The following is a 115,343-nucleotide window of genomic DNA, read 5'->3' as shown; positions in this document are numbered from 1 at the left end:
CACCGAGGCGGCGCGCGCGGAGGGCGGCTGGCTGCTGAACAAGGACGGTTACCGCTACTTGCAGGATTACGACCTCGGGATGCCATCACCGGTGCCGGTCATGCGAAGCATGGAACTAGGGCCACGCGACCGACTGTCGCAGGCCTTCGTGCACGAACTCGACCGGGGCCGGACCGTCGGCACACCGTACGGACCCGTCGTCCACCTCGACATACGCCACCTCGGCGCGGATCTCATCGACACGAAGTTGCCGTTCGTGCGCGAGCTGTGCTCGAAGTACCAGAACATTGACCCGGTTCGGGAGCTGATCCCGGTACGTCCCGTCGTCCACTACATGATGGGCGGCATCCATACCGACATCCATGGCGCAACACCACTTGGGGGTCTCTACGCCGCCGGAGAAGTCGCCTGCGTCAGCATCAACGGCGCCAACCGGCTCGGATCGAACTCCCTTCCCGAGTTACTGGTCTTCGGCGCACGAGCCGGCCGCGCCGCCGCCGAGTACGCGAGCTCGGCCACGGCCGGCCCGAGCTCGGCGGTCCTGGCGCGAGGTCGTGTCGAACGGGACCGGCTGGAACGAGACCTCACGCGCCACGCCGAGGGATCCGAACGTGTCGCGCACATCCGCGCCGAGATGCAGGAGACGATGGAGACCAGTGCCGGGATCTACCGGGACGGCGACTCCCTCGCCGGCGCGGCCGACAAGTTGCGCGAGCTTCGCGATCGGTTCGGCAGCGCTTGCCTCGATGACCACAGCCGGACGTTCAACACCGAACTGGTAGCGGCGCTGGAACTGTCGTGCATGCTCGATGTGGCCGAATGCATCCTCGCCTGCGCGCTGGCGCGGGAGGAATCCCGGGGCGCGCACCAACGGACCGATTTTCCCGCCAGGAACGACCAGCGATTTCTAGCCCATTCACTGATCCATCAGCAGCCGGACGGCTCGAGCCGCATCTCGTACCTCCCGGTAACGATCACTCGCTGGCCTCCCGGCGAACGCGTATACGGGAGGTGATGGCGATGGTAGACCGGATAACACTGCAGGTCGCGCGTTACCGACCGGATCGAGAGGCCGAACCGGTATGGCAGTCCTACGACGTTCCGCTGCGCGAAGAGTGGACGGTGCTCGACGGCCTCAACTACATCAAGGACTACCTCGATGGAACGGTGTCGTACCGGTGGTCTTGCCGGATGGGCATCTGCGGTAGTTGCGGTATGACCGTCAACGGCGACCCACAACTGAGCTGCGCCACCTTCCTGACGACCTACGCGCCGGGGCCGGTGCGGGTCGAGCCACTGCGAAACTTCCCGGTGATCCGGGATCTCGTCATAGAGATCAGCGACTTCATGCACAAGCTGACCGAGGTCGAGCCATGGCTGATCAGGGAGGAACACCGCCCACTCGAAAGCGGCGAATACCTGCAAACACCGCTCGAAATGGACGACTACTCGAAGTACAGCATGTGCATCAACTGCATGCTCTGTTACTCGGCCTGTCCCGTATACGCACTTGATCCCGAGTTCCTCGGCCCGGCGGCGATCGCGCTGGCCCAACGCTACAACCTCGACTCGCGCGATGAGGGAGCTGGAGATCGGCGGGACGTTCTCGCGTCGGCGGAGGGAGTGTGGTCCTGCACCTTTGTCGGAGAGTGCACCACCGCCTGCCCCAAGGGTGTCGACCCGGCCGGCGCGATCCAACGCTACAAGCTCACCGCGGCCACGCAATCGCTCCGAGATTTCCTCATGCCTTGGCGGACACGATGACCGCGACACCCCTGTACCGAAAGCCGATCTCCACGTTCTGGTGGGTGCGACGCCGCTCATACCTGATCTTCGTTCTGCGCGAACTCAGCAGCGTGTTCGTCGCCTGGTTCGTGGTATATCTTCTGATTTTGGTCAACGCGGTCAGTTCGGGAAACGAGGAGTACCAGGAGTTTCTGAGCTGGAGCGCTGGCCCGGGCGTGCTCACACTGAACATGATCGCCCTGCTGTTCGTGCTTATGCATACGGTCACCTGGTTCAACCTCGCGCCCAAGGCGATGGTGGTGCGTGTGCGGAGCCGGCGCGTCGCACCGGTCGTGATCCTCGGGCTGCACTATCTGCTGTGGGGTCTGCTGACGGCGATCACGCTGTTGGTGGTGTTGCGATGACGAAAAGGAAGTCCCTGGAACCGTTGGTGTGGCTGCTGTTCAGCGTCGGCGGGATGGCCGCTGCGATGCTGATACCTGTGCTGCTGTTCCTGTTCGGCCTCGCCTTCCCGCTGGGCTGGCTTCCCGCGCCGGACCACGCATATCTGCTCTCGGTGTTGCGCCATCCTGTCACCCGGTTGGTCCTTTTCGGACTCTGTGTGCTGGCTCTGTTCCATTGGGCACACCGCTTCCGGTACATGATGTACGACGGCTTGCGGCTCGAGCAGTTCAGCGTGTTGATCGTCCTGACCTGCTACGGCGGCGCTGTCATCGGCTCGGGAACGGCCGCGTACCTCCTGCTTCGCGCCTAAGCGACCTGCAGCGCCTCCGACGCGCCTACCCGGACGCCGTCGGCATGGGCGCCAGCTCTGCCGCGACAGAGAACTCTCGACCCCGGGATGGGGACTGTCAGGATTCGGCGCAATAGCAGGTAGCCTGATCAGCTACCGACGCCGCCATGATCGGTCCAGGCGATAGCCCGCAGCGGAAATGAGCCCATCCCGTGTACTGGCGCCGGCAGTGCGACCAGCCTGGCACCGGCGTCGGGGACCGCGTCCAAGTTCGTCATATGCTCGATGATCGGGATTCCCGCACCGAGCAGAGTGTGGTGACACGGCCGCGTCGGCAGGGACGTATCGTCGATGTCGAGCGAGTCGATTCCAACCAGTGCCACATTGGCGGCGACCAGCGCATCCGCCACCTCGCCGACCAGGAAAGGATGCCCGTGGCCCCGGTATGCGGACGAACCCCACCTGGCCGACCATCCGGTGTGCACGAGCACCGCCTTTCCCCATAGCCGCGCCGGGTCGCCGAGCACATCAGGTCCGACCGCGCGAATCCTCGCCGCGCGGATCATCACGATCGGCACATTGAAGAGCCGCTCCAGCGGCAGCTCCGCGATGTCGGCGCCATCGGCGTGGAAATGGAAGGGCGCGTCGATATAGGTCCCGGTGTTGCCGACCATATCCACGCGCGCGATGTCGTAGGCCATGTCGATCAGCGGGGACTGCTCGCGCGAAATATCTGTTGTTACTCGCGGACCGGGCAGGCCCGGGTCGGTGAGCATGCCGTCGGAGATCGGATGCGACAGCTCCACGATCACCCTGCTCATGCTAGGGACCGTACCGGCCGACCCCGCCGTAGGTGGGGATGATCCACTCACCGCCATTCGGCGATCAGGTCACTGTCGGATCATCTGTTCTGCTTCTTCGCCTTGTTCGGCTTCTTCTTTACCTTCGGCTTGTCGTGGTCGGGCTCCCACTCGAAGCCCGCGAGGTTCTGCTCGCAGTGCCAGTTTTCGACCACAACATCGTCTCGGTCTCGTTCGCACCAGCGCTCCGCCTTGCCGCACGCGGTGAGGCTGAGTCCGGCGGCCAATGCGATTGCTACGGCGGCGGTGCGGAATCGGTTGTCATGCATCGGTTTTCCTATCGCGGTGGTTGTGGACAGGTGCCGGACTTCGTCGGGGATCTCGGCGCGACGGTCGGCCGGTGCATCGGCGACGCTGATCGCCCTCACCTAAGCCAATCGCCCTCGCCTAAGCCATCTGTATCCATATGCGGTGGACTGACGCCTGCCTCGCCGACACCGACCCCGTGCGAGTGGCACTGGAATATTATGGTGCGCAAAGTATTTGCGTGACGTGTCGGGAGAACCCAGCTGGGTGTGCGGCGTCACATCTACCCCGCACATAGACCGTCGAGCTTCATCCCTGCGGTTTACTAGGCGGGTGTGTGATGTCTTCGGGGGGCCCGCTACTCGGGCCGATAGTGTCAGCCGGCAAGAAACTGTCGATCGAAACCGCCGTACTGCGGGAGGGTGGACGGCGGGGCGCGGCGGTTCAGGCTCGTCTTCCGTGATGCGCCTCGATGGCCCGCGCTTGCCGATGCGGTGGGTTGCCGAAGTGGTTGCCCCTGCAGTCGTGATACTGGGAGTTCTGGCGTTGGCGCCCGGAGTGGCCGGCGCTGAGGCGCCGACGTCCGGGCCCAATACCGGGTCGTCCGATGGCTACCAAGCCCCTGCCGAGAGCGCCGACCTTCCGGCCCGGCCAGTCATCGACCGTATCGAGCCGATCACCGACCGGTGGCTGCGGGTATTCGTGAAATCGCCCGCGATGAACCGTGTCGTGCAGGTGCAGGTGCTCCTGCCGGCCGACCGTAGCCGGCCGCGCCCCACCCTGTACATGCTCGACGGCCGCGGGGCTCCCGAGAACACCAGTAGCTGGATAGAGCACGGTCATGCCGTGGAGTTCTTCGCCGACAAAAACGTCAACGTCGTCCTCACGACCGGTGGTCCGGCCAATCTCTACACCGACTGGCAGCGACACGACCCTGTGCTGGGAACCAACAAATGGGAGACGTTTCTCACCCGCGAACTGCCGCCACTGATCAACGCGCAGTTCGAAGGCAACGGACGTAACGGGGTGCAGGGGGTCTCGATGGGCGCCGAAGCAGCGATGATGCTCACATTCCGAACACCGGGCCTGTACTCCGTCGCCGCGGCCCACAGCGGCTGCTACACCGTCGCCTCCGGCACCGGTCAAGCCCAGGCCCGCGCGATCGTCAAAACCTACGGCGGCAACCCGGACAACATGTTCGGCACACTCACAGACCCCGACTGGCGCGCCCACGATGTCATGGCCCACGCGGAAGCCTTGCGCGGCACCAGAATCTACCTGTCCAGCGGTAGTGGAATCCCTGGAGAACACGACGTACCCGGCAAAGTCGAGCTTCCCGACGCCATCACCGTCGGAGGCCCTCTCGAAACCGGAGCCTACGAATGCGCTCGCGCACTGGGGAACCGACTGGCACAGCTACAGATTCCGGCGACGGTGAATCTGCGACCCACCGGCACGCACTCCTGGCCGTACTGGGTCGATGAACTGTCCCGCTCCTGGCCGACCATCGCCGAAGCACTCGACGACAACCACTGACGATGGCGACTCGGGTGGTCGCCGACGCCTCGACCGGATACCGGACCGTCCGCCGGTTAGAAGCGCGCACAGTCGTCCGTTCGGCGGCCTGCGCCCGATCGCTGCCGCGGGCCAGGGGGCGGATCACTAGCCGTGGCAGTACACCCGTACAAGCACCACGCTGTCAGGCAGTGCCTCCAATCTAGGCCGTGATCCGAGCCAGGTCGCCCAGCCGCTCGATTTCACTTGTCGGCGAAAGGAGCACACCCGTTGGGCGGTGGCCCCTTTCGCCGACATGTCATTCGTAGAGGGCGAGTGGTGGCTAGCGGGACTGCATCTGGCGTGCCTGCTGGCGAAGCTGATGCAGCTGCAGTTCCCACTGTCCGGAGCGGTCCTGGGTACGGCTGGCCTGATCCTCGGCCTGGTGGGCCAACTGGCTGGCCTGCTCGGCCTGGTCCTGCGCCGACTGAGCCCGCTGGTTGGACTGGTTGGCCTCGCCTTGGGCCTGCTGGGCCTGGCTCTGGGCCCGGTCGGCCTCGCCCTGGGCCTGCTGGGCCTGGTTCTGCGCCTGCTGGGCCTGTTGGCGCGCCTGCTGGGCCTGCTGGTTGGCCTGGTTGGCCTCGTGCTGGGCGATCTGCGCCTGATGTTGAACCTGACGGGTCTGGTGCTGCGCCTGCCGGGCGAGGTTCTGCGCCTGCTGGGCATACTGACGTGCGTTTTGGGCTTCCTGCCGCGCCTCGTCGATCTGAAGCCGCAGCGTCATCTCCAAGTCCCGAATGTTCTGGATGTCCATAACATCGCCGCGCTTGGTGTCGGTGTTTGTTTCCTGTGCCATGTGAGCTTCTCCAGAGGTTGGTTGAGTGGACAGACTCGATGGACCAGACCTAGTCTGACCGACGCACCGCCACTTGGTCAGCAACTTCGCCGCAACCTTTCAGAAATAAAGTGAACTTGCCGTTCGATCGGGCCCGGTACCTGCGAAGCTCCGCCACAGACCCACGGCCGCAGGTCCGTATGGGATTATTCTTCCGCCGATCGACCCGAATGGCCGCACGATCAGCGCCCAGCCCACCGTAGCTAGAAGGTTGCGGTAATTATGTCACCGTCGGCGGGTCCCATACCGCTTGTCGGCCGTACCGTAGGAATCGCTCCGCCTGGCTGGTGGTGTGGGTGATCTAGTCTTGGATGGTGTCGATGGATTCCGGCTGCGGATAACCCATCCGGCCACCGGCCGCGCACAGCGACTCGATACGCTCCGCGATTTCGATGATCTCGCTTCGTTCGAAGCCAGTGATAAGGTGCATGTGCGAAGGATTTCTCGATCGAATTTGTTTGGTGCGCAAACTGTTTCATGAGGAATCCGTCGCACACAGGCGCACGTTGACGGCGAAACCTGCTGTCCCAGAGCCTGGTAAGTCACGTCTCGAGTCGGAACTAGATTGGTCAGTGTGAGCAACAGTCACAGCCTGCTACCTCCCTTCTCGAGAGTACGTGGGGCGAACTCGTCCTCGAATCTCGCGCTCCTGCCTCGGGTTGCAGCGACAGCCGTGTCAGTCGTCGGTCTCGATCAAGACGACGTGTACCTGCTCGTGTGCACCGGTTCCACCTCGAAGATGCGATCGCGTCCGAGCACTCGATCAGGGTCACGATCGAGCACGGGCACGCAGACAAGCAAAGCTACGACTGCTCATCGGCCGCGTAGTGATATCAGACCGAATCCCACCAGCCGCTCGACATTCCGGCATTCCTGCTCCCCCGCGCCGCGGCCGGCTGACCGGTTCGGACGTAATCGAAGGGGATGGCGATGAGTGGCGTGGGCCGTCGGCGTTTCATTTCCGGGGGCACAGCCGCCCTAGCGGCCGGCCTGTGGGCACCGGGAGCCGCCTCAGCCACACCGTGGTCACTGTCGTCCAACCCCAAGGTTCGCACCGGTGACACATCCCGCGGAGCTGGTATCGCCGAAGAGGCAGCGACGAGCACGTTCTTCGCTACGGTCTTCGTGGAGAGCGCGGCCTCCGTCGGCAGCAACAGCGATGGCGATCTCTGGCCGACCTGCTGGGCGGACGACGACGCCCTTTACTCGGCGAATGGCGATGGCCGCGGATTCAGCGAAGAGCAACGTCAAGACATCGTCGTCAACCGGATCACCGGCGACCCTGAATCGGGTATCACCGGGGAACGGTTGGCCGCCGCCGACCAGGTAGGCACCATCTGGGGGGATCCCGACAAGTACAACAGGAAGCCGACTGGGATCGTCTGTGTCGGCGGACGCCTCTATGTGGCCATTCAGGACCTCCGTACAGGCACGGACGATTTCGCGTTCAACGACGCACCCAATGCCAGCGTCTCGTGGTCGGACGATCACGGACGCACGTGGCAGAAGACCCAGCAACCGATGTTCACCGACTATGTCTTCACCACTATCTTTTTCCTCGACTTCGGGCGCGACTCCCGCGATGCTGAAGACGCATTGGGTACCGAGGCGGCGCGCTATGTCTATGCGTACGGTCTGGACGGCAACTGGCGCGATTCCTTGAGCGACACGGTGCCTGATCCAGTCGACCTGTACCTCGCGCGGGCGCCGAAGGAGGCGGTCGAAAAGCGGAGCCGCTGGGAGTTCTTCGCCGGGCTCAGCGGTGCTGCACCGGTGTGGACCAGGGAGGTCACGGCCAAACAGCCAGTGCTCCACGATGCCAGGCGGCAGTACGAGACGTTTCGCAATTCCGGCCGGTACCCGCACAACCTCTCGGTGATCTCCCAGGGTGGCGTCGTCTACATAAAACAGCTCGAGCGCTACCTGTACACCTCATGGACCGAGTACACGTTCGAATTCTATGAGGCACCCGCCCCGTGGGGCCCTTGGCGGCTGTTCCTGACCAAGGACTTCGGCGGCTACCCGTGGTTCGGCCGCGGCGCCCGCCGGCCCGGTCCGAAGAACGGTGGCTACGGCACGACCATCCCGTCGAAGTTCGTCTCCGCCGACGGCGCGTCGATGTGGGTGCAGTCGAATTGGTGGGTGGGCAACTCCGGTGGCGAGGCGGCTTACACCTTCAACCTGCGGAAGCTGACCCTACGGCCGTTCACCGCACAAACCCCGGCAAATCAGCCGGACCCGCGTGACAACCTCGCGCACTCCGGCGAAGCCGTCACGCCAATCGAGAAGTGCGCACACTACGGTCACGGCGAGTACTACCACGACGGCGACCTGACCAAGAGCGAGGACAGCTTCGATCAGGAGAACAAGGACTTGGACTTCTGGGGCTTCACCTGGGCCAAGCCGTACCGGATGAACAAAGTCGTGTACACCACGGGAAAGATGTTCGACGATGGCGGCTGGTTCGGTGCAAACCTGCGAGTCCAAGTACGGCAAGACTTCCAGTGGGTCGACGCGCCGAACGCGAATGTCGCACCGCGCTATCCGTACGACTCCTCCGCGGGGCCGTTCAAGACGTTCACATTCACGTTCGCGACCACATGGGGTGACGGCGTGCGAATCGTCGGCAAACCGGGTGGTAGCGCTTGCTTCACCTCAATCGCCGAGCTCGAGGTCTACTACCGCGACGCTTGTTGTGGGAGTGGGAGTTAGATCGAGAGAATATGGGCCAGCGCGGGGGTGGCCGCCGCGATGCCCTTGCCCGCGGCCGGCCCAACCCACGATCGCCCGGGAGAACAGTCGATCACGAATATCACATACGCGAACCGCCCCAGGCGGGCACATGCGTAGCACACGTCACACCGGGAACCGTCCCGCTGTCGACCTGAGCATGCTTACCCAGACGCGCAGCGTCTCGGCATGGACTCCCAGTTTCGGGGCAAGCGCCGGCAAGCGGCATACACCGACGAATACGGTCGACTCGTTCCAGCACCATCTTCACCGCACGCTCACGCTGCTCGCGGAAAACCTTGGGTTCTGAGACTTGGCTGAATCCGCGTTTGTGCGCACAAGCAGTGGATAAACCCGGCTTGAAAGCATCTGATGAAGCGGGTCCGCCCCTCCCCGTGAGAGGACAGTTCGATGGGTTTTGCAGAGATGCGCCGATTTCGTCGTGATCCGTTGGGTTTCCTCGAGAATCTGCGCCGCGCCAGCCCGGTGGAGGTGTTCAGGCTGCCGTGGGGTGGGTGGTGTGTCGGCGAAACGGGCCTGGCACTGACGGTGTTGAGTGATCGCGCTTTCCATGAGGGGATGTCTGGGTTCTTCGGTTCTATGCTGCCTTCGCGATCTGCTCAGGTCGATTTCGGCCGTGCTGTGCGCGCGATCCTGCGGACGCATATGCCCGAATACCGCGAGTCCCTGGCAGCGGCAGTGGTCGCGATGCCCACCGTCACCCGCTGGCCTGCGGCTGGGGTCGAGCTGGCGTATCGGTGCACCGCGGGCGTGCTGCTGCACCCCGATGGTTCCCCCAGGTTGCGGCAATTGCTGGAGCGAAACGCACGCGTGGGCGCGCTTCGTCCGGCACGAATGGAGCAGCGGGCTCGCGCGCAGCTGCTGCGCGTCAAGCTATCCACCGCGCTGACCGAGCAGGTCCGAGACCGGCGCAGGGGCACCTGCCGCACCGCAGAAGCCGAGCCACGGGATCTGCTCGATGCCGTGATCGGTGTCTGTCCGGACGAGGTCACCGACCCCACGGTGGCGCAGCTGTATGTGCTCATGTTCCGGTCCATCGTCGGACCTCTGGGCTACTCGCTCGCGTGGTCAGTGCTGCTGGGCAGTCTACACTCTCCCGGCTCGCCTTGGTCTTGGCCCGTGGACTGGGTCGTACGTGAGGCATTGCGGCACCGGCCGGTCTCCTGGATGGTCAGCCGTCCCGTCCCCCATCCCACCGAACTCGGCGGGATCGCATTCCATACCGGCGACCTTCTCTCCGTCAGCCCCTACCTGCTGCATCACGACGAACAACACTGGGATAGACCCGAGGCATTCCAACCCGATCGCTGGGCTCGACCGAGCACACATCGCCCGTACGTGCCCTTCAGCTTCGGCCCCTTCACCTGCGCCGGCGCCGCGGTCGCCCACGAGCTGATCACCGAAGCAGCCACCGCCCTCACCAGCAACACTTACCTGCGCGTCGTAGGCGGCGGCAATACCCGCCCGATCGTGACCAACGCCGCCATCCCCAAGTCATTCACCCTGCATCACACCCCCACACACGACAGAGTCGTAGGAAGGAGGTGGCGCCATGATCAAGGCATTGCGGTTCATCCTCACCAACAAGCCGACCCGCTCTTGGAACCCGGCTGATTACGGTTGATCCGGCTACCCGCTGAGTGGCTCGTACACCGCGCACAAAGGTTTACGTGCCACCCAGTCACATCCCCATTGTGAGCTACTGCCAACCACACCTTCTGGTGCCACAAGAGCAGGGGTGTCTGTTCTGTCCACCAACCCGTCCAGACGGTCCGGACCGAGGTCTCAGCGCAGTCGTCACAGAGATGCACCGCCTCGAGTCGTCGTCAGAGGTCCAATAACGGCGATTACTAAGCATTTGCTTCACAGTGATTGGAACCGCCTTCGGCCCGCCCGATGAGCGCAACGCGAGTATTAAAATCAGTGGTAGATCCAAGCATGAGGCACCCCTTCAGGCCGGCTGCCTTTGGCTGCCAATAATTCGCCTATACCCCGAGTCGCCGACGGCGACCTAGAGTTACGGCCCATGGTGCAGCCAACTCCCTGGCAAACGATCGCGGCGTCACACCAACGGCAGATTAAGACAGCCAGCACAGCCAGCCACCCCGAAATCGCCTCTCCCCTACGGCGTATCGACATCCGGGCGATCCTGGCCGCACGGCGGGACGACTGGGGCTACTTGGGTGCCGCAGTCGGGAGCGTACTCACGTTCGCGCTGTTGTTCCGGCCGTGGCTCGCCATTACCGGTGCCGACGGCAAGATCTGCACCAACGCCTTCGGTCGCATCACCGCCACTACGTCTATGGTGGGACTCTGGTCGTCGTCGCCACCGCCCAGCGCGAAGCTCAGCGGGCTGTGGGGCGTCCTCGCGGGCGTGGCGGTCGTCGTCACGGTGGCTACCGTCGTGCTGAATCTCCGGGCCCGCACCGAGACGCTGTCCCGACTGGCGGTGGGCTCCACGGTCGCGGTCGCGGTTTTCGTCGTCTTCGCCCTGGTCTACTTCAACGGCAAAGGGAACGACTTGCGGGCCGTGATCGGGTCCGGCCCACCGCGGGACATGGGCACCCAGATCGGCCTGCTCATACGTACGGCCGCAGGCAACGGCCAGTACCCCGTTCCCGGGCTGCGCACAGTGTCATACGCAAGCCCGACTCTCACAACATCGGGGATCGCCGCAGGCACGACGTCGCTGGCATCGGCGGTGGTAGCGGTCGCCCAACTGCTGCACGGAAGCAAGCTTGGACCCGCGCACGCGCGGACTACTGACAGGTCACGGCGCGGTTAGCAGTGCCGGCCGCTGCGCGGTCGGACTCCCACTGAATTCGCGCGACGCCGTCTCCCACGGAACCCCCACAGCACAACCTTCGGAAGGTGTGATGACGCCGGTACCGCCGAACGCCTCCACGACCTCCTTCGCGGCGGACCGCTACAGCAGTGAACACCGCACTGATCGGTCGGCGCAGTATCGCCACCCTGCGCGCGGGTGAACCCTCGGGGCGGCGACTTCACCAACTCCCACGACTTGCCCGGCCAGCGCTTCGGCAACTCCTCGACTACTGCCGAACGCCATGCAGCAACCGATCCCGACACATCGAAGAACGAATACATCGATGTGGGACACCGGCTTGGTTCTATCGATTTGATCAAAGTAGAACCCGACATTGCGTGGGTTCGGTGCGGACTGGTACCCCCTGACCGCATTAGCGGGGTATCCCGCACAGCTCATTGCGTTGATCATCGTCGACGAACTCACACCGGCTGCGTCGAGAATCTCTACAAGTCATCGACGAGTTGCGCAAAACCATGGCTCGCGTGCAGGGAATCCGCCTCCAATCTGCGTCCCGGTGACCGAATCGAGACAAATCCAGCCGCGTTACCAAGCAATTTCTGTGTTCTGCGTCACATCGCGTTTTAGGGCAAACTCCCCGCATAGACGGCGTAACGATGTACTCGACAGGGCTGTTCCAAGATCGACAATATCTTTCAGCCACTATTTGTTTTCCTGATGTTCACTTGCCGTGACCAAGATGAGATCAGTCCCGACTGGACCTGAATTCTGGTGGGACGAAGGAGTAGTTCACACACTCGGGAAACGACCGCAACGGAATTATATTCACCCGGCGGCGGTCGCCGGAGAAACCAGCGGTACCACAGCCCGCGGCCGAATTCTCCTCCGCATGACAGCGCTCTCGCCGGGCACCGACCCGAAATCACCGCGTCGCGCCGCCAGGAATTCGACCCCTGGCCATCACAACAGAATCCGAAAACAGCACATGAGCCGATACAGGCGAACTCCCCCCACCGGACGCCCGCCGTGGATCCGTGCTGTCTCCTGCTGGCCGGATCGCTGCACTAGCAAGGAACTGATTTCGCAATGCCCGATTTACGCCTTTCTCCTTTTCACCGCATGTCGCTCCGCGACGGAGTCACCCTCGTAGTGACCGCCATCGGCGTCATCGCCGCCGGCACCTGCGCCGCGGTGGCCGACAACGACAGTGTTCCGTCCGGCATTGCGATGGTTGCCGAGCAGAGGCCGGTCGCCGATGCCGCGCCGATAGACGCCCTGGCACTGCCTGCACTGCCCGCACTACCTCCGCTGCCCGCACTGCCGCCTCTGGGCTTCCTTCCCCCGTCGCTACCCCCCGTCTACGAGAACAACCTCGATGGCTGGATCCGCCAGTCCCTCGACATCATGCGCGTCCACAACATCCCGGGCAGCTACGACGGCATCCATCGCAACGTGATGCGCGAATCCGGCGGCGACCCCCGCGCAATCAACCTGTCGGACTCCAATGCCGCCGCCGGCACCCCGTCCAAGGGGCTACTTCAGGTGATCGACCCGACCTTCAACGCGTTCCACGTCGACGGCACCGCATTCGACATCTGGGACCCGGTAGCCAACATCACCGCGGCATGCAACTACGCGGCCCACCGCTACGGCTCTATGGACAACGTCAACTCGGCCTACTAGCGGCTCGCCCGTGACCTTGCCGGACGCTCAGGCGTTAGCCCGAGCGTTCGCTTCTGGCCAACGCTCTCTTTGCGCAGCCGAATTCGTGCGCGATGCGGCGAAGGTCTGCGCGGGGGCGAGCAATCGGCGAGGCTCCTATGCCCAGGCGAGCCGACCATGGGCACGGTAGGTATGGTCCGCAGTGACCTAGGAGGAATGACTGCCCATATGAACTACCAGCACGGCGGGCCAGGTGCCGCACCAGGTGGTCATCCGCCCCCTTATCCCCACCTGCCGGGTCACGGCTATCCGCCGCCTCAATCTTCGGCGGGTGGTGGCACCGGAATCGCGGCGGCGCTGCTTGCGCTGCTGGATGGCGGATGGAAGATATTCGGTCTCGTCTCGATGGGGACGGGCGGATCACGGACCTTCGACACTCTGGCAGGTCTTGCGCTGGTCAGTGTCGCGGTGACCGGATTTGTTGCGTTTCTGCTCATTCTGGGCGGCGTCCTGCTGCTGTGTCGATTGACCGTCGGCAGAGTTCTGGTGATTGTCGGCAGCGCGCTGAGTTTGATCAACATGGCTGTCGGGCTCGCGATGGTAGGCCTTTTCGGCCTGCTGCCGATAGCCGTCTGCGTGCTGACGCTAGCGACCCTTGTCCTCGCCGCCATCAGTCCGACCGGCCGGTGGATCGCGGGACGTCGTCAATCAACTCTGCCGTACGGCCACCAGCCCCCACCGCCATATGGTCAGCCCTCGTCCCCGCCGTACGGCTACCAGCCTTACGGATATCCAACCGCTCCACCGCCCGGCCCTCCAGCCCCACCGTACGGCCAGCCGCCATATCCGAACCGCTGACTCACTGGTTCCGAGCATGTTCGGGGGGGGTCGTCGCCGGGCGGATTCCAGCACATCGGCAGGCGTGGCCACTGGAGTGCTCGGTCTGGCCGTGGGATGTGGTCCCGGTCAGAAAACCCGGAGGATTATCCCGGGCGGTTCTGCTTCAGTGTCGAGGTGATCATGATGCAGGCCGTCATCGAGGTCCCGGCCTTCGACACCGAGTCGCTGCGGCCATGGCCCGTCACGTCGGTAGCCGCGGGGGCATGGTTGGCGCTCGCCGCTGGCTGTACCGATGAGGAAGTCGGGCTGTTCGTAGGCGCTCTGGCTCATCACCTCGATGTCGAGTCTCCGAGCGGCCGCGATGAGGTCGTGGCCGCGTTGCTCGCCGAGGAAATCCTCATTGTGGCTGGTGGCCTGCGTTTGCTCGACACGGTCACCGGGATGGCCGTGGTGCCAGGCTGCTGCGCCGGGCTCGAGGATTGGCGGGATTGGGGGCAGGTGCTCACGGGTGGATCGCCGTGGCTGGGACACGACCCGGGCCCGGCGGTCGAGATCGGCGTCGACGGTGGTCTGCGTGTGTGGCAGGACGGCGGCCCGAACTGTCACCACGGCCGCTGGGCGGGAACAAGCGTAGCGCTGCCCCCGTTCGTGCTGCCCGACCTGCTGAGGAACGTGCAGCAAGACTTGGTCGGCTTCCTCGCCCTCGTGAAGGCGTGGACGGAGCGCAGTGGGTTGGGCGAGAACGGAACCGCTCTTGTGACGGCAATCGACCGGAACTTCACCATTACGGCTCCGTTGAATCTGCCAACCGATTGAGCGACGGCGGATTTCGGCTCGGCCGGCTATTGGGTCGGGGATCTGTGTGGTGGCCTGGACCGGTTCATGTTCCTGCTCAGCAACAGTGGCGGCGAGGGTTTGTTCACTGCGGATGATGGTGTTCATCGAGCCTGGTCTCGTGGTTTCGCCGTCGTGACGTGGTGGTAGCCGAGCGCGTCGGCGACAACGGGAGCAGGCAGCTGCTGGACGTGCTGGCGCATGGCCGATGTCCGGCCCGGAACATTGAGAACGCCAAGCGCTTTCAGCAGGCCGCCCAAGGTTTCGGGGTGCATCGGTTGCCCGACCAGTCGGCCGGGGAACAACCAGCGTGACTTCGCCGGGAGGATTCGCCGATGGCCAGGGCCGCTGGGCGGCATCGCGTCGGCGGGTGCTGGCGGCCACCAGAACCTGGGGCATCTGCGCACTCGTGAGGGCATGGCCAAGGCGCGCGCCAAAGGCCGACTCAAAGGCAAACCGCCGAAACTGCCGCTCGCAGCACGGAAACCGCCGCTACCACGACCCCGACGACGACGCGAGCCTGGCCGACCTCGCCGAGGAATACAGCGTCGGCCGCTCCACCATCCACCGCATCATCAGCAGCAGCGCCACCCCGCCCCGGACCTGACGCTCACCTGTAGCCAACCCGACCATCATCCCAGGGGGTCAAGGTCGAGGCCCTCGATTTCGCCGTGCCAGCCGTCGATTTCGGCATGCTGGCGGCGGAGCAGGAGGCCTCCCTCGATTCCGTCGACGCGGATCATCATCTTGTGGTCGATGTGCAGCATCGGGCAGCGGATGCCGGCTTCTCTGAACTAACTCACCATCCATTGTCGCCAATTCGATAGCGGCGATGGGTGCGTGAGTGTCTCGTCAAAGCTCGAGAGGTCACTCGTTGATGGCGGCTTGGCGGGGTGATCAGTGCTTCTGGGGCTTACGAACCAGCAGTTGGGCCTGTTGGAACTGCCGCTCGTTTTCGTTAGGCTCGCGCAGCATCCGGGCGACCTCTACGAACCCGGCCTGGCGCAACAGTTCCGCGAGACTGTCTGGCGACCATCGATAGGCGAGCGTGACTTTGTGGTCGAATTCCTGCGGCAGCGGGTCGTCGCCGGCGAAGAATCCGAGAAGTAGGTGGCCGCCCGGCGCCAGCACTCGCTGGAACTCGGTGAACACGGCTGGCAGTTGCTGCGGTGGTGTGTGGATGGTGGAGTAGAACGCGAGAATGCCGCCGAGAACTCCGTCGGGGAGGTCCAGGGCGGTCATCGACCCCTCGTCGAACCGCAGTTCCGGATGGTCTCGGCGGGCCAGGGCGACCATCTCGGAGGACAGGTCGATGCCGAAGGTGGTCGGCCCGAGCGCGTTCAAGTGTGCGGTCACGTGGCCGGGGCCGCATCCGATGTCGGCGACCGGTCCGGCATTGTGGGCCTGCACGAGTTCGGCAAACGCGGCCAGCAGCGCACGTTCCAGCGGTAAGGTCTCGAGCACGTTACTGAAAAGCTCGCCGTAGAGGGAGGCAACGGCGTCGTAGGCAGCCCTGGTGTCGTGCAAGACGGAGGATTCGGTCACAGCGGGAACCATAGTCCGTTGCCGGTGCCCCACAACCTGACGCTGGGCTGGGGATCCCGGCCTGCCCCGATCATGAAGTTAGTTCAGTCAATAGGGCGTGCTCGCGTGAGCAGGGGGTGGCGTATGGGCGGCGGCCACAGTTGCCGAGCTCGAGCTCGCGCTTGTCGAATGCTCCTGGAACTCGGTCTATTCGGGGTCGGTGACCGGGCGGTATTCGGTCTTTGGCCGCATCTTACGGCGTCGTTGCCCCCTGCAAGTTCGTAGCCGGCCGCGGCGCGATACTGAGCGCGTCAGACAGCTGCGGCACAGCGTTGTACCCGAGTAGCCGGGGGCGTGGTGCAGCGATCGTGTCGTTCCGATCGACTCAGCATGACCGCTGCTACTGTCGGCCCGATGCGACTCGTGTCGAGTATCGGTGCGGTGCTATTGACCTGCGCGTTTGTGCCGATGCCTGGAATGCCCGCGGTGGCGACCGCGCAGGGCGGGCAGGCGGTCGGAGACGACTGGTCGGCGGTCTCCGAGACGTTCGAGCCCGAGAACTTCCGCGCTGCACCGTATCTCGGCAACGGACGCATCGGCGCGATGATCCCGCCGAGCGGCGGCGGATATCAGGACTACGGCGCCTCGGTGCGGACATCGTTCCCCTTGGTGCAACCCCGCTACACCGGAACGTATCTCGCGGGTTTCTATGCCAGGCAGTCCGTGTCGTGGAACAACACAGAGGTGATCGCCGCGCTCCCCGCGTGGTCGGGCTTGGCCGTCGACGTCGCGGGCCGAACCTACCGGGCCGACGTCGACCCGGCCGCGGTCACGCACTACCGCCAGCGCATGAACTACCGCGATGCCACCGCCACCACCGAAGTCACCTGGACGCCTGACGCGGAACACTGGCTGGATCTGACGTACCGAACTTTCGTGTCACGGGCGCAGCCGAACCTCGCGGTCCAGCAGCTGACCGTCACCCCGCACTTCTCGGGGCCGCTCACCGTCACCGACATGATCGATGGGGCCGCCGCGCGCAGGGTCACCCCGACGATGGCGACGTCCGATTCGAACCGGGGACAGACCACGGTCGGCGTGCGCGCCGACGGCACCGACAGCACCGCCTTCCTCGTATCCACGGTCACCACCCCTGATGAGCTGGGTGGCACCGCAGTACCCTCGAACGGGTCAACGGCTGGAATACGATTCGACGGCACAGTCGCGGCTGGCCGCAGCTATACGGTCACCAAGTACGTGGGAATCACCTCCGGTGCGGACGGCGCGGACCCGCGCGCGATTGCCACCGAGGTCTCCGACTCCAGCGCGGCGCGTGGTTTCGCCGCCATCCACGCCGAACACGCCGCAGCGTGGGATCGTTTGTGGCAGCCCGCCATCGAGATTCCCGGCCGCGACGACTATCGAGACTGGATCCGGCCCGCACTGTATACGGTGCTGTCCAGCGTCCGGGCTGGACAGCGGTGGTCCGTGCAGCCAGCGGGGTTGTCCTCGGACGACTACGGCGGCCTGACCTACTGGGACGCTGAGACCTGGATTTTTCCCACCCTGCTCGCGCTTTATCCCGAATTGGCCCGCACTGTGGTGGATTTTCGCGTCGCGGCGCTACCGCAAGCCGAGGCGAACGCGCGCGCCTATGGGCTGACCGGCGCTCTGTACCCCTGGAACGACGGACCGACACAACAGTGCGCGTCACCGGCGGTGTGCGGACTGGTTCAGGAACATCTGGGGAACGAGATCGCGCTCGCGCAATGGCAGTACTATTCGGCCACCGGCGACGAGCAATGGCTGCGTGACAGCGGCGCGCGGGTGATCACGGCCATCGCGAACTACCAGGCCGCACGAGTCGGTCCGAAGCTGCCCGACGGCCGCTACCACTACGCGCCCGCGGCGGGCGCCGACGAATACGTCTCGGTTTCCGTGGACAGCGCGCTCACCAATGCCGGAGTGATCGCCACGATGCGCACCGCGATGTCGGCGGCCCGGCTGGCCGGACTGCCGGTGAACCCCCGGTGGGCCGACATCGCCGCCCACATGGCGATGCCGCCGGACATCGTCCCGGGGGTGCCCGCCGAGTATCTCGGGTATCAGGGCGCGAAGATCAAGCAGGCCGACACTGTGCTGATCAGCTACCCGTACTCCTATGCTGCACCGGGCTACTCCCCTGAGGCGACCCTGGTGTACTACTTCGACCGCACCGATCCCGACGGCCCCAACATGAGCAACAGCGTCGGTGCGATCCTCAGCGCGCAGTACGACCCTTGCCGCACCCAGCAGTTCCTGGATCGATCGGTGCAGCCGTACGTCCGATCACCGTATCGGTTCCAGTCCGAGGCGCGTAGCGACCGGTCGGGTGAAAACACGATCGGTCAATCGGCGTGGATCTTCGTCACAGGTGCGGGCGGATTCCTCCAGGGTTTGCTGTACGGGCCGACCGGGCTGCGGTGGGCCGAGACGGGTCCCCGCCTGGACCCTATGCTGCCCAGCGGGTTTCCCGAGGGGATGACAATTCGCGATCTCGCGGTAGGCGATAGCAGGCTGACCTTGCACATCCGACCGGAAGGCACAATGGTGGCAGTCTCTTCGGGCGGTCCGGTTACCGTCGAGACGCCCGGTGGCCCGGCAACCATCCGCCCGGCGGCACCGCTGACGTTGCCGACCAGGAGCGCCTGCCCCTGACCCGACGACATCGCACGGGAACCTCCGATCGTCGGGCCGAGGGCCTAGCTCGGTGGTCGATGGTTCGATCTGCCGGATCAAGGGGGCCACGTGCCTGAAGCGGGGATCGGTATCCCCTTGGTTCAGTAGACCTTCTGGATCCAATCTTGGTAGTGCGTGGGTGCCAGGTGCGCGTCCGGACCAGCAGTGAGCACATCGCCGGTGACTGCTGCGAACATGCCGGCCTTGTCGTCGGTGATGACGGTCCGGCTGTCGCGCTGTGCGGCCAGGGTGAGCCTACCGAGCTCGTCGAGGGGGAAGACGTCCGGCCCGGCGACATTCAGGGTCCCTCGCAGCGGGGTGCCCGTGGACACTCCGGCGACCGCGTCGACGACGTCCGCGGCGGCGATCGGCTGCAGGCGGGTGGCGGGCAGGCGGACGGCGTCGCCGTCGGAGGTCTCGGACAAGACCGCGTCCACGAACTCGAAGAACTGGGTGGCGCGCACGATGGAGTACGGTGTGGGCCCCTGCCGGAGCAACTCCTCCTGCAGGGTCTTGGCCCGGTAGTAGTCCAGCTGGGGCACCTGGTCCACTCCGACGATCGAGAGGATCACCTGGTGCCGGACACCGGCCCTGGCCCCCGCGGCAAGCAGGTTGTTCATCGAGGTGCGGAAGAAGTCCAGAGACGCCTCGTCGAAGGTCGGCGAGTTCGCCACGTTGACCACGACGTCGGCGCCCCCCAGCACCTGGTCCAGACCCTTTCGCGTGATCAGGTCGACACCGGTGGACGGTGCGGCGGGGACGGCGGCGTGTCCGGCCGCGGTCAGCTTCTGGACCACCTGCGAGCCGATCCGTCCGGTACCGCCGATGACTATGAGCTTCATGGTTCTCACCTTTCACGGCGTGCCACCTGGGCATGCCCGGGGTTCATAAGGTCGATTGCACTGATGTCCGAGGTCGGTGTTCCCTTCGGCGGCCCGAGCCGATTCAGGCCTTTCCGCGGCCGTGGGCACGATAAGTCGACTACCTTCCGGTTTCCAGCATCCCACCAGCAAACCGGTGGTGGGATGTGTCTGGGAGATGTCGATGAATTCGAGCCCTGCGGCGTCATGCCGGCTTTCCTACAGCCGGGTCCGCGCGCGGATCGACGCCCACTACCGACACCGACAGACCCGGAACTGGCTCCCGCCGCAACCCGCAATTGACCCAATGCGACCGCGCTGAAATCGGTGGCGCTGACGATCGCTTCACCGCGCACTGCCGGTGAATCCTTCATCTGCCGCAAGACCACCGAAGAAATCCTCTACTGCTTCGCGATGCCCAGGCCACTGAACCCGACCGGCGGCCCTGCGGCAGGAATACCATGCGCGTTCCGCTAATCGGACCGATGTCTTGCTGCTGAACGCCGATGGCGAGTTAATTAGCTTGTCGGGGACGGCCGGGAAAAACTACCCGGGCCATGTGGGCCGTACCCGAGCGGAATCTGCCGAGGTGGGGCCTTCGACATCAGTTTATTGAAGGGATCATCATGAGTAAGAAGTTGCGGGCGACGGCAGCAGCCGTAGCGATGGCTCCGGTAATCGCCATGGGTTCGGGTATGGCCTCCGCTGAACCGGCACCAGCGCCGGCACCGGCGCCAGTACCGGTATCGAGCGAAGCGGTCCAGCCGGCCGCGTTGTGGTTCCTCTTTCCGTGGAGTCTCGGGATTTGTATTCCCACGCTAATTTTCTATCCCGTCTGCGTGGTATGAGCCATAGGTAGGGGTTCGTGTTGCAGCATGGTCTACAACACCGATCCTCCCGAGCTGCTCGGTGGGTCGGGTGGTGCACTGGGGGTGTGAATGTCGGCGGCTGATGTCGCACACTATTGATATGCCAGCGGTGCACTCACCCGTCAAGGACCGCAAAAGCGAGCGCGGGGTGCTCGAGCGGGCGTTCACGGTGTTGGAGGTGCTGAGTGGTGCGGACCGGGGCCTCGGACTGAGCGAGTTGGCGCGGGAAGCCGGTCTTGCCAAGACCACCGCCCACCGCATCGCGGATCACTTGGTCGCGGTCGGCGCCGTCGAGCGGATCGACCATCGCTACTTCATGGGCTCGCTCACCGCTCGATTGGGTCGTTCCTGGCAACCGGATCCCGTCCTCGGCCGGGCAGCCGCCGATCCGGTGCGAGCATTGATCGGTTCGGCGGATGCCGTGGGTGTGTATGTGCTGTATTCCGGACAGGGGCGTCTGGTGACGGCCGCCGCCCGGGGAGATCGCTGCTGGTTGCTTCCTCCGGATTTGAATGCCGTCTACACTCCGCTGGCTGCCGCCTGGTACTCCCTCATGGTTTCCGGCGATGTGTGGGGGCCCAGGGTGCCGTTGTCCGCATCGCAGTGGCGGCAAATCGTACGCAGTGTGCGCGATCGAGGTTTCGTCATTTCCGATCATTCCGACGGCGCCGTCGGAATGAGCTGTGTCGCAGCGCCGTTGCGCAGCACCGACGGACACCTACCCGCGACCATCACCGGGCTGGTTCTGACTCCCCAGCCCCCGCCGGGTTTGACCGACCTTGTCAGGTCCGCGGCGGACCGGATCGACCATTGCCTCCGTCATTTCCCGCCGGGCAATGGTGCGGGGACTCGCGTACCTCGCGATTCCTGGGTCGACAACCGAACAGACCGCTGATTCGGTATCGAGCGACACCAGCGTGGCTCTCGTGCCCGAGAGCCGGTATCGTCCGGGAGCGGTGGCTGAAGCGGCGCCACTTCGTAACGGGGTCATACCTTCCTGCTAACAGCAGCGGCAGAACATTCCCGGCGGACGTCCTATCGCGTGCCGGACCCCGTCCGCGCCCCTGTCGCCTCCCCTTCTTTCCGTCTGAATGTGGCATTCAGCAAATGCGATCGGGTGAATGCCACTTTCAGACGGTTCAGGAAGGGGGCGAGAGGGCGGGGATCGATGTCGTGGAGTGCCTCGGTCAGCAAGCGGATGGGTTCGGTGCACGAGTCGTAGCGGGCACTGGGATCCTTTGCGAGCGACCGATGCAGGATCGCGTCGACCTCGGGCGGGATCCAGTGTTGGCGCTCGGAGATCTTGGGTGGTGGATCCTGCAGTTGGGCCTCCGCAGTGGCCATGAGGTCGGCGCGGAAGAACGGCGGCCGGCCGGTGAGCAGGTCGATGGCCGAGCAGGCCAACGCGTACTGGTCCGTGGCCGGGGACACCGTGCCCGCCTGCAGCAGTTCCGGCGCGGCATACGGCACCGACACGACGACGAAACCGTTGGTGGCCAGGGGCGGTTCGGGCCGCTGGAGCCACCGGGCCTGATCGAAGTCCGAGATTTTCACTGTCGCGGGGTCGTCCGCGCCCATCAACACATTCGCCGGTTTCACGTCGAGATGGACCACACCGTTTGCGTGCGCGAAATCCAATCCCGCCGCGACCTGAGTCAGCACGTGGAGCACCTGCCGCAGATCCGGGTGCTGGTGCGGCATTCGCACCAACGTCGACACCGTCGCGCCTGCCACATACTCACGCGCTGACCACAGCCTGCCGTCGTTTTCACCGTGCGTGTACATCCGCACGATGTTGGGGTGTCGTAGCGCGGACAAAATGTCGAACTCGTGCACAAATCGCGCCCGCGCCTCGGGCGACCGGCTGTCGTCCGGCCCCAGAATCTTCAGTGACACAGGCCGCGACCGTTCCGGATCCTCGGCCAGATACACTTCGCTGCTGCCGCCATGACCCAGCCGGGCCTTCACAACAAATCCCGCAAACTGGTGACCTGGCTCGAGTACCACCGCCTCACCATAGTTCGCCGGTGCCCGCTGCGTGCCGGATGTCCACTACTTCCGGAAGGGTATTCGCCCGGACCACATTTCGGTATGTGCTCACGTAGCTGGCCGCGAGAATGTCCTGGATTGCCGGCAGGGCGGCATTGGTCGGCACAGTGGGCCATTGTGTGTACTGGACAATAGTCGACCGAGCGGTGAACCGTATGCCGGAGGGACGACCTCAACGCTCTCGAAGAGTCTCGTGAATTGCGTTGTGATCGAAGCCACTTCGTGGTCGACGAGGGCGGGGTACTACTGGAGAGCACTACAGGTGATCCGGCCGGCCGCGTAGAGGGCGTCGCATGTAGCTTGTACTCCGGCCCAGGAACATGCCCGAACAGATCTGTGCGTTTTCCGTGCTGGTCGGCCAGCGCAGTAAGCGCGATCATCGTTCTTCCGAGACGCGCAACCGCCTCCGGTACATAGATTTGCGTTTCGCCGCACTCGATTTCCACACTTCGGTGGCAGCGGCTTCGGCGCCCGGCGCCGTCCCAGTCCTGGGGTATCGCTGCTAGCCGCTCGTGCCGTCACCTTGGCAGTCCATCGTCGTCGGTGATCATGATCGCCGAACATCCTCGGCGAGAAAGCGTTCGAGGCATCGCGTACTTCCTGGGGCGTCTCGCCTTCGGCGATTCCTTGCGGTGACTGCCGCATCTGGCACCACAATCTGATCGGATCCACGGTCGCCCAGTCACTGATTGCATACGACCCACTGACCAGGCTTCGGAGTTGCTCATCCAGGCAACTGCCCCGAATGACTGGCCGTGCGCCAATAGCATCGTCTACCTTCTAACGTCCAGGAATCTATTCAGCAAGGAGCTGCAAGTGCGTCTCGACGGCACGGAATTCACCGCCGACTGGCCCGGTCGGTATCTCACTGCGAACGGCATGGTGATTGCCGCCCGATCCAGGCCACATCCGGCCTGTGCGCGAGTAGTTCAGACCGTCGATTGCGCCGACCGCGGGCACGGGCGGGCGGTGGCCCGATGACGGACCTCGACGGCAAGCGGGTGGTGATCACCGGCGCGGCGCGCGGCATCGGTCTGGCCACCGCGCGCGGCGCGATCGCGCGGGGCGCCCGGGTGGCACTGCTCGATCGAGATGAACTCGAGCTGAAGCAAGTGGTGACGGAACTCGGTTCCGCAGCTTCGGCTTTCGTCGCCGATGTCACTGATCCCGAGGGACTGTCGGCGGCTGTCGCGGCGGCCGCGGCCGAGCTCGGTGGCATCGACGTGGTTGTCGCCAATGCCGGAGTGGCGCCGAAGATGGCAACCGTCGCAGGCACCAGCCTCGCCGAGTTCGACCGGGTGATCGGCGTAAATCTGCGCGGGGCGTGGAACACGGTGCAGGCCGGTTTGCCGCACCTGGGCGCAAGCCGCGGCCGACTGGTCGTGGTCGCCTCGGTGTACTCGTTCGTTAACGGCGTGCTCGGCGCACCATACGCGGTCAGCAAGGCCGGTGTCGAGGCGCTCGCGCGCACGCTGCGTGTCGAACTGTCGGTGGCCGGGATCGGCATCACCACAGCGTATTTCGGCTTCGTCGATACCGACCTGGTGAACGGCACCAAGGTAGGTGACCCGCTGTTCGAGAAGACGGAAAAACTGTTCCCGCGCATGCTCACCAAGCGCATCAGCCCCGACCGGGCTGCCAAGGAAATCTTGAGGGCGGTAGAACGCAACCGCACCCGAGTGGTGGCCCCCGCCCTGTGGCGCCCCCTGGACTGGCTGCGTGGCATTGTCGGTCCGCTCGGCGACATTGTCCTCGCCCGCGCCGGAAAACTACGGGACATTCTGGTCCAGGTGCGCGCCCGCGAAATCTCGTCCCCAGACAAGCCCTGAGCGCTATCGGTCCGGTGTCGGTGCGGCTGCCACGCCTGCGCTCGGCCCAGTCGACGTCGTGGTTCGAGGTTGGTTCACTTGGCGGGCAACTTCGCCCCAATACTTCTTCCCCGATCCCGCTCGCAGTTTGGTCGAGAGGAAGGTGGTTCACGAGGTAATCGCGTGGAATAGCCAGTCATATGTCAGCGCTCTGATGACGATGGAGCAACGCATGGACTACGAGAGCGAACGTACGCCGCGGCTCACGGCGTTCCCGCGCATCGACGACTACGGTTTCATCTCCGACTGCGAGGTCAGCGCCCTTATCGCCCCCAATGGGGCGATCGAGTGGATGTGTCTACCCCGTATGGACTCCCCCAGTGTTTTCTCGGCCATACTCGATCGTTCCGCCGGGTCGTTTCGGTTCGCTCCCGACGGCTTCGTGGTGCCCACTGATCGCCGCTACATCCCGGGCACGATGGTCATGGAGACGAGCTGGCGCAGCGGCGAAGGGTGGGCGACGGTGCGCGATGTGCTGCTGGTCGGGCCCTGGCGGCACCAAAAACCAGGCCGTAGCGCACATCGTCGAACTCCCACCGACTACGACGCCGAGCACATTCTGCTGCGGACGGTGCACTGTGAGACCGGGCAGATCCAGTTCGGGCTCGACTGCCAGCCGGCCTTCGATTACGGCAGGCATCGCGCTCATTGGGAATACCTCGACAGCTACCACCTCGCGCAGGCCAGCGCTGACGGGATCGATCTGCGGCTGACGTTGAGCACCGACATGCGCTTGGGCCTGGAGGGTACGCACGCGGTTGCCCGCACCCTGCTGAAGACGGGCGACACACGCTTCTGCGCGCTCTCCTGGGGCAGTCGCGACGCCCCCCGTGCCGTTGACGAGGCCGAGGAACGGCTGCTGCGGACGATCCACCATTGGCGGCACTGGCTGGCGGGCGGCCGATTTCCGGACCATCCGTGGACGGCCCAGCTCACCCGCAGTGCGTTGACCCTCAAGGGTCTGACTTTCGCCCCTACCGGTGCCATCGCTGCCGCCGCCACCACGTCATTGCCCGAAACACCAGGTGGGCAACGCAATTGGGACTATCGATACTCGTGGATCCGCGATTCCGCCTTCGCGCTGTGGGGTCTGTACACATTGGGCTTCAGCTGGGAGGCGAACGACTTCTTCTCGTACATTCTAGACTTGGCCGAAGAAACTGCGGACATGCAGATCGTGTACGGCATCGGCGGCGAAACCGACCTCACCGAGCAGACCCTCACCCATCTGCGTGGCTACGACAATGCCGGCCCCGTGCGCATCGGCAACAACGCATACCGGCAACGCCAGCACGATGTGTGGGGCGCGGCGCTGGACTCGGTCTATCTGTACGCCCGACACCAAGATCAAATCGACGCGCGGGCGTGGCCGCTGTTGGGCCGGGCGGTCAAAAGCGCCCTCACCTGCTGGCGCGAGCCCGACCATGGTATTTGGGAAGTTCGCGGGAAGCCCCAACACTTCACCTCCAGCAAAGTCATGTGTTGGGTCGCCGCCGATCGCGGCGCCCGGCTGGCCCGAATCCACCAGGATTTCGAACGCGCGCATCGCTGGCAACAGGCCGCCGAGGAAATCCACGCCGACATATGTACGCATGCGGTCGACTCCCGACAGGTGTTCACCCAGTACTACGGCAGCACGGCGCTGGACGCTTCGACGCTGCTCATCCCACTGGTTCGTTTCCTGCCCCCCGACGACGATCGGGTACGCAACACCGTGATGGCCATCGCCGACGAACTGACCGAAGACGGCCTCGTCCTGCGATACCGCGTCGATGAAACCGACGACGGATTAGCCGGGGAAGAAGGCACTTTCACGATCTGCTCGTTCTGGCTGGTCTCGGCGCTGTCGGAGATCGGCGAAAAGAAGCGAGCCAAACAGCTGTGCGAGAAATTGCTTGCCTACGCCAGCCCCTTGGGCCTCTACGCCGAGGAAATCGACCCTCGAACCGGCCGGCACTGGGGCAACTACCCCCAGGCGTTCACCCACCTTGCCCTGATCAACGCCGTTATGCACGTCATCCGAGACGAACAAGCCACACTGCGGCAGGAACTCGGCGGGGAATCGATCGCCCCACGACTGGACGACGCACCATTCACACTGGGATACATCCACCGCTGACCTCGACCTCGACGATTACAGGGCGTTTCTTCGGCAATTTGCGTTGACAGAGGCAGACGCTGCGGCATTCGCAGACCGAGGAGGAAACCCCTTGATTGTCTGTGGCTGGGTCAACAACGGCTCAGCGGACTTCTCCCTGCACGTCATCGACCAGGTAACGGACGCTGGCGTAATCGCCGGATGCGGTTTTCGTTTACTCCCTTGTTGGCGGCAAGGACCGGCAACAGATACCGGATTGCGGGTGTCGATCTGGGCGGGGTAAGCGACCAGGTTTCGCGGCTCGTCCACCAGCGTCAACAACTCACACACCCGTAATCGCTGCCGGACAGTTCCGCCACCAGCCGTCACCGCAACGGATGGTCGGCCAGTTGCACGAACGCCGGGACGGCTTGACGCGGTGGCTCCACGACCAGAGGATTGCGCCAGATACATTAAGCGGATTTGATCGAACCGGCCGGACTCGGGTGGGCGATAGGAGCAGGGTGTCCAGGAGATCGCCGACGAATGTGCCAGACGAGCTGCGGCGGAGTCTGGGGGTGAGCGATGCGGTCGTGATCGGGCTCGGCTCCATGATCGGAGCGGGAATCTTCGCGGCCCTGGCTCCGGCGGCGCGCGCGGCGGGGTCGGGGCTGTTGTTCGGACTTGCGGTAGCGGCGGTGGTGGCGTACTGCAACGCGACTTCGTCAGCGCGGTTGGCCGCACGCTACCCGACCTCGGGAGGGGCGTATGTGTACGGCCGCGAACGGCTCGGCGAATTCTGGGGGTACCTCGCGGGGTGGGGTTTCGTAGTCGGTAAGACCGCATCGTGCGCGGCCATGGCGTTGACCGTCGGCACGTACGCCTGGCCCGAGTATGCGCACGCCGTCGCCGTAGCGGCAGTCGTCGCGTTGACGGCGGTCAACTATCGCGGCGTGCGGAAATCCGCGGTGCTGACGCGGCTGATCGTGGGAATCGTGCTGGCGGTGCTCGGCGTTGTGGTGGCGGCGGCACTCGCCTCCCCCATCACCGATTCCGCACGGCTGGCGTTCGGTTCCGACGTCACCGTCGGCGGGGTCCTGCAGGCGGCAGGTCTACTGTTCTTCGCCTTCGCCGGATACGCGCGGATCGCCACCCTCGGTGAGGAAGTTCGTGATCCCGCGCACACGATCCCGCGCGCGATCCCGCTGGCACTCGGCATCACCCTGCTCGTGTACGCGGGCGTCGCCGCAGCGGCGCTCACAGTCCTGGGACCAGGGCTATCCGAGGCAGCCGCACCGCTGTCACGTCTTGTACAGGAGGCAGGTGCGGGCTGGCTCGAGCCGGTGGTGCGGGCCGGAGCCGTGATCGCCGCGCTGGGTTCGCTGCTAGCGCTGATCCTCGGTGTGTCGCGTACGACCTTGGCCATGGCCCGTGACCATCACCTGCCCCACATGTTGGCGGCAGTGCATCCACGTTTCGCGGTGCCGTACCGCGCCGAGATCGCCGTCGGTGGGATCGTGGCCGTCGCCGCGGCAATCACCGACGTCCGTGCCGCGATCGGATTCTCGTCCTTCGGTGTGCTGCTCTACTACGCCGTCGCCAACGCGGCCGCGTGGACGTTGACTCCGGCCGAGGGACGGCCTGCCCCGGTCATCCCGGTGCTTGGGCTGGCGGGATGCCTCGTTCTGGCGTTCACGCTGCCGGGGCGGTCGGTGCTGGCCGGGCTCGCGGTGATGGCCGTGGGCGCCGTGGTCTACGCCGCACGCCGCCGCTTCACTTCCGTTGCCACCACAGCACCGAAAGACTGGCAGTAGCGTGCCCACGATCGGAAGGGGTGTCGTATGTCCGACCACAACACTTGGCTGGCTCGGCTGACCGCGACGACGGCGCCGGCTGCGGTGATCTGGATCCGCCTCTACGTGGGAGCGGTGTTCTTCTTCGAGGGCATCCAGAAGTTCCTCTACCCCGGCACGCTGGGCACCGGGCGGTTCGACAAGGCCGGTATCCCCGCGTCTGGATTCTTCGCCCCCGTAGACGGGGTCTTCGAAATTGCCTGCGGCGCAGCGATCCTGGCCGGTTTGTGCACTCGGCTAGCAGCGATACCGATGATCGTGAACATGCTCGGCGCACTGCTGATCACGAAATTGCCCATCCTGTGGGGCGACGCGGCACTGTTCGCCGGCAAATCCGGATGGTGGGACCTCATCCACGAATCCCGCACAGACCTCGCCCAGCTGTGCGGCAGCGTATTCCTGCTCATCGTGGGCGCGGGCCCGTGGTCCTTGGACGCTCGCCTCGACCGCAGTCTCGCACCGAGTACGGTGCGTGCGCGTTCGCGATAGAGCACCACCCCCTCTATTCAGCCGCCGACGAGTGATCGCGAGAGTTTGCAGGGAACAGCTTGCCGAAAGGATCGTGCCAGTCGTAGATCGAGCTGCCGAGCCGAAAAGCACGTCTCGCTGCCGTAGATCGGTCAGGAACAACGGTCCGGTGCGGTGACCGGCGAGCATGCTGGGCAGCAGGTCACTACCACTCCTTCGGATCAGGTTCGACGGTGAGGGACCCGGTCGCGGGCGTCGTAGTCCCGTCGGGCCTGATCGACCTTGTCCAAATTGACCGACCATTCGGCGAGTGTTGCGAAAAGTGGTGCCAGGCTGCGCCCCAGTGCGCTGATCTCGTACTCCACCCGGGGTGGGACCTCGGGGTGATAGCTGCGCACGACAAGTCCGTCGCGTTCCAGTTGCCGGAGCCGCTGCGTCAGGACCTTGGGCGTGATTGTTGTGATACGGCGTTCCAACTCGCTGAACCGTTGCCGACCGAACTCGTTGAGCGTCCACAGGATCGGCGTGGTCCAGCGGCTGAAGACGAGATCGACCACCGGTGCGATTGGGCAAGCCAGTTCCGGAGGGACCTGCGATGTGGTCTCGGTCACCTGAAACCCGCTTTCCTCTAGGTACCTACTAGCTCATAGATAGTAGCGTCGCCGAGTGCGTTGAACAATCGCCGAACAGGAGACAGAGATGATGGTGGTGACGGGAGCGACCGGAAATGTCGGGCAGCCGCTCATGCAGGCACTCGTTCGGGCTGGTGAGCCGGTGATCGCCGTGTCCCGGAGCGAGACCGGGGTACCGGCGGGAGTCCGGCATCACCAGGCCGACTTGGCCGAGCCGCAGAGCCTCGAGCCAGCCTTCCAGGGAGCTGCGGTGTTATTTCTGCTGACCTCCCCAGACTTCATGGCGAACGGCGATATCAATGCCGGCCTCGACGTCGTGCGGGCGGCCGATGTCCCGCGCGTGGTTCTGTTGTCGTCCCATGGCGTGGGCACGGGACGTCACCCCTCGGTGCTCGAAGATGCTGTTAAGCAGTCAGGTCCGGAATGGACGATGCTGCGGCCGGGCAACTTCGACTCCAACTCGCTTCAATGGGCCGATACGGTCCGGACACAGCGGGTGGTCGCGGCGCCGTTCGGTAATGTCGCAGTCCCGGCCATCGACCCGGCCGACATCGCCGAGGTAGCCGCCATCGCGCTGCGCGAGCCACGACACCAGGGCAACATCTATACGCTGACCGGGCCGGAACCGATCTCACCCCGGCAGCAGGCCGCGGCGATCGGTGCCGCACTGGGCGAGTCGGTGAGGTTCGTCGAGCAGAGCCGGGCGGAAGCGCGGACCCAGATGCTGAGGTACATGCCCGAGCCGGTCGTGGAAGCCACCCTTGACGCGCTCGGCACACCGTCCGCCGCCGAGCAGGCCGTCAGCCCTGATATCGAACGGCTCCTCGGACGCCCACCCCGCACCTTCGCCGAATGGGTGGCACGCACCATTACAGCGTTCAAGTGACCCGCCAGAAGCCGCTGTCGGCCTCGGTCGAGGCCTTCTTGGCCGAACCGCTGTCTGCCACACTGACGACCATTCGGCCGGACGGCTCGCTGCACGCTGTGCCGGTTCGCTTCACCTGGGAGAGTGACGTGGGGCTGGCCAGGATCATGACGGTGGACTCCTCGCGCAAGGTCCGCAACCTGTCGGCGAACCCGGGCAGCCGCGTCGCCCTGTGCCAGGTGGACGGTTTTCGCTGGATCACGCTCGAGGGCACGGCGACTGTGTCCAACGATTCACGCGAGGTGGCCGACGGCGTGTCCCGGTACACCAGGCGCTATCAGTCGCCGCCGCCCAACCCGCCCGGGCGGGTCGTCGTCACGATCGCGGTCGACCGCGTCATGACCCTAAACACCTGACCTTGATGGTCGAACCAAATCTGAACACGGAGAAAGCACATGCCTGTCACACACGTCCTTGACTCGACGATCTTCTACCAGGAGATCGGCACCGGTGTGCCGCTGATCTTCCTGCACGGCAACCCCACCTCCTCGTACCTGTGGCGGCACATCCTGCCGGCCGTCGGCGACCCCGGCCGCAGACTCGCGCCCGACCTGATCGGGATGGGGAACTCGGGCAAGCCGGATATCGCCTACACCTTCGATGATCACTCTCGATACCTCGACGCTTGGTTTGACGCCGTCGGCCTGGACGACGTCATCCTGATCGGACATGACTGGGGCGGCGCACTCGCCTTCGACTGGGCAGCCCGCCATCCCGGCCGGGTGCGCGGCATCGCGTTCACCGAGACGATCGTGAAACCCATGTCTTGGCAGGAATTCCCCGCGGCCGGGCGTGAACTGTTCGAATCCATCAAGACCCCGGGAACCGGCGAGGCGATGATGCTCGACCAGAACATGTTCATCGAAATACTGCCCGGCAGCGTCGCCATTCCCCTCGCCGTGGAAGATCTGGACACCTACCGCAAGCCATACCCGACGCGCGAGAGTCGCATACCACTGCTGCAATGGGCGCGTGCGATGCCACTAGGCGGGGAACCAGCCGACGTCGTGGCCAGAATCGAACGGTACGACGACTGGCTGACGACCAGTGTCGAGATCCCCAAGCTGCTGCTCACCTTTCAACCCGGCCCCGGATCAATGATGGGACCAGAACTCAACGCATGGTGTGCCGCCAACATCACCGGTATAGAAATCGCCGAACACGATCTCATCGCTGGCCACCACACCCCGGAAGACCGACCCGAAACGATCGCCACCGCCATCACCTCCTGGCTGGACAAGCACAACCTACGAGCAGATGGCGAAAGACAGCCGCAGCTATCCATATCCAAGCAATAAAGTCGCTGACCGACACTCCGGATCCCGGCACCCGATGCCTGACATACAACCCGCCTGAATAAAAGCAGCACGGCGACTTCAGGTTTCGCCAGCAGGACGCGATCGGTGCCGCGACCAACGCCAACAACGGATCCGGCAAGAAAATTTACGTGATGCTGGGGTCGCCGTAGTATCCGCCGAAAATCGGGCGGATATGCCGTATCTCCTGATGAGGGCCCTATAGGGAGCCCGTTCCGGCCCGTTCAATCTCTCCTTTGCGGTCTGTACCGGCCAGGGAGAATGGGCGTATCCGTTGCTTTTTCGGCGATTACTACCGGAACACCGATACGAGGTGTCGACGCACCGCTGACCGTAAGCGGTGTAGGCCGCAGTTCTGCTCGATGGTGTCGACGTCGTCGTCCTGGATGTTTCCGGTGCTGCGCCGCCGAGCCGGATGCGTGCCGTGCTCGCCCGGCTGCGCAGTCACGACGGAGCGCTCTTCAGTCACCGGACCCGTGCGGGCGGCGCGGCCGGATGCGGAAATTCGGTCCGAGCTCGCCAGCACGGCGGCCTGGGGCGTGGGCGTGGCCGGTTGTGGTCGATGACCTTCGACCTGCGGGTCACCGGCCGCACGGCACGGTTCAGCGCCGATGTACCTCGACCGCGGCGCGGACGCCGCTTTCCAGGGCGCCTTCGATCCAAGCTGTATTGAGGCTGGTGTGATCGCCGGCGAAATGTACTCGGCCTTCGACCGCTCGGGAGGCAGCGTGGTGGTCGTGCAACTGGCCGGTTGTCGGGATGGCAGCTTCGCCGAGTGCGTAGCGGGCGCGCACCCAGCTCTGTGTGATACCGACGCCGGTGAATTCGGCGTCGACGCGCGGGCCGAACAGATCGCGCATTCCGGCCAGGGCGAAGTGAATGCGTTCGCCCTCGGTGAGTGAGTCCCAGCGCATCGCTTCGTCGGCAAAGGTGTAGGCGGCCAGCACTACACCCCCGTCGGAGCCCTCGGTGTGGGAAGGGAAATAGATGGAACGGTTCGGGGAATCGCTGACGCAACGCCCACCGCGGAATCCGGTCGGTCCTTGTTCCCAGAAACGACTACGGAACTCCAGCAGTACTTTTGTCGCCGCGTCGTGGTGCAGTTCGAGGATAGCCCGTCGCTTGTCGTAGGACAGCAGCGGGTCGAACGTGCAGAACCGGGCCGAGGTGAATGGGATGGCCACGATCGCATATTCGGCATCGAACGACTCGACCGGACCGGTGGGACGGCCGTCGGAGCCTTCGTCTCCGGACTCTCCGGTGGTCCAGATCCGCACCCCCTTGTCGGTCTGTTCGAGCCGGGTCATCCGCTTACCCATCAGGATGCCCGGCCCGAGCCTCCGGGCCATGGCATCGGTGAGCGTCGTCATACCGCCCGACAACTCCCAGTAGGTGGCGTCGGGCGGGATCAAGTTGTGGTCGACGAGCGGGAAGACGACGCTGTGTCGCACTCGGGCAGTCAGATTCTCGAGGGTGCCGACGGCCTCGATACGTTCCTTCGGCCAGCCATTCTCCATAAGATAGCTTCGCAGGGAATGGTTTTCGTAGGTGGATAGCAACTCGGTCCAGGCCTCGACTTGCCGCTCGATCGGCCAGTCGGCCCGCACTGAGGCCTGGCGCAACGCGGCGTCGACGGCCGCGCTGGCGGACGTTGTCAGCTCGCAGCCGAAGCCGGCGTGGACCGCACCCGGGTTCGCGGCGTATTCGCCACGGGTGACAGTCATTCCATTGACCTTGATCAGACCGCGCCCGGCCGTGGGCGGCGGCACGTATTGCAGCTTCGGCCCGTTGGACCACTCCTCGCCTGTCAAGGAGCGGTAGAACACCGGAGGAGTGGGCGGTGTGCGAGTCTCGGGGAGCACGTCGGAGCTGTAGAACGGCCTGCGCTGCACACCCAGCTTGTCGGCAAGCGCCAGCACCATCGGGTGCACGCTGGACAGCCGCATGGCCCCGCCCTCGGCGTAGAGTGCAGGATCAGAGAAGACATTGCGGAACGTCTTCACCCGCCCACCCGTGCGATTTCTGTTGGCTTCCAACACTGTTACCTGATGTCCGGCAGCGGCCAGCAAGTTCGCGGCGCACAGCCCGGCCGGACCGGCTCCGACGACAATGATCTTCTTGCGCGTATCCGTGGCGGGCAGACCGGTATCGATGAGGATCTTCAAGTAGGCCAATGTGAGGTCGTCGCCGTTCTCGTCGACTCCCAACAGTTGTCGGGCAAGCATCTCGCTGCGGCTACGGCTGCGATCGACTGCGGCGTCTTCGGTGCTGGACGGCGCACACGCGGTCGTTGCGATCGCGCTGGAAGCGACGGCGCCCGCGGCCAGCACGGTGCGCAGCAGACGGCGTCGAGAAACCCCGCTGTCCGACATTTCTATTCCTCCTTGAACTGGGCAGTTCCAACCGCCACGCCGAGCGATAGTTGCTCGGAACACGTGCCAACGTTTCGTTGAAATCTCGGACATCAGCCAGGGCGTATGCCCGGAAATCGCGGTCGTCCGACACCACCGTTTCCCTGGCCGACGGCGCCACCGAACGCGGAAGTTTCCACTCGGTCTGCGCGTCGGCCCTCGCGTGCGCGTCCGAGGCCTACCCTTCCCGAAGGTCGGGCAAGCTCAGCCCTGCGCCGACCTCGAGGTCGGTGATCGCAGGACCGACGCGTGCGCTGTGGGCGTCCCGCCACTGGGCGATGTAGCCCACGACGTAACCGTCGACGACACTGACTCGCGGCTGCAGGACGGTCCCGGTCGCCCGCATCCGGCGTATCCATTCGACCTCCCACAGGCTCACCGCGGCCCTGGCGCGCAGCGTGCGCCGCAGCATCCGATGGTTCGAGCCGCCACTGTCTTCCAACCGCTCGATCGCGGCCAGCATCTGCTGCTCGAAACTCGCCCCCGGTCGAGGCAGTCCCGACCTCGCCGACCGATAATGGCAAAAGTCGCAACCGGTCAACGCGCCACGATCCGATCAGTCGACGAACCAACGATCACCGTCGGCCTAGGGGAGTGACTCCTTGCAGAATCGAGCATCCGCTCAGCCGCCAACACATCCGGTACGGGAGAAGTCCCCACGATCGCCACTGCGCCGGCAACCTCAACTGCCACGCAAACGCCTGCCATGAAAAGAATCACCTCGGTGACCGCAGCGCCAGCACTGACTCGACAGATGCCGGTTTCTCGGTCTCACCAACCGCCGCGTCAGCTGAGGACCCACTCCCAGACCATGGATGGCCACACCGAGTTCTGGTCATGCAACCAACCTCTCCGACGTCCATGGTGTTCGGTCAAATCAACGATGACCGAACAGGCAGGTTAGACATTAGATAGATGAGGCAGAAATAGCTTGAATCAAATGCACCTGACCACCCGCCGACGTCACCGGCCGGTCGCCACTGCGCCACGGACGCAACCGATCCGAACACACATGTCCACCCTCCAAGGGGGCAGGGCCGTGCGACTTCTGCATCTTCCTATGCCTTGCTCAGGACCGGCCGCCGCGACGACGGGCACGGCGCCGACGAGACGAGACGAGACCGGGTCGACCTCTCCGAGTATCACGGCGCAAGCGCCGGATTCCGTTCGGCTGCACCACTACCCCCTAGACCGTGCGGCACAAAGTCCCACACTCCTTCAGCGCCGCGGCCAGGGCATCCTGGCGACCCGAGGCTGATAGCTTGCCTACCAGCAGGGACGCGGTGGCGTGCCCGACCTTCAGCGACCCGGCCAGTCGGAGTAGGTCGTCGTAGTGCTCGGCGATCAAATCCGGATTGCAACGCCGCGTGAACAACGGACCCCCGTGCGGGAACCGAGCCTCCGCTTCGGCGCGCGGGCCGTCCGGCACAAGGTTCCGGCGCCGAACAGATAGTAGCCCACCGGATCACCGTTCCGACTGTCGCGCTGGTCGAAACGGTCCGGGTCGAACCGCTCGGGAGCGTCCCAATTCGAGTGCCATCCTGTCAAGTGCTGGTCGGAGTGCCGGGCTCGGCGCGCGGAGCACCGTTCGGCTCAGGCAGAAATCCGGATGCGATGAAGGAACCGATGTAGGTGTCGAGCACGGCCTCCTCGATTGCTGGGCAGCGGATGCCGTTCTCGGCCAGTGCCTTTCGCGTGTTGGTGTCGTCCAGCACGATGTCGGCGGTGCCTCCGGCGTAATTGCCGCTGAGCAGGACCGCGCGAACCAAGGAATCGTCACCAGCCGCGTTGCGCGTTCTCGCTTCGTCGGCGAGCCGGAGCTGGACCGTGTCGAGAGTTTCGGACACGACGGGTAGTCCACGCCTGCGCAGGCATTCGAAAATATCGTGGAGCGCGACCGGCTTTTCGTTCACCAAGTGATACACGAGGTCGGTCACGGGCTCGGTCGAGATCGCCACGATGGCGCCGGCCACGTAGGACACCGGAACCAGCGCGATCGTCGCGTCCCCGACATCCGGGGCCATGCCGAGTATCGCGGCGGCCCGGATCATGTTCCAGAACGAGTCGTCGACATTGTTCACACCGAGCTGGAAGTCGCCGGAAACCAAGCCGGGCCGGTAGACACGGGCGGGCACGCCGCGCTCAGCCGCCTGGAGGACCAGTTGTTCGGCAGCCCATTTGCTGGCGACGTATCCATGGGCGGGCAGTTCCTCGACGTCGATGCGGGTCGTCTCGCTGATGATGCTCCCCGAAACAACCGCCGCGGGCACCGCGGTGTCGGCGGTGGAGACGAAGTGGACAGGCTTGAGCCGTTGCGTAGTCGCCAGACGCAGCACTTCGCGAGTGCCCTGAACGTTTGGGGCCCGCAGCAGTGAATACGGTTCGACGTGGCTGACCCGGGCGCCGTTGTGGTAGATCGCGTCGATGCGGGTGGCAAGTCGTGTGAAGTCGGCGTCGGCCAGGCCGAACGACGGCTCGGCGAGATCACCCGGCACCGGCACTACTCGCGCCTCGAAATTGTCGTCCCACAGTCGGTAGGCCTGCAGTGCGCTTCGGATGCGGTCGCGGCCCTGCCGGACGCTGTCCGCGCGGACCAGACACCACACTTGGGCATCGGTACGGTCTACCAATTCCCGCAGCAGGTAGGCGCCGACAAAGCCGGTCGCTCCGGTCAGCAGCACATCACGCGCGGGCCCGGCGTGCATGGGCGCGAGGTCCGCGACGCTGATCTCCAGCCCGAGTACGGCGTCGGCGGCGATCATAGCGGGGCTGTGGACCGGAACGTCCTGGCCCGCGACGCGCGCCGCGAGGCCCCGCACGGTGGGGGCGGCAAACAGCGCCGATATCGGCAGCTCGCGGTCGAGTCGCGCGGCCAGTGCCTGGTGCAGGGTGAAGGCGAGCAGTGACGTGCCGCCGAGCTCGAAGAAACTGTCCTCGACGCCGACCCTGGGGACTCCCAGGACGTCCGTGAACACCTCGGCGATCAGGTGCTCGACGGGCGTCGAGGGCGCGAGCAAGTCGCGAGGTCGGAACACCGGCTGAGGCAACGCCGAACGATCCAGTTTCCCGCTGGAGTTGACCGGGAACGTGTCGAGTACCAGCACCGTCGACGGAACCATGTACGACGGCAGCACCCGCGTCAACGACTCACGCAGTCCCGCTGCCTCAACGTGTGCGCCGCCCGCGGGCACCACATAGCCGACCAGCTGATCCCCGGTCGCCCCGGCGACCACCGTCGCCACCGCCTGACCGACGGTGGGATCGGCCAGCAGTGCGGTCTCGATCTCGCCGAGTTCGATGCGTTGGCCGCGCACCTTCACCTGGAAATCAACCCGCCCGAGGTAATCGAGCGCCCCGGCACGGGTCCACCGCACCAGATCGCCGGTGCGGTACATCCTGGCCCCAGGTGCGCCCAGCGGGTTTGCGACGAACCGGTCCGCAGTGAGATCCGGCCGCCGGTGATAGCCGTCGGCGAGTTGGGCGCCTGCCAGGTACAGCTCACCGGTGACGCCGGCGGGCACCGGCCGCAACCGGCTGTCGAGCACGAAGACCTGCGAATTCCATTCGGGTGTGCCGATCAGCACTGCGTCGTCGGTCGCGCTGACCTGCTGGTGGGTGATGCTCACCGCCGCTTCGGTCGGGCCGTAGAGGTTGTGCACCTCGGCGGCGGCGACCGCGTGGAACGCACGGACCGTCTCCAGTGGCAACGCCTCACCGATGACCAAAACCGCACGCAATGACGCCACTGCGCGCGCCGGTGCGTGCGCGGCGAACACGGCGAGCAACGACGGGACGAAGTCGGTGATGCTGACCTGGTGCTCGCGGATCAGACGGGACAAATACCCCGGATCACGGTGACCGTCCGGTTCGGCCAAGATCAGCCGCGCGCCGGTCTGCAAGGGCAGGAAATATCCCCACAGCGACACGTCGAACGTCGCAGCGGTCTTCTGCAGGTACACGTCGGCGGCATCGACACGGTACTCGGCCCGCATCCAGGCGAGCTGGTTGCCGAGGGCGGCGTGGCTGACTGCGACCCCCTTCGGCAAGCCGGTCGACCCGGAGGTGTAGATCACGTAGGCGGCGTGTTCGGGTCGCAGGGGGCGCACCCGCTCGTCATCGGCGATCGGCGCGGCCGACACCGTCGACAGATCCAGGGTGTCGACTGTGGTGGCAGGCGCCAGGGTGAACTCGTCCGGCGTCGACGTCAGCACACAGAGTGGGGCCGCCGAGTCGAGCACATGACGGAGGCGTTCATCGGGTTGGTCCGGGTCGAGCGGCACATATGTCCCACCCGCTTTGACGATCGCGTACATGGCGGTGACTTGATCGAGGGATCGGCGCATGGCCGAGACGACCAGTACGTTCGGGCCGACCCCCTGTCCGATCAGCCACCGTGCCAAACGATTTGCCCGCGCATCGAGCTGCGCATAGGTCAGGCATTCCTGGCCGAACACCACAGCGGGGGCATCCGGATCGAGCACCACCCGTTCCTCGAACGCCGACATCACGCTTGCGCCCGCGACAACAGGCTGGTCGGTGTCGTTCCATTCGACGAGCACCTGGCTGCGTTCGCTCTCGTCGAGCAACTCGATATCGCCGACTGCCACGCCAGGATCTGCCACGACGGCGGACAAGATCCGCACCAGCCGATTCGCGAACTCCTGTGCGGTTGACGTGTCGAACAGATCTGTCGCGTAGGTGAGCACACCCCCGATCCCCATGGGGGTCCCGTCGTCGGCGTAACCATCCGCGACTGTCAGATCCAGGTCGAACTGAGAGGACGCGATGTCGACCGGCAGACCGGTGACTGTCAATCCGGGTAGTTCGAGTTCGGTGCGCGCCATGTTCTGAAATGCCAGTCCCACCTGGAACAGTGGGTGCCGGGCCGTGGACCGGGGTGGATCGAGAACCTCGACCAGCCGCTCGAAGGGTATGTCCGCGTTGGCGTATGCCTGAAGGTCGGTGTCCCGCTGCCGCACCAGCAGAGCGGTGAACGGCTCGTTCTCGTCGATTCGGGAGCGCATCACCAGAGTGTTGACGAACATTCCGATCAGATCGTCCAACGTCCGGTCCGCACGACCGGCGACCGGCACCCCGATAACAATGTCGTCGGTGCGTGACATCCGTGCCAGCAGCACGGCAAACGCGGAGTGCAGCACCATGAACAGGGTGGCACCGTGCTCCCGGGCAAGGCTGATCAGTGCCTGGTGGGTGTCGGCGTCGATCTGCCAGTGGACGGTGTCGGCGGCCATCGACTGTACCGCCGGGCGTGGCCGGTCGGATGGGAGGTCCAGCTGGCCGGGCAGATCGGCGAGTGCGGCACGCCAGTACGATATCTGCTGGGTCGCCGGCGAATCCCCATCGTTCTCCGAGCCGACCGCGGCGCGCTGCCAGAGCGCGTAATCGGCGTACTGTACCGGCAGCGCAGACCAGTCGGGCGCTGCGCCAGTTGCTGCTCGTGCGGCATACGCGCGCATCACGTCTCGGGTCAGCGGCCGGACCGAGGAACCGTCGGCGGCGATGTGATGCACCACCAGCGCCAGCACATGGTCGCGCGGGCCGAGTTCGAACAAGCCGACCCGCACCGGGACCGCCGATGTCACGTCGAAGGGCCTGATTGCCAGCGCGTACAGGCGGTCGGCGAGCTCGTCCACCGGCACCGTCGTTACGGCGGTGTCGGGCATGGCATGTTCGGTCGGCACAATATCCTGCACCGGACCGTCCTCCGTTGCCGGATAGACGGTGCGCAATACTTCGTGTCGTGAGATGACATCGACGACAGCCGATCGCAATGCCGACACATCGAGCTGTCCGGACAACCGGACCGCGATAGGAATGTGGTAGGCCGCGGAGCACGGATCGAAGCGATTGAGAAACCACATCCGTTGCTGGGCAAGGGATAGCGGAATCCGCTCCGGTCGAGGCCGCGCCGTTAGGGCTGGTCGTCCACCGGCGCCTGCGAGCCGGGCGACGCGCGCGGCCAGCTCCGCGACGGTCGGCGCCTCGAACAGCGTTCTTACCGGCACGCGGGTGTCCAGGAGGACGCCTAGCCGCGCGGCGACCTGGGTCGCGACCAGCGAATTGCCGCCGATCGCGAAGAAGTCGTCGTCCAGCCCGACCCGGTGCACGCCGAGCACCTCGGCAAAGGAGTGCGCCACCATCTCCTCGATCGGAGAGGATGGTGCCCGAAACGCACAGGCCTGGAATACCGGTTCCGGCAGTGCTTTCCGGTCTACCTTTCCATTCGTGTTCATCGGAATCTCGTCGAGAAACACGAATGCCGAAGGCACCATGTACGACGGCAGCACTGCCGCGACCGCCGTGCGCAGCGCTTCGATGTCCAGCTCGCGGCCGGTGGGGACGACATAGCTGACGAGTCGATCTCCGATCAGCGGATCGTTGTGTGGGACCACTATCGCCCTCGACACCGATGGGTGCGTGGTGAGTGCTGCCTCGATCTCACCCGGTTCGATGCGGAAGCCGCGCAACTTGACCTGGAAGTCGTTACGGCCCAGGTATTCCAGCTCGCCACTTGCACACTGGATCACCAGGTCGCCGGTGCGGTACATCCGGCTTCCGACGGGGCCCAGCGGGTTGGCGACGAACCGATCGGCGGTCAGATCCGGGCGATGGTGGTAGCCGCGCGCCAGTTGGGCACCTGCCAGATACAACTCACCCGGCACGCCGTGTGGTACCGGATGCAATCTCGAATCGAGCACCAGGGCCTGGGTGTTCCATACCGGCGCACCGATCGGCACCGATCCAGGCCGACTGTCGCTTACCGCGTACGCGGTCGCCGACACCGCGGCTTCGGTCGGACCGTAGAGATTGAACAACCGAGCGGAGTTGTTCTGGCGGAACCGGGTCGCGGTCGCCCGCGGCAGCGCTTCTCCGATGGCGAGTACCCGCCGCAGCGGGTCGGGTAGTGTGCCGCTGCTTGCGTCCAGGAGAGCGTCCAGCATCGCAGGCACCACGTGCAGAGTGGTGACGCCCTCGGTGCGGATCAGGTCGTTGAGGTATGCCGGCTCGCGGTGGCCGTCGGCCGATGCGAGCACCAGCGCACCTCCTGATACCGGCCCGCACCAGTACTCCCACACCGACAGGTCGAACGTCGCTGTCGTCTTCACCAACACCCGGTCATCGGAAGCCAGGCCGAATTCCACGGTCTTCCACAACAGTTGGTTGACAATCGCACCGTGTGAGAGCGCGACGGCCTTCGGCCGACCCGTCGAGCCGGACGTGAAGAGGACGTAGGCGGTATTGTCCGGCCGAAGTGGTGCGAGCCGGTCGTCATCGGTGACGCGCGCCGTCGAGTGCGCCGACAAGTCGACGGCAGCCATGGCTGCCGCGGTCAGCTCGACGATCGGCCGAGCGGCATCGCGGACGCGCTGGAGTCGTTCCAGTGGTTGGTCTGGGTCGAGCGGCAGATACGCGCCACCTGCCTTGGTTACGGCATACATCGCCACAACCAGGTCGACGGAGCGGGGGATGGCCAACGCGACCACCGATTCGGGGCCGACGCCCAGCGCGATCAGATGGCGGGCCAGGCGATTCACCCGGGCATCGAGCTGAGCGTAAGACAACCGCACTGCGCCGCAGACGATCGCGAGTGCATCCGGGGCTGCCGCCACCTGCGTATCGAACAGCCCGACAAGTGTTTCCTCAGGTGTGCGGCGATCCGTGCCCGCGGAGAGGGCAAGCAGCCGAACCTGCTCGGCGTTGTCGATGATCGAAATATCGCCGACCGGAATCGCGGGATCATCGAGCACCGACTGCAGGATACGAGCATAGCGGTCGATAAACTGCTGTACTGTTCCCGCATCGAATAGGTCTGTCGTATAGCCGAATGCGATCCCGATGGGTCCAGGGGTGTTATTTGCCGCGCGTTGGTCCAGTACCTCGATATGCAAGTCGGTCTTCGCCAGCCGCGTGTCGATCTCCAGCGCGCGCAGGCCGAGGCCAGGCAGCTCGAGGTCGGCGGTAGAGAAGTTCTGGAAAGCGAAACCGACCTGGAACAATGGATTATGGGCGACCGACCGGACCGGGTTGAGTGCTTCCACCACGCGTTCGAATGGGACGTCGGAATGTGCGAGTGCACGCAGGTCGGTCTCGCGGGTGCGGGTCAACAACTCGGTGAAGCTCACATCGAGGTCGACGTGGGTGCGCAGGACCAAGGTGTTGACGAACATTCCGATCAGGTCGTCGAGGGCGGCTTCGCCACGACCTGCCACAGGGGTGCCGATGGCGATGTCGGAGGTTCCGGACAGACGCGACAGCAGCACCGCCAAGGCGGCGCGCATCACCATGAACAGTGTCACGCCATTGTCCGAGGCGAGCTCGAGCAAGGCGCGGTGCACTGTCGGAGCGAGGGTGAGCCGGACCGTGGCGCCGCGGAATGATTGTGCGGGCGGGCGCGGCCGGTCGCTGGGCAGCACCAACTGGTCGGGCAACCCCGCCAACTCGGTCGTCCAGTAACCGATCTGCCGCGCCACCAACGATTCCTGGTCGCCGTCGGAGCCCAGCAGTTCACGCTGCCACAGCGCGTAGTCGCCGTACTGCACCGTAAGCGGGCGCCACGGCGGCGCCGTCCCGTTGCTCCGCGCGGTGAATGCGGTGGCGAGATCCCGGATGAGCGGAACCGTAGACGAACCGTCGGCGCAGATGTGGTGGACGACGAACACCAAGACGTAGTCGTGCGGAGTACGGAACAACCGCACATCCACCGGCACCTCGGCGGCGACATCGAATCCGCGCAGCGCGACCGCACGCACCAGGTCGTCGACCTCGTCGTCGGCCGCGGTCACGGGGGTGAGATCCGCCACCGCCGGGCTCGTCACCAGCACCACCTGATGTGGTCCGTCCCCGTCGACCGGGTACATGGTCCGCAAGCTCTCGTGTCGCTGCACGACATCGGTGAGCGCAGACCGCAAGACGGTCACGTCCAGATCCCCGGACAACCGCACCGCGAAGGAGATGTTGTCCACGGCGGAATCGGTGTCGAACTGGTTGAGTAACCAGTATCGCTGCTGCGCATGTGACAACGGGATACGAGACGGCCGGGGCCGCTTGGTCAATGCTGGTCGCACGTCTGCTCTGGCATCGACCGAACGCCGGGCCAACCCCGCCACAGTCGGTGCTTCGAACAGCTCACGCACGCCGAGGCCGGTTCCCAGTGCCGCGTTGATCCGCGCCAACACCCGCATGCCGACGAGCGAATTGCCGCCCAGGTCGAAGAAGTTGTCGTCCAGACCGACGCGTTCGGCGCCGAGCAGTTCCGCGAAGGCCGCGCTGATCACCAACTCGGCAGGGGTGGACGCCGCCTGGTAGACCGGTGCCGACAACTGGACGTCGACGGCGGGCAGCGCCCGACGATCGAGTTTGCCGCTCACGGTGAGCGGAAGGCTGGGCATCGGAATGATGTGCTGCGGAACCATGTATGCCGGCAGCGACCGCGCAGCATGATCGGCCAGCTCGGACGGATCGATGGCGGCGCCCGTGGCGGGAACCACGTAGCACGCCAGGAAGTCACCCACATGCTGGCCGTCCCGCACGACGACGACGGCGTGGTCTACCGATGGATGCGCAGCGAGGGTGGCTTCGATTTCGCCGAGTTCGATGCGCAGCCCGCGTAACTTGACCTGAAAATCCGTGCGGCCGAGGAACTCCAGGTTCCCATCCGGCAATCTCCGGACCAGATCGCCGGTTCGGTACATCCGGGTGCCTATCGCGCCGAACGGGTCGGCGACGAATCGGCTCGCGGAGGCCGGGCTGTCACCGAGGTACGCTCGTGCCAGCTGTAGGCCGGACAGGTAGAGTTCCCCGGGCACGCCTGGTGGAACGAGGTGCAGTCGTGAATCCAGCACATAGGCACCGGTGTTGGGGACCGGCGTACCGATCGGGACCGAACCGAGGTGGCGTGGCCGGCATCGAAACACCGTGGACGTCACGGTGGCTTCGGTTGGACCGTAGGTGTTGTCGACGATGATGTCGTGCCGGAGGGGCTCGAGCATAGTCGGCGAAAGTCGCTCTCCCCCGATCGACAGATACCGCAGGCTCGGCGGAAGTTCGGCGCGATCGGCGAGCAGCAGCGCCAGCATCGATGGCACGAACTCGAGGATGCTCACTCTGTGCGTCCGTGCCTGTGCGATCAGATAGCCGGGATCGAGATGGCCGTCATGCCGCGCGACGACGAGTCGCGCGCCGATCTGCAATGGCAGGAACAGCTCCCACACCGAGGCATCGAACGTGAACGGTGTCTTGTGCAGGATCGCGTCGGTGGGCCCCAGCTCGTAATGCGCCCGCATCCAAGCCATTTGGTTGACCACCGATCGGTGGCTGATGACAACACCTTTCGGACGGCCGGTTGATCCGGAAGTGTAGATGACATATGCGGCGTTGTCCGGGCGCAACGACGCCGACCGGTCGCCGTCGGAGATCGGCGCCGCACTCATGTCCGTCAAGTCGAGCGCGTCCAACCGCACCACTGGACATTTCGGTGCACCGTCCAACTCCACATCGTGCACGGTGAGCACGAGGACGGGAGCGCTACTCGTCAACACATAGGCGATCCGCGCAGCGGGATGATCCGGATCGATCGGGACGTACGCACCGCCGGCTCGCAGGACCGCGTAGACCGCGACCAATTGCCGCATCGAACGCCGAACAGCGATGCCGACCCGGGATTCCGGACCGACTCCGGCAGCGATGAGATACCGCGCGAGCCGGTTCACCCGCGCATCGAACTCCCGGTAGGCCCACTGGTCGTCGTCGAACACCAGCGCCGTGGCGTCAGGCGTTCTGGTGACCTGGGCGTCGAACAGGTCCAGCAGCGTGCCGGACTGCACGGGTGCATCGATGGTGTGGGACGCACCGAGGAGTGCGCTCTCGGATTCGGACAGGATCGCGATATCACCGACCGGTGCGAACTCGTCGTCGCTTACCGATTCGAGGACCGCGATGAATCTGCGTACGAACGATTCGGCAGTGGTGTGGTCGAACAAGTCCTGCGCGTAGCCGATTTCGCCGAGCAGGATGGGCTCGCCGTCTTCGTCGGTCTTCTCGGTGAGCGTGACTGTCAGATCCACCTTGGCGACTTCGGTATCGAATGCCATCTGGGTGATACCGAGTCCAGGCAGCTCGATCCGAGGCTGCGCAAAGTTCTGCAGCATGAGCAGCACCTGGAACAACGGAGCATAGGATAACGAGTGTCCCGGCCGCAGCAGCTCGACGACCCGATCGATACTCAGGTCCACGTGATCGTAAGCGGCCAGGTCGGTGTCGCGGACTCGGGTGAGCAGCCGGGAGAAGGAGTCGTCCGGCCGCACCTCGGCGCGCAGCACCAGGGTGTTGCCGAACATCCCGACCAACTCGTCGAGTGCGCCGTCCCCGCGGCCGGCGACCTGTGTGCCAACTGTGATGTCGGTATCGCCGGACAGTCGAGCCAACAGGGCGGCCAATGCCGTGTGCACCACCATGAACAATGTCGCGCTGTGCTCTCTGGCCAGCCGCCGCAGCCCGTCGGTGACGTTCGCGTCGACCGAGAACTCCACCATGCCTCCGCGCCCCGAGGGTGTCGTCGGTCGCGGTCGATCCCAAGGGAGAGCAAGCAACTCGGGTGATCCGGTGAGCTGACGCACCCAGTATGCGGCCTGCCGCGCAGACAACGATTGCTCGTCGGCCTCGTTGCCGAGCAGTTCGCGCTGCCACAGCGTGTAGTCCGCGTACTGGACCGGTAATGGCCGCCATCCCGGCACACCGCCGGCCACACGCGCTTGATAGGCAACCGCGAAGTCTCGAGCCAACGGCGCCAGCGACGCACCGTCGCAGGCGATGTGATGCGCGACCAGAACCAGGACATGCTCGTGCGGCGCGAGCCGGAACAGACTGGCGCGCATCGGAGCATCCGACGTCAGATCGAAACCGACCGAAACTGCTGTCCGGATCCGTGCCGGGATGTCGGCGGCCGTAGTCGGCTGCGGCTCCACCGTCGGTGCCGTCTGCGGTGAAAGTAGTCGCTGGAACGGACCATCCGCGGAGTCGGGGTAGACCGTCCGCAGCGGCTCGTGTCGTTCGACCACGTCGCGCAGCGCCTTCTGCAGCGCGTCCGGATCGATGACGCCGGTCAACCGCAGGACGAAGGGAATGTTGTATGCCGCCGACGCGGTGTCGAACTGGTTGAGGACCCACATGCGTTGCTGGGCAAGCGACAAGGGAATCCGCGCCGGCCGCGGTCTCGGGACCAGCGGCGGCCTGCCGCCCTGGCCGGCCAAGGGCGAAATCCGACCTGAGAACCCTGCCACGGTCGATACCTCGTACAGCACCCGAGCCGAGAACTCGGCGTCGATCCGCGCCTTGATCCGCGCCACCGCCCGGGTGGCCAGCAGCGAGTTGCCGCCGAGTGCGAAGAAATCATCGTCCAGGCCGACTCGGTCTACTCCGAAGAGGTCAGCGAAAATCTCGGCGACCGTGACCTCGATCGGGCTTGCCGGAGCGCGAAATACCGCCGTGGCGACTACCGGCGCGGGTAACGCCTGGCGATCCAATTTGCCATGCATGGTCAGTGGAATCGCATCGATCACGACGAATGCCGTGGGCACCATGTGGGCGGGCAGCACCCGCGCCACCGCCTCGCGGACCACCGCAACATCCGGTCGGCCCACGAGATAGGCCACGATCCGCTGGTCGCCGGGGGTATCCTCACGGACGACAACGACGGCCTGGCGCACCGATTCCACGGCAAGCACGGCAGCTTCGATCTCACCGAGCTCGATTCGGAACCCTCGCACCTTTACCTGGCTGTCCGCGCGGCCCAGGTAAACGAGATCGCCGGCGGGACTCCACCTCGCCAGGTCACCGGATCGGTACAGGCGAGTGCCGTCGGCGGCGAACGGGTCGGCCACGAAACGCCCGGACGTCAATCCCGCACGGCCGAGATAGCCGCGCCCCAATTGCCCACCGGCAATGTAGATCTCGCCCTTGACACCCACGGGAACCGGACGTAACCGCTCATCCAACACCGAGATCCGCAAACCGGGGATGGCAGTGCCGATCGTGCTGCTGGTCGCCGCCGAGAGCCAGTAATGGGTCGCATGCACGGTCGTCTCGGTGGTGCCGTACATGTTCACCAATTTCGCGGTAGACGCACCGCGGGCGAACCAGTCGCCGAGTCTGCGGAACTCCAGTGCCTCCCCGCCGAACACGATGTAGCGCAAAGACAGCGGAGTGTGCTCGGTATCCGCCGATGCTGCGCGGTCCGCGTCCGCCAGTTGATAGAACGCCGAGGGCGTCTGATTGAGCACGGTCACCTGCTCGCCGCGCAGCAGCTCCAGGAACTGCTCGGGTGACCGTGATGTCAGGTAGTCGACGACGACGAGTGTGCCGCCGTACAGCAGCGGACCCCACATCTCCCAGACCGAGAAATCGAACGCATACGAATGGAACATCGTCCACACGTCACGGTGATCGAAGGCGAACAGCGACCGAGTGTTCGCAAACAAGCTCACCACATTGCGATGAGGGATCTGCATGCCTTTGGGACGACCGGTCGAACCGGACGTGTAGATCACATACGCAACATTTCCGGGCCGCAGCGGAGACCGACGGTCCCGGTCGGTGACCGGGGAATCGTCGATATCGGACAGATCGATCCAGTCCAGCTCGAGTACGGGAGCTTCGGCGGGCAGCGCCGTCCCGGCCGTTGTCACCACACAGACCGGCTCGGCGTCCGACAGCAGGTAGGCGATCCGGTCAGCTGGATAAGCCGGATCTACCGGCAGATACCCGCCGCCTGCCTGCACGGTCGCGAGCAATGCGACGACCAAGTCCAGCGATCGAGGCAACACTACCGCAACCAGCGTTTCCGGACCTGCGCCCAGCGCCACCAATTTGCGGGCCAATTTGTTGACGCGACTGGCCAGCTCGCGGTAGGTCAACGTCTCGGCACCGAACTTGACCGCGGTCGCGTCCGGGTAGGTCGCCACCACGCCATCGAACACCTCGACCAGCGTCTCTTCCCCGGGATGCGGCCCGTGGGAACAGTCGTTGTCGCCCGGCGCGTGTAGGAAGGTGGTGCGCGCGGATACCGCGGACAGGAAATCGCTCATCGGTTCCGACGGCGGGAGATGGAACATGGTCCGCCGTGCGCCGATCGTCGCCACCTCGGCTTGGGTCACCTGGATGACGACGTCGACTGTGTCGGTCGCGCTCCAGGTGTAGGCCACGTATGCCACGTCCTCGGCCCGGATCGGGCGCAGTCGGTCCTCGTATGACACCGACTCGGCGGACCGATGGACGAGCTCACGCCGGAACTGCGGATCATCGAGAACCAGCCACTCGATCGAACCGCGCACGTGCCGACCCGCGCCCGATTCGCGGTCGGGCAAGGTCGTGCCTGTCGTGATACCGATCGCTGGGGTCGCGTCGACCAGCAGATGAGCGACGCGCTCCGCGGGAGCGGTCGCGTCAACCGTGATGAAAGCCGCACCCGCTTTGGCCACTGCCCACATGGCCGACACCGACTGGATCGACGGCACAATCGCCACCACGACCAGGTCCCCGGGGCCGACATTGCGCTCTATCAGTACCCGCGCCAACCGCGACGACACCTCGTCCAACTCGCGATAACTGAGCGCAACCCCGTCGTGTGACACGGCGGTCCCGTCAGGATTGGCCTCGACCGCCGCAGCCAACAGCCGCGGCAGCGTGGTCACCGTCTGCTGCCGCGCCCGAACCGGCCGCGCCCGCACTGGTTTCTTCGCTTGGCCGACACTCACCGGACTATTGCCCATCACACTGTTCACCAATCCGCCAGCAAAGAGGTAGAGACTTCGAACCCGAAGGAGAAGCTACCGTCTCGCGGTCGGTGTCGGGTTTCCAGCGCTGGTAACCGCAAACGCGATCGAGCGCAGGTCACGGCGGCAGTCTGCTGAGTAGATACGTCGGGAGTGCACGCGAGCGCCGCCGCCTGGCATCGACAACAGGTGACAGCTCGGGCCCCATCCCGTAGACACCGGCAAACATCGCGATTCGCGCACCGACCGCACCGGCATTACTTCCGCCGTGCCACGGCGGACTCGCGGCGCCGTCAGCCGCCCGAACTGACTGCCGTCCTCGCCACCGTTGAGCAATTGGCCCACACGCTGACTCCCAGCCGGCTGCCCGATGTGCCCAGGATCGCCGACGTCAACAGGCCGATGCCCTGGCGCTCAGGAGAATCCGAATCCACACCATCACGGCTGCCCACAACCTCCGCCAGTGGCCAGTATCAGATGGAGCATCTCGATACGACAAGCGCCGTGGCTGTTGCTCGACGCAGCGGCCCAGGGCAACACCCGGACAGCGTTGGCCCCTGCTCCAGGATTTTTTCGCAATGATCACTCCGCGACGATGTCGGCCGAGATAACAGGGGCGGATGAGGTCACAGCGGCGGCAGATAGCTGATCTGGACCATTTCGGTGTCGCGACTGCGCGTGACGAGATGGCCGCGACCGGGGGGCAACTTCGAGGACCGGATGCCGCCGAGGACCACGCCCTCGTCCTTCGGCGCGCTCATCAGGAACGCGTCCACCGACATGTCCTTCAGCGGGCCGAGCACTGAGTCGTACAGGGCGCGACTCGCGCCGCCCGCGCGGCGGGCGATGATCACGTGCAGCCCGACGTCGCGGGCCTGCGGAAGGAGTTCCAGCAGGGCCGTCAGCGGGTTTTGCGAGGACACCATGTCGCAGTCGTCGACAACGACGTAGATCTCCGGCCCGGACCACCAGCTACGCTCCCGCAACTGATGCGGGGTGACGTCGGGTCCCGGAATCCGATCCTCCAGGTATTCGGCGACTTCTTTCAGCATGGGAGCCGACGTTTGCGACGACGTCGAGTACCCGGCGAGGTGGTCTCCCTCGACGACGCCGAGCATGGTACGCCGGTAGTCGATGAGAATCACCCGTGCCTGCTCCGGCGTAGTCCGCTCGACGGCGCCTTCGACGATGTTGCGCAACACGGTCGTCTTGCCCGCCTCGATGTCGCCGAAGATCAGCAGATGCGGCTGGGCGTCGAAATCCAGCACGATCGGCTGCAGCCCGGACTCACCCAACCCGATCGCGACCCGGGTCGCTCCCAGATCCGCGCCGCCCGCCTCCGCCCCCGCGATTACTCGGGCCCGGTCGACCTGCGCGGGCAGCATCCGCACAGCAGGGGCGCGGCAGTCGCCATGAAGCACGGACAACTGTTCCTTGGCCGCGGCCACGCCGTCGGCCAACGTCTCGGGCTCTAGCTGGGAATCCAAGCGCGGCAAAGCGATCAGTATGTGCAGTCGGTCCGGTGTCAACCCGCGGCCCGAGCGTCCGACAGGAACGTGCACGGCGACCCGCCGGTCCATCTCCGAGTCCGACGGATCGCCGAGCTGCAGCTCCAGCCGGGTTCCGATCTGGTCCTTGACCACCGGACGTATCTCCACCCAGCGGGACGCGCTGAGTATCAGATGGAGTCCGTACGAAAGCCGCTGTGCAGCAATAGTATTGACGAACCCCTCCAATGGTTCGAATTCCTCGCGGAATGCGGCCCACCCATCGATCACCAGGAAGACATCGCCGAACAGGTCTGCCGACAGTGGATCCGCAGCACGTTCGTCCGCATCCATCTGCCGCAGACCGGCTTTGCGCCTGCGGAAGTCGGCCATGTTCTCGATACCCAGCGCAAGAAACCGCTCCTCGCGCTGCCGCATCAACGTGGTCAGCTCGGCGATGGTGCGGCGCACCCGATCTCCTTCCAACCGGCCCGCCGTACAGCCGACGTGCGGCAACCCGTTGAACGCGGCAAGCGAGCCGCCGCCCAAGTCGATGCAATAGAACTGCACCTGTTCCGGGGTGTGCGTGGCGGCTGCGGACATGATGATGGTGCGCAGCGCGGTCGACTTGCCCGCGGTCCGACGCCGGGAATTTCGCGCAGTGTGGTGCCGTGCTGATCGAGGAGGTCACTCATCGCTGCGGCGTTCTCGGTCAGCTGAGTGTCGTAGCGTTTGATATCGGCGATCAGGTCCTTGGCCAACGACTTCCGGACTCGGTCGGTGCTACTGATCGGGCGCAGACCACGCAGAACGGTTGTGGCCTTGGTGGCGGTCAGGTCCGTGGGGACCCCGCCCGGCAGCAGCTCGCGCAGCAGCGCGTGCAATTGGTTGACCGATTGAGTTCTGTTCTCGGACAGAGCTTTCCGTCGCTCATCGAGTAAGGCGAGGGAGTCAGCGTGCGTTTCCACGTGGACCGGGCGGGCATCACCGTGCATCGCGCGACGCTGGCTGCCGCTGCGGCATCGATACGGTCGTTCTTGCGACGACCGCCGCGGGAGAGCTGCCGCACTCGCGCCGTCGCGGCAGGTGCTACGTCCACCACTGCCTCGCCGGCGGCGACCAACCACTGCGCCAGGTGGTGACCGAGACCTACGGCGTTTTCCACGGCCCAGGTGCGTTCGGGCCATTGCCGTGCCCAGCCCAGTAAGGTGCGGTTTCCTCGCCTCGTCGGGTGGGGGTGATCCACGGCCAACAGGTCGACTTCCAGAACCCTTCGCAGCGTGATGTCGTCATACCTCTGTCGAGTCAGACCGTGAACGGAGACCAGACGGTGGACATATCGCGAGCAAGTCAGCCACACCGGCGACAGACAGTTGACGAGTCACCCCGCCCGGTCACCTACGGGACGTTACGAGGTAACGAACCCCGACCACGAACCGCTGCGAATAGATAAGTCGACAGTCGAATACGAGACCTCACCAGTCCGGAACCCCTGGTCGGCGACGGACATGACCCGGCCACTGGTCCCCTCGAGTTCTCCACCAGCCCCTACGGTGATCGGCCTTGTTCGCGAGGGTCGGCGCGATCCTTACCGCTGTGACGATGACGTCAAAATTGGCCGATACCAACATTGTTCGCGAGCGGGGTGATATCAAATTTCACTGATCGACGGTGTATAGATCACCGATGTACCCAATCAGGAGCGAGCGCATGCCAGGTGAAATCGATTCCGCTGTCTTCCCGCATCTGGATGCCGACCTCGACCGCGTCCGTGACGTGCTCGGACCCGTGCAGTTGCGGGGCAGGCCAGAGCTGACCGCACTCACAGACGAAGGGTCCGACACCTCTCGCCGCCTGGTCCGTCCCACCTTGACCTTGCTGTCGTACTACCTGCTCACCGATCCTGAGGTCCCGGCCGACGACCGGGTGGTACGCGGCGCTGCTGCTGTGGAGCTGATGCATGTGGGCTCGCTGTATCACGACGACGTCGTCGATCACGCGTACGAGCGTCGAGGCCGTGCCAGCGCCAACGCGGTGTGGGGTTCGCATATGGCCGTATTGGGTGGTGACTCCGTGACGTTCTCGGGCATGCGCATGCTGGCTGAGCTCGGCCAGCGCGAAGTTCTCGCGGCGACGATCGCGGGCGAGCAGATGTGCGCGGGCATGGTGATCGAGGCCGCCGACCAGTATGTGGCCTCCCGTAGCGAGCAGTCCTACCTGGACACGATCGACGGCAAAACGGCGGCGGTGCTGTCGTTGGCATGCCGGGTGGGCGCGATGCAGGCCGGCTGTTCCGAGGAGCAGGAAGAGGCGTTGGCGCTGTTCGGTCGACAGTTCGGGTTGGCTTACCAGCTGTATGACGACATCCTCGATTTGACCTCGACCGCCGAGGAAATGGGAAAGCCGGTCAACGCGGATCTGCCCGAGGGCATCTACACACTGCCGGTGATCCGCGCGGCTGCCCGCGACCAAAGCCTTGCCCGCCTGCTGCGCAGAGCAATGACGGGTGAGCAAGCCGCCCGTGCCCGTGAGCTCGTCATTGCCTCCGGCGCCGTGGACGAAGCACGAGCGAGGGCCGAGGAATTCATCGACCAGGCTGCCGGTCAGCTCACCGCCGTGGCCGTTGACCCGAGTGCCCGCCACGCGCTGACTGCCTACGTCCAGTCCATACTCGACCGGCGAACTCCTGTTCTCGCGGTTCCCCGGCAGTCGACGCAGGCCCCCGTGGCTCACCGTGATGGGTTCCCGCCGGGGGTCGCGCAATGGTTGAGGAGCTGGCTGGTAGACACCGGCCTTGCCCTCACCCCTGCCGAGGCCGACTACCACCGGTGGACAGGAGCGATCCGGACCCCGGCACAAATCTTGGCCCCAGCAGCGGACGCGGCCCGTGAACAGACCGCCTACGGCATGGCTGTGTTTACCCTTGTGTGCGACGACCTGTTCGAGGATCCGCAGCTGAGGGACCCGGAAGCCGTGACTGCGCTGAGGCGTGGGCTGGTGGCAATGCTGCGCCAGGACCCGGAGATGCACGGCGCGATCCCGACAGCGTGGGCGAGTTTGTGGCCGCGCCTGCGTGAGGGCCGGAGCGCCCGCTGGCAGAAGCGGTTCCTCGACATTCTCGAAGATTGGTGCGAAGCGGCCGAACGCGAAGCGCATCATCGCATCAACGGCTACATCCCGTCCACGGCCGACTACCTGCCGCTGCGGATGTCGACCAGTGGGATCGATACCGCCCTCGCCTGCGTGGAGGTATACCAGGACCGGGAGCTGCCGTCGACGCTACGCAGCCACCCCGTGATCCGCCGTCTCGAGGAACTCGGCTTCTGGGTGACCTTCGTGGAGAACGACCTGGTGGGGTTGGATCAGGACGAGGCGGACCACGTCCCCTACAACCTGGTGCGGGCGGTCCGTCACGAGACCGGGTGCACCCGCCGCGAAGCCGTCGAGCAAGTTCAGCGCCAGGTGGCTGAGCAGCGCGCCCAGCTCGAGGCAGTGATCCGCTACGTCCCCGCGCTCTTCCGCGTGCTTCCCGGCCTGTCGGGCCGGAGGCAGGAGTACGCGGAGTTGTACGTGAACATGGCGAGTGTGGGGCTTTGGGGGCGTGAGAGCGATCGGTACACGCAACCGTCCGCTTCCGCAGTGCCGGACTTGGAACGCTTGCGCCGCGAGATCTACTACCCGGCCGCCGAGCCGGCTCCGACCACGCCGTAAGCCGGGGTCGGGGAACATCCGCCCGAAATCCGGCGATAGCGGCGCGCCATCCACCTGGCAGTTTGTGCCGCTTCAGATGCGATCATTGCGTTGTACAGCAGATAGTTTCCCCGAGTCACCTCGGCTGACGGCTCCGTCGGACCAGGACGGCCCGCGACCCACGACCGGCGCTCCTCGACCCCCGACTTTCGAGCTAGCGTCGAATATGGTGGGTGCTGGCATCCACGGTCATGTCATCGTCGTAGGTGGGGAAATTGGTTGGAAATTGCAGGCGCGCAGGGATAGTCGGCGGCGGAATCGGCGGGCTCACCGCGGCGATCGCGTTGCGAGCGGCTGGCTGGGAGGTGACAGTCTACGAGCGAGCCGCCGAGTTCACCGAGGTCGAAGCCGGGGTCATGCTGACCTCGAACGTGCTAGCCGCCCTCGATCTGATCGGGGTGGGCGAACCCATCCGGGCTGCCGCCATGGCGGACCATATCGGCGGGCTCCGCAGCCGGCGCGGGCGCGAACTGGTGTGCGGCCGGGTGAATGACGTAATCGGCGGCGACGATCTCGTGGTAGTCCATCGCGCCGATCTCATCGCTGTCCTGCTCGACGCGCTCCCGTCGGAGTGCCTGCGTCCCGGTTCCAGGGTTATCCGCGTCAACGCGTCCGGAGACATCGAAACCGCCGAGGGCACTACCCAATTCGACCTCGTGGTCGCGGCCGACGGAATCCACAGTCTCACCCGCTGCCAAGTCTGGCCGGAGGCGGGCGCGGTCCGGCACACGGGGATCACCGGCTGGCGATGGATTGTCGATGCTCCGCCGCCGGAGTGGGTGGGCCTGGTGTTGGGGTATCGGGCCGAGTTCGGCATCCTGCCGATGGCGGGCAACCGGATCTACGCCTTCGCGGGCACTCACTCCGGTATCGACGGTCTCGACCATTTCAAGGACTGGCCAGAACCCGTGCCGGCCATGGTGGCGGCAGCGGACCCGCAGCGGGTTCTCAGGAACGAGCTACTCGAGATCCGCGTCCCCAAGTCGCTGGCACGTGGTCGGGTGGCGCTCATCGGCGACGCCGCGCACGGGATGCATCCCACGCTCGGGCAAGGTGCCGGGATGACGATCGAGGACGCCGTCACCCTCGCCGCCTATGCACCTGATCTGGCCGCCTATTCCAAGGCCCGGCGACGCCGGGTCGCCCTCATCAGCTGGCTGTCGGGCCGCGCGACCCTGGTCACCGAACCCACGTCCAGGTTCGTGGACACCGCCAGGGACGCCACGGCCGTCCTGGTGCCGAACCGACTGGCCATCCGGGCCGGCAAACTGGGCACGAAGCTGCTGATCACCCGCTGGCGGCCACCAACGATTGCGACCAAACCTCGGCCAGTTCATCCCGGATGACCTGCCGGTCCTGCCAAGACCGAGAGCCGGTCACCAACAACCGTTTCCCCATGACACATCTCCGGGTCCCCGTAGAACTCGCCAAATTTTGGGCAGATATGAGCCGCGCCCCGGCCCGCTCGGCGTGCCAGGTCCGGGTAATCATTCCCAGGGCGCCGGCCCTGTCTGTGATTCCCATGCTGCGAGTGCTTTTGCTGCCAGGAGAAGGATTCCAGCCTTGGTCGCGTACGCCCGCGCGTGCGGGGTGAACGCATGCGCGCCCCTACGTGTCCGCGACACCCTGTTCTGAACACGAAATCCCGCACTTCCGGCTTCGCAGCCTGTTTTCCCGGTTTCGTGGATCGGGCATCGGCCGGGTATGCGCCGCCTTGTGCCCAGGTCAGGTAAGTAAAGCGCGGGCTTGTGCCAGTAGCTCGCATTGCCTCCGCCAGTTTCCTCCAGCGATACCCATGACGAGGTGGTGGGCGCCGGCGTCGTGGTAGGCGGCGATTCGTTCGGCGGCCTGTTGGGGGGAACCGGTGATCGGAATGGGCAAGGTTTCCTCGAATGATCTCCCATAGACACGGGTGATTCCAGCGGCGATCTCGGCGCGGGTAGGCAGGTCTGAACTGGCACCGAGAACTCCAGTCGCACCGATGGCGACCGTGGGCGTCGGTCGCTGGTGCTGGGCGGCGAGTTCGATGATTTCCGAAAGTCCGGCTGCTACCTGGGCCGGTGGGATCAATGACGGAAACCAGCCGCCACCCAGCTGCGCGGCGCGTCGCCGGGCAGGAGTGGAATGGTTTCCGACCCAGACCGGCGGAACCGAGGCGGGCGGGATCAGTTCGATATCGGATTGCTCGGGCATATCGGGGAGAGTCACCCGCTTACCGGCCAGCAAGGCAGGCAACACACGCAGCGCGATGTCGGTGCGAGTACCACGCTCCCCGTACGGGATCCCTGCCGCCGCCCACTGTGCCGGTCCGCCACCGGATCCGACGCCAAGCAGCAGCCGACCACCGCTGACGTGCTGCAGGGTGGCGATCTGCTTGGCTGCCCAGGCCCGTGGTCGAAGCGCTGGAACGTAGACGCTCGTGCCGATGTGGACCCGCTCAGTCGCGGCGGCGGCGACAGCGAGTGCAATCGTGCAATCCAGGGCCGGCACACCGATGGAGAGGTGATCCCCGTGCCATACCCCGGCTAGACCGACCTGTTCGGCGTGCCGAGCCGCAGCCGCGAGGTCGAGGTTCTGGGACAGTTGCGTTGCCACCGAGGGCAGGATGACACCGATCTTCACGGAACTAGCACCACCTTGCCGATGGCAGCGCGATTTTCCAGCGTGGTGTGAGCCGCAGCGGCGTCCTTCAACGGGAATGCCTGCACGGTCGGCACCAGCCGACCGGCAGCGAGTTCGGTGAGCGCCTGCTGTTCGAGACACCGCAGACCACCCGAGATCCCGGCGATACTCGCGCCAAGGGCCACCACAGCCGTCAACTGCCGCTCGAACAGTTCCGCCGAGGTGAACCTGGTCAGTTCTCCGGACGACCATCCGAACAGCACCACCCGCCCAGCAGGCCCGAGCAACTCGAACGCCGCTGGGCCCACCGCACCGCCGACACCATCGAAAACCACCGTCACCGTGCGATCACCAAGCACGTCGCGTACAGAATCCGACCAGTCCGCCGCAGTGTAGTCGACCGCTACGGTCGCGCCCAACTGCCGCACCCGTTCGACTTTGATATCCCCGCCTGCCGCGCCGACAACCGCTGCCCCGGTCCGGAGCGCGGCCTGCACCAGCAGAGTGCCGATCCCACCGGCCGCCGCGTTCACCAGCACCACATCGCGCGACGTGATGCAGAATCCCCATCGCCATCCGCCCCGTGCCGACCATGGCGACCGAGGCCGCATACTCGACGTCGGCGGATAGTTCATGCAGAGCATCGGCACCGACCACCGCTAGCTCCGCGTAACCGCCGCCGGCGCCCGCCCCGAGGTGGGCCACCACCCGCCTACCCAGCCACCGCGCGTCGACCGCATCGCCGAGTCCGGCCACCACACCGGCCACCTCCCGCCCTGGCGTCATCGGCAACCGCGGTAGCGGGAACGGACCGCCGGCGACTCCGGCGCGCAGCACCGTATCGATCAGGTGGACCCCGGCTGCGTGGACCTCCACAAGCACTTGCCCCGCACCCGGCTTCGGGTCGGGAACCGATTCGTACACCAACCGCTCCGGCGAACCGAACTCGTACTGTCGTATCGCGTACACATCATCTCCTCGAAGGGGAAATCAACTACCCAATTCCCCCATCATGGGTGGCTGGGTTCGGTGGGTGAGCTGGATGCTGCGAGTGCGTGGGCGGCCGCCCACGTGCGGGGGAGTCCGAATTCGGCTGTGGCTCGCAGGAGGTTGTCGAGGGTCTGGTCGGTGGCTCCAGCTGCTCGGGCGATTCGGCTGTGCAGCTGCAGGGAGGGGCCGAGTGTCTGGTAGAAGATGTCGACGACCAGGCATGCAAGCGCTCGTTCACGCACCGACAGATGCGGGCGGGTCCAGCGTTGGGTGAGCTGCGCTTCGGTGAACGCGGCCAGCCCGGGGGCGATTGTTCGAAGCTCGCGCACGATGTCGTTCAGCGTGTCGTCGAGCGGGGCGGGTGTCGGTGGTTGGTCGTCGCGGACGGCGGGCAGGCCGAGTTCGGTCAGGCGCTGGAACGCGGTGACCACGATGGGGTAGCCAACGTAAGGGGCCAGGTGCCGGAAGAGTTCCCGGATTGACTCGGCGTCGACATCGTGAGTCGATGCCATCTCGATGTGCATGGCCAGCGGCGTTCCCAGGTGCGGATGGCACAGGTCGGCGGTCAGGCAGACGAAGGTCTTCTCACGCGGAGTCAGGTCGGGCAGGCTCCACAGGTTGTGGCCCGCGCTCATGGCCATCTGCGCGAAAACGGGATCGAGCTGGACGAGGGCGTCTGCACCGGCGAGCGGTCGCGACATGGCGGTTTCCTCCGAAATCAGGGGGTGTTCAGGACAGGCCGAGCGCACGCCGACGCAGGATGTCGAGGGATCGTTGGGGTAGCCAGCGTCCGAGCGTGCTCATCAGCCGCGAGCCTTTCCCGACGGGGTAGCGGACGCGGGGGCGGCGGGCGGTGAGGGCGTGCAGGACCGCGCGGGCGATCACGTCGGGGCTCGAGCCGGTGCGCTCGTTGTCGAGGCTGTGGGTGATCATGGTGCGGTAGGCGTCGCCGTAGAGGGTTCTGCCTTGCGTTCCCAGCGAGGCCAGGCGCGGCTCGACTTCGTTTTCGAGCTTGTCGACGGCGTCGGTGTGGGTGGAGCCGGGCTCGATGAGCACGACCTCGATGCCCCACGGCTTGACTTCCATGCGCAAGGCGTCGGTGAGTGATCGGATGGCGTGCTTGGACGAGCACAGCGGCCCGCCGAAGGGCAGGGTGATCCAGCTGCCGACCGAGCCGACGGTGACCACCCGGCCCCGCGACGCCCGCAACAGCGGCAGCATGGCCTGGGTGACCGCGACCTGGCCGAACACGTTGACTTCGTACTGCCAGCGCAGTGCGTCCAACGGCACGCATTCCACCGGTCCGGTCACACCGACGCCGGCGTTGTTCACCAGAGCGTCCAAGTGGCCGATCTGTTCGGCGGCGGCAGCGATCTGCCCTGGGTCGGTGACATCGAGAGTGATCGGGGTGACCGCCGGGCCCAGCGCCTCCCCGTCAGCTTGTTTGCGGACTCCGGCATAGACGGTGATTCCCTTGCTGGCCAGCAGCAGGGCGGTAGCCCGCCCGATTCCGGTGGATGCGCCGGTGACCAGCACAGTCTTCGACATCGTTCTGTCCTTTTCTCAGAGTGGTAGCAACTGTTGGCATGCCTGTCGCGGCCTGCTGTGTTTGTGCGAGCGGCCGTCTCGGTCTCGGCCGCCGGGTTCCGCGGTTCAGTGGAGTCGCCGGTAGATGGTGGGTTGGGCGGCGATGTCGTTGGCGGCGAAGTTGGCCAGCACGAAAGTGCGGAAGGTGGGTCGGAACAGCAGGCTGGGCAGGAAGGTGCGCAGCGTCGGCCAGCTGGCGTGGTTGATAAGGGTGTAGTCGTCGGGTTCTCCGGGCAGCGGCTGCATCGGAACCGAGTCGGGCAGGGCGGTTTTCCGCTGGAACCAGCCCGCGGTGTAGTGCCAGACATCGAAGACGGTCTGCCAATCTCGGCAGTGGAAGTAGTTGAACAGGAACCAGTGGTCGGCGCTGTGATCGACGTCGGCGATCCGGGCAGGACTGCTGGCGGAGGTGAGGTGGACATGCCGGGCGCTGCTCTCCAGCAACGCGACAAGATCGCGGTAGGTCGGGTCGACGCGTAGTGCAGCGAGGTCGTCGACGGTCGTGGTGCGAATGAGGACGACAACGTCGTAGCGGGCGGGGCGCACACCGGCTCGGCGCAGCAGCCGGGCGCCTTCCCCGGGCGGGCGCAGCGCCGCGTGGAACGCCGTCGCCTCGACGACATCGTCGCGGCGAGCCAGTTGCCGGCACAGCGGACCGATCCGGGCGAGCACGCGACGCCGGGTCGGCGCGGGCAGGGGCAGCGGGCCCGCCCAGCGGCCGATTTCCGCGCCCAGCATTAAGAAGCCGTTATCGGTCGGGGAGGTGAGGCGGACCATGACCGCGCGCTCGTCGTTGATGATCTTCACGGTGAATTCCCTTGTCTCGAGCTGGTTTTCAATGAAATTGTCAGCGTCGGTCGAGCCCGGACAGCCGCCACGCGAGTCGGCGGCGGACGGCGGGCGCGGCACCGGCCAGACGCATGGCGGTGTTGCGGACCGGCCTTATCCGGGCCGACGCGGTGGCCAGTTCGGTGAGCTGGCTGGCGGTCGCGACGACCGTTTCGGCGGTGCGACGCCGGGTCGCGGCGTGCTCATCGAGCAGGCGCTCGGGTTCGCCCGCGAGCACCCTGGACAGGGTTTCCGCAGCGGTGACGGCGTCCTCGATACCGAGGTTCATGCCCTGGCCACCGGCCGGGGAGTGGACGTGGCCCGCATCTCCGGCCAGCAGGATCCGGCCGCGCCGGAACGTGTCGGCGATGCGGTGATGGACGCGGAAGCGCGAACCCCACACCACCTCCTCCACGACGGCCGGGCGGGCTTGCGGACCGCGCTCGTCGAGCAGCCGCTGCACGAACGCGGCATCCGGCTCGTGTGGGGCCTCGTCGACGGTCGCGACGATGCGATACATGCCGTCAGGTAGCGGTGCGACGACGACCAGCCCGGCCGGGGAGAAGTAAAGGATCACTTCCTCGGCCGGCACGCCACCGGAAACGCGGACGTCGGCCAGGATGAACGATTCGGCGTAGGTCCCGCCGGTGAATCCGATGCCGGCATGTTCACGCACCAGGCTGTGCATGCCGTCGGCTCCGAGGAGGTAGCGGGCGCGGATGCGGTCGCCGTCGGCGAGCGTGGCGGTGACCAGATCGCTGTCTTGGTCGACGCCGGTCACCGTGGCCGGGCGGTTGACCTTACCGCCCAGCTCGGTCAGTCGGTCCAGCAGGAACTTCTCGGTGTCGGCCTGCGAGATCATCAACGTGTAGGGATAGGCGGTGGGCAGCTCGTCGAACGGGACCGCCATCAGCAGCCGGTCGCGGTCGCGGATGGTGAACGTCGGCGTGTGCACGCCCCGGCCGACCAGTGCCGCCGTCACACCGTAGGGCTCGAGCAGTTCGAGCGTGCGCGGGTGCACGACTGCGGCGCGGGAGGTGTTCGCGCCCTCGGCTTGACTGTCGACGATCACGACCTCGTGGCCGAGCTGGGTCAATGCGATGCCTGCGGTCAGGCCTGCCGGCCCGGCCCCGACGATCACCACGTCTGCGATTTCCTTCGTCATTGCTCTCACTCCTGCATGTCAACGCTTGTTGGCATTAACAGTAGAGATGCGCGCCCCTGATGTCAACGGTTGTTGGCCTACACTTGTTGGCATGAGAAGGTCCTCGACGGAAACCAAAGCTGTCATCCTGTCCTCGGCCCGCGAGCGCTTCGCCGCCGACGGCTACGACCGCGCCACCATCCGCTCGATCGCCGCCGACGCGGCCATCGATCCGGCCATGGTGATGCGCTACTACGGCACCAAGGAGCGGCTGTTCGCGGCGTCGGTCGAGTTCGATCTGGAGCTGCCGAATCTGGCCATGATCGAACGCGAGCGCATCGGCAATGAATCGCATGACTTTCTCCCTGACTCTGGGTGTCTTCGATCAAGGGACGAGACAGCATCTGCCGACGTGACGGGGTGTGGCCTAGCTCACCGCCGCGCCGGCCAGCCGGTCGAGGAACCCGGTCGACGCGAGACCACACCATCGGTAAGACGCCCGCCAGGACATCGCCCTGGCCACCATGAGCTGACCGCCCGCCAGCGCTCTCGGCGGCGCCGGCCGCACTGGCGGGCAACCGGTTGCCCGCCAGACGACGAAAACCGAGCATGCCGTCGGCGAACGAACCCGTTGCCCACCAACACACGATCAGCGGCACTACCGGATGTTGCCGGTCACTGAGGTTGCGGTGGATCATGACAGGCAGGCACGGCTGGGCCGTCAGGTTTCGGCGAAGGCCGAGCCCGCAGCGGCGAGCGTAAGGATTTCCTTGTTGCCGTCAGCCCAGGTGGGAGTCATGGCGACATTGTCGATGAGCCAACAATCGTCGATGTTGGCCAGCCCGATTCGATAGGTACCTCCCAGTGTCCAACGCGGCGAACCGAACCGGTTCGCCAGCAGGTGGATGGCCTGGAACACCGCGGTGAGCTCGGCGCGGTCACCGTCGACCCGGACGAGATGGTTGCCAAGTAAGTGTTGGGTTGCATCGAACGCACCCAGCAGTTGCGACCAGTCGCTGCGAATCTGGTCGGGCGTGGCAGTGACGGGCTCACCGCCCCAGATTGCGGTGTAGTCCAGGACGACCCGGTCGGCGAAGACGCTGGGAAACGCGTCCCAGTCCCGAGTGTCGATGTACCAGAACATCCGGGTTGCGGCTTCGATGGCGTCGGCGCGCTGCTGTGCTGTGGTCATTGAGAGTCCTTATTCGTAGACAGTGGCAACAGGTTTCGTTCGGCGAAGACGTTCCGGGCGATTGTCATGGCATTCAGGACGCGGGGAAACCCGGCGTACGGCAGGGCTTGGATGACTGCTTCCACGACCGATGCCGGTGCGAGGCCGACGTTGAGTGCAGTTGTGATGTGCGCCTCCAGCTGCGGGTCGACACTTCCGAGCCCTATCAGCACGCCGAGGATGACCAATTCCCGCGAACCGCTGTCGAGACCCGGACGGGCGTGGATGTCGGCATAGGCGAACTCGACCGCGTACCGGTGCAGATCGGGGGCGATGTCGGACAGCGCGTCATAGACCCGGTGCCGCAGGGCCGTGGCACCGCCCAGCTCTTGCTGGCGGGCCAGACCCCGCTCGTATCGCTCGTTCACGTCATCGAGTCTGTTGGCCCCGGCCGCGGTCAACCAGGCCCGCCTTGTCCAGGTACAGCCAGTACGAGGCTGATTCGTAGACTTGGGGCCATGACCGAACTGGGCAGTTTCCTGGCCACCCGTCGTGCCCGCATCGATCCGACCGACGTCGGACTGCCCGCCGGTCGGCGCCGGCGGGTCCCGGGTCTGCGGCGCGAGGAACTGGCTCAGCTCTCCGGCATCAGCGCCGAGTACTACCAGCGACTCGAGCAGGGGAGGTCGACATCCCCCTCCGACGAGGTGCTCGATGCCATTGCCGACGCGCTGCGCCTCGATGCGGTCGAGCGCGGGCACCTGCGGGCCCTCGCCCGCCCGGCCCGCCGTAATGTTCCGTCCGCCCGGGTCAGCACGCGACCCGAGCTGCGCCGGATGCTCGACTTGATGGTCGGTGTTCCCGCGCTGATCATCACCGACACCTTCACCGTCCTGGCGGAAAACGCGTTGGCACGCAAGCTGTTCGATCCGCTGGGCGAGCACGAAAACCTGGCTCGTACCCTGTTTCTCAATCCGGCCGCCCGCACGTTCTATCTCGAATGGGACGAGGTTGCCGCCGCCACGGTCGCACAGCTGCGGCTCGTCGTGGGCCGCTACCCGGCCGATCCGGAGGCCTCCACATTGATCGAGGATCTCACCATCTCGAGCCCTGAATTCGCCGACCTGTGGCAGACCGGCGACGTGGCTCTACGCAACCACGGCAGCAAGAGCTTCCATCACCCCGAGCAAGGCGTGCTGGCGGTGAATTACGAAAATCTCGAATTGCCAGGCGATCTCCGCCAACGCCTGGTCACCCTAACCCCGGTCGAATCTCCATCGACAGCGTCAAATATGGCAACCGTGGACGGCGAAGCCCCGGCTGGACCTCTGAGTGAGCGTCCGGGAACTCTCGTAAGCCGTGACCGGGGGTGAGTTGCCTGGCGGATTCGGTTGTGGGTGGGATTCGGTGGTGCCGGATCGGCGAATGTGGTTGCGGGTAAAGGATGCCGGCCCGGCGCGGCGCATCCTGGACGGCGAATCGTGACCGCAGCAGGGTGACGCTATCGGTGGCGAGGAGATAGTGCGATCGCAGTGCGTCCAATGCCGCCGCAGGCTTCGTCAAAGGCGAGGAACGCGTCGGTTATGGTGCGGACTGCAGCGTCTTCAGCAGTCGTCCGGGGCTTGGTGTTCCGTAAGCCGATCGGCCAACGAAACACCAGGCGGCGCAGACCCGGTCCCAGGTCACGGGTGTTCCGTAGAGGTGTTCCGTGAACCGTCCCGGTGAACCCCCGGCTATCTGGAACACTTTTCGACATGGGTGAGCCGTTCCGCGTCGGATACTGCCGCTGCTCCACTGACACACAAGACATCGAGATCCAGACCGACCAACTCCTCGCGCTCGGAGTCCCGTGCGAACGGATCTGGCCCGCATCGACTTTCAACTGCTCGGCCAACCGCGCCACCGCCACCGTCGGCGCGCTGTTGACCCGGCCGGGCACGAACCCCAACCACGGCAGCGTGCACAACGCGATGGCCATGCCGAGGCGCTCGGCCGGACCGCGCCCGCGCCCGGGATCGATGAACGCGGCATCGGCAGGGGACAGGGTGAAGAAGCGGAACAGCTCCTCGCGGCTGATCTCCGGGAACTTCCGCAGACGGGCCAACTCCTCATCCGCGAACACCCGCGTCGCCACGAACCAACCTCCGGCACACCAACCAATAGCGTTGGGAGCCAAGCCAACCAGCAACCGGCCGTCACCGCAGGTTGAAACCGCGATTCACCTGCGGGCCGCAGCGGCTATGCCATATTCGTTGTATTTCGGCGGTTGCTACCGGTACCCCGACGCCAAAGGTTATGCGCTCTGGTCGTGGTCGAGTGGTCCAGCGGCTTGCCTGGCACCGACTCCGGCGAGTGGAAGCGGGCGGTGTGCCCGCGCTGTGGTGGCACGTCCACCGGATTCCTGGTCAGTTATAAGGATTCACCGTTCACCATTCTCGCCATATCCCCAACGCTCGCCGAGCTCGACTATGGAACCCGGTAATTCGCAGGCCGCTGAGTCAGTGCTCAGCACCTGGATGCACCCGCTTCGAATCTTGTCTCGCCAGTCCCCCAGGCCGGGCTCGTAGGCCCCGTGATCGTAATTGCCGTAGTCCAGCATCGTCGGCTCATAATCGACGCCGATAAAGCGACACAAGTCTCTGAATACGATATCAGGAGTCTCGATCAGCTTCTCATACCGGACTTCGATCGAATCAGGATGCAACGCCGCCGCTTCCAGCCTTTCCGACCATTGCAATATCGATTCGCATGCCTCTTCTGCTTCGGTAAATATTCCAGAATTTACGAACGAGCGACAGATGTCGATCGGGTTCCTGTAGAGAATGATGAATCGAGCATCGGGCCAGCATGAAAGTATTTGCTCGTGTATCAATGTATTTGCTGGAGTTTTTTCTACTATGAATTTCTTCCCACTCCCAACCAGTTGTCGATACACGAGTTGGTCCCAGAGTATGAATTTCAGATCATGTTGTGTCATGTCGAGCCGGCCGATCGAAAGCTGTGCGCCGTCGACAGCTTCTACCTCTATAGAGCCGAGGTGCAACTCATGCGGAGAATATATTTTCGAATGTGAATCGAGGATGCACCTCAACAGGGTCGACCCAGACCTCATCAGAGATAGGACGAACGTCGGACTCTGCACGAATCGGCCCGCGGGAGTGGCGGCGCTGTGAGCATCCCGCCGAGACCGCACGGGATCGACAGCAGCGCCTCGAATCGGGCTTTTCATGAGACGGTCCGGTCGTCAAACAAGTTTTCCCACGGTCGACCGGTGGCTATACTTCGCGAGACAGCATCGAACTTCTCGTCGGCTGCCACGGGTTGCAACACCGGGTATGAAACCTGGAGAGATTTATCCAATACTTCGACAACCTTCATTCGATCATCCTGCACTCTGGCCAGAATCAGCACTCCGGGCTGGTCGGAAGACAGCAGCAGGAGATTCTCGGTGTTATCCGGATTCCGCGTCAGAAGGAGCAATCCGAGATCAGGATCGTGAGCTGCAGCGGTCAACGATCCAGCATTACCGAGGCACGCCTCTGCCATTGCGGCGACAGCAAAGTCTAGTGTCACCGATGCGGCGCGAGTCAGATACCCCTTTCCCATCCGCCCCAGCAAGGCGAACTTTGCGACTCTCAGATACCGCGCCGTGTCGTCGCGCACAGCGCCGCCGAGCGACTCGATTTCGGCCAAAAACCGGTCGAGGACCTCGATATCGGCCACATCCCAGTCCAGACCATTGCTGTAGCTGGGGAACCCGGTCCGGTATACGTAGGTGTGCTCCACGGGTTTGGCTACCTGTGCGCCTGCGTTCACCATCCGCAGCCACAGATCCCAGTCTTCCGCATAGGTGATGTTTCGATCGCGATATCCGCCGACGTCTTCGTACAGCCGACGACTATAGAGCGCACCGACCAGGACGTAGTTGCGCATCAGAAGCTGGTCGAGATGCCCGACTCCCGGCAGGGGGCGCGCGTCGTGCGTCCGATCGACAGACAATTTCAGGCCGCCGTACCAATGGAGCGGCCGTGGACTGATCAACCCCGGTCGTTCCAGGTATGTCCGCCGTAGCGTGGCCAAGTGACCAGGTGTCACGAAATCATCCGCATCCAACTGTGCCACCAGCTCGGTGTTCAGCGCGGCGATCCCCGTCGCGCGAGCGGCTCCGATCCCACACCTGTGTTCGTGACGAATAACTTTGATCGGGAGCACGCCCCGCCAGCGGTGCGCAACCGCATAGGTCGCATCCTGCGAACCATCGTCAACGACGACCACCTCTTCAGCGGGCTGAGTTTGCATCGCGAGCGAACACAGCGCGCGGTCGAGACAGTCAGCCATGTTGCAAGCCGGAATGATCACACCGACGGTTGCTTGTTCAAGCACACCGCAATGGTGACACGACCTGACTGCGGCGGAACACAAGTTCGAAGGACTTCCGGACTTGTCAGGGCAGCGGGGCCTGGTTCGGCAGCCAGCGCGGCGCCCTGGTCGTCGATTAGATCGCCGACGACGATCTGGGCATTACCAGGGCACCCGCATAGGCCGCCCCGATCCCACGGGCACCGCCGCGGACCAGCGAAATGCCTGCCACGCGCCACTCATGCCCACACTTCCTTTCCATCGTCCGCGGAGCCTGCCCCGATCGAATCGGGTCGCTGATCGAGCCGGAACACACAGCGGGTGCGGGTGTAGATCGTGGGCATGCACTCGTTGCAATGAACGCACGCCGACCGCGTCGTCGCATCGGACTGAATGCGGAGCAATAGGTTCGGCTCTCGCAGCAAGGCCCGGCCCATGGCTACGAAGTCGAATCCCTCCGCCATAGCCAGACGCATCGTGTCGAGTTCGGTGATGCCGCCCAATAGGACCAGCGGCATCGACAACTCGCGACGAAAATGGCGCGCCCGCTCCAGCAAGTACGCCTCCCGATACGGATACTCCTTCAAAAAGGCGCGGCCGACGAGCCGGAAGCCCCAACGCGTCGGAACCGGAAGAACTTTCGCGAACTCACGCCGGGGTGCGTCACCGTGGAACAACAGCATCGGGTTGAGCAGTGAACTGCCCGCGGTCAACTCGAGGGCGTCGAGCGCGCCGTCGGTCTCCAGGAACGCGGCGACCTGCAGCGACTCTGGAACGGCCAGGCCACCCGGAACACCGTCCTCCATATTCAGCTTCGCCGTGACCGCGAGCCGGTCCCCGACAGCTTCTCTTACAGCGCACGCGATTTCGCGCGCCAGCCTGGCGCGATTGGCTATCGAGCCACCGTACTGGTCCTTGCGCCGGTTCAACCGTGGGCTGAGGAATGAACTCACCAGGTAGTTGTGCCCGAAGTGGATTTCCACTGCGTCGAAACCGGCTTCGATCGCCAGCCGTGCGGCGTGGGCATGAGCTGTGACGATCTCGCGGATCTCAGCCACATCGGGAACCTTCGTCGGGCGCATGCCGAGCGGGCTGAACATCCGGCTCGGCGCCATGGCGGGAGCGCGGTTGGACGCCGCGTTGGCCACCGGGCCGGCGTGCCCGATCTGCGCACTCGCCGCGGCGCCCTCGGCGTGCACGACATCGGTCAATCGCCGAAGTCCGGGTACCGCTTCCGGCCGCATCCAGATCTGGTGGCGGTCGGTGCGACCGCCCGGGGCGACGGCGCAGTACGCGACCGTCGTCATGCCCACGCCGCCTGCGGCCGTCTCCCGATGAAACTCGACCAGCTCATCGGTGACCAACGCGTCCGGTGTGCGGCCCTCGAACGTCGCGGCCTTGATCACCCTGTTGCGCAACGTGATCGGCCCGAGTGCGGCCGGTGCGAAAACCTCGTTCATTTGCTTCCCCCCACCGGTACAGTCAGTCCCGCCACGACAAAGTCGCGGAGGGTGCTCACCGCTTGCGGCGACATGTCGCGTTCATCTGTTCCTGCCCTGCCGAACCGCATGATGATCAGATCGAATGCGAGCATCCAGCGGCGGCGGCTCTCCTGTTCGCTCAGTTCGGGCAGCAGACCGACCCAGGAGTCCATCCGGAACCACGGTTGGTGCCAGGACGTGGTGTGCCGCCCGAGCACATACCGAGCCAGCAAGCGCAGATGCAATCGGCCCATCGGATCACCGGACAGCTGGACAAACGGCTCGATCACGGCCTCGACAACCGCCGAAACCGAGCCGTGCCGGGCGGTCACAGCGGCCAGCCGGGCTGCCCACAACGGACCCAGCCGATCCTCCAGCAAGGCTGCCACCAGCGCCTCCTTCGACCCGAAGTGGTAATGCACCGCAGCGGGGTTCGCGCCCGCCTCGGCGCAGATCCCGCGCACCGACACGCCGTCGTAGCGCTCGGTCGACAACAGTCGTTCGGCGGCGGCAAGCAGACGTTCGCGCGTAGCCGCCGACACCTTCTCGGTCATACGGATAGTCAAGCATGATTAAATCACAGTTTCAATCGTTGATTGAATTATAGACCCGAGTGCTGGACTGACCCTCGGCCACACAGCAAGCAACCGCCGCTGAGCGAAGAATTGCGGTACAGCATCAGTGGTCTGCGCAGGTTCAGGACGCTCCCCCACGCATCGGTCCACAACGTCGGCCGGCACTGCCACGCTCTCTTGCCACGGGCGTGTTTCGACGGTTCCGATGTCGCCGGATTCCGCCGGCGCTGATCATCAATTCCGAATGCGGCACCGGGCTCCTCCCAAAACAGGTTCGACCCCCTATGTCCGCCTCTGCCGCGTTCAAGGGCGGGATCCAGGACAAACGCGCTGGTTTCAGTGAGCCGGTGCAGGTGATCTCCGACCCTGCCAGCCCGTCCGGCCCGCGGAAGGCCACAAGCAACCCACGCGTGCCGCGCGACGACCATGGCCATCCGCACAACCAGCCGTGCAGTTACGTTTTTGTGCTGGCGAATTCTGTTGCGAGGCACGAACTGCGGAATGGTGTGGCGCGGTGTGCGTCACCGGTCGACACTGTCCTGGCACGTGCTCGTCCGGTATGTGTGTGACCTGTTCATCACCCCTGGAGACAGCATGACCGAGTCTTCCGCCCAGTTGCCCACCGGCAGATTCATTTATACCAAAGAGGGCTGACGCTCTTTCCGCGTAGGTGGTCGTTCGACCAAAGGTCGACCTGTCAAGCAGATCCGCGCCGACGCTTCCTCCAGGTCGCGAACCGTTGATCGGCGAAAATTGGAGTGCATCGTGGCAAATCTATTGCCGTTCTTGATCGCGGGAATTGTATCCGGTTCGGTATATGGACTGGCCGCAGTGGGTTTGGTGCTTACCTACAAGACGTCGGGAGTGTTCAACTTCGCCCACGGCGCGATGGCCACGGTTTCGGCGTACGCGTTTTACACGTTCCACGTCATCGATGGTGTTGCATGGCAGCTCGCCGTGGCGATTTGCGTTCTCGGCATCGGTCCGGCCATGGGCCTGGCGCTGGAGTTGGTGGCCCGTGTCGTCGACGGGGCGACTTTGGAACTACGGATCGCCGCGACCGTCGGCATTCTGCTGGTCGTCGAGGCGGGGGCGAGTCTGTACTTCGGTCAGACGACGACGCGTATCGTCCCGACGTTCCTGCCGCAGGGCGGATTCGCCGCCTTCGGCGTGCGGGTGCAGTGGTCGGATGTTGCCACGTTCCTTGTCGCGGTACTCGCGACGGCCGCGTTGTCGGCCGCGTTGCGGTTCACCCGACGCGGCATCGCGATGCGTGCGGTGGTCGAGAATGCGGCGTTGCTGGATCTGGCCGGGACCAGCCCGGTGAGCACGCGACGATGGGCCTGGTGTGTCGGCACTGGCTTGGCGTCACTGTCCGGGGTGCTGTTCGCGCCGTTGATTCCGCTCGATCCCGTGCAGTTGACGTTACTGGTCGTTCAGGCGTTCGGAGCGGCGGCCATCGGTCGATTCACCAGCCTGCCATGGAGTTTCGGCGGTGGACTGCTCATCGGGGTTCTCGCCGCACTGGCCACCCACTACTTCAACACAGGGCTTGCCGCGGGAGTTCCTGCCGCATTGCCGTTCTTGGCGTTGTTCCTCGTCTTGCTGGTCATGCCGCGTCGCTACCTGATGGAAAGAGACAAGTCGGTCCAGCGTATCCGATCCGGCTGGACTGCTCCGCCCGCACTGCAATCCATTGGCGGAGCCGTGGTGTTAATGGTGCTCGCACTGGTGCCGTCGTTCGCGGGCATCCACTTGACGGACTGGACCGTGGCGCTGGCGATGACACTCGTCTTTCTGTCGCTCGGGCTGTTGGTCCGCACGTCTGGTCAAGTCTCGCTGTGTCACATGGCCTTCACCGCGATCGGCGTTTGCGCGTTCTCGCATTTCGCTGTCGATTGGCGGTTTCCGTGGCCGCTCGCACTCATCGGATGTGGACTGGTGGTCGTGCCGATCGGCGCGGTGCTGTCGATCCCGGCCATTCGCCTCAGCGGCCTCTATCTGGCGTTGGCGACCTTCGGATTCGGCGTCGTACTCCAGGTGATGTTCTACAGCCAGGACTACATGTTCGGCACCAGCGGGCTGGGCCTGAAAATGCCGCGGCCCAGCGTATTCGGACTCGATTCCGACCCCGCCTTCTACCGTCTCGTGCTGGCGCTGGCCACGATGGCCACCCTGTTGGTGGTGGCGTTGGACAAGAGCAGGCTCGGGCGATTGCTCCGCGGCCTGGCGGAATCGCCGACCGCGCTGCGGACGCACGGCGTCACGATCGACATCACGCGCGTTCTCGTCTTCTGCGTCTCGGCATTTCTCGCTGCGCTCGGCGGTGCACTCGCCGGAATGGCCCAGACGACCGCCGCGGCCGACAACTACCAGCCGCTGCTGTCGATCACCTATTTCGCGGTCATCGTCATCATGGTGGGCCGCGAGCCGTGGTATTCGCTACTGGCCGCGGCGGCGCTCATCCTGGTGCCGTCCTATATCACGACCGCCGACATGTCGCTGCGGCTCCAGGTCCTTTTCGGCATCCTGGCGGTGCTGCGTGCCGCCACCGCTAGCCGCCTCGAAGTCCCCGCCCCGATCCGATCCTGGCTCGACCGCACGTTTCGCCGCAACCACACATCGGCGGCGTTTGCGGCGGAGCAGCCCACCAGGTTGTCCCCGACGGTACTGGACGTCGGCGACCTATCGGTTCGCTTCGGCGGCGTCGTGGCGGTCGAAAACTTCTCGTTCGAAGCGCCGACCGGGCGGATCACCGGGCTTATCGGTCCTAACGGGGCCGGAAAGACCACCACATTCGATGCCTGCACCGGTCTGGTCAAGGCCCACACAGGCGTGGTGCGACTGCGAGACCGGGTGATCAGCCGGGCATCGACTCCACGCCGGGCGCGACTGGGCCTCGGACGAACCTTCCAGAAGACGGAGCTGTTCGATTCTCTTACCGTCGCCGAAAACGTCGCTTTTGGAGCGGAAGGCCCGCTCGCTGGGGCGAACCCGCTCGCCCACCTCATCGCGACGCACGGACAATCCCGGCGGGTGCGCACCGCGACGGCCTCCGCTATGGCGTTGTGTGGCATCGAAGCCATCGCGCACACCCGCGTCGGCGCGCTCTCCACCGGGCAGCGCAGACTGGTCGAACTCGCTCGTTGTCTTGCCGGGCCATATCGGATCCTTCTACTCGACGAGCCCAGCTCGGGCCTCGATCATTCGGAGACCGCACGTTTCGGTCAGATCCTGCGGCATGTCGTCGCCGAACGCGGCGTTGGAGTCGTCCTGGTCGAGCACGACATGTCGCTGGTGCTCGATGTCTGCGAGGAGATCATCGTCCTCGACTTCGGCCGCCGGATATTCCGGGGCACGCCCGCGCAGGTCAGGGCTTCGGAGATGGTGCAGCACGCCTATCTCGGCGAGCCGGTCACCGAAGAGTACCGGCTGCAGGAGCCCGTAGCATGAGCAGCACCGACTTCGCGCTCGAATTGCGCTCGGTCACCGCGGGATACGGTTCCGCCATCGTGCTCCACGACGTCGACCTCACGGTTCCACCTCGATCGGTCGTCGCCCTACTCGGGCCGAACGGTGCCGGGAAAACAACGCTGCTGCGAGTAGCCTCCGGACTGCTGCGTGCGCGATCGGGCACGGTGGCGATCAGCGGCGCCGATCTGACCCGAGCCCGCCCCGCGCGCCGCGCGCGCGCCGGCCTGTGCCTGATCCCCGAGGACCGAGGGGTGTTCACGGACCTGACGGTCCGGGAGAACCTACGTCTGCTGACGCCACCGTGGCGACGCCACCGCGGCGTCGACGACGTGCTCGATATCTTCCCTGCGCTGCGGACCAGGCTCGACCAACGGGCAGGTTCCCTGTCCGGCGGGCAGCAGCAGATGTTGGCACTGGGGCGTGCCTGGCTGGCCGATCCGGCGGTTGTCCTGCTCGACGAGGTTTCCATGGGCCTGGCACCGCTGGTCGTGGACGAGATCTTCGCCGCGCTAGGTGAATTGCGTGCCGCCGGCGCGGCGATTCTGCTGGTCGAGCAGTACGTCGACCACGCCATGACCATGGCCGATCACGTGGTGTTGCTCAGCCGCGGCATGGTCACGTTTGCCGGACCCGCCGCGGAGATCGACCGAGATGCCGTGCTGGAGAACTATCTCGGCATCGATAGCGGACACACAGACTTGCCGGCGTCGCCGGCGGGACACCCACCCGGAACCGTTGCCGGGCCGTGGGCGTAGCGATTCGAAGTTCGGCAACCGCATAGGAGTGGAGCTAATGAAGAAGACAAGGTTTCTGTGGTGGGTCGCGCCGATGCTGGCGGCAGCGCTCGCGCTCACGTCGTGTTCCGCCGACTCGGCGAATAGCGGGTCCGAATCCATTGGCCCGGTGAAGGTTTCCGATGGTGGGCTCACGGGCGATCCGATCCTCATCGGGTCGATCTGCAGTTGTACCGGCCCTGCCGCCGGATCGGTGGGGCGCGCCACCGATGTGCTGCAGGCGTGGGCGTCGTCGGTCAACGATCGTGGCGGAATCAACGGCCACCCTGTCAAGGTCGTCTCCTACGACGACGGGCAGAATCCGACTACGGCGCTGGCCGTCGCGAAGAAGCTGGTCGAACAGGACAAGGTGGTCGCAATCGTCGGCCAGACCAGCCTGGTTACTTCGAGTTGGCAAGCCTACGTCGACAGCAAGGGCATTCCCGTCATCGGCGGGCAGCCCGTCGATGCCCCGTTCATCACCGATCCGAACTTCTTCGCCTCCGGCACCACGCTGCCGGTGCTGATGCTGGGCGAGGTGGCCCAGGCCAAGCGAGTGGGCGCGAAGGCCCTCGGCGTCTACTACTGTGCCGAGATCCCGGTTTGCGAGCAACTTCCGAAAATGCTCGAGCCGATGGCCAAACAGGCCGGCCTGGGATTCGCCGCGGAGAAGGTCGCGATAGCCGCGCCGAACTACATCGCCCCCTGCTTGGCATTCAAGGAAAAGGGGGTCGATGCCGTGCTCCCCGCCGTATCGGTCGAGGCGATTTCGCGGATCGCGGCATCGTGTGCCCAACAGGGGTACAAACCGATACAGGCCCCCACCGGCGTGAGCCTCCAAAAGGCGTGGGCCACGGACCCGAACTTCGAGGGCAGTATCTTCGCAGGCTCCAACGCGCTGTACACCGACGACTCGATCCCGGCGATCAAGAACTTCAGCGAAGCCCTCGACAAATACGTACCCGGCCTTCGGGACAGCGCGGACCTCAGTGCTCCGCTGCTGTGGCCGTGGGCAGGCGGCCAGCTGTTCCTGGCGGCAGCAAAAGCGGCCGACCTCACCCCGTCCTCGACGAGCGCGGACGTGATCAAAGGCCTGCACGCACTGCGAGATGAGACCCTCGACGGCCTCGCGCCACCGCTGACCTTCCCGGAGGGCAAACCCGCGTTCCCACTGTGCTACTTCACCGGAAACACCAAGGGCGGCACGTACCACTCCGACAACGGCGGCAAGCCGACGTGCATCGATCAGGACACCGCCGCCGCGTTGATGAAGGCGCTCACACCGGCGTGACAGCCCGAGCCCGACCAGGCGCCGGCTGGTCGGGCTCGATCGCCGGCCTGACTACTCTTGCGTCACCGAGTGCTCGGCCAGCAGAGCCCGCAGCCTGTCCGAGTCGACCTTCATCACCGTCCCGACATAGCGGACCGTACCGACTATCAAGACGTTCGACGGGCCTCGTGCGCCGGGGAAATGCGGGCCAGCACCTCGTCGTCGATGCGGCAGCCCTCTCAGCGCATCCGCTCGACCGCGAGCCCGCAATATTCTGTGTCCAAGCGATGACTGCGTTGATGGCCAGGGTCAGGCACCACGCCTGCCCGGTCTGGCTTCCAGATGCCGGGCCCGGAAGGTTCCTTCATGGGCGTAGACGAGGTCGCGTGGAGAGCGTGGATGGATTGCTGAAAGAATATTGGCGCATGAAAGTGCTGAGTAACACAACCATCGCGACGCTGACCGAATGCTGAGGCCTCGGCCTCCGCCACCGGCCCACGCTACACGATAGCCATCGTCGGGCTGCTCATACTGGCCACCCCACTGCTGTTGCCGCGACGCAGGAGAGCGAGCCGAGAACTCGCGAACTCGCCGCAGATCGTGCCTGACCGATCTTGCGCTACATTCTTGCTCAAGTCCCATGCAGAGCATCAGGGCCGATCCATACGGCGGCAGCTTGTTGTTTCGGGACGCGCGGTCTTTGGCACCGCCGGCACCGCAACTCGCCACAGACTCCAGACAAACCCCCCACACAGAACAGTCCCCGGTAGTCTCCATCGAATCCATGAGCCTCAGTCGTCGCTGACAACTCCGTATTCGATTGGCTTGCCGGGGGCCTAGCCAGATCCTGGGAAAGTTCATCATTGCCGACAGACGTCTCCGCCGACAATGTGGCGCTCTCCCGGTGTTCCGGTGTAATGACCAGTTTCCTCCAGATTTGTCTCTAGTCAATACCTGCGCGCCCCCTTCTTCAGCAAAATGATCTTGGCGTGTATTCTGATCAACCGGATCATGCAATACAGTGGGGTTACCGCCACCGCCTAGTTCACCGTTTGCCAGATCGTCGGGCCACCACTCGTTGGAGTCCCCATGGCGCTCGTTCACACTCCCGCCTCGACGAGTGCAGGCCTTCGCTCCACACTCGCCATCGTGGGCATCGTTGTGCTCGCATTGCTTGTTCTCTGTCTCATCGGGCTCGACCAGGCGCTGTATCAGGCACCGGGATATACCCGCATGAGCTGATGCACGACGGCAGACACCTCCGCAGGGAGGCCTGTCGACCAGTTCAGCTCGGTCGACCGCCCGCAGCAGCGCATATGCGATCACCCTGCCGGGTACATCGGATCCGTCACTACGGAGACCTCATGAGTTCACCGAATCGATTCGACGAAGTTCAAAGCCAGGTCGCGGATATCGCTCCAGTGTTCCGCAGACCGCTGGACTCGCCATACGAGATCTCGAACGAGTTGTTTGCCGCTCTCCGCCATGTCCTGCACGACGTCGGCGGACAGCCAGACCTACCGATCGAGTACCAGGAAAAAGACGAAGAACCCTGGGAGATGAACACGTACGTCACATGCGAATGCCTCGGCTGGCGCGGCGTGTGGAATTCCGAGGAACGCCGACGAGCCGAGAACGACCTCGGCGCGACGCTGTACTTCGGTCTGCCTTACTACGCGCGTTGGGCGACCGTCGCCGCGAAGGTGCTGATCAACAAGGGTCTGATCACACCAGACGAACTGTCGGCGAAATTGGACGAGGTACGGGCGCGAATGGAGGCACGGGCATGACCAAGAAGTACGAGATCGGCGATCGCGTCCGGGTTCGAAACGCGACGTCGATGTTCCACACCCGCACCCAGGCCTACACCCGAGGGCGTACGGGTGTCGTCGTCGAACATCGGCCCGAATGGGTGATTCCGGAGGACGAGGCGTGGGGACGCGACGACGGCCGCTTCGAACCGTTCTACGTCGTGCGGTTCCGCCAGAAAGACCTGTGGCCTAAATACACCGGTTTCGCCGTCGACACGCTGGAGACGGAGGTCTCCGAGCGTTGGCTCGAGCCCGCAGAGGAGGATTCCGAGTGAGTCAGACCCACGATCACGGGGCGCATGCGCCGATCCAGACGAGCGGAGAGATCAGCGAGTTCGAGGTCTTGGAGACCGCGATTCGCGAACTCGCCATAGAAAAGGGTCTCTTCTCGCGGGAAGACCACAGACGGTTCGCCGAATGGGCCGAATCGGTCGGCCCGCACGGCGGATCGAAACTGGTCGCGAAGGCGTGGACGGATCCCGGCTTCAAGGCGCGCCTGCTCGCCGACGGGACCGAGACGTGTAAGGAGGTCGGCATCGACTGGCGTGACCCGACGGGATCCGGAACGCCGAGCGACTACACCTACTTCTACGTGTTGGAAAACACGCCCAAAGTGCACAACGTAATCGTGTGCACGTTGTGCTCGTGTTATCCCCGGCCGGTTCTCGGTATGTCTCCGGACTGGTACCGCACCCCCAATTACCGTCGGCGCCTGGTGCGTTGGCCCCGTGAGGTGTTGGCCGAATTCGGGCTGCACTTTCCGCCCGACGTCGAGATCCGGGTGCACGACTCGAACCAGAAGTCTCGGTTCATGGTGATGCCGATGCGGCCCGAGGGCACCGAGGGGTGGACCGAGGAACAACTGGCGGCCATCGTCACCCGGGACACGATGATCGGCGTGGCACTGCCGCAGGTCGACTGGACTGCGCAGGCGCCGCCGGACCAGGTCGAGTCCGCCACGGGGAAGGGTGGGCGACAGTGAGAAGCGGTCCGTACGACATCCTCCTACACACATTGGAGCCCGGGTCGCGGCGGGAGAGCACACTTCCCGAACTCGACCGCAAGCCCGACCCATGGGAGTCGAGCATCCAGGCGACGTGCGAATGCCTGTCCTGGCGAGGCACATGGGACAACCTGGAACGCCGCCATACCGAGGATGCGCTCGGTGAGACGATCTACCACGACTTTCCCGTGCGGACCCGATCGGTCGTCGTGACGGCCCACACGCTGATGGATCGCGGATTGATCACGCCCGAAGAGTTGCGCACGCGAATGGCGGTGGTCCGGGCGCGGTTCAACCGGGAGTAGATCGGGGCCAGCCGGGATAGGGGTCCAAACCTGCCGCGGCGTGTTGTAGTGCCTGGCCAGTGAGCTGGATGTGGTGACCGTGTTATGCGGTGGGCGCTCGAGCGAGGTGGGGTTCCAGGGCGCGGTAGAGGGTGGAGCGGCCGATCTCGAGGTGTTTGGCGATGGCGGTGACCGACTCGCCGCGTTGCGGCGGTCGATGGCGACGGCGAGGGTGTCGGGGACCACTGCTGGGAGGCGTGCAGCTGGTCCTCGAGCAGGATAAGGAGTTCCTTCATGGAGCGCGCGACCCGGTCGGGCTAGATCACGAGTGTGTCGCCGGGCTCGAGCATGGCCAGTGTCTTGCGCAGCTACGGCCGGTCACCGCGTGTGCTGGCGGTCTCCATGATGACCTCGCGGCAGTCGGCTGCGTCCAGTGCGTCCAGTGCGTCGAGTTGGAGCTGGTGATCCTGCGATCGTCCGGACACCCTGGCGTAGCCGATCCGGACGGTGTTGGTGCGCGCCATCCCTGGATCGTCTCGCAAACTGTCCCGGAACTCAACGCACGACACCCGGTTGCGGGACGCATTCCGGGACGCCCCGCCGTGGGCGTTCGCGACTGCCTGGCGGTCGTCCCGGATTCGACCCGATATCGGGACGACCACCCCAGCCACCTATTGGCCAAGATCACCGCGCCGAACTCGGGTCCAGTAGGTGCCAAACGCCAGTTTTCACAAGATCGTTGGTCACAGGCCTCTAACCGCCCGCACTGCCGAACATCCCCTCATGCCATTACGTGCTGCTGAAGTCCCCATACCTCGGCCGACACTGTCGAACTCGGGATGGCCGTCACCGTTCGCATGATTCGAGGTGTTCGAGCGACGCCTGTGCGGCCAGGTACCCCGCCGCTGCGGCACGGCGATACCATTGCGCGGCTTCGGAGTTGGCGCGGCGACTATGCAGGAAGTGCCCTAGCCCGACGACGGCGGGCATATGTCCGGTGTCGGCTGCCTTGCGGCACCACTCCTCGGCTTCGACAGCCCGGCCAGGGGCGTTGCGCAGCAATTCGGATAGCTCGGCCATCGCGAGAGGGTCGCCCGCGTCGATGGCCCGTCGGTGCCACTGCTCGGCGGCATCGTTGTCACCGCTTTTGTGGAGGTTGAGCGCACGGCAGCGCATCGCCTTTGCGTCACCGGCCTCCGACGCTGCTATGTACCCATTGGTGAAGATCCAGTCCCAGCCGAAATGGAACCGCTCGAGCAGCAGCGCCCCGTTCGGATGGCCGGCATGGAAAGCGTTGTAATGCCACATCTGCGCCTCCTCGACCGCACCCCGTTTCTGGGCTTCGTCACCGAGCCAGGCCATGGCTTCGGCATCGCCTGCTGCGGCGGCTCGTCGGTAGAGGTCTTCGGCGTCGGCCCGCCGGTTCTCGTCCTTGTCGAATTGTCTGGCAAGGACGATCATCGCCGGAACGCTGCCGAGCGCGGCGGCTCGTTGCTGCCACTGCTCGGCCTCCTCAGGCCGATCGAAATCCTCGAGGAACGCGGCCAGTGTTTCTACCGCTGCGATATCGCCGAGTTCGGCAGCCTGGGCATACCAGTCCTCACACTGCACGAACTCGCGCAGATCGCGAGCAAGACTGCCGAGCAGGATCATCAGGCCGCTATCAGCTGCGGCCACAGCATGCTGGGTGAGCAGGTCCCGGGTCGTCGCGAGCTGTTGCTTTGCCCGAGCAACGACATCTTTCTGCTTATCGACGCTGGAAACTTCCTGGAGCTCCTCAGCCAGCCATCCACTGCTGCGGACCGACTGCGGGCGCTCCTCCATTCTGGCGAGCCCCGACAGGGTGACGTGGCGATTGCGGGCACGGATCGAGGTACACAACTCCTCGTAGGTTTCGACAACCGCCTGCGGCGCGAGACCGAGACCTTTCAACACCGCAGACGCTGTGAGAGCGACCGACACGACGCGAACTTCCCATTTCATACCAACCGCTCGCTCCCATGCCGACCAACCACGTCGCCGACCAGCTAACCACTAAAGCAATTACATTTGCTCACCGGGCAATCCCGCCACCCGACGACGGCGCGAGCTAGACGATTCCCAGCGCTGCGGCCTACCTGCCCGCTGGTCTCGATAACGATCCTGGGACGAAAGCAGTACTCGACGTCGATGTAGGAGTAGGCATCCCGCCGGACTGCGCGAGACATATCGACCGCGCCGCGACGGTCGCGGGCGCACCCTCGGCACACTCGGACCGGCCGGGTCTGTGCTCGACGCTGCAACGCACTCCGTTGCCGCTGAGCGGGTCGTTTGAGCAGGCGTTTCCGGTGCCTCGGGGGTGTCGCTGGGCTGGCGGGGAACAGGGCGCGGGGCTGCAATCGGCGGTCCGCTCGAACGCGGCCAGCGCGGCGCGGTAACCACTGTCGTAGGAAATCAGACGCAGCAGATGCCCCGGCCGACGATGCGACTACCGTCGCGATCGACCTTCGCACCGCTGTCAATGGGATGCTCTCGTAGCGCATCAACGAGCCAGATCTGCCGTGGCCCCCAGCCGTCGAACAGCTCGACCGCTTCCTCACCAAACTCGTTGGCATCGATCGCCCCGCCACACGGGGCCGCGCATCCTGATGGTACGGATGCGGCGGCGCAATTGGTCGATCTAGCCGTCCGGTCACGCCGAGCGGGCCCACACCGCGATATGATATGGAAACCAAATAACTTATGCGAAAGTGGCGGTGTGTGACTCCAACAGCAGGTCGGGCCGCGGCGCAGCATCGACGGCAGCTGACAGTTGCCGTCAAGGAGGCGTTGCGCGACTTGAACATTCAGCTGGCGCTGCTCAATCGGAGATTCGGCGGTCGGGTCGACCTCAAGGATGTCGACTGGACCTGCCTCGACCTCATCAATCGACACGGACCGTTGTCGCCGACCTCGTTGGCACGGCGTACCGGGTTGCATCCGGCGACGCTGACGGGAATCCTCGACCGACTCCAGAAGGCTGGTTGGATCGCGCGCGAGCGCGATCCCGAATCGGACCGCCGCGCAGTCACACTGCGGGCGGCGCGCGGACGCAATTCGGAGCTGTTTCAGGTGTTGTCCGGCATGAACACCAGGATGGACGAGTTGTGCGAACGCTACTCCGAGGCCGAACTCGAGGTGATCGCCGACTTCCTGCGCCGGAGCGGTGCCGCCGGGCACGAGTCGGCCGAAGAGCTGGCCGAAGACTGAATCCGGATCGGCCGGTAAGCGGACCGTCCCCATACCGCCTGTCACACTCCCCCTCGGTGCATCGTCTACTGGATGACAATCGGAACGAAGGAGGCATCGATGCGGATCGCGGTAGTCGGAGCGAGCGGACGGATCGGCCGCGAGGTGGTCGATGTGCTGAAGAACCAGGGCCACGAGGTCGTGGGGATCGCTCGGTCGGCGGGTGTGGACGCCTACACCGGCGAGGGCTTGGCGCAGGCGCTGGCCGAGGTGGAGGTGGTGGTGGACGCGGTCAATGCGACAACGACGGAAACCGCGGCGGTGACGGACTTCTTCCGCACCATTGCCCAGAACGTGCAACGGGAGGCGGCCGCCGCGGGCGCGCAGCGAATCGTGCTGTTGTCGATCATCGGCATCGATTCGTTCACCGCGGGGCATTATGCTGGGAAGCTGGCGCAGGAGAAGGCCTATCGACAAGGCCCGGTGCCGGTGCGGATCCTGCGTGCCGCCCAGTTTCACGAGTTCGCGGAGATGATGCTCGACTGGACCACCCGCGGCGATACGGCCTCCGTTCCGGAGTATCGAACTCAGCTCGTCGCCGGCAGTACCGTCGCTGCGCACCTGGCAGCATCGGCCGTCGAGGAGAGCGGCGCCGAGCTGGTCGAGATCGCTGGCCCGTTGGAGCTGAAGCTTGCCGCAGCGGTGGCGAAACTCGCTGCGCGACGCGGTAATCCGGCGCGGGTGCAGGAGATCCTCGACACCGACGACCCGAACCGCGAGCTGCAGGCGAACGGCGCCCTGCTGCCGGGACCGGCGGCGATCCTCGCCGGCCCGACGTTCGACGAATGGCTGGACCAGCACTACCCGACGCAGCAATAGCTCAGCAGATCCTGCGCCCGCCGGGACGGCCGGTGAAGTACGGTCGCTTGCCGCCGAGTCCACGTGGAGGACTGCGTTGAAGAGGCACCCAGTGCGAACTGAACGTGCGGGCGTGGGAATCGGAGCATGCCGCCTCGACTGGACGCGAGTGGTGATCGTGCTGGCGGCTCGCTATGGTTCGAGTTACCCGAGGCAGGAAGTGTTCGGTGCGGCAGAGCTGTGTGCGCGAACTTCATCGGCGCGACAATCGGCTGAATATCACGCTCGCGCAGGCGAAGCCGACAATCGTGAGCGCGAAGCACCAGGATACCGCGAGCGCGGCGTTGCCTTCTCCGGTGCCGGTGGAGTTGAGCAGTCCCCGTACCGTTTCCACGACGGGCGTTGCCGGTTGATATTCGGCGAAACCGCGCAGCCAGCCCGGCATGGTGGTGGTCTGCACAAACGCGCTGCTGATGTACGGGATGAACATGATCGCGTATGTGAGTCCCCCGGCCGCCTCCGGGTTCTTGGCGAGCAATCCCAGCCCGACCGCGATCCAGGAGATCGCCACGACGAACAGCGCGATCACAGCCAATGCCGACAGCCAGGCAGCCGGGCCGGCATGGGGTCGGTACCCCAGAACGAGCGCCGCGGCGACCGCGATGCCGATGGCCGCCAGATTGCGGACGACACCTTCGACGACGTGCCCGGCCAGAACAGCCTGCCGGAACATCGGAAGCGTACGGAACCGGTCGATGCTGCCCTTCGTCATATCCGTCGACACGCTGGTTGCCGTGATCGATGAGCCGAATCCCGTGCACAGCAGCATTATTCCGGGCACTACGTAATCCAGATAGGGCCCTCCCACATCGATGGCCCCGCCGAAGACGTAGGTGAACAGCATCATGACCAGGACCGGCATCAGCAGTGAAATGATCAGTGTGTCCCGGCTTCGCAGGGTATGTCGAGCACAGCGTTGGAACATGATGACCGTGTCTGCGAAAACATGCGACATCACCGGGCGGCCGCCTCGACGATGTCGGCGGTGCGGGCGGCGGCGTCCTCGGTACTCAGCGTCTTCGCGAATTCCGCTGCGCGGTCCCTACATTCCCGCGTCAGTATCGACGCCAAGCCTTGCTCGAGGCGAGCTGCTGTGAGCTGCATGAACTTCATGTGTGCACCCACACCGAGGCGCTCGACCTGCCCGCCCCACATGGGCTGCTCGAACGACACCGAGCAGACGAGCGTCGGCAGTCCGGCGCGCAGGCTCTCGAACAAGGTGCCGATCCCACCATGGTGGACAGCGGCGGCGCACCGCGGAAAGACCATGTCGTACGCGAAAGCACCGACTACCTTCACGTGCGCGCCGACCTTCGCGGCAGCGATGTCCAGATCACTCCAGCCCGCGCTCACCAGCGCACGCGCACCCAGCCGCGCGGATACCTCGGAGACTATGGCCAGCACGGCGGCCGCGTCCCGGATCGGCATGCTACCGAAGCCGAAGAACACTGGTGGCTCCCCTTCGCTCACCCAGGACAGAATGCTGGCATGGTCACCGGCAAGGTCGCCGATAGCTTCGCGAGCAGCATGATCGAGTGTCAGGAAGCCGGTGAAAGGCCGGCGCTCGCCCCACTGCTGAGGCAGCCCTGGAACGAGGGCGGGGTCGTAAATCTGCACTTCCGGTACGTTCCGGCGGGCCAGCACCGCTGCTGTGCTCGCCAACGACTTCGGCAGCCCCAGTCTCGACCGCAGGTCGTTGAGGTAGCGCATGAACACCACGCGACGCAGGTTCTCGGCGAGTACCCAGGTCGCTCGATTGACTGGTGCGGGCGGATTCCAGTGCGGCGGAAGGGCACCGGGGAACGGATAGGCGCCGTTGTTCCGGCAGGGGAAATAGTGCAGGCTCACTAGAGGAACGTCCATCGCTTCGGCAACAGAACTCGCCCGGTCTTCCGTGACGGTGCTGGCGACGATCAGGTCGGCGTCCGCGCACACCTCGATGACTTCGCGGTTCATCCGGCCCGCGTAGCCGGCCATCTGCCGTGCTACCAGCTGCATCAGGCGAAAAGTGTTTCCCGAGGCCAGCGCCTTCTGCCCGGGCTCCGAACTGTAGAGCTGCTGTACGTCGGGACCGCACGCCCGGGCGGCAAGCCCCGTACCGGCGACGAAGCCGACCAGGTTGGGCGGTGCGCCGAGCAGGACGTCGTGACCGCGCCGCTGCAGCTCGAGCCCCAGCGCCACGATCGGCTGTACGTCACCACGGGTTCCGGTGAGCGGAATCGCTATTCTCACGGCGCTTCTTTCGGTGTTGTCGTAGTACCTGTCGACACTGTGCCCTACCGGCGCTCGGCCTGCAGACGACAGCATTGTGGGCTCTTCAGCTTGGCCGGGCGTCGGTACAGTGAACAATTGTGCACATAGCGATGTTCATGGATTACCATCCGGCCACCCTCGGCGGAGTCCAGACCGCGGTCGGCTCGCTGTGTCGTGGGCTCGAGCGCGCGGGTCACCGCGTCACACTCTTCGTGGCGCCGCTACCCGGTGCGGATGCCAACCCGATCCCGAACGTGGTGGAACTCGACGCCGTCGCCGCACTCGCTGTCAACGGTTTCGCAATCGTGCTGCCTACCAAGCGCAATGACAGGCTGATCGACACGGAATTCGCCGCACGCGGCCCGATCGACGTCGTACACACGCATACGACCTACGGCGTCGCCATCGCTGGCATGAAAGCAGCACGACGGCATCGGCTTCCGCTGGTGCATACCGCACAGAGCCGTGACGACGCGTTTATCGAACACAACTCGTCTGCTCCGTATCCGGCAGCACTGGCGATGCGCGCACTGCACGGCCGGTTCGTCCCGCACAGCCATCACATGCCGCACGTGCCGGAAAGCCGTGCGGCGCGCCATGCCTGGTGGACGATAGTCGGGCAGGCCATAGCCGCTGACCAGGTTATCGCGCCGACGTGCCATTTCGCCCAGATGATGGTCGCGCACGGACTGACACGACCGATTCATGTTGTGTCCAACGGCGTCGACGATGAAGTACTCCAAAGCCGCGGTAGCAGTATCGTTTCCCGACCACCGACCGACGGGCCGTTGCGGCTTGTCTGGAGCGGACGGCTTTCCAACGAGAAGCGTCTGCTCGAATCGATCGACGCAGTGCGGCGTACGGACAACTGCACCCTCGACATTTATGGCGACGGCGATGTGCGCGACGATGCTGCCGCCGTAATCGCCGAACATCATCTGAACGATCGAATCCGGTTGCACGGTAGGGTTACACAGGCAGAGTGTATCTACGCTATGTCCCAATACAACGCTCTGCTGTTTCCTTCCTACGGATTCGACACGCAAGGCATGGTGCTGCTCGAGGCAGTGGCGGTGGGGCTTCCGATTGTCTATTGCGATCCCGAACTCGACGAGTCCGTGCCCGTCGGCGGCGGCCTTCGCACCGAAGATCCGTCGGCAGATGGTATCGCCAAGACGATCGCCGAACTCGCAGACAACCGATCAGCACTCGCCGACATGCGGGAGGTACTGGGCAGGCACGGCGACTCCGTTCTTCAGTCACGGCACACAGGGGCAGTGGTCGAAATCTACCGGAAGGCCGGTGCGGAATCGGCGTTCAGCACGGAACAGTTAATGCCGCAAACCCTTTCGCAGATTCCCACTGCGCCGGGTAGGCTGCCGTTGGTGGGCCACAGCCTGCGGGCACTGCGCGGCGCCCCCACATTTGTGACGTCACTTTCCGAACTCGGTCCGATCGTGCGGATATTTTTCGGGCAGAAGACGGGATACCTCCTTACCACCCCGGAGCTGGTTCGTGAGGTCGGCCTAGGCGACGCCGAATTCAATCGTGAAGACCTGCGGGAGGCGATCAAAGATATTGCGGGTGGATCGGTCAACGTCTTACGCGGCGAGGAACATAAGCTGCGTCGCAGGATGATCGCACCCGCGCTGCGCCAGAGCCGACTCGCCGAGTACACGAAATCGGCGGCCGATATCGCCTGCACATGGTCTGCAGGACTTCCATCGGGTGGGCGCGTGAATCTGATGGACGAGGCCCACGGCCTGGTGCTCGACACGGTTTCGTCGACGCTGTTCACCGCCGGCTTCAGCGCCGGCGCACGACGCGAGATCCGGGATAATGTGCCTTGGCTGCTCAGCCAGGTGATCCTGCGGACCGCGTTACCGCCGCAACTGCGCCGGCTCCGCGTCATCGCGAACTGGCGATGGCGCAGGAAAGCGCGGCACCTGCGTGCCGCTATCGGCGATGTAGTGTCCGAATATCGCCGTTGCGGGGAGGATTTCAATGACGTGGTGTCCGCGCTCATCCGCCATACGGATAGCGAGACCGGAGCAACGCTGTCCGACGAGCACATCATCGATGAAGCGATCCTGATGCTGGCCGGCGGTGTCGGTTCCATGGCGTCGCTGGCGGGGTGGCTGTGGCACGAGGTCATGCGCCGCCCCCAAGTTGCCCAGCAGCTGTACGACGAACTCGATGCTGTCGTAGGATCAGGCCCTGTTCACGCCGAGCATCTCGGCGCGCTCCCCTACCTGAAAAATGTTGTGGCGGAGACACTTCGATTCTGGGGACCCTGGATCAGCGCAGGCACCGCCGACGGCGACCTCACCATCGGCGGGCTCGATATTCCGGATGGCACAGCAATCATGTTCAGCCCCTATATGGTCCAGCACGACAAACGCTATTTCGCCAATCCGGAAGCGTTCGACCCGGAGCGCTGGTCCCCGGAGCGCGCCGGTGCGAATGAGAAGAAGGCCAGCCTGTCGTTCGGTGTCGGCCGTCGCCGCTGCATGGGTGATCACTTCGCGATGCTCGAGATCACGCTGGCGTCGGCAGCGCTGCTGTCACGCTGGCGGCCCACGCCCGACCCGGGTTACGTGGTACGGGCATCGAATCGGGACTTCGTCCTGTCGCCCTCGGCCCTTCCGGTCACCCTGCACCCGCGATAATGCTGGTTTTCCGGTCCCATGTACAACGTCATTCGACTTCGCCACACCCGGAACTAGACATTTCCTTTGTCTGGCATTCGCAGTCATATACTTTTCCGGCATTCGTTGTCAAATCAGGTGAACACTGACAGTCCAGGAGTCATTGAGGTAAGCAGTTCATCCAACGGAAGGATGCGAAATGTCTACCAAAATCACCAAAATTGTTGCTACGACCGCCATGGCCTTGTCCCTCGGTACCGTCGCAGCTCCCGCAGCTTGGGCCAGTACGACTCCCTCCGCCGATCCCGTGTCGACCTCAGCCACTCCTATCGTCGGATCAGTCGGTTTCTGTGTGATGTTCGGCAGTGTCGCCTTCTGCCTGTGAGACCACCCTGATAAGCCCGCGCAAGCGAGCCGAATATGAGGTCCGAATCCAATAGGTGTTGTCGACGCCTGCCCACGCTTCTCGATGACGTGGGCAGGCGTACCGCCCAGGTCACAACGCCCGGCGGCGACGTTATGCGCGAACGCGAGGCGCTCCACGCTCGGGCAAATGGTTCAGTGATGGCCGCGTTGTAGCTCGTCAGCAGTCGGCTGCCGATCAACCTTCGCGTTGCACCGTTTGCAGGTCGGACGGTGCGATCGCAGGATCGCCGTCTGCGGTCGCCATGGTGGCCGCGGCAGCATGTTCGGCATCCTCGACCGTGCTTCGTCCGAGGCCGCAGGCCGTCGCGACGCCGTAGGCGGTTCGGTCGGACGCCTGCTCGAACAGCGCCAGGCTTCGGAGGCTGCGTTCGGTGTCGGCTGGTGACACGACACCGGCGATCAATCGCCAGTCCTTGTTCAGGCGGTGGAGCGGCCGGTAGAACGCTGGGTCGAGCGGCGCGGGGTGGGCGCCATAGGCGCAGGGAATGTGTGCGGGTGGCAGCGGCACACCGCGTTTGCGCAGTCTTCGTGCGGTGGCGTTCAACAGGTTCACGGCCGGCGCGATGGTCCGCGGGGCGAGTAGTTCTTTGTGCTGGTAGTCGCCGTAACAGAGGTGGAGGACGGTCTGCGCGCCGATATCGTGGGCCCGCTCGAGGAATCCCGCCAACTGGCGCGCCACCAGACGTCCAGCCGGCACCTGTGCGCCCAGTTGTGTCGCCTTGACCAGTGCCAGCTGGGCGATCGGCGACTCCACCTGCCACGTGAGCGTGTCGCCGTATTGCGCTGTCAGCTCGGCCATTTCAGCGAGCACGGCCTCGACGAACACCGGTAGGTTGCGTAGTGCGGGCGTGACCGCTCCGGCGTGCCGCAGCGCGCGCCCGAGAGGAAGGCCGTCGGTGACCGCGGCGGCCGCGAACACGAACAACGCCATGTCCAGCGGGTTCGGCTGACTGATCTGCAATCTGGTACCGGCGAGCTCGGGATGCCGCTTCCGCACCTCACGGAACGCGGTGACAGCTTCGGCGATCCGGCCCACGCGGTCCATCGATACATGGCGGGGCTCGAGCGTACGTCCGGGGCGTACGCCGTAGCCGCGCATGTCGGAGTAATCAGCGAAATCACCACCGCGCACCACCTCGAACACGTCGAGGTGTTTCTCCCGATCCCGGAGATACTGCACGACCCAGTTCGGGTCGAGATCGCAAGGGATCCCGGTCAATTGATGTCCACGACTGCGCTGGACGAACCATTCCAGTACGTCGCTGTCACTCGTCATCAACTGCGGAGGCAAACTGCCCACGAAATGTACGAATCTGCTCATCGCCTGTCCAAAAGGTAGTGATCACATGCGGATCAGGCGCTCGTCCCCCACAACCCCGGGACCACGATCCGACGATTGCAGTACACGGTAAATGAGGGAGAAATCACAGCCTCCCCATTCTCGGGAAGGCGATCCCGCCGAGGCGACCGCTTGACTTCAGGTCGACCTGAACTCGCAAGCTGAGCGAACTGCGAGAAAGGGAGAAGCATGACTACGTTCGGAGAGAAGCAGAGTCGGGGCTACGACCAGCGGGCCACCCGGCTGCTCGGTGGCCTGTACTCGCTTGTCGCCACCGAGGTCGGCGCCGCCGCGAAGCCGGATGCGTCGGTGCTCGACGTTGGGACCGGCCCTGGAAAGCTGTTGGCCCAGCTGCGGTCACGGCGTTCAGACCTGCGGCTGCACGGTGTCGATCTGTCGCCGCACATGATCGATCTCGCCGCGGCCAATCTCACGCGTAGCCCAGTCGAGCTGTCGGTCGGCGACGTCTGCGCACTCCCCTACCCCGACGACAGCTTCGACCTGGTTGTCTCGAGCCTGAGCATGCATGAATGGCCCGACCTCGATCAGGCGGGCGCCGAGCTGGCTCGGGTGCTGCGGCCCGGTGGCACCGTGGCGATCTACGACTTCCGATTCTTGCGCATGGCGGCCGCACGGGTCGCGCTACATCATTGGTTCGAACCTGCGACGGTCCGACGCGAGACTGTCCGTCCGCCACGACATCCGATCGGTCTGTACGTGCGGTTCACCGCACGCGCCGCCTAGAGTGCGGGCATGACGGGCGGCTATTTATCGATCGGGGATCTCGCGGCGCGTTTCGGCCTCGCCACCCATGTGCTGCGGCACTGGGAGGATGTCGGCCTGCTCGCGCCGCTGCGAGACAGCGCAGGTCGTCGCAGGTACCGCGACGACGACGCGGAGACTGTGGCGATGATCTTGCTCGGCAAACAGGTCGGGTTGTCACTCGACGACCTCTCCGTCCTGTTCGCCGAGGCGTCAGATCGGACTGCCCGCCGGAATTTGCTGCGTGCGCATCGCGACCAGCTCGCGCGCCGCGTCGCCCAGGCCGCCGCGGCACTCGACACCCTCTCGCACGCGCTCGACTGCGACGCCGAGGACTTCAGCAGCTGCCTGCACTTCCAGGCGAAGGTCGCCGACGCGCTCACACTGACCACTGCAGCGAACTGATCAAAGCGGCGAGTGTAAATCGTTATCGCGCAGACATTTCCGCTCGGACGGCGGAGTTTCCCACCATCCCAACCGGTTCCGGGTGATCCGAAGGCCGAGGAGGCGGGCCGCTGCCGTTCTTCGCGGATAGGATCGAATCCGGCCGAAGCGACGATTCGACTCTCGATGAGAGGTGCCAAGTGAGCAGGACAATTCGAATTCCCGCGGCGGAACTCGCCGACCATATCGGCGAGTCCGTCGTGGGGTACGGCGAGCTTGCACAGGCGGGCGTGGTTCAGCCGGGCGGCGACCTCGTGGTCGCGGTCTTCGGGGTGGAGTCCAACCGGCGGGAGAAGTCGTTCACACCGAGCCAGCTTGTCGAGCTCGAGGTCGCCGACTAGCGCGGATCCCTCCACCTGCACAGGACAGCCTGGTGGAGCCGAGCGAGGCTCCACCAGGCTGTCGGGCACGCTGTCAGCTGATCAGTGCGTTCATGATCGTTCCGGCACTGGTGGCGATGACGCCGCCGAGCATGCCACCCGCTACCATCTTCGCCGAAGCGAGTGGACCGCCGTTCCATTTTTCCCAAGCGAATCTCCCGCCTGCGTACATAATTCCCGTGACGCCCGAGAGAATCACGAACCACGTGAAATATCGGACAAGCATCAAAATTTTGTCCGAGTTGGGTGGGGCTTCGGGCTCGGGGTTGCTCACCTGAGCCATCAACAATTCTTCGATCGCCGTATTGATCATCGTTGATCTGTCTCCCATGCGTTGCCGCCGGACAAGCTATACGCAATCGCTATGACGATGGAAGTATCGCTATCCTCGCGCAATCCGTCAACCCTCCGACCGGCGGTCGACGTTGTGCGTGCGATCGACTTTGGGGCCGCGAACCGGTGTCAGGTCGCCGAAGACGGGTAGTGCCTGGGTGTGAGCGACGATGTCACAGCACCCGGTGACCTGGATCCGGTGGCCGCGCGAGCGGTGATCGAGCAGGCCAAAGGGGCCGTGATGCTGGTCTACGGGCTGGACGCCGAGGAGGCGTTCGCCATCCTTCGGGTGCGCTCCCAGGAAACCAACACCAAGCTGCGAGTCTTGGCCGCCAAAGTAGCCGCCGAACTACCGTCGGTCGGCCTCCCCGCGGTCACCACCGAGCTGCGCAGCAGAGTCACCCACTTGCTGTCGACCGCCCACGAACGACTCCGGTAGGCGCATGGACGAGCCGGCCCTTTTCCAAAGTTTCGGTGGACGCCCGGCTGTCCGGCGGGTATCGGCGGATATGCCCGGCCACTACCTCTTCTGCGCGACAGCGAACACTCGACGCAACGACAGCCAGTGCGCGGCGCGACGCCGCGTCGAAATTGCCGGGAACCTGAATGGCCGGCCACGCACGAGCGGCCGGTTGCGGCACCCACTCCGACAGCAGCTTCGGGAGGTCCGGCATCCACTGCAGGACTGCGTTGCCCACGACGACATCGGATGTCGGCACTCGGCCGCCAGCCCCGCAGGTCGCCGTGTGCCGCGTCGATGCCTCGATCCCGATGTCGTCCCCGGCGAGGAGGGTCTGCACTGCGACGGTCATGCCCCTCTACCCCCGAGGCTTCGACGCGGCGATCATCTGGAACGGAAACGGACTAGCCATCACGGTTTCGTAACGGACGACTGTGGGTATCACGTAACTATGACGGATCACCGACCAACCCGGATCGCCGGTGTGGAACCGGGAACCGGCGCGCTCGCTTTGTCCACGTGCCTTGCCTTTTCGATCGGCATCGCGGCGATCACGCAGGCTGTGTTCCCCACCCTCGTGGCCTGCCTCAGTATCATGGCCGGGCTCGCTCTCGTACTGAACATCCTGCCGCACAAGGCATAACGCGACCGCCTCCGGCGTAGCCTCGCCGCCCCTTGCCCTCGGCCTCGAATCCTGGTGGCATCTACTGAGGTACCGGCGTCACTCGGAGGCGTGCATGCTGTCGTTGCAGGAGATTTCGGATCGACTGGAGATCGAGGATCTGCTGGTGCGGTATTCGCACGCGGTCGATACCAAGCAATGGGACCTGTTGGACGACGTATTCACGCCCGACGCACACATCGACTACTCGGCCATGGGTGGATCGGTGGGCGACTTGGAATCCACGAAGAAGTTTCTCGCGTCGGTGCTGCCGAATTTTCCTGCGTTCCAACACCTCATCAGCAACTCGTCCATCGTCGTCGACGGTGACACGGCCACCGGGCGCACGATGTGCCACAACCCGATGATCGTGTCCGGCGGCGACAGTCCGCCGAGCATGATGCTGTGCGGATTGTGGTACCTGGACACATTCGTCCGGGTCGACGCGCAGTGGCGGATCAAGAAGCGAGTCGAGCAGAAAAGCTTCCTCTTCGTCGCACCGTCGGCCCAGGGATGAGTTGACCCATCGGATCCGACCCGCTGGGCGGGAGGATCGAATGCTGATGCCGCACAATGGATTCTGTACCTTCGGGCCGGCGATGCCGAACACTGGCCGCCCCGCGCCGGGACGGCCGGTATCTACCCGACCGCCCTCCTCGTGACACGTCGGTGGTGACCGCCGATGGAACTCTCAGTGGCACGCTCCGCCTGCTGGCCATCAGTAAGGCAGAAGAAAATCTGTGGCCCGCTGAATCCAGGTACTCGTCGCATCGCGTCGCCGAAGCAGGCGATGGGCGAGGCGGGCAGCCTCGCCCATCGTTGTCGAGAGTCAGCGGTTCCGGTGACTGTTCTCGCCGCCGCGGCGCTTCGCCTCGGTGGGCTGGGCGGCGGCACCTTTCTTGCCGGCCTCACTGGCACGCTTGGGATCGTTGTCGAAGCTGCCGCTGCTCGCCTTGCCACCCTGGCTGGCGATCTTCCGCTGCTGGTCTTCGTCCATGGCGGCAAAGCCGCGGTGGGCGTTGGCCATTGTGTCGTCCCTCCTTGCCCCTCGGGTGATTCCTTCCGGCGACGGCAGGATGCCGTCACTGTGGGCGCTACCCGAGGATCCAGCGGGCAAACACAGCGGCGTGCGGAGGTCAGGGCTGAGGGTGCGGCGTCAGGGTGTTCGCGTCGCGTGGCCGATCCACATTTCGCGATGCCGCGGCCCGCCTTGCGCTCAGCAAATAAAGCACGACCAGCACAACACTGAACCAGACATAGGTGTTGCCGATGACATGCTGCCATGGCGTCCAGGCGGATTCACGGTGCTCGCCGTCGGGCAGCCAGTTCTGCGGACCGATCACGAAGACTGCCGTGGTGACCAGGATCGTCACCCACCAGCCGATCGCCCGTCGGCCCGAAAGGCGGGTGGTGTAGCCGACGAGGGCGAACAGCGCGGGTGCGATCCATACCCAGTGGTGCGACCAGGAGATCGGCGAGACCAGCAGGGTGAACACGGCGTTGATGGCCAGCGCCAGCGCGGGGAAGTCGGCCGCCCGTCGCATCGCGACGACGACCAGTACGAGCAGCAGGGCGCCGAGCACGAGCCAGACCGCGGTGAAGGCGGGTTCGGGCACCTCGAGCCGGGAGAAAACCGCCTGAATCGACTGGTTGGTGTGGAATGCCGACCCGCTCAGCCCGGACACGTTCCCGAGACCGCCGAACCAGTACTTGACCGACTCCTTCGGCAGGACCGCGAAGCCGACCGCTGTCGCGGCCGCGCCGGTGACGGCGGCCGTAGCGGCGGCGCGGTAGTCCCTGCGCACCAGGAAGTACAGCACGAACGCCGCGGGTGTCAGTTTGATAGCGGCAGCGATGCCGATCAGCATGCCCCGGCGCCAGCGCGGCTTGTGCGTCAGGCAGTCCGCGGCGACCAGCGCCATCAGCAGCAGATTGACCTGACCGAAGTCCAGCGTCGAATGAATCGGCTCCAGCAGCAGTCCGAGCGGCGTCGCGCATGCGGTCGCCCAGACCGCGAGCCTGCGCTGCGCCTCGTCCGGCCACACTCGCCGTGCAACCAGGTAGAGCGTGATCGCGAGCGCGGCCACCGAGGAGACGAAAAAGGTCAGGGCGGCCACGTCCCAGGGCAGCATCGCGAACGGACTCAGCGCGAGCGCGGCGAATGGCGGATAGATGAATGGAAGGCCGGCGCCGATGGTGGTCTGTGGCAGCTGCCCGTACATATCCGCACCGCGGCGCAGGGCGTCGACACCCAAGCGATACACCTGCAGGTCGATGAACCCGCCGGTGATCTTGTGGAACGGCCAGACCGGTGTCAGGAGACAGAACGCGGAGAACGCGACCGAGAGGACAGGTGCCAGCCGCACCGCACGCCCGAGTCGACGGTTCTGGGACATCGGCGTATCGGTGGTGGCCGTGACACTACTCATCCGCGGCGACTATACCGACCCGTGTCCGCTCGTTCAGCAGGTGGGAGGGAACATTCGGCGCGAGATCGGTGCGCCGGACGCGTGATGGCGGTGAAAACGGGTAAATCGCCAACAGTCCACGGCAGCAGAGGAGGTCGGCATCATGCCGGTATCGGCGAACGCAGCCCTGGTAGGCGCGGGGAGCGGCGGGCAGGGCGGAGCAATGAACGGGGCCGAGCAATGAAGACGCCCGGCGCCACGGAGTTCGTACCCGAGGGTGCGGACCTGACACAGCTGCGGCGGGCAGCTTGTGACTGTCGCGGGTGCGATCTGTACCGGCACGCCACACAGACGGTGTTCGGTGCGGGCCCGGAGACCGCGGACGTGGTACTGATCGGCGAGCAGCCCGGCGACCAGGAGGACGTGGTGGGCCAGCCCTTCGTCGGTCCTGCGGGCCGATTACTCGATCGGGCGCTGGCGGAGGTCGATATCGACCGCGACGCGGTCTACCTCACCAACGCGGTGAAGCACTTCAAATTCGTCGAGCGGGGCAAGCGGCGGATCCACAAACAGCCGGGTCGGACCGAAGTGGTCGCCTGTTCTGCATGGCTGACCGCCGAGCTCGGACTGGTGCGACCGAGATTGGTGGTGTGCCTTGGCGCGATAGCCGCGCAGGCGGTACTCGGTGCATCGTTCAAGGTGAGTACGCGACGCGGGCAGGTCATTGACGCCACGGACTACCGGGTAATCGCCACGGTGCACCCGTCGTCGGTATTGCGCGCCCCCGACCGGGCCGCGGCGTACGAGGCATTCGTCGCCGATCTGCGGACCGTCCGGGCGCAACTGGGAAAGTCCGCGGCTGCCCGCTGAAGATCCCAGTCGACGGAGACGATCACGTGGTAGGAATGGGCCCGTGACCGATGACGAGATTGATCCGGAACTGATCGAGCTGGCCGGGAAGGTCTTCGACTGCGCTCGACGCGGTGACGCGGCGGGCCTGGCCGCCCTCGTGGACGCGGGTGTGCCGGTGAACCTCACCAACGACGCGGGCGACACACCGCTCATGCTCGCCACGTATCACGGTCACGGCGCCGCCGTCGCGACGCTGTTGGAGCGGTCGGCCGACCCGAACCGCGCCAACGGCAAGGGCCAAACCCCATTGGCCGGGGCGGTTTTCAAAGGCGAAACGGAGATCGTGCGGCAGCTCGCCGCGGCAGGCGCCGACCCGGACGCGGGCACGCCGTCGGCGCGTGACGCCGCCGTCATGTTCGGCAAGACCGAGCTGCTCGAGCTGTTCGGGGGCTCAGCGCGGCGCTAACCCCGCTTCCGGACAGCGGTGACCGCTTTGCGGGCCGCCACCAGAACCGGGTCCCACACCGGTGAGAACGGTGGTGCGTAGCCGAGGTCCAAGGTGGTCATCTGCTCGACGGTCATCCCGTCGGTCAGTGCGACCGCGGCGATGTCGACGCGCTTGCCCGCACCTTCGCGCCCCACGATCTGCACGCCGAGCAGGCGGCCGGTGTGGCGCTCGGCGAGCATCTTCACCGTCATTGTCGCCGAACCAGGGTAATAGCCCGAACGACTGGTGGATTCGACGGTCACCGCCACGTATTGGAGGCCCGCGGCGCGAGCGTCCTTTTCGCGCAAGCCTGTTCGCGCCACCTCCAGGTCGCATACCTTGCTGACCGCGGTGCCGACCACACCGGGAAAGGTCGCGTATCCCCCGCCGATGCCCGCGCCGATGATCTGACCGTGCTTGTTGGCGTGGGTACCGAGCGGGATATGACGTTCGCGGCCGGAGACCAAATCGAGCACTTCGACGCAATCGCCGCCCGCCCAGACGTTCGTCCGGCCGCGCACCCGCATGGCCAGATCCGTGAGCAGGCCGCCGCGCTCGCCCAGCGGCAAACCGGCCGCGCGGGCCAGCTCCGTTTCCGGACGGACACCGATGCCGAGCACCACGACGTCGGCGGGGTACTCAGCGGTGTCCGTCACTACCGCGGCTACCCGCCCGTTGTCCCCGGTCCGAATTTCGGTCACTTCCGCATGGCACACGATCTTGATGCCCAATCCGCACATCGCGTCACGAACCAAGGCACCCATGTCCGGATCGAGGGTGGACATCGGCTCGGCGCCGCGGTTGACCATCGTGACGTCGTAGCCGCGCCGAATCAACGCCTCCGCCATCTCGACGCCGATGTAGCCGGCACCCACCACAACGGCGCGGTTGCCTTCGGCCCGCTCCAGGGTCTCGATCAGCGCCTGGCCGTCGTCGAGGGTCTGCACACCGTGGACGCCGTCGGCGTCGATGCCGGGCAGCGGCGGGCGGATCGGGCGGGCGCCGGTGGCGATCACGAGGTGGTCGTAGGCCGTCCACGACTCGCCACCGGACGTCAGGTCGCGGGAGCGGACCCGGGAACCGTCGACGTCGATCTCGGTCACCTCGGTACGCAGTCGCAGGTCGATGTCGCGTGCTTGGTGTTCCTCGGGTGTGCGGGCGATCAGGGCGTCCCGGTCGGCTACGTCACCGCCGACCCAGTATGGAATACCGCAGGCGGAGAACGAGGTGAACCGGCCGCGTTCGAAGACGACGATCCCCAACTCGCTCGTATCTTTCATTCTGCGCGCCTGCGAGGCCGCCGACATGCCCGTCGCGTCACCGCCGATGACCACCAGTCGCTCGCTCATAGTCCTCACGCTACGACGGACAGCTACCGGGCGTGTGCCGGGGCAGCGTGACGAACCCGGTCATCCCGCATTCACCGTGTGGTAGTCGCGCTATCCGATTCCGGTGTCACCGCCATTCGCGGATTTCTGGTTGCCATGCGAACCACCCGTGCGTATTACACACTGATCTTCTGGCAAAGCGTTATCAAAAACTGGCCAGATCGTGGTCGGGATTCTCGAATTTCGCCATCAGCTTCACCATCGTCTCCATTCTCACCGCGGATTGGGCAGTTACGGCATCGGTTTTTCACCTTCGTCCTGCTGATTGCGTCGATGCTGGTGCCCGCGGCGAGCGCGCCGACCGCGTACGCGGCGGCCACGTCGAGCGCAACCATTGGTTTGTATATCGTGTACGGCATCCCAGTTCTGCTACGCCAACTGCACAGTGCCCGACACCGCACCGGCCCAAGGCAACTCGGCGCGTGGTATCTGCCGGTCGGTGTGGTCGCGCTGATTTGGATCGTGCTGATCAGCTTCCTGTTCATCCTGCTCATCGACGACCGCCGCTATGCGTGGAACAGCGAGTTCGCTGGAAGCACTGTGAATTACGCGTCTGTCTCCCAGGTCGGCGTGGTAGTCGCGATCGGGAGGTGGCTGATATCGGCGCGAACCTGGTTCACCGGCCGAAGCGGACCGTGAACGAGCCACCCGAACAGGAAGACGAGGCGCGCGTCATCGTCTGACCGACCTGCACGGCCGGGAACCGGCATTTCGAATTTGTCGGTTCCGGCCACTAGGGTTCGTCGGCATGGAAAGGACCAACCTGGCGCGTATTTCACCCACCGGAAGGATTGTGTTCCCGGGAAATCCGTGGCCCGAGGGGCATGCGATCGAGGAATTCGCCTGGACCGGCCGCTTGGATCCGGCCGGTGACCTGTGGTTCGATCTGCACCTGCAGTCCACGGAGTACGATGCCGAACAGGCACCCGACGACGCCGAAGGGGAGCCCGACCACGGTGAGGACCACGAAGACTGGACGTCGCGGATCGTCTGGCAGAACTATCACCGCTGCACACTGTCGTCGACGTACTGGGGCGAGGATGAGGGGACCGGCTTTCGCGCCGCCGAGCCCGGCCGCCCGTTTCTGCTGAAAGCGGCTCAGCCGCAACGGCTGACGGTGGATCCCCTTCCCCTCGCCGAGTTCGACGACGTCGAAGACCTCGCGTTCAACATCTATCTGCTCGGGCACGACTCGGTCGCCGACCAGGAAGTGTTCTTCACCCGACGCGCCGACGGCAGGCATGACATCGATTGGCAGGGCAGGATCGCACTCACCTACTGCGCCCAGTACGAATTCGAGTACGAGTTCCGAGCCCGAATTTCCGGCGTTACACTCGACTTCATCCGGTTTCCCGCGGACATCTCGGCCGAGCAGGCACATCAACAGTTGACCACGGTGCTCGACGCGCCCGAGGAATTCGAGCTCGGCCTCGTCGACGGGCAGCCCGCCTGGGTATCGAAACTGCGGGCTTGACGGATTCGATGCCGGGTAGTGCCGTGGGCCTTTGCGTCATCGGCACGTTTCGCGCGGCTGGGCCTACTGGGGTTGCGGTGAAACTCGGCGAAAAATCCAACGATGTTCGGCATACGCCCTGATCAGGGCATGGTCATCGGCAGTCGGTAGTGGGACGTGCCATGATTGAACACATGACAACCGGAAAGGCCAATGGCCGATAGTCGCAACCTTGCGCTTCATGCAACCCTGCCGGAGCGCTACGCACGAGTCGACGTCCTCGCCTCTACTATCGACCACCGTGGTCGGCTACTAGCCTTGCTTGTCGATCCTGCCCAGGATGGGGCGGCGATCTTGCCGTGGTGCCGCCGTGGGCCTTGGGAGCCACCGATACCGCTTTTCGACGCGACCGTCGTCATCTGCGACGGGGACGACGAGCACCAGATCCCCCTCCACGGCCTCGATCAATGGTTCTCCAAAATCGATGCCTTAGGCGATGGCGTCATTCTGGGCGCTGCACGTATCCCTGCCGCGAATACCCAACAGCCACACGACCGATCTGCCCCGGCGCATGAAACCAATCTGACCCGCAACATCGTTGCCTTCGATGGCGACGGCACGCGAGCGGGGGCTTTCTATGCTGGAGACGGTATCGGGCAGTTGTTGACCGATCCCGGCGGCAAGATCTGGATCAGCTACTTCGACGAAGCCACCTACCGATGCGCCATGCCGGATGGCACGTGGTCAGTCAGCTTCATGGTCGGGCTAGCCCGCTGGAACGACCCTGACGGCACCCCCTGGTTCGCCTACAACGACACCGGCAACGTGGTCGAGTGGTGTGACTGCTACGCGCTCAACGTCGGCCAGGCGCTGGTCCACGCCTGCCCCTACACCAAATTCCTACTAGTCGAGGTCGATGCGAGCGGGGTTCGGTCGATCACACCAAATCCAATTACGGGATGCTCCGGCCTGGCGGTATCGGATTCCGCACTCGCCTTTCTGGATCAATACCGCCGCAACGACACGCCGGTTTGGACGATCCGCAAAGCCCGCGGCCAGGATGGGGTGGTGACCGAGACCGGCACGGAAATCCTGGCTCTGCCCGGCGGCCGGCCACCGGCAGGCTGGGCGCGGGGAAAGATCGGGCGCGACGCGAATCTCTGGTTGCACGAGGACGGCAATCCCCGGCAGTGGTATCGATACGAGATCGACTGTTGATCAACCGCCGCTACACGGGTTGCGGTAGAACTCGCCGAAAATCCCAGGATGTTCAGCATACGCCCTGATCAGGGGGCATGTTCATTGGCAGTCGATAGAGTCCCGCGTCAGATCCTAGAACGTTGCGTCAGATGCGAGTCCGCGCCAAGACGGTGTCCGGAGACCTTCGTTCGCGAGACACCTTCGACGGCTGCACGTTTCCCTAGGTCGAACCTGTGACGCATGCCGTGTACGCGGCAACGTCAAGCGGCGGGGTTGGTGACACATCTGACCGCAGTACTCAGGGACATACCGAACGGGCCAGCAGCGACGTCCAAATCCGTTGTCTTCTCCACGATTACTACCGGGAACCCAACGGGCACCGATTCTCGCTCCTGACTGCCGGTAACTTTCACGTCGTGATCGCTGTCAACGGCCAACCAGTGTTCGGGCCTAGTCAGCGCGGATCCGTTGTAGACACAGCGCCCCACGTTCTGTGCGAACTACCCCTTGGCGTTTGGAGGCGCCAGCTGCCGGACCAGAACATCGGCGCAGTGATTCACGATGTGCCGGCAAGGATCCCTGACACGCCATACGAAGGAGGCCGGAGCGGGCCTCCCGGTCACCTGATCAGCGACCACGGCCATCCAAGCATGCCATCGAAATCCACGGACACTCGATCTTGAAACCAGCCTCCACTGCCGCCCGAATCAGTGGACAAGCACCGTCCGTATCCATGGACGCAGCCAACGCTCGTCTGGACCGGATGGCCGAGACAGCCTCATCATCGGCGAACGACGTCGAAGACGAATCCCTCGATCGTGATTCCTGGCGCGAACGAGAACGCGACGCCCGTCGAGATCGACTTATTCGCCCCTGCCTGGCTGGCGATCCGTTCGAGCACGAAGATGAGTGAGACGCTCGACATGTTTCCGTACTCACCAAGAACGTTCCAGCTCGTCGACGAGGCTTCCGGCGGGAGGCCGAGCGATCGCGCGGATTCGAGCAAGATCTTCGGCCCGCCCGGGTGGATTGCCCACTCATCGATGTCTGGCTGTCGCAATCCATTGCGCCGCAGAACGTCGCCGACGACGGGAGCAACGCCGTTGTAGATGTACTGAGGTACGTTCTCAGACAGCTCGCACGTGATGGCGGTGGGGTTGACGCCGACCGCGATGCCGTCCTCGGTGCCCTCGAACAGGTGGGTGAAGGTGTCCCGGATGACGATCCTCCCGGCTTCGGCCTGCTCTGCGACTCGGTTTGCCCCGATGACGACCGCGCCGCAGCCGTCTCCGAACAGGCTGTGGCTCACCGCGTCGTCGACGTCTTCAACAGGGACGGCATGCACCGAGTTGAGCTCGATGCACAGGACCATCGCCTTCTTGTCCGGGTTGGCCCGCACGAAGTCCGAGGCAGTGCGAATTCCGTTCATCGCGGCCGCGCAGCCCATGAAGTTGACCACCAGGCGAGCGACCGACCGAGGCAGCCCGAGGTCTTCGACGACTGCGACATCAACGCCGGGCGCGATGACGCCGGTACTCGTGGCGAACACGAGAAGTCCGAGGTCGGCCGGGTCGACACCGTCGAGCGCGCGCCGCGCCACATCGACCGCCAGTGGAACGGCGTGGCGGTAGAACAGGTGCATGCGATCCTGGATCGTCGCTGGTTTGCCGCTGGTCGCATGACGTCGAGGATCTAGCGGGTCGACTGCGAATCGCCGGGTGTCGATCATGGTCTTGCGGAAGATGCGTCTGATCCGGGTTTGCTGCTCCGGATCGGTGAATTGCTCAGCTATCCAGTCGGCTGCGACGGATTGGTGGATGACCTGGCTGGGCGCACCGGTCGTGATTGCTTCGATGACGGGTACGGTCGTCCGCGGTGACGACGGAGTTGTGTGTGCGCACGCGTGCACAGCCGTGCTGGTGAGAAGTTCCTGGTCGAGAGCGATTGACATAGAGCCCGTTCTCCTTGAGCGATTGGGGATGCGTACTCCAATCGTCGAAGAGCAAACGCCCGGCAAATAGACACCCCAGGGGTGCGGATCCCCCACCCTGCGTCCAATCTCGACGCCTATGCCGGCTGGCAAGCGCTCTCGGTTCAAGCCTTGCGGCGTAGTCGACGATCCTCACCTCCCGCACCTCACCTGACGGAATACGGACCGCCCGGCGACTGATCGACGAGGGCCGCACGAAGGCGGGGCAGACAGACTGGCACCCCCTCATCGTCTATCTGCTCGCCGCGACCGGAGATGGTACCGCCGAGCGTATCGAGGCGGCGCGGCGGACCAAGAGCGGCGAGTAGATGCCCGATAGCGGTGTCGCAGGCGACGCCGCCACCATCGCGGCCACGGTCCGGCGCTGGTTCGACGCCGGAGCGTATACTGTCGTCCTCGAACCCACCGTCGACGATCCGGATCCGGTGGGATTCATTCGCTTCGCGGGCACCGAGGTCCGCCCACTGCTGGACTGACGACCAAAATTGACCAGGGTGACTCCGTGGGTGTCGGTGGCGTGTTCGGTGATCGGCAGATCGGTTATGTTGCCGAGGATTTCGTCGAGCACGTAGTGGGCTTTCGCGGCGGGTGGCGACGATGACCTTGGTGCCGTATGTGGGCCGAGTGCTGCTACAGAATCCGATACATCCGGTGGTCGATGCGGCCTTGACCGTATTCGCCGTAGCCGACCACGACCAGACCGCACAGCCACGAGTAGCGCTCGTCGGAGGTCTCGAACCTTGGTGTTGGTCGCACGTAGCTCTCGTCGACCGACAGCCGCTGCCCGTCGGCCAGACGCTGACGACCATCGGGCGGGAATCGGAGCACTCCGTTCGACTCATAGTGGATGAGCACACCGTCGTCGGTGCGCAGGGTCGCGCGAACGTCCATACGACTGATCCCGTCGGCTCCCAACCACACCCAGTCACCGCCCCCAGGCAGCATTTCGCCCCGGAAGCCGGGCCCGTGGAAGCGACCGCCCTTGGTCACGAAAGTCATACGGGTACCGAGCGGGGTCGAGATCATCTGGGCTGGCTCCAGATCGATGCTGAGATCGCAGAGATGCTCGACCGGCAACGCATCGAGCAACGCCCGATCGAATATTGGCGTGGTCTTGTCGACTGTGGTCATGCAGCACCCCCGAACGCGGCCTTCAGCTCGGCGAAGTCGAAGAACGTGTCCTTGCGCGCGACGAGACCGTCGGACGCCACCTCGACGACGTCGAGGCAGTGAACGCCCCGACGATCTTCGCCAGGCCGCTGGAACGTCAGTGTCCAGTCCAGAACCCAATGGCCGCTCCCGAAAAGCACACGCCGCTCCTCGAAGCCGAAGCCCGGGTAGAGCTCGAAGACCTGTGCGAACTCACGACGGAGAGCCTCGCGGCCATGGACCGCGGCACCACGACCATGAGCCTGGAACTGCGAGCGTGGGGTGTGCAGAGCAACGATCGCATCGGTGTCGTGCACCTCCCAAGCGGCGAAATATCGCTTCGCGATCGCCAAAAGATCCAGTGTTGTCATTGAAACTCCTCAGGCCGGATCCACCTAAACTAAGGGATACGATCGTACGTGTCAATACGTATGGCCGTATAGTTCGGTACGATCGTATACATGACTCGTATAGGTGACGCACGCCGCGGCGCGATCGTCGATCGCGCGATGCACATCGCATCGGTCGAAGGCATCGAGGGTCTGACGCTCGGACGCCTGGCGGATGCTCTGCGCACCAGCAAAAGCGGCATCCAGGCCCTCTTCGGCACCAAGCAGGAACTCCAACTTTCGATCGTCGCGGCGGCATCGCAGGTCTTCGAGCGCGATGTTCTGCTACCTGCCGAGCGGGAGCCCGCCGGGCTCGCGCATCTGCGTGCGCTGATGTCGTTATGGATCGACTACCTGGAGACATTCGAGGGCGGATGCCTTTTCGTCGCTGCCGCAAGTGAACTCGACGGTCGATCGGGACCCGTCCGAGACGCGGTAGCCGACGCCGTCGCCCGGGCCGACACCCTGCTTCAACGCGACGTCGAACTTGCCCTGCGCCTGCGCGAGCTTCCCTCAGACACGGACGTCGAGCAGCTCGTCTTCGAACTGCACGCCATGGTGCTTCAGGCGAATCACGATCGCCAGCTTCTCCGCCGCAAGGACGCCCTGACCCGCGCCCGTAACGCGGTCAATCGCCTATTGGCGGTCGAGCAGCAAACGACCGAATACCGACTACTTGAATAGCGGTCCCTGCCAGTGGTCGGCTACCCCTACTGGCCGGAGAGATGGCTGGGCAGCACACAGACCGCGTCCAGGCCGAGAACGCGGTTGAGACGGCCGAAGGCCAGCCAGGAGCCGATGCTCATGCTGAGCTCGACCAGTTCGACCTGGCTGTAGTAGGCGAACATCCGGGCCCAGAACTCGTCGTCGATTTTGTGGTGATCGGTGGCGTAGCGCTCGGCGTATTCGGCGGCAAGGCGGGTACGTTCGTCGAAGGCGTCGGTGGTGCGCCAGTTGCAGACAGCGTCGGCGAATTCGGGCTCGACCTTCTTCCCGTCACGCTCGGTGCGCCAGTCCTGGCAGAAGAGGCAACCGTTGATCTGGGCAATGCGCAGCCGCGCCGCTTCGAATTCGCGCAGTCCCAGGGTGCTGTGCGAGTACACCGCCAACGAGAAGTTGGAGGCGGCGATGCCGATGCCGGGAACCATTTCACCCCAGACGTAGCCGATCGGATCCTTCCCCTCCGGAACGTCGATGATCATGTGTGAGTCCTTCCGAGTTTGCCGACCGCGGGGCGCAGTGGGATGTCCAGCGCGTCGTAAAGTCCGGGTTCGGCGGCTACCAGCCAGTCGATTGCGTTCACCAAACGGCCGACGGCCGTGGCATTTCCACCCGCGGACCGGTTGCCGTCCTCGTCGGTGGCCTCGACGGTCACTTCGATGCGTGGGCGGCCCTCGATGATCACGCGGTGCGCGCCCGCGCCGCCGTCCGCGGGCGAGGGCCAGTCGGGGGCGCAGGCCGGATGAATGCGGGTGACGTGTTCGATGACGAGGCGTGGCTCCCCTTCCACAATGCCCTGAACCTCGAACCGCACGGCCCCTTGGGTGCCCGCCTCGAACTCCCCCATGGACGCGGTGGCGACAGCGCTGTCCAGCGCGCGCCGGTCCAGCGTCTCGCGGATCTCTTCGAGTTCGACACCCAGCGACCGCGCCATGAGCCGAATCTGCCCGCCCCACACCATGCTCGGCACCGACGGCGCCAGCATCGGCGGCTGATAGTCCATCGGCTGCCCCATACCGACCAGGTAGCGCACCGAGTCCGGTTGGTCATAGCTGGAGTAGTCGAAGATCTCTTGGCAGCGGATCACCTCGACCCTGCTGCCGAGCCCGCTGACCAGTGCCGGCAGGACGTCGTTGCCCCACCCGGGGTCGACGCCGGAGACGAATAGCGACCCGCCGCCTGCGGCGATGGCGGCCAGCACCGGCTCGCGTACCTCAGCCGGGGCATTGCGCGGGTCGTAAAGTGCGTAGAGCGCGGGCGTGACGACTACCGCGCCCGCGCGGAGTGCGCGCACGATGTCGGCGAATGCGTCGTCGGGGCGGATATCGCCGGATGCCGCGTAGACCACGGCGTCCGGCGCCGCGGCGAGTGCACCGTCGATGTCGTCGCTCGCCGCGACACCGAGTGCATAGTCGACTCCGCCGAGCTCGCCCGCATCGCGGCCGACCTTGTCAGGGTTGTGGACGAGCACGCCCGTCAGCCGCAGCGCCGGGTGGGACTCGACGGCGCGGATGGCCGCCCGGCCGATATTGCCGGTGCCCCAGACCACTGTGGAGATCATTCGCCGAGCGTAGCAAGCGCTTGGTCGGCTGTATGCGCTTCCATCGCAACCGAACGCGCTTCCGCCTGTCGCGGCGATCACTACGCTGCCCGACCATATGGCGCCGCCGGACTGAGATTTCCGTGGCCCACCGTCGGTCTCGGCCTGGCGGCAGCGATACGATGACGTTATGGCGTGCCCCGCCCCGCCAGGTCCGGAGGCGGCGGCCGAATCCGACCGCCCGCCGGGAAAATCGCGGGTCACCCGGGTCGCTGACGTAGTGGAGCGCTTTGCCGACGCGTGGCGCACGGCGGCTACACCGCCGAAGCTGGCCGCCTACCTCCCGGATTCCCCCGCGATCCGCCGCGTGTCGCTGATCGAATTGATCAAGGTGGACCTGGCCAACCGGTGGGGGCTCGGCAAAGCGCCGAAGCGGCTGGCCGATTACGTCGAGGAACTGCCGGAATTGCGTACCTGGCCGCTGCCGCCGGATCTGATCTACGAGGAATTCCACGTCCGCAAGCAGGCGGGTGGCTCGGTGGCGGTCGCCGAGTACACCGCGGCCTACCCCGAACAGGGCGACGAGCTCTCGGAGATGCTCACCACCGACGACTACCACAGCACGGTGATGACGGCCCCGGCCGAGCCGACGAACCTCGATGACCTCGCCGTCGGACAGAAGATCGACGACTTCGACCTGATGACCGGTCTCGGACGAGGCAGCTTCGCCCGGGTCTTCTTGGCCAGGCAACGGTCGATGCAGCGGTTGGTCGCGGTGAAGATCTCCCGCGACAGGGGCACTGAGCCACAGACGCTGGCCCAGCTCGACCACGATTATATCGTGCGGGTCTTCGACCAGCGGGTGCTGGAGAGCCGGAAGTTGCGCCTGCTCTACATGCAGTACGTGCCTGGTGGCACGTTGTTCACTGTGCTCCAGCGCGTCCGTGCGACGCCACATGCTCAGCGCAGTGGCACGATGCTGCTCGAGGTGATCGACCAAGTGCTTGCCGCGAAGGGCGAGATCCAGCCCACCGACTCGCCACAGCGGGCGGAGCTGGCCGAGTTGTCCTGGCCAGAGACCGTCGCGTGGCTCGGGCGCCGGCTCGCCGAGGCGCTCGACTACGCAGGCAACGCTGGCGTGCTGCACCGCGACGTCAAACCGGCCAATGTCCTGCTCACCGCAGATGGCGTCCCTAAGCTGGCCGACTTCAACATCAGTTTCAGCGGCAACGTCTCCGGCGACAACCCCGTCGCCTACTTCGGCGGTTCGCTGGCGTACATGTCACCAGAGCAGCTCGCCGCGCTGCACCCCGACCTGCCGATTACGGCCCAGGATCTTGATACTCGCAGTGATCTCTACGCCCTGGCCGTCGTGCTGTGGGAATTGCTCACCGGACGCAAGCCGTTCGACGACGATGCCGTGACCGGCGGTGACCGTGCCACCCTGGAAGGAATGTTGAAGCGCCGCCGACCTCGTAGCTCTCAGGCGCTGCCCTATGCGGATCTCCCCCCGGATTGCCCAGAGGCGTTGCAGCGCGCCCTCGTTCGGGCGCTCGAGCCCGAACCAGAAAACCGCTGGTCGCGAGGTGCCGACATGGCCCAGCAGCTGCAAGTCTGCCTCGACGCCCGCGCCCGCGACCTCGTCGACCCGCCGCCGACAAGCTGGCGCCTGCGCGCCCGGATGCTGATGCACCCGATCATGGCGCTGGCCATCGCCATACCGAATGCGCTCGCGATCCTCTACAACTACAACCACAATCGCAGTTTGATCATCGACAAACTCGACGTTCAGGCCCAACACCGCTTCGAGCAGATCACGCTCGCAACCTATGGGGTCGGCTTTCTGATCGGCTTCGTCGTCATCAACATACTGGTCGCCAGACTTTGGTCGATCGCCCGTGGCCTGCGCAGGGGCCGGTCCTATGACGCGGAAACACTCGCCCGAGCCAGGACTGGAACGCTACGGCTCGGCAAACGCACCGTGTTGACCTGCTGTGCGTTGTGGGCGATCACAGGCGTGGTGGTCCCCGTGATAATGGAGGCTACCGGCAACAATATCGCCGGCGAGTCCTACGTTTACTTCTTCATCACTCAAATCGTGTGTGGCGTTGCGATGGCCTATCCCTACTTCCTGGTCAACTTCTACGCGGTGCGGTCGCTGTATCCCATGTTCATCCCGCACGGCGGACTCGGCGCCCAGGATGCACACCGCCTGCGGCAACTCGAGGTACGCAGCACGTACTTCCTGGCCGCCGCCGCAGCGGTGCCACTGCTGGGCGTCGCGGGCGCGACCTTCATTCCGCCACAGGACATTGCCGCCGTCATCGTGACGCTGCGGCTACTCTGCATCGGCAGTGCACTGGCTTTCGTCGGCGTGTATTGGCTGTTCCGGATACTCGAAAAGGACCTCGCCGCGCTGGAACGCATCGCCGCACGCGGGGCTTGATCGCCGGGGGTTCGGCGGGCAGGGTCGAGGAGGCGTCGCGTGACGATGCCAGGTGGAGGGTGCGGCTTGACCGCGATTCTGGAATCCCACTTCCGTTGGGAGGAGCGGCGGCTGACGCAGGCCTTGAATCCCTCACCGTTGGCGGGGAAACCGCCGGTGAACTGCTCGCTATCGATGTCCCGTCGTGACGTAACGGGACGTCCAGGATTGAGGCACAGTCGTAATGCGCGGCTAGTACGGTATATCCCACACCACAGCGCAGGGGGCCAGGCACGGATCGAGCGAGAGGCGGGCAGGCACGACAATGAACAAGCCATATTCATCGTGGGCTGCGCGGAACTCGTCCGAAGAGTTACCCCTCGCCGGCCGTTATCAGAGCGCCGAACCCATCGTCTGGCACGGCAGCATGGTTTACCCCATGTACACCGAGCAGGTGGGGCCCGCGCCCACTACCGTCACCGTGACGTTGCTGTCCGCAGCACCGCCCGCCGGACTGCGCGGGTTGGGAATGGGCCTGTCCGTTGTCGAGGGCTACGTGGATCTGCACGGACGCTCGCTCGCCGGGGTCGACGCATGGAGCGATGCACTCGCTGCGGGCGTCAGCTTCGACGTGACGCCGACGGCGCCGGGCACGCTGGTGACACTCACCCCCGTATGGGTGGACGAATTCGGGACCCAGAAGTCCTGGGTCGGCAACTACGGCATCGTGATCGAGCACCAGCCCGACGGTCGAATCGTCCTGTGGTGCAGCATCGGGGAGGGACCGCCGAACTTCGCGAACCTCGTCGTGGAGGTGCATACCGCTCCCGCGGTTGTCACACCGAACGAATCGATCCCGAGCGCGCCCGCCACGACACCGATCGCCACGGGCACGCCCTCCAGTCAGTCCCCTTCCTCGGCCGGTCCGCCCACCGCACCGACGATGCCCGTTTCCCGTATCGACGTGGGCCCGCCGCCAAACGCACCCTCCTCGCCCACCGGCCGACCTCCTTCCAACCCGCTATCGTCCACGAACGGCGATCCAGCTTTGAACGGGCAAGCGGCGCAAGACACCTCCGCCCGACGGGCCGGCACACTCTTCACGAACACGCAGTCGTCACGAACTGCGCAGCCCGCCACGGATACCCAGCGCCCTGCGCCGACCCCGCAGGTCTCCGACACCCGAACCGCTCCGGCCTCGAGGCCTCGGTCCAGCGAAAAGTACGCCGCCGATATCCCTCGGCCCGAGGCCGACTCGGAACAGTCGGGCGACCCTGGCTATCGAAGCGCCCTTTACGACCTGGGCGTCGCAATGCAGAGCCGCGGCGAGGAGGAACAGGCGTGCGGGCTCTGGACACAAGCCGCCGAGGCCGGGCATGCGGTCGCCGCCTACGAGCTCGGCATGGTCCGATACCGGCGTGGTGATCCGGTCGGGGCCGAACACTGGTGGCGCGCCGCCGCCGACCGCCGTGAGCCTCGTGCGATGGCCGGACTCGCCGAACTGCTCGACCAGCAGGGCAACCACGACGAGGCCGTGGCCTGGCGGAGCTTCGCGGCCAAGGGGCAAGCCGTCGACGTGGTCGGACAGCCGACATCCGGCTGATTCCCGCCCCAATTCCGATGTGGGCCGAACCGATTCGATCGCTGGGGACGACCACGAATCGACGTACTGACTCTGCGTACCTTGGCCAGCGGGCACGCGCAACGTCAGGGTGCGCGCGCTCTCGGTCTCGAACCTAGCCGCGACGGGTTCGGCCACCCTGCCATCGCGTGTCAGATCAACACGGGCTGTCGGCGGCCGGTGGCGTGGGGCGAAAAACAATTCGCCAGGGGATGGGGGCATCTTGTACGTTTCGGAATATGGGTGGCAGTTCAGGTGTGAACGGGGCGTGCGCGGTCGGCGCATACTTCATCCGACTGCGTACGGAGGCCCGGGCTCTGCCGGCGCACCGTATCGCTTCGATTTCCTGATCCGGCTGATCGAAATCCGCGCAGGCGGCCGATAGCGGCCGTCTGACCCGTTGTGCCCTGGAGTAGGTCCGGGCGAATCAACTTTCCTGATTCGACCACTCCGTTCGGAGGACACTCATGTCCCGCCACCATTCCGTTTCGCGTGCCCGCGACAGCCATGTCCGCACTACGAGCACGCGAAAGCGGCTGTCCCAGAACTTCCTCACCGATGCGCGCGCCGCACATCTGATCGTGCACGCGTCCGGCGTCACCACCGAAGACCTCGTGCTGGAGATCGGCCCCGGCGACGGCATGCTGACCAGGCAGCTACTGGGTGTGGCAGGCCGGATCCTCGCCTACGAGAAGGACCCGCACTACGTAACCCTGCTGAGCAGAAGATATGCGAATAATCCACGAATACGTCTGTTCCACCAGGATTTTCGCACGGTCCGCGCACCGAGGGAACCGTTTGCCGTCGTAGCCAACGTGCCGTTCGCCATCACGACCGACATCGTGCGCTGGTGCCTCACCGCCCGGCACCTCACCGCCGCGACCCTGCTCACCCAGGTGGAGTTCGCGCGCAAGCATTCCGGCGACTACGGGCGATGGACCAAACTCACCATCGGCCACTGGCCCACTGTGGCGGTCGAATTGGGCGCGCGGATCGGCAGGCACAGCTTCCATCCGGTGCCGCGGGTGGACACGGCGATTCTGCGCCTGCGCAGACGCCCCGATCCCCTGCTTCCGCGCGAGCTGATCGGTGACTACCGCAGGGTGGTCGCGCTGGGATTCTCCGGAGTCGGCGGCTCCCTGGCGGCGTCGCTGCGTCGGGAGTTCCTCACCTCCGCCGTGCGCGCAGCCTGCGCGGCGGCCGGGATTCCGCACGACCAGCCGGTCGGCCTGGTCTCTCCAGATCGCTGGACTACCCTATACCGCGCATTGCGTGCATGACCGGAAGCAGCCCGCCGACCAGTCGCGAACCACGGCACTGTCGATACCGGCGTCGCCAATCGAATCGTCCCGGTGCACGGCCCCGCTCCTGCCGGGCGGGCGACACCGGGACGGTCACGTCACGCCGAGAGTGGCGTGAAGTCGCGGCTGCCGATGTATGCGGGCCGCGGGGCCGGCGCGGCGAACGGCTCCACGAGGGTGTTCTCCACACTGTTGAACACCAGGAAAATGTTCGCGCGCGGGAACGGCGTGATGTTGTTCGACGACCCATGCATCAGATTGGAGTCGAACAGCAGTGCCGATCCAGCCCTGCCGGTGAACTGGCTGATCCCGTACTGCTTCGCGAGCGAGGTGATGTCCTCGGTCGTCGGCACGCCGATCTCCTGCTCCTGCAACGACTCCCGATAGTGCTCGGCCGGGGTACTGCCGAGGCAGGGCACGAAGGTGCGGTGCGAGCCAGGCATCACCATCAGGCTGCCGTTGATCGGATAGTTGTCGGTCAGCGCGATCGACAGGCTCACCGCGCGCGGCGCAGGCATGCCGTCCTCGGCGTGCCAGGTCTCGAAATCCGAGTGCCAGTAGAAACCCGTGCCACGGAAGCCGGGCATGTAGTTGACCCGGCTCTGGTGCACATACACCTCCGACCCCAGTACCTGTCTGGCCAGCCCGACGACGCGTTCCTCCCGCGCCAGCTCGGCGACCGCGGAGCTGAGCTTGTGCACCTCGAAGATCGAGCGCACCCGGTTCGACGACTTCTCCACGATGAGCCGGTCGTCGTCGCGCAGCGCGGGATCCTCCGCGAGCCGGTGGATCTCGGCGCTGAACTCGGCCACCTCAGCCGGCGTCAGCAGCGCGTCGAGGATGGCGAAGCCGTCGGTGTCGAACGCGGCCAACTCCTTGCTGTCTACCGTGCCCCAGACCGCGGGGTCGGCGCGCTCCAGATGTGGGGCGGGCACGCCGAGCCGAGTCGGGTAGCGATCGAACCGAGCGGTCTGGAGTCGAGAATTGGTGTGCTGCAAAACCATTACTGTTCTTATCCTCCGATCGTCGTCGTGGCGACCAGCGGGTAGACGCCGTCGCTGTCGTGAACCTCCTGCCCTGTGACCGGAGGGTTGAACACGCACATCATCCGCATCGTGCTGCGCACCTCGAGCCGGTGGCGTTCGTGTCCGTCGAGCAGGTACATCGACCCGGGCACGAGCTCGTAGGTGACGCCGTTGTCCAGGTCGGTCAACGTGCCCTCGCCCTCGATGAGCCACACCGCCTCCACGTGGTAGCGGTAGTGGAACTCGTGCACGGTGCCTGCTTCGATGGTGGTCTCGTGGAAGGAGAAACCCACGCCGTCGCCGCCGAGGACGATGCGCTTGCTGCGCCATCCCTCTCCCGCCACGTCGCGTTCGGTGCCGGTGATCTCCGCGGTGGTGCGCACGATCACGCGACCACCTCCACGCCACCACACACGGCGTCGACAGCGCCGGTGAGGATGCGCAGGCCCTGGTCGAGCTCCTGCTCGGTGATGGTCAATGGCGGCAACAGCTTTACCACCTCGTCTGTGGAACCGGAGGTCTCCACCAGTAGACCTCGCTCGAACGCGATCTGGCAAACCTTGCTCGCCTGCGACGGGTCATCGAACACGACGCCGTGCACAAGGCCGCGTCCTCTGGTCGAGACGCCGGGAAAGCACCCGGCAAGCTCGCTCAGTGTGCGTTCGATCCGCTCGCCTTTCGCCTGCGTCGCGGCCTGGAGGGCGCCATCGGACCAGAAGTGCCGCAGCGCGGTCGTCGCGGTGACGAACGCGGGGTTGTTGCCGCGGAAGGTGCCGTTGTGCTCACCGGGCGCCCACTGATCGAGTTCGGGCTTGAGCAGCACCAGCGCCATCGGCAGACCGTAGCCGCCGATCGACTTCGACAGCGTCACGATGTCGGGGGTGATGCCCGCGACCTCGAAGGAGAAGAACGGGCCGGTTCGACCGCAGCCCATCTGCACGTCGTCGACGATCAGCAGAATCTCACGGGCCGCGCAGAGCCCGGCGAGGTGGCGCAGCCACTCGGCGCGCGCGACATTGACGCCGCCCTCGCCCTGCACCGTCTCCACGATCACAGCGGCGGGTCGGTCGACGCCGGACGAGCTGTCGTCGAGCACCTTCTCCATCCACTGGAAGTCGGCGGTGGTGCCATCGAAGTAGCCGTCGTAGGGCATGTGCGTCGCGTGCACCAACGGGACACCGGCACCCGCCCGCTTGGCCGCGTTGCCGGTTACCGACAACGCGCCCAGTGTCATCCCGTGGAAGGCGTTGGTGAAGCTGACGATCGTCTCGCGGCCGGTGATCTTGCGAGCCAGCTTGAGCGCCGCCTCGACGGCATTGGCGCCGGTCGGGCCGGGGAACTGGACCTTGTAGTCCAGTCCACGAGGGGTGAAGAGGGTGTCGCGCAGCGTCTCCAGCAGTTCTCGTTTGGCCGCGGTCGACATGTCCAGACCGTGCGTGATGCCGTCACCGGCGATGTAGTCCAGCAGCGAGCGCTTGAGCACGTCGTTGTTGTGGCCGTAGTTCAGCGCACCGGCACCTGCGAAGAAGTCGAGGTAGTCCCTGCCCTCCTCGTTGCGCAGCCAGCTGCCCTTCGCGGTGGTGAACACGGTGGGCCAGGCGCGGCAGTAACCGCGCACGTTCGACTCCAGACTCTCGAAAACGGTGGTGTCGGCGTTGATCATCGGTAATCCTCCTCGGTGGTGCGGGCAGTCGGTGCGATGCGGTACAGCTCCTCGGGTGCATGGCTGTCCGGGAAGACGGCGGCATCGAACAAGGGGTACTTGCTGATGGCGGCTTCCCTCACCCGGGCTACCGACCTGAACATGGCGATGGATGCGGTGTTGTCCGGCGAGATCGTCGTCTCCAGCACCGAAACTCCTTTCGCTGAAACGCTGTTCAGCAACGTGTGCAGCAGCTCGGCGCCGGTACCGCGGCCGCGCTGCGAGCGCTCCACCGCGACCTGCCAGACGAAGACGGTATCTGGAGCCTGCGGGCGGACGAATCCGATGACGTATCCCACGATGCGGCCGTTGAGCTCGGCGACCACGGAGGTTCCCGCGAAATCTCGGCACCAGAGCAGATACGCGTAGCTCGAGTTGGCGTCGAGCACCGCGGAGTCCTTGGCGATACGCCACATCTGGGCGCCGTCGCCCAGGCGGGGGGTGCGCAGGACCACAGCTGGTCCGGTGTCTTTCGGTGTCGGGTTCGAACCCAGGGCGGCCGCCGCGCTCTCGACGCGCGATCGCTCGATCTCCGCTGCGGACAGGGTTGGCGGTGACATACAACTCCCTCGTCGGGCCAGCAGTACTTATCCAGGCTTGCGAAGCGACTTTGAGGTGAACCTGTCGACTTCTTTACGGTTGTGTTACGGATGCATGTCGTCCAACCGGGGCAGGCGCACAACGAACCGCGCGCCGCCACCGGAGCGCTCGGTGCATTCGACGTGGCCGCGGTGCGTGGCGACGGTCTCTGCGACCAGCGCGAGGCCGATGCCCGTCCCGGTGGCGGAGCGGCGGCCACTGCGCGCGGTCGCGAAACGTTCGAATATGCGAAGCCGGTCTGCGGGTGGTACGCCAGGACCGGCGTCGTCGACGATGATCACCGCGTCGGTGCCGTCGCGGCTCGCGGTGACCGCCACCACGCCGCCGCCGTGCCGGTCCGCGTTGTGCAGCAGGTTGGCCACCGCACGTTCCAACTCCAGCTTGCGACCGCGCACGGTGACGTCCTGGGTCACCGTGAGCAGCTCCGCGGGATAGCGGCGATCGGCCAGCGTATGGGTCAGCAGATCGCGCACAGACAGCGGCTCGGCGTCGCCGTGATGCATCCCTGCCTCGACCCGGGCGAGGGCGAGCAGGTCGTCCAGCAACCTGCGCAGGTGATCGACCTCGTCGGTGATCAGGCCGAGCGCGCGCCGCGAGCGTTCGGGCAGATCGTCGCGGTGCCGGTTGAGCACGTCGACGCTGGCCATCAACGTGGTCAGCGGCGTGCGCAGCTCGTGACTGACATCGCCGAAGAGCCGGTGTTCACGCTCGATACGACGCTGCAGTGAGTCCACCATCGTGTTGAACGACTCGACGGTGATCGCCAGGTCGTGATCCGGGGTGGAAGACAGCCGCAGGTCCAAATCGCCGGAGGCGATCCGTGCCGCCGTCCCGGCGAGCTGGTGCAGCGGGGTCAGCACGCGTCGGCTCGCCCACCATCCCACGGCCGCGCCGATCAGCGTGACCACGATGGCACAGCCGATCAGCACATTGCGCAGCAGATCCAGATCGGAATTGAGATCGCCGGACTGCTCGGTGCTCGAGTGCGACCGCTGGGCTTCCAGATAGCTGCGACTGATGAGGAACACCGATACGACAAGAACGAGCGACATCAGCGCGGCGATCGCCGCGAACGCAGCGGTCACCCGGCCGCGCAGGCTCCACGCGTTCGGGCTCCAGTGCTTCGGGTCCAGAGAGCTCAGCGCCGAACATCGAGTCGGTAGCCGAGGCCGCGCACCGTCACGACGATGCGCGGATCGGACGGATCCCGTTCGATCTTGGTGCGCAGTCTGCGCATATGGACGTCCACAATGCGCTCGTCACCGAAGAATCCGCGATCCCACACCCGTTCGAGCAGAACTGTGCGGCTGAGTACCCGGCCTGGCGCCTCCGCCAGTTCGCACAGCAACCGGAACTCGGTAAGTGTGAGCCGGATCTCCTCGTCGCCGCGCCGGACCACGCCGCTGTCCTGCGCGAGCACCAACGGCGCTGCGTCGTCGGCGTCG

The 115,343-nt window shown here is 65.1% G+C and carries 101 protein-coding genes and 6 pseudogenes (2 of these 107 only partly in view); 53 read left to right on the top strand and 54 right to left on the bottom strand.

Annotated features, from left to right (window positions below; all coding sequences use genetic code 11):
* The 4 genes in view from frdA to frdD are tightly spaced (at most 5 nt apart) and all read left to right on the top strand, a layout consistent with a single transcriptional unit that may run on beyond the window.
* Positions 1-1,015, top strand: the 3' portion of a protein-coding gene (gene frdA / locus OH799_RS05170) for a fumarate reductase (quinol) flavoprotein subunit (protein ID WP_406281811.1). Its footprint begins 707 nt before the window's first position; the window shows 1,015 of its 1,722 coding nt (coding positions 708-1,722); its start codon lies off the left edge, out of view; the stop codon is at positions 1,013-1,015.
* A 5-nt stretch (positions 1,016-1,020) separates the two neighbouring features.
* On the top strand, positions 1,021-1,764 hold the full coding sequence (gene sdhB / locus OH799_RS05165) for a succinate dehydrogenase iron-sulfur subunit (protein WP_406276294.1): 744 nt from the start codon (positions 1,021-1,023) through the stop codon (positions 1,762-1,764).
* Positions 1,761-2,150, top strand: a complete 390-nt coding sequence (locus OH799_RS05160; RefSeq protein ID WP_406276292.1) for a fumarate reductase subunit C — start codon at positions 1,761-1,763, stop codon at positions 2,148-2,150. Before sdhB ends, OH799_RS05160 begins: the two co-directional genes overlap by 4 nt.
* A complete protein-coding gene (gene frdD, locus OH799_RS05155; RefSeq protein ID WP_406276290.1) occupies positions 2,147-2,500 on the top strand; it encodes a fumarate reductase subunit FrdD in 354 nt (117 codons plus the stop codon). The genes OH799_RS05160 and frdD overlap by 4 nt, the downstream gene beginning before the upstream one ends.
* 128 nt (positions 2,501-2,628) lie before the next feature.
* Here frdD and OH799_RS05150 read toward each other — a convergent pair whose 3' ends face one another.
* Positions 2,629-3,300, bottom strand: coding sequence for a cyclase family protein (locus OH799_RS05150; protein WP_406276288.1), 672 nt, complete (start codon positions 3,298-3,300; stop codon positions 2,629-2,631).
* Positions 3,301-3,380: 80 nt separating this feature from the next.
* Positions 3,381-3,608, bottom strand: coding sequence for a hypothetical protein (locus OH799_RS05145; RefSeq protein WP_406276286.1), 228 nt, complete (start codon positions 3,606-3,608; stop codon positions 3,381-3,383).
* Between the two features lie 484 nt (positions 3,609-4,092).
* Between OH799_RS05145 and OH799_RS05140 the strand changes: the two genes are divergently transcribed.
* Positions 4,093-5,121, top strand: a complete 1,029-nt coding sequence (locus tag OH799_RS05140) for an alpha/beta hydrolase (protein ID WP_406276284.1) — start codon at positions 4,093-4,095, stop codon at positions 5,119-5,121.
* A 301-nt stretch (positions 5,122-5,422) separates the two neighbouring features.
* On the opposite strand, the gene OH799_RS05135 is transcribed toward OH799_RS05140, so the two are convergent.
* Both OH799_RS05135 and OH799_RS05130 read right to left on the bottom strand, forming a co-directional pair.
* Positions 5,423-5,935 carry a hypothetical protein gene (locus OH799_RS05135; RefSeq protein WP_406276282.1) on the bottom strand — a complete coding sequence of 171 codons (513 nt, stop codon included), beginning with the start codon at positions 5,933-5,935 and terminating at the stop codon, positions 5,423-5,425.
* A 340-nt stretch (positions 5,936-6,275) separates the two neighbouring features.
* Positions 6,276-6,404 (bottom strand): hypothetical protein, encoded by a 129-nt coding sequence (locus OH799_RS05130; RefSeq protein ID WP_406276280.1) that lies wholly within the window; start codon positions 6,402-6,404, stop codon positions 6,276-6,278.
* Between the two features lie 500 nt (positions 6,405-6,904).
* Between OH799_RS05130 and OH799_RS05125 the strand changes: the two genes are divergently transcribed.
* From OH799_RS05125 to OH799_RS05090, 8 genes are all read left to right on the top strand, one after another.
* A complete protein-coding gene (locus tag OH799_RS05125; RefSeq protein WP_406276278.1) occupies positions 6,905-8,686 on the top strand; it encodes a hypothetical protein in 1,782 nt (593 codons plus the stop codon).
* 429 nt (positions 8,687-9,115) lie between these two features.
* Positions 9,116-10,339 (top strand): cytochrome P450, encoded by a 1,224-nt coding sequence (locus OH799_RS05120; protein ID WP_406276276.1) that lies wholly within the window; start codon positions 9,116-9,118, stop codon positions 10,337-10,339.
* Between the two features lie 412 nt (positions 10,340-10,751).
* Positions 10,752-11,510 carry a hypothetical protein gene (locus OH799_RS05115; protein WP_406276275.1) on the top strand — a complete coding sequence of 253 codons (759 nt, stop codon included), beginning with the start codon at positions 10,752-10,754 and terminating at the stop codon, positions 11,508-11,510.
* Positions 11,511-12,632: 1,122 nt separating this feature from the next.
* The gene (locus OH799_RS05110) at positions 12,633-13,196 is read left to right on the top strand and encodes a transglycosylase SLT domain-containing protein (RefSeq protein WP_357264685.1); all 564 of its coding nucleotides are present in this window, start codon (positions 12,633-12,635) and stop codon (positions 13,194-13,196) included.
* A gap of 195 nt (positions 13,197-13,391) precedes the next feature.
* Positions 13,392-14,033 carry a hypothetical protein gene (locus OH799_RS05105; RefSeq protein ID WP_406276274.1) on the top strand — a complete coding sequence of 214 codons (642 nt, stop codon included), beginning with the start codon at positions 13,392-13,394 and terminating at the stop codon, positions 14,031-14,033.
* Between the two features lie 156 nt (positions 14,034-14,189).
* Entirely contained in the window at positions 14,190-14,831 is a 642-nt protein-coding gene (locus OH799_RS05100) for a hypothetical protein (RefSeq protein ID WP_406276273.1), read from the top strand.
* 158 nt (positions 14,832-14,989) lie between these two features.
* On the top strand, positions 14,990-15,163 hold the full coding sequence (locus OH799_RS05095; RefSeq protein ID WP_406276272.1) for a hypothetical protein: 174 nt from the start codon (positions 14,990-14,992) through the stop codon (positions 15,161-15,163).
* Positions 15,160-15,456 carry a hypothetical protein gene (locus OH799_RS05090; RefSeq protein WP_406276271.1) on the top strand — a complete coding sequence of 99 codons (297 nt, stop codon included), beginning with the start codon at positions 15,160-15,162 and terminating at the stop codon, positions 15,454-15,456. The genes OH799_RS05095 and OH799_RS05090 overlap by 4 nt, the downstream gene beginning before the upstream one ends.
* A 25-nt stretch (positions 15,457-15,481) precedes the next feature.
* On the opposite strand, the gene OH799_RS05085 is transcribed toward OH799_RS05090, so the two are convergent.
* Positions 15,482-15,616: a hypothetical protein gene (locus OH799_RS05085; protein ID WP_406276269.1), complete on the bottom strand. Its 135-nt coding sequence runs from the start codon at positions 15,614-15,616 to the stop codon at positions 15,482-15,484.
* Between the two features lie 130 nt (positions 15,617-15,746).
* Positions 15,747-16,394 carry a class I SAM-dependent DNA methyltransferase gene (locus tag OH799_RS05080; RefSeq protein ID WP_406276268.1) on the bottom strand — a complete coding sequence of 216 codons (648 nt, stop codon included), beginning with the start codon at positions 16,392-16,394 and terminating at the stop codon, positions 15,747-15,749.
* A gap of 369 nt (positions 16,395-16,763) precedes the next feature.
* Here OH799_RS05080 and OH799_RS05075 point away from each other — a divergent pair, with 369 nt between their 5' ends.
* Positions 16,764-19,070: a hypothetical protein gene (locus OH799_RS05075; RefSeq protein ID WP_406276267.1), complete on the top strand. Its 2,307-nt coding sequence runs from the start codon at positions 16,764-16,766 to the stop codon at positions 19,068-19,070.
* A gap of 122 nt (positions 19,071-19,192) precedes the next feature.
* Here the strand turns inward: OH799_RS05075 and OH799_RS05070 are convergent, their stop codons facing one another.
* Complete coding sequence (locus OH799_RS05070) at positions 19,193-19,933, bottom strand: SDR family oxidoreductase (RefSeq protein ID WP_406276265.1); 741 nt, start codon at positions 19,931-19,933, stop codon at positions 19,193-19,195.
* Between the two features lie 987 nt (positions 19,934-20,920).
* Between OH799_RS05070 and OH799_RS05065 the strand changes: the two genes are divergently transcribed.
* Complete coding sequence (locus tag OH799_RS05065; protein WP_406276263.1) at positions 20,921-21,715, top strand: helix-turn-helix domain-containing protein; 795 nt, start codon at positions 20,921-20,923, stop codon at positions 21,713-21,715.
* A gap of 140 nt (positions 21,716-21,855) precedes the next feature.
* Here the strand turns inward: OH799_RS05065 and OH799_RS05060 are convergent, their stop codons facing one another.
* The gene (locus OH799_RS05060; protein ID WP_406276260.1) at positions 21,856-22,788 is read right to left on the bottom strand and encodes a serine/threonine-protein kinase; all 933 of its coding nucleotides are present in this window, start codon (positions 22,786-22,788) and stop codon (positions 21,856-21,858) included.
* 43 nt (positions 22,789-22,831) lie between these two features.
* Positions 22,832-22,975 carry a hypothetical protein gene (locus tag OH799_RS05055; protein ID WP_406276258.1) on the bottom strand — a complete coding sequence of 48 codons (144 nt, stop codon included), beginning with the start codon at positions 22,973-22,975 and terminating at the stop codon, positions 22,832-22,834.
* Between the two features lie 871 nt (positions 22,976-23,846).
* On the opposite strand from OH799_RS05055, the gene OH799_RS05050 reads away from it, so the two are divergent.
* The 4 genes from OH799_RS05050 (at position 23,847) to OH799_RS05035 (ending at position 29,156) form a co-directional block, all read left to right on the top strand.
* Positions 23,847-24,698 carry an SDR family NAD(P)-dependent oxidoreductase gene (locus OH799_RS05050; RefSeq protein ID WP_406276256.1) on the top strand — a complete coding sequence of 284 codons (852 nt, stop codon included), beginning with the start codon at positions 23,847-23,849 and terminating at the stop codon, positions 24,696-24,698.
* Positions 24,699-24,909: 211 nt separating this feature from the next.
* Entirely contained in the window at positions 24,910-26,856 is a 1,947-nt protein-coding gene (locus tag OH799_RS05045) for a glycoside hydrolase family 15 protein (protein ID WP_406276254.1), read from the top strand.
* 482 nt (positions 26,857-27,338) lie between these two features.
* Positions 27,339-28,628 (top strand): APC family permease, encoded by a 1,290-nt coding sequence (locus OH799_RS05040; RefSeq protein WP_406276252.1) that lies wholly within the window; start codon positions 27,339-27,341, stop codon positions 28,626-28,628.
* 27 nt (positions 28,629-28,655) lie between these two features.
* Complete coding sequence (locus OH799_RS05035) at positions 28,656-29,156, top strand: DoxX family protein (protein ID WP_406276250.1); 501 nt, start codon at positions 28,656-28,658, stop codon at positions 29,154-29,156.
* Between the two features lie 200 nt (positions 29,157-29,356).
* Here the strand turns inward: OH799_RS05035 and OH799_RS05030 are convergent, their stop codons facing one another.
* Positions 29,357-29,746, bottom strand: a complete 390-nt coding sequence (locus tag OH799_RS05030) for a winged helix-turn-helix transcriptional regulator (RefSeq protein WP_406276248.1) — start codon at positions 29,744-29,746, stop codon at positions 29,357-29,359.
* A gap of 88 nt (positions 29,747-29,834) precedes the next feature.
* Between OH799_RS05030 and OH799_RS05025 the strand changes: the two genes are divergently transcribed.
* Genes OH799_RS05025 through OH799_RS05015 form a run of 3 tightly spaced genes read left to right on the top strand, consistent with a single transcriptional unit; the run spans position 29,835 to position 31,990 of the window.
* Complete coding sequence (locus OH799_RS05025; RefSeq protein WP_406276246.1) at positions 29,835-30,653, top strand: NAD(P)H-binding protein; 819 nt, start codon at positions 29,835-29,837, stop codon at positions 30,651-30,653.
* Positions 30,650-31,048, top strand: a complete 399-nt coding sequence (locus OH799_RS05020) for a pyridoxamine 5'-phosphate oxidase family protein (protein ID WP_406276244.1) — start codon at positions 30,650-30,652, stop codon at positions 31,046-31,048. Before OH799_RS05025 ends, OH799_RS05020 begins: the two co-directional genes overlap by 4 nt.
* 39 nt (positions 31,049-31,087) lie before the next feature.
* Positions 31,088-31,990 carry a haloalkane dehalogenase gene (locus OH799_RS05015; protein ID WP_406276242.1) on the top strand — a complete coding sequence of 301 codons (903 nt, stop codon included), beginning with the start codon at positions 31,088-31,090 and terminating at the stop codon, positions 31,988-31,990.
* A gap of 310 nt (positions 31,991-32,300) precedes the next feature.
* Here OH799_RS05015 and OH799_RS05010 read toward each other — a convergent pair whose 3' ends face one another.
* The 6 genes and pseudogenes from OH799_RS05010 to eccCb all read right to left on the bottom strand — a co-directional run bounded on the left by OH799_RS05010 (position 32,301) and on the right by eccCb (position 51,298).
* On the bottom strand, positions 32,301-32,456 hold the full coding sequence (locus tag OH799_RS05010) for a hypothetical protein (RefSeq protein WP_406276240.1): 156 nt from the start codon (positions 32,454-32,456) through the stop codon (positions 32,301-32,303).
* A gap of 154 nt (positions 32,457-32,610) precedes the next feature.
* Positions 32,611-34,380, bottom strand: coding sequence for a flavin monoamine oxidase family protein (locus tag OH799_RS05005; RefSeq protein ID WP_406276238.1), 1,770 nt, complete (start codon positions 34,378-34,380; stop codon positions 32,611-32,613).
* Positions 34,381-34,597: 217 nt separating this feature from the next.
* On the bottom strand, positions 34,598-34,882 hold the full coding sequence (locus OH799_RS05000) for a hypothetical protein (protein WP_406276236.1): 285 nt from the start codon (positions 34,880-34,882) through the stop codon (positions 34,598-34,600).
* A 726-nt stretch (positions 34,883-35,608) separates the two neighbouring features.
* Positions 35,609-35,845: pseudogene (locus tag OH799_RS04995) on the bottom strand (Tn3 family transposase); the annotation flags it as partial.
* A 118-nt stretch (positions 35,846-35,963) separates the two neighbouring features.
* On the bottom strand, positions 35,964-49,190 hold the full coding sequence (locus tag OH799_RS04990; RefSeq protein ID WP_406276234.1) for an amino acid adenylation domain-containing protein: 13,227 nt from the start codon (positions 49,188-49,190) through the stop codon (positions 35,964-35,966).
* 644 nt (positions 49,191-49,834) lie between these two features.
* Positions 49,835-51,298, bottom strand: coding sequence for a type VII secretion protein EccCb (gene eccCb, locus OH799_RS04985; RefSeq protein WP_406276232.1), 1,464 nt, complete (start codon positions 51,296-51,298; stop codon positions 49,835-49,837).
* Between the two features lie 68 nt (positions 51,299-51,366).
* On the opposite strand from eccCb, the gene OH799_RS04980 reads away from it, so the two are divergent.
* Complete coding sequence (locus OH799_RS04980; protein ID WP_406282946.1) at positions 51,367-51,636, top strand: hypothetical protein; 270 nt, start codon at positions 51,367-51,369, stop codon at positions 51,634-51,636.
* Here the strand turns inward: OH799_RS04980 and OH799_RS04975 are convergent.
* Complete coding sequence (locus OH799_RS04975) at positions 51,528-51,941, bottom strand: transposase (protein ID WP_406276230.1); 414 nt, start codon at positions 51,939-51,941, stop codon at positions 51,528-51,530. The two genes, OH799_RS04980 and OH799_RS04975, sit on opposite strands and share 109 nt — an antisense overlap.
* Before the next feature lie 464 nt (positions 51,942-52,405).
* On the opposite strand from OH799_RS04975, the gene OH799_RS04970 reads away from it, so the two are divergent.
* Together OH799_RS04970 and OH799_RS04965 are read left to right on the top strand one after the other, a co-directional pair.
* Positions 52,406-54,406, top strand: coding sequence for a polyprenyl synthetase family protein (locus OH799_RS04970; RefSeq protein ID WP_406276228.1), 2,001 nt, complete (start codon positions 52,406-52,408; stop codon positions 54,404-54,406).
* A gap of 254 nt (positions 54,407-54,660) precedes the next feature.
* Positions 54,661-55,791: an FAD-dependent monooxygenase gene (locus tag OH799_RS04965; protein ID WP_406276226.1), complete on the top strand. Its 1,131-nt coding sequence runs from the start codon at positions 54,661-54,663 to the stop codon at positions 55,789-55,791.
* Positions 55,792-56,170: 379 nt separating this feature from the next.
* Here OH799_RS04965 and OH799_RS04960 read toward each other — a convergent pair whose 3' ends face one another.
* From OH799_RS04960 to OH799_RS04930, 7 genes and pseudogenes are all read right to left on the bottom strand, one after another.
* Entirely contained in the window at positions 56,171-57,067 is an 897-nt protein-coding gene (locus OH799_RS04960) for an LLM class flavin-dependent oxidoreductase (protein WP_406276224.1), read from the bottom strand.
* A complete protein-coding gene (locus tag OH799_RS04955) occupies positions 57,064-57,600 on the bottom strand; it encodes a zinc-binding dehydrogenase (protein WP_406281808.1) in 537 nt (178 codons plus the stop codon). The genes OH799_RS04960 and OH799_RS04955 overlap by 4 nt, the downstream gene beginning before the upstream one ends.
* A gap of 154 nt (positions 57,601-57,754) precedes the next feature.
* Positions 57,755-57,904 (bottom strand): annotated as a pseudogene (locus OH799_RS04950) (alcohol dehydrogenase catalytic domain-containing protein); the annotation flags it as partial.
* 173 nt (positions 57,905-58,077) lie between these two features.
* On the bottom strand, positions 58,078-58,758 hold the full coding sequence (locus OH799_RS04945; RefSeq protein WP_406276222.1) for a carboxymuconolactone decarboxylase family protein: 681 nt from the start codon (positions 58,756-58,758) through the stop codon (positions 58,078-58,080).
* Positions 58,759-58,786: 28 nt separating this feature from the next.
* The gene (locus OH799_RS04940; protein WP_406276220.1) at positions 58,787-59,605 is read right to left on the bottom strand and encodes an SDR family NAD(P)-dependent oxidoreductase; all 819 of its coding nucleotides are present in this window, start codon (positions 59,603-59,605) and stop codon (positions 58,787-58,789) included.
* Between the two features lie 105 nt (positions 59,606-59,710).
* Complete coding sequence (locus OH799_RS04935; protein ID WP_406276218.1) at positions 59,711-60,451, bottom strand: hypothetical protein; 741 nt, start codon at positions 60,449-60,451, stop codon at positions 59,711-59,713.
* 40 nt (positions 60,452-60,491) lie between these two features.
* Positions 60,492-61,637 carry an FAD-dependent oxidoreductase gene (locus OH799_RS04930; protein ID WP_406276216.1) on the bottom strand — a complete coding sequence of 382 codons (1,146 nt, stop codon included), beginning with the start codon at positions 61,635-61,637 and terminating at the stop codon, positions 60,492-60,494.
* A 91-nt stretch (positions 61,638-61,728) separates the two neighbouring features.
* Here OH799_RS04930 and OH799_RS04925 point away from each other — a divergent pair, with 91 nt between their 5' ends.
* The gene (locus OH799_RS04925; RefSeq protein WP_406276214.1) at positions 61,729-62,298 is read left to right on the top strand and encodes a TetR family transcriptional regulator; all 570 of its coding nucleotides are present in this window, start codon (positions 61,729-61,731) and stop codon (positions 62,296-62,298) included.
* A 39-nt stretch (positions 62,299-62,337) separates the two neighbouring features.
* Here OH799_RS04925 and OH799_RS04920 read toward each other — a convergent pair whose 3' ends face one another.
* Positions 62,338-62,808 carry a nuclear transport factor 2 family protein gene (locus OH799_RS04920; protein WP_406276212.1) on the bottom strand — a complete coding sequence of 157 codons (471 nt, stop codon included), beginning with the start codon at positions 62,806-62,808 and terminating at the stop codon, positions 62,338-62,340.
* A complete protein-coding gene (locus OH799_RS04915) occupies positions 62,805-63,215 on the bottom strand; it encodes a carboxymuconolactone decarboxylase family protein (RefSeq protein ID WP_406276210.1) in 411 nt (136 codons plus the stop codon). Before OH799_RS04915 ends, OH799_RS04920 begins: the two co-directional genes overlap by 4 nt.
* 90 nt (positions 63,216-63,305) lie before the next feature.
* Here OH799_RS04915 and OH799_RS04910 point away from each other — a divergent pair, with 90 nt between their 5' ends.
* Positions 63,306-64,160 carry a helix-turn-helix domain-containing protein gene (locus tag OH799_RS04910; RefSeq protein WP_406276208.1) on the top strand — a complete coding sequence of 285 codons (855 nt, stop codon included), beginning with the start codon at positions 63,306-63,308 and terminating at the stop codon, positions 64,158-64,160.
* 473 nt (positions 64,161-64,633) lie between these two features.
* On the opposite strand, the pseudogene OH799_RS04905 reads toward OH799_RS04910, so the two are convergent.
* The 5 genes and pseudogenes from OH799_RS04905 to OH799_RS04885 all read right to left on the bottom strand — a co-directional run.
* Positions 64,634-64,921, bottom strand: a pseudogene (locus OH799_RS04905) (DUF4158 domain-containing protein); the annotation flags it as partial.
* A 285-nt stretch (positions 64,922-65,206) separates the two neighbouring features.
* Positions 65,207-66,016 (bottom strand): sulfotransferase family protein, encoded by an 810-nt coding sequence (locus tag OH799_RS04900; protein ID WP_406276206.1) that lies wholly within the window; start codon positions 66,014-66,016, stop codon positions 65,207-65,209.
* Positions 66,013-67,170, bottom strand: a complete 1,158-nt coding sequence (locus OH799_RS04895) for a glycosyltransferase family 2 protein (protein WP_406276204.1) — start codon at positions 67,168-67,170, stop codon at positions 66,013-66,015. The genes OH799_RS04900 and OH799_RS04895 overlap by 4 nt, the downstream gene beginning before the upstream one ends.
* 215 nt (positions 67,171-67,385) lie before the next feature.
* Positions 67,386-68,606, bottom strand: coding sequence for an NADH:flavin oxidoreductase (locus tag OH799_RS04890; RefSeq protein ID WP_406276203.1), 1,221 nt, complete (start codon positions 68,604-68,606; stop codon positions 67,386-67,388).
* Positions 68,603-69,181 (bottom strand): TetR/AcrR family transcriptional regulator, encoded by a 579-nt coding sequence (locus tag OH799_RS04885; protein ID WP_406276201.1) that lies wholly within the window; start codon positions 69,179-69,181, stop codon positions 68,603-68,605. Before OH799_RS04885 ends, OH799_RS04890 begins: the two co-directional genes overlap by 4 nt.
* A 786-nt stretch (positions 69,182-69,967) precedes the next feature.
* Between OH799_RS04885 and OH799_RS04880 the strand changes: the two genes are divergently transcribed.
* Genes OH799_RS04880 through OH799_RS04870 form a run of 3 tightly spaced genes read left to right on the top strand, consistent with a single transcriptional unit; the run spans position 69,968 to position 74,740 of the window.
* Positions 69,968-72,655, top strand: coding sequence for an ABC transporter permease subunit (locus tag OH799_RS04880; RefSeq protein ID WP_406276199.1), 2,688 nt, complete (start codon positions 69,968-69,970; stop codon positions 72,653-72,655).
* Positions 72,652-73,431 carry an ABC transporter ATP-binding protein gene (locus OH799_RS04875; protein ID WP_406276197.1) on the top strand — a complete coding sequence of 260 codons (780 nt, stop codon included), beginning with the start codon at positions 72,652-72,654 and terminating at the stop codon, positions 73,429-73,431. Before OH799_RS04880 ends, OH799_RS04875 begins: the two co-directional genes overlap by 4 nt.
* 37 nt (positions 73,432-73,468) lie before the next feature.
* Positions 73,469-74,740 (top strand): ABC transporter substrate-binding protein, encoded by a 1,272-nt coding sequence (locus tag OH799_RS04870; RefSeq protein ID WP_406276195.1) that lies wholly within the window; start codon positions 73,469-73,471, stop codon positions 74,738-74,740.
* Between the two features lie 221 nt (positions 74,741-74,961).
* Here OH799_RS04870 and OH799_RS04865 read toward each other — a convergent pair.
* A pseudogene (locus OH799_RS04865) lies at positions 74,962-75,126 on the bottom strand (Tn3 family transposase); the annotation flags it as partial.
* Between the two features lie 957 nt (positions 75,127-76,083).
* On the opposite strand from OH799_RS04865, the gene OH799_RS04860 reads away from it, so the two are divergent.
* Genes OH799_RS04860 through OH799_RS04845 form a run of 4 tightly spaced genes read left to right on the top strand, consistent with a single transcriptional unit; the run spans position 76,084 to position 77,838 of the window.
* A complete protein-coding gene (locus OH799_RS04860; RefSeq protein ID WP_406276193.1) occupies positions 76,084-76,509 on the top strand; it encodes a hypothetical protein in 426 nt (141 codons plus the stop codon).
* Positions 76,506-76,805 (top strand): SH3-like domain-containing protein, encoded by a 300-nt coding sequence (locus OH799_RS04855; RefSeq protein WP_406276191.1) that lies wholly within the window; start codon positions 76,506-76,508, stop codon positions 76,803-76,805. The genes OH799_RS04860 and OH799_RS04855 overlap by 4 nt, the downstream gene beginning before the upstream one ends.
* Positions 76,802-77,512 (top strand): thiocyanate hydrolase subunit gamma, encoded by a 711-nt coding sequence (scnC, locus tag OH799_RS04850; protein ID WP_406276189.1) that lies wholly within the window; start codon positions 76,802-76,804, stop codon positions 77,510-77,512. Before OH799_RS04855 ends, scnC begins: the two co-directional genes overlap by 4 nt.
* Positions 77,509-77,838: a ScnB gene (locus tag OH799_RS04845; RefSeq protein WP_406276187.1), complete on the top strand. Its 330-nt coding sequence runs from the start codon at positions 77,509-77,511 to the stop codon at positions 77,836-77,838. Before scnC ends, OH799_RS04845 begins: the two co-directional genes overlap by 4 nt.
* Before the next feature lie 82 nt (positions 77,839-77,920).
* Here the strand turns inward: OH799_RS04845 and OH799_RS04840 are convergent.
* From OH799_RS04840 to OH799_RS04830, 3 genes and pseudogenes are all read right to left on the bottom strand, one after another.
* A pseudogene (locus tag OH799_RS04840) lies at positions 77,921-78,016 on the bottom strand (helix-turn-helix domain-containing protein); the annotation flags it as partial.
* Positions 78,017-78,185: 169 nt separating this feature from the next.
* Positions 78,186-78,341, bottom strand: coding sequence for a hypothetical protein (locus tag OH799_RS04835; RefSeq protein WP_406276185.1), 156 nt, complete (start codon positions 78,339-78,341; stop codon positions 78,186-78,188).
* Between the two features lie 322 nt (positions 78,342-78,663).
* Entirely contained in the window at positions 78,664-79,779 is a 1,116-nt protein-coding gene (locus OH799_RS04830; RefSeq protein WP_406276183.1) for a hypothetical protein, read from the bottom strand.
* A gap of 777 nt (positions 79,780-80,556) precedes the next feature.
* Between OH799_RS04830 and OH799_RS04825 the strand changes: the two genes are divergently transcribed.
* The gene (locus OH799_RS04825) at positions 80,557-81,045 is read left to right on the top strand and encodes a MarR family transcriptional regulator (RefSeq protein ID WP_406276181.1); all 489 of its coding nucleotides are present in this window, start codon (positions 80,557-80,559) and stop codon (positions 81,043-81,045) included.
* Between the two features lie 72 nt (positions 81,046-81,117).
* Positions 81,118-81,903: an SDR family oxidoreductase gene (locus tag OH799_RS04820; RefSeq protein ID WP_406276179.1), complete on the top strand. Its 786-nt coding sequence runs from the start codon at positions 81,118-81,120 to the stop codon at positions 81,901-81,903.
* 232 nt (positions 81,904-82,135) lie between these two features.
* On the opposite strand, the gene OH799_RS04815 is transcribed toward OH799_RS04820, so the two are convergent.
* The gene (locus tag OH799_RS04815) at positions 82,136-82,900 is read right to left on the bottom strand and encodes an ABC transporter permease (RefSeq protein ID WP_406276177.1); all 765 of its coding nucleotides are present in this window, start codon (positions 82,898-82,900) and stop codon (positions 82,136-82,138) included.
* Positions 82,897-84,174 (bottom strand): glycosyltransferase, encoded by a 1,278-nt coding sequence (locus OH799_RS04810; protein ID WP_406276175.1) that lies wholly within the window; start codon positions 84,172-84,174, stop codon positions 82,897-82,899. The genes OH799_RS04815 and OH799_RS04810 overlap by 4 nt, the downstream gene beginning before the upstream one ends.
* 137 nt (positions 84,175-84,311) lie before the next feature.
* On the opposite strand from OH799_RS04810, the gene OH799_RS04805 reads away from it, so the two are divergent.
* Positions 84,312-86,864, top strand: a complete 2,553-nt coding sequence (locus OH799_RS04805; RefSeq protein WP_406276173.1) for a cytochrome P450 — start codon at positions 84,312-84,314, stop codon at positions 86,862-86,864.
* A 580-nt stretch (positions 86,865-87,444) separates the two neighbouring features.
* On the opposite strand, the gene OH799_RS04800 is transcribed toward OH799_RS04805, so the two are convergent.
* A complete protein-coding gene (locus OH799_RS04800) occupies positions 87,445-88,590 on the bottom strand; it encodes a hypothetical protein (protein WP_406276171.1) in 1,146 nt (381 codons plus the stop codon).
* Positions 88,591-88,797: 207 nt separating this feature from the next.
* On the opposite strand from OH799_RS04800, the gene OH799_RS04795 reads away from it, so the two are divergent.
* The 3 genes from OH799_RS04795 to OH799_RS04785 all read left to right on the top strand — a co-directional run bounded on the left by OH799_RS04795 (position 88,798) and on the right by OH799_RS04785 (position 90,155).
* Positions 88,798-89,352: a class I SAM-dependent methyltransferase gene (locus tag OH799_RS04795; RefSeq protein ID WP_406276169.1), complete on the top strand. Its 555-nt coding sequence runs from the start codon at positions 88,798-88,800 to the stop codon at positions 89,350-89,352.
* A gap of 9 nt (positions 89,353-89,361) precedes the next feature.
* Positions 89,362-89,775: a MerR family transcriptional regulator gene (locus OH799_RS04790; RefSeq protein ID WP_406276167.1), complete on the top strand. Its 414-nt coding sequence runs from the start codon at positions 89,362-89,364 to the stop codon at positions 89,773-89,775.
* A gap of 179 nt (positions 89,776-89,954) precedes the next feature.
* Positions 89,955-90,155 (top strand): hypothetical protein, encoded by a 201-nt coding sequence (locus OH799_RS04785; RefSeq protein ID WP_406276165.1) that lies wholly within the window; start codon positions 89,955-89,957, stop codon positions 90,153-90,155.
* Positions 90,156-90,228: 73 nt separating this feature from the next.
* Here OH799_RS04785 and OH799_RS04780 read toward each other — a convergent pair whose 3' ends face one another.
* Positions 90,229-90,507 carry a hypothetical protein gene (locus OH799_RS04780; RefSeq protein WP_406276163.1) on the bottom strand — a complete coding sequence of 93 codons (279 nt, stop codon included), beginning with the start codon at positions 90,505-90,507 and terminating at the stop codon, positions 90,229-90,231.
* Between the two features lie 180 nt (positions 90,508-90,687).
* Here OH799_RS04780 and OH799_RS04775 point away from each other — a divergent pair, with 180 nt between their 5' ends.
* The 3 genes from OH799_RS04775 to OH799_RS04765 all read left to right on the top strand — a co-directional run bounded on the left by OH799_RS04775 (position 90,688) and on the right by OH799_RS04765 (position 92,165).
* A complete protein-coding gene (locus OH799_RS04775) occupies positions 90,688-90,966 on the top strand; it encodes an ANTAR domain-containing protein (RefSeq protein ID WP_357264782.1) in 279 nt (92 codons plus the stop codon).
* Positions 90,967-91,438: 472 nt separating this feature from the next.
* Positions 91,439-91,630 carry a hypothetical protein gene (locus OH799_RS04770; RefSeq protein WP_406276161.1) on the top strand — a complete coding sequence of 64 codons (192 nt, stop codon included), beginning with the start codon at positions 91,439-91,441 and terminating at the stop codon, positions 91,628-91,630.
* Between the two features lie 94 nt (positions 91,631-91,724).
* Positions 91,725-92,165 carry a nuclear transport factor 2 family protein gene (locus tag OH799_RS04765; RefSeq protein WP_406276159.1) on the top strand — a complete coding sequence of 147 codons (441 nt, stop codon included), beginning with the start codon at positions 91,725-91,727 and terminating at the stop codon, positions 92,163-92,165.
* Positions 92,166-92,477: 312 nt separating this feature from the next.
* Here the strand turns inward: OH799_RS04765 and OH799_RS04760 are convergent, their stop codons facing one another.
* Both OH799_RS04760 and OH799_RS04755 read right to left on the bottom strand, forming a co-directional pair.
* The gene (locus OH799_RS04760) at positions 92,478-92,675 is read right to left on the bottom strand and encodes a general stress protein (RefSeq protein WP_406276157.1); all 198 of its coding nucleotides are present in this window, start codon (positions 92,673-92,675) and stop codon (positions 92,478-92,480) included.
* Positions 92,676-92,784: 109 nt separating this feature from the next.
* Complete coding sequence (locus OH799_RS04755) at positions 92,785-94,077, bottom strand: glycosyltransferase 87 family protein (RefSeq protein WP_406276155.1); 1,293 nt, start codon at positions 94,075-94,077, stop codon at positions 92,785-92,787.
* A gap of 219 nt (positions 94,078-94,296) precedes the next feature.
* Here OH799_RS04755 and OH799_RS04750 point away from each other — a divergent pair, with 219 nt between their 5' ends.
* Together OH799_RS04750 and OH799_RS04745 are read left to right on the top strand one after the other, a co-directional pair.
* Entirely contained in the window at positions 94,297-94,926 is a 630-nt protein-coding gene (locus OH799_RS04750) for a UdgX family uracil-DNA binding protein (protein WP_406276153.1), read from the top strand.
* Positions 94,927-94,969: 43 nt separating this feature from the next.
* The gene (locus tag OH799_RS04745) at positions 94,970-95,374 is read left to right on the top strand and encodes an ankyrin repeat domain-containing protein (RefSeq protein WP_406276151.1); all 405 of its coding nucleotides are present in this window, start codon (positions 94,970-94,972) and stop codon (positions 95,372-95,374) included.
* Here the strand turns inward: OH799_RS04745 and OH799_RS04740 are convergent.
* The gene (locus OH799_RS04740) at positions 95,371-96,744 is read right to left on the bottom strand and encodes an FAD-dependent oxidoreductase (protein WP_406276149.1); all 1,374 of its coding nucleotides are present in this window, start codon (positions 96,742-96,744) and stop codon (positions 95,371-95,373) included. The genes OH799_RS04745 and OH799_RS04740 overlap by 4 nt on opposite strands.
* Positions 96,745-97,056: 312 nt before the next feature.
* Between OH799_RS04740 and OH799_RS04735 the strand changes: the two genes are divergently transcribed.
* The 3 genes from OH799_RS04735 to OH799_RS04725 all read left to right on the top strand — a co-directional run bounded on the left by OH799_RS04735 (position 97,057) and on the right by OH799_RS04725 (position 99,454).
* Positions 97,057-97,422 (top strand): hypothetical protein, encoded by a 366-nt coding sequence (locus tag OH799_RS04735; protein ID WP_406276147.1) that lies wholly within the window; start codon positions 97,057-97,059, stop codon positions 97,420-97,422.
* Between the two features lie 109 nt (positions 97,423-97,531).
* Positions 97,532-98,257 carry a hypothetical protein gene (locus tag OH799_RS04730; RefSeq protein ID WP_406276145.1) on the top strand — a complete coding sequence of 242 codons (726 nt, stop codon included), beginning with the start codon at positions 97,532-97,534 and terminating at the stop codon, positions 98,255-98,257.
* A gap of 192 nt (positions 98,258-98,449) precedes the next feature.
* Positions 98,450-99,454 (top strand): hypothetical protein, encoded by a 1,005-nt coding sequence (locus OH799_RS04725; protein WP_406276143.1) that lies wholly within the window; start codon positions 98,450-98,452, stop codon positions 99,452-99,454.
* A gap of 763 nt (positions 99,455-100,217) precedes the next feature.
* On the opposite strand, the gene OH799_RS04720 is transcribed toward OH799_RS04725, so the two are convergent.
* On the bottom strand, positions 100,218-101,387 hold the full coding sequence (locus OH799_RS04720; protein ID WP_406276141.1) for a type III polyketide synthase: 1,170 nt from the start codon (positions 101,385-101,387) through the stop codon (positions 100,218-100,220).
* Positions 101,388-101,734: 347 nt separating this feature from the next.
* On the opposite strand from OH799_RS04720, the gene OH799_RS04715 reads away from it, so the two are divergent.
* Complete coding sequence (locus OH799_RS04715) at positions 101,735-101,902, top strand: hypothetical protein (RefSeq protein ID WP_406282943.1); 168 nt, start codon at positions 101,735-101,737, stop codon at positions 101,900-101,902.
* A 2-nt stretch (positions 101,903-101,904) separates the two neighbouring features.
* Here the strand turns inward: OH799_RS04715 and OH799_RS04710 are convergent.
* From OH799_RS04710 to OH799_RS04700, 3 genes and pseudogenes are all read right to left on the bottom strand, one after another.
* Positions 101,905-102,043, bottom strand: a pseudogene (locus tag OH799_RS04710) (Tn3 family transposase); the annotation flags it as partial.
* 13 nt (positions 102,044-102,056) lie between these two features.
* Positions 102,057-102,557 (bottom strand): DUF3237 domain-containing protein, encoded by a 501-nt coding sequence (locus OH799_RS04705; RefSeq protein ID WP_406276139.1) that lies wholly within the window; start codon positions 102,555-102,557, stop codon positions 102,057-102,059.
* Positions 102,554-102,946, bottom strand: a complete 393-nt coding sequence (locus tag OH799_RS04700) for a nuclear transport factor 2 family protein (protein WP_406276137.1) — start codon at positions 102,944-102,946, stop codon at positions 102,554-102,556. The genes OH799_RS04705 and OH799_RS04700 overlap by 4 nt, the downstream gene beginning before the upstream one ends.
* Before the next feature lie 90 nt (positions 102,947-103,036).
* On the opposite strand from OH799_RS04700, the gene OH799_RS04695 reads away from it, so the two are divergent.
* The gene (locus tag OH799_RS04695) at positions 103,037-103,648 is read left to right on the top strand and encodes a TetR/AcrR family transcriptional regulator (protein ID WP_406276135.1); all 612 of its coding nucleotides are present in this window, start codon (positions 103,037-103,039) and stop codon (positions 103,646-103,648) included.
* 26 nt (positions 103,649-103,674) lie between these two features.
* Here OH799_RS04695 and OH799_RS04690 read toward each other — a convergent pair whose 3' ends face one another.
* Both OH799_RS04690 and OH799_RS04685 read right to left on the bottom strand, forming a co-directional pair.
* Complete coding sequence (locus tag OH799_RS04690) at positions 103,675-104,166, bottom strand: carboxymuconolactone decarboxylase family protein (protein ID WP_406276133.1); 492 nt, start codon at positions 104,164-104,166, stop codon at positions 103,675-103,677.
* A complete protein-coding gene (locus OH799_RS04685; protein WP_406276131.1) occupies positions 104,163-105,245 on the bottom strand; it encodes a dihydrodipicolinate reductase in 1,083 nt (360 codons plus the stop codon). The genes OH799_RS04690 and OH799_RS04685 overlap by 4 nt, the downstream gene beginning before the upstream one ends.
* Before the next feature lie 169 nt (positions 105,246-105,414).
* Between OH799_RS04685 and OH799_RS04680 the strand changes: the two genes are divergently transcribed.
* The 3 genes from OH799_RS04680 (at position 105,415) to erm (ending at position 110,550) form a co-directional block, all read left to right on the top strand.
* Positions 105,415-107,670 carry a serine/threonine-protein kinase gene (locus OH799_RS04680; protein WP_406276129.1) on the top strand — a complete coding sequence of 752 codons (2,256 nt, stop codon included), beginning with the start codon at positions 105,415-105,417 and terminating at the stop codon, positions 107,668-107,670.
* Between the two features lie 406 nt (positions 107,671-108,076).
* Positions 108,077-109,252 carry a hypothetical protein gene (locus tag OH799_RS04675; protein ID WP_406276127.1) on the top strand — a complete coding sequence of 392 codons (1,176 nt, stop codon included), beginning with the start codon at positions 108,077-108,079 and terminating at the stop codon, positions 109,250-109,252.
* Positions 109,253-109,737: 485 nt separating this feature from the next.
* Positions 109,738-110,550, top strand: coding sequence for a 23S ribosomal RNA methyltransferase Erm (erm, locus tag OH799_RS04670; protein WP_406276125.1), 813 nt, complete (start codon positions 109,738-109,740; stop codon positions 110,548-110,550).
* A gap of 119 nt (positions 110,551-110,669) precedes the next feature.
* On the opposite strand, the gene thpD is transcribed toward erm, so the two are convergent.
* The 6 genes from thpD to OH799_RS04640 all read right to left on the bottom strand — a co-directional run.
* Positions 110,670-111,575, bottom strand: coding sequence for an ectoine hydroxylase (gene thpD, locus OH799_RS04665; protein ID WP_406276123.1), 906 nt, complete (start codon positions 111,573-111,575; stop codon positions 110,670-110,672).
* A gap of 8 nt (positions 111,576-111,583) precedes the next feature.
* Positions 111,584-111,985: an ectoine synthase gene (locus tag OH799_RS04660; protein WP_357264818.1), complete on the bottom strand. Its 402-nt coding sequence runs from the start codon at positions 111,983-111,985 to the stop codon at positions 111,584-111,586.
* Complete coding sequence (ectB, locus tag OH799_RS04655) at positions 111,982-113,259, bottom strand: diaminobutyrate--2-oxoglutarate transaminase (protein ID WP_406276121.1); 1,278 nt, start codon at positions 113,257-113,259, stop codon at positions 111,982-111,984. Before ectB ends, OH799_RS04660 begins: the two co-directional genes overlap by 4 nt.
* A complete protein-coding gene (gene ectA, locus OH799_RS04650) occupies positions 113,256-113,858 on the bottom strand; it encodes a diaminobutyrate acetyltransferase (protein ID WP_406276119.1) in 603 nt (200 codons plus the stop codon). The genes ectB and ectA overlap by 4 nt, the downstream gene beginning before the upstream one ends.
* Positions 113,859-113,942: 84 nt before the next feature.
* A complete protein-coding gene (locus OH799_RS04645) occupies positions 113,943-114,983 on the bottom strand; it encodes a sensor histidine kinase (RefSeq protein ID WP_406276117.1) in 1,041 nt (346 codons plus the stop codon).
* Positions 114,984-115,036: 53 nt separating this feature from the next.
* Positions 115,037-115,343 carry the 3' portion of a response regulator transcription factor gene (locus OH799_RS04640; RefSeq protein WP_357264826.1) on the bottom strand. It continues 404 nt past the right edge of the window, so the window shows 307 of its 711 coding nt (coding positions 405-711); the start codon falls outside the window, past its right edge; the stop codon is at positions 115,037-115,039.

It is taken from the genome of Nocardia sp. NBC_00881 (assembly GCF_045207455.1).
In the GTDB taxonomy this organism is placed as follows: Bacteria; Actinomycetota; Actinomycetes; order Mycobacteriales; family Mycobacteriaceae; genus Nocardia.
The sequence above is the reverse complement of the archived record's forward strand: the minus strand, read 5'-3'. Positions and strand labels throughout refer to the sequence as shown.

Coding starts and splice junctions, on each gene's coding strand:
- sdhB (WP_406276294.1), top strand. CDS start 1,021: ATGGTAGACCGGATAACACTGCAGGTCGCGCGTTACCGACCGGATCGA.
- OH799_RS05160 (WP_406276292.1), top strand. CDS start 1,761: ATGACCGCGACACCCCTGTACCGAAAGCCGATCTCCACGTTCTGGTGG.
- frdD (WP_406276290.1), top strand. CDS start 2,147: ATGACGAAAAGGAAGTCCCTGGAACCGTTGGTGTGGCTGCTGTTCAGC.
- OH799_RS05150 (WP_406276288.1), bottom strand. CDS start 3,300: ATGAGCAGGGTGATCGTGGAGCTGTCGCATCCGATCTCCGACGGCATG.
- OH799_RS05145 (WP_406276286.1), bottom strand. CDS start 3,608: ATGCATGACAACCGATTCCGCACCGCCGCCGTAGCAATCGCATTGGCC.
- OH799_RS05135 (WP_406276282.1), bottom strand. CDS start 5,935: ATGGCACAGGAAACAAACACCGACACCAAGCGCGGCGATGTTATGGAC.
- OH799_RS05130 (WP_406276280.1), bottom strand. CDS start 6,404: ATGCACCTTATCACTGGCTTCGAACGAAGCGAGATCATCGAAATCGCG.
- OH799_RS05125 (WP_406276278.1), top strand. CDS start 6,905: ATGAGTGGCGTGGGCCGTCGGCGTTTCATTTCCGGGGGCACAGCCGCC.
- OH799_RS05120 (WP_406276276.1), top strand. CDS start 9,116: ATGGGTTTTGCAGAGATGCGCCGATTTCGTCGTGATCCGTTGGGTTTC.
- OH799_RS05115 (WP_406276275.1), top strand. CDS start 10,752: ATGGTGCAGCCAACTCCCTGGCAAACGATCGCGGCGTCACACCAACGG.
- OH799_RS05110 (WP_357264685.1), top strand. CDS start 12,633: ATGTCGCTCCGCGACGGAGTCACCCTCGTAGTGACCGCCATCGGCGTC.
- OH799_RS05105 (WP_406276274.1), top strand. CDS start 13,392: ATGACTGCCCATATGAACTACCAGCACGGCGGGCCAGGTGCCGCACCA.
- OH799_RS05085 (WP_406276269.1), bottom strand. CDS start 15,616: ATGCTGCACATCGACCACAAGATGATGATCCGCGTCGACGGAATCGAG.
- OH799_RS05075 (WP_406276267.1), top strand. CDS start 16,764: ATGACCGCTGCTACTGTCGGCCCGATGCGACTCGTGTCGAGTATCGGT.
- OH799_RS05070 (WP_406276265.1), bottom strand. CDS start 19,933: ATGAAGCTCATAGTCATCGGCGGTACCGGACGGATCGGCTCGCAGGTG.
- OH799_RS05065 (WP_406276263.1), top strand. CDS start 20,921: ATGCCAGCGGTGCACTCACCCGTCAAGGACCGCAAAAGCGAGCGCGGG.
- OH799_RS05050 (WP_406276256.1), top strand. CDS start 23,847: ATGACGGACCTCGACGGCAAGCGGGTGGTGATCACCGGCGCGGCGCGC.
- OH799_RS05045 (WP_406276254.1), top strand. CDS start 24,910: ATGGACTACGAGAGCGAACGTACGCCGCGGCTCACGGCGTTCCCGCGC.
- OH799_RS05035 (WP_406276250.1), top strand. CDS start 28,656: ATGTCCGACCACAACACTTGGCTGGCTCGGCTGACCGCGACGACGGCG.
- OH799_RS05025 (WP_406276246.1), top strand. CDS start 29,835: ATGATGGTGGTGACGGGAGCGACCGGAAATGTCGGGCAGCCGCTCATG.
- OH799_RS05015 (WP_406276242.1), top strand. CDS start 31,088: ATGCCTGTCACACACGTCCTTGACTCGACGATCTTCTACCAGGAGATC.
- OH799_RS05005 (WP_406276238.1), bottom strand. CDS start 34,380: ATGTCGGACAGCGGGGTTTCTCGACGCCGTCTGCTGCGCACCGTGCTG.
- OH799_RS05000 (WP_406276236.1), bottom strand. CDS start 34,882: ATGCTGGCCGCGATCGAGCGGTTGGAAGACAGTGGCGGCTCGAACCAT.
- eccCb (WP_406276232.1), bottom strand. CDS start 51,298: ATGTCCGCAGCCGCCACGCACACCCCGGAACAGGTGCAGTTCTATTGC.
- OH799_RS04970 (WP_406276228.1), top strand. CDS start 52,406: ATGCCAGGTGAAATCGATTCCGCTGTCTTCCCGCATCTGGATGCCGAC.
- OH799_RS04945 (WP_406276222.1), bottom strand. CDS start 58,758: ATGTCGCGACCGCTCGCCGGTGCAGACGCCCTCGTCCAGCTCGATCCC.
- OH799_RS04940 (WP_406276220.1), bottom strand. CDS start 59,605: ATGTCGAAGACTGTGCTGGTCACCGGCGCATCCACCGGAATCGGGCGG.
- OH799_RS04930 (WP_406276216.1), bottom strand. CDS start 61,637: ATGACGAAGGAAATCGCAGACGTGGTGATCGTCGGGGCCGGGCCGGCA.
- OH799_RS04925 (WP_406276214.1), top strand. CDS start 61,729: ATGAGAAGGTCCTCGACGGAAACCAAAGCTGTCATCCTGTCCTCGGCC.
- OH799_RS04920 (WP_406276212.1), bottom strand. CDS start 62,808: ATGACCACAGCACAGCAGCGCGCCGACGCCATCGAAGCCGCAACCCGG.
- OH799_RS04910 (WP_406276208.1), top strand. CDS start 63,306: ATGACCGAACTGGGCAGTTTCCTGGCCACCCGTCGTGCCCGCATCGAT.
- OH799_RS04900 (WP_406276206.1), bottom strand. CDS start 66,016: ATGAAAAGCCCGATTCGAGGCGCTGCTGTCGATCCCGTGCGGTCTCGG.
- OH799_RS04890 (WP_406276203.1), bottom strand. CDS start 68,606: ATGAACGAGGTTTTCGCACCGGCCGCACTCGGGCCGATCACGTTGCGC.
- OH799_RS04885 (WP_406276201.1), bottom strand. CDS start 69,181: ATGACCGAGAAGGTGTCGGCGGCTACGCGCGAACGTCTGCTTGCCGCC.
- OH799_RS04875 (WP_406276197.1), top strand. CDS start 72,652: ATGAGCAGCACCGACTTCGCGCTCGAATTGCGCTCGGTCACCGCGGGA.
- OH799_RS04870 (WP_406276195.1), top strand. CDS start 73,469: ATGAAGAAGACAAGGTTTCTGTGGTGGGTCGCGCCGATGCTGGCGGCA.
- OH799_RS04860 (WP_406276193.1), top strand. CDS start 76,084: ATGAGTTCACCGAATCGATTCGACGAAGTTCAAAGCCAGGTCGCGGAT.
- OH799_RS04855 (WP_406276191.1), top strand. CDS start 76,506: ATGACCAAGAAGTACGAGATCGGCGATCGCGTCCGGGTTCGAAACGCG.
- OH799_RS04835 (WP_406276185.1), bottom strand. CDS start 78,341: ATGGCGCGCACCAACACCGTCCGGATCGGCTACGCCAGGGTGTCCGGA.
- OH799_RS04820 (WP_406276179.1), top strand. CDS start 81,118: ATGACAATCGGAACGAAGGAGGCATCGATGCGGATCGCGGTAGTCGGA.
- OH799_RS04805 (WP_406276173.1), top strand. CDS start 84,312: ATGGATTACCATCCGGCCACCCTCGGCGGAGTCCAGACCGCGGTCGGC.
- OH799_RS04800 (WP_406276171.1), bottom strand. CDS start 88,590: ATGAGCAGATTCGTACATTTCGTGGGCAGTTTGCCTCCGCAGTTGATG.
- OH799_RS04795 (WP_406276169.1), top strand. CDS start 88,798: ATGACTACGTTCGGAGAGAAGCAGAGTCGGGGCTACGACCAGCGGGCC.
- OH799_RS04790 (WP_406276167.1), top strand. CDS start 89,362: ATGACGGGCGGCTATTTATCGATCGGGGATCTCGCGGCGCGTTTCGGC.
- OH799_RS04780 (WP_406276163.1), bottom strand. CDS start 90,507: ATGATCAATACGGCGATCGAAGAATTGTTGATGGCTCAGGTGAGCAAC.
- OH799_RS04770 (WP_406276161.1), top strand. CDS start 91,439: ATGACGGATCACCGACCAACCCGGATCGCCGGTGTGGAACCGGGAACC.
- OH799_RS04765 (WP_406276159.1), top strand. CDS start 91,725: ATGCTGTCGTTGCAGGAGATTTCGGATCGACTGGAGATCGAGGATCTG.
- OH799_RS04760 (WP_406276157.1), bottom strand. CDS start 92,675: ATGGCCAACGCCCACCGCGGCTTTGCCGCCATGGACGAAGACCAGCAG.
- OH799_RS04755 (WP_406276155.1), bottom strand. CDS start 94,077: ATGAGTAGTGTCACGGCCACCACCGATACGCCGATGTCCCAGAACCGT.
- OH799_RS04750 (WP_406276153.1), top strand. CDS start 94,297: ATGAAGACGCCCGGCGCCACGGAGTTCGTACCCGAGGGTGCGGACCTG.
- OH799_RS04740 (WP_406276149.1), bottom strand. CDS start 96,744: ATGAGCGAGCGACTGGTGGTCATCGGCGGTGACGCGACGGGCATGTCG.
- OH799_RS04735 (WP_406276147.1), top strand. CDS start 97,057: ATGCTGGTGCCCGCGGCGAGCGCGCCGACCGCGTACGCGGCGGCCACG.
- OH799_RS04730 (WP_406276145.1), top strand. CDS start 97,532: ATGGAAAGGACCAACCTGGCGCGTATTTCACCCACCGGAAGGATTGTG.
- OH799_RS04725 (WP_406276143.1), top strand. CDS start 98,450: ATGGCCGATAGTCGCAACCTTGCGCTTCATGCAACCCTGCCGGAGCGC.
- OH799_RS04720 (WP_406276141.1), bottom strand. CDS start 101,387: ATGTCAATCGCTCTCGACCAGGAACTTCTCACCAGCACGGCTGTGCAC.
- OH799_RS04715 (WP_406282943.1), top strand. CDS start 101,735: ATGCCCGATAGCGGTGTCGCAGGCGACGCCGCCACCATCGCGGCCACG.
- OH799_RS04705 (WP_406276139.1), bottom strand. CDS start 102,557: ATGACCACAGTCGACAAGACCACGCCAATATTCGATCGGGCGTTGCTC.
- OH799_RS04700 (WP_406276137.1), bottom strand. CDS start 102,946: ATGACAACACTGGATCTTTTGGCGATCGCGAAGCGATATTTCGCCGCT.
- OH799_RS04695 (WP_406276135.1), top strand. CDS start 103,037: ATGACTCGTATAGGTGACGCACGCCGCGGCGCGATCGTCGATCGCGCG.
- OH799_RS04690 (WP_406276133.1), bottom strand. CDS start 104,166: ATGATCATCGACGTTCCGGAGGGGAAGGATCCGATCGGCTACGTCTGG.
- OH799_RS04685 (WP_406276131.1), bottom strand. CDS start 105,245: ATGATCTCCACAGTGGTCTGGGGCACCGGCAATATCGGCCGGGCGGCC.
- OH799_RS04680 (WP_406276129.1), top strand. CDS start 105,415: ATGGCGTGCCCCGCCCCGCCAGGTCCGGAGGCGGCGGCCGAATCCGAC.
- OH799_RS04675 (WP_406276127.1), top strand. CDS start 108,077: ATGGTTTACCCCATGTACACCGAGCAGGTGGGGCCCGCGCCCACTACC.
- erm (WP_406276125.1), top strand. CDS start 109,738: ATGTCCCGCCACCATTCCGTTTCGCGTGCCCGCGACAGCCATGTCCGC.
- thpD (WP_406276123.1), bottom strand. CDS start 111,575: ATGGTTTTGCAGCACACCAATTCTCGACTCCAGACCGCTCGGTTCGAT.
- ectB (WP_406276121.1), bottom strand. CDS start 113,259: ATGATCAACGCCGACACCACCGTTTTCGAGAGTCTGGAGTCGAACGTG.
- ectA (WP_406276119.1), bottom strand. CDS start 113,858: ATGTCACCGCCAACCCTGTCCGCAGCGGAGATCGAGCGATCGCGCGTC.